This window comes from Acidovorax sp. M14 (assembly GCF_049331375.1).
GTDB lineage: Bacteria > Pseudomonadota > Gammaproteobacteria > Burkholderiales > Burkholderiaceae_C > Acidovorax.
In genome coordinates this window covers 113,634-225,921 of sequence record NZ_CP186263.1, presented here as the reverse complement: position 1 = coordinate 225,921, position 112,288 = coordinate 113,634, and the positions used below count along the sequence as shown (strand labels likewise).

104 protein-coding genes and 1 riboswitch (2 of these 105 only partly in view) are annotated in these 112,288 nt (G+C 66.8%); of the genes, 57 read left to right on the top strand and 47 right to left on the bottom strand.

Translation table 11 applies throughout. The annotated features are described in order from the left end of the window. Nucleotides 1–1,099: the 3' portion of an amidohydrolase family protein gene (locus ACOYR4_RS01050; RefSeq protein ID WP_422848358.1), read on the top strand. Its footprint begins 89 nt before the window's first position; the window shows 1,099 of its 1,188 coding nt (coding positions 90–1,188); its start codon lies beyond the left edge, outside the window; it ends in the stop codon at nt 1,097–1,099. 84 nt (nt 1,100–1,183) lie between these two features. On the opposite strand, the gene ACOYR4_RS01045 is transcribed toward ACOYR4_RS01050, so the two are convergent. Beyond that, the gene (locus ACOYR4_RS01045; RefSeq protein ID WP_422848357.1) at nt 1,184–1,981 is read right to left on the bottom strand and encodes a glycine zipper 2TM domain-containing protein; all 798 of its coding nucleotides are present in this window, start codon (nt 1,979–1,981) and stop codon (nt 1,184–1,186) included. A gap of 317 nt (nt 1,982–2,298) precedes the next feature. After that, entirely contained in the window at nt 2,299–3,303 is a 1,005-nt protein-coding gene (locus ACOYR4_RS01040) for a YihY/virulence factor BrkB family protein (protein WP_422848356.1), read from the bottom strand. A 300-nt stretch (nt 3,304–3,603) separates the two neighbouring features. Between ACOYR4_RS01040 and ACOYR4_RS01035 the strand changes: the two genes are divergently transcribed. From ACOYR4_RS01035 to ACOYR4_RS01020, 4 genes are all read left to right on the top strand, one after another. After that, nucleotides 3,604–4,377, top strand: a complete 774-nt coding sequence (locus tag ACOYR4_RS01035; RefSeq protein ID WP_056057149.1) for an SDR family oxidoreductase — start codon at nt 3,604–3,606, stop codon at nt 4,375–4,377. Between the two features lie 134 nt (nt 4,378–4,511). Beyond that, nucleotides 4,512–6,203, top strand: a complete 1,692-nt coding sequence (locus tag ACOYR4_RS01030; protein WP_422848355.1) for a long-chain fatty acid--CoA ligase — start codon at nt 4,512–4,514, stop codon at nt 6,201–6,203. A gap of 107 nt (nt 6,204–6,310) precedes the next feature. Beyond that, nucleotides 6,311–7,480, top strand: coding sequence for a serine hydrolase domain-containing protein (locus ACOYR4_RS01025; RefSeq protein WP_422848354.1), 1,170 nt, complete (start codon nt 6,311–6,313; stop codon nt 7,478–7,480). 247 nt (nt 7,481–7,727) lie between these two features. Beyond that, on the top strand, nt 7,728–8,270 hold the full coding sequence (locus tag ACOYR4_RS01020; RefSeq protein ID WP_422848353.1) for a shikimate kinase: 543 nt from the start codon (nt 7,728–7,730) through the stop codon (nt 8,268–8,270). Nucleotides 8,271–8,338: 68 nt separating this feature from the next. On the opposite strand, the gene ACOYR4_RS01015 is transcribed toward ACOYR4_RS01020, so the two are convergent. Next, the gene (locus tag ACOYR4_RS01015; protein ID WP_422848352.1) at nt 8,339–8,806 is read right to left on the bottom strand and encodes a hypothetical protein; all 468 of its coding nucleotides are present in this window, start codon (nt 8,804–8,806) and stop codon (nt 8,339–8,341) included. 74 nt (nt 8,807–8,880) lie between these two features. Then, nucleotides 8,881–9,810, bottom strand: a complete 930-nt coding sequence (locus ACOYR4_RS01010) for a LysR family transcriptional regulator (RefSeq protein WP_422848351.1) — start codon at nt 9,808–9,810, stop codon at nt 8,881–8,883. Nucleotides 9,811–9,968: 158 nt separating this feature from the next. Here ACOYR4_RS01010 and ACOYR4_RS01005 point away from each other — a divergent pair, with 158 nt between their 5' ends. Then, nucleotides 9,969–10,370: a RidA family protein gene (locus ACOYR4_RS01005; protein WP_060986158.1), complete on the top strand. Its 402-nt coding sequence runs from the start codon at nt 9,969–9,971 to the stop codon at nt 10,368–10,370. Between the two features lie 72 nt (nt 10,371–10,442). Here ACOYR4_RS01005 and metH read toward each other — a convergent pair whose 3' ends face one another. The 3 genes from metH to ACOYR4_RS00990 form a co-directional block, all read right to left on the bottom strand. Further along, a complete protein-coding gene (gene metH, locus ACOYR4_RS01000; protein WP_422849611.1) occupies nt 10,443–13,154 on the bottom strand; it encodes a methionine synthase in 2,712 nt (903 codons plus the stop codon). A gap of 59 nt (nt 13,155–13,213) precedes the next feature. Beyond that, nucleotides 13,214–13,315: riboswitch (S-adenosyl-L-homocysteine riboswitch) on the bottom strand. 18 nt (nt 13,316–13,333) lie between these two features. After that, the gene (locus tag ACOYR4_RS00995) at nt 13,334–14,095 is read right to left on the bottom strand and encodes a hypothetical protein (protein ID WP_422848350.1); all 762 of its coding nucleotides are present in this window, start codon (nt 14,093–14,095) and stop codon (nt 13,334–13,336) included. Nucleotides 14,096–14,183: 88 nt separating this feature from the next. Beyond that, nucleotides 14,184–14,639, bottom strand: coding sequence for a PACE efflux transporter (locus ACOYR4_RS00990; protein WP_060986160.1), 456 nt, complete (start codon nt 14,637–14,639; stop codon nt 14,184–14,186). 74 nt (nt 14,640–14,713) lie between these two features. On the opposite strand from ACOYR4_RS00990, the gene ACOYR4_RS00985 reads away from it, so the two are divergent. Further along, entirely contained in the window at nt 14,714–15,655 is a 942-nt protein-coding gene (locus tag ACOYR4_RS00985) for a LysR family transcriptional regulator (RefSeq protein ID WP_422848349.1), read from the top strand. Nucleotides 15,656–15,688: 33 nt separating this feature from the next. Here ACOYR4_RS00985 and ACOYR4_RS00980 read toward each other — a convergent pair whose 3' ends face one another. After that, nucleotides 15,689–16,525, bottom strand: coding sequence for an MBL fold metallo-hydrolase (locus ACOYR4_RS00980; RefSeq protein ID WP_422848348.1), 837 nt, complete (start codon nt 16,523–16,525; stop codon nt 15,689–15,691). 98 nt (nt 16,526–16,623) lie between these two features. Here ACOYR4_RS00980 and ACOYR4_RS00975 point away from each other — a divergent pair, with 98 nt between their 5' ends. After that, the gene (locus ACOYR4_RS00975; RefSeq protein ID WP_422848347.1) at nt 16,624–17,613 is read left to right on the top strand and encodes a GlxA family transcriptional regulator; all 990 of its coding nucleotides are present in this window, start codon (nt 16,624–16,626) and stop codon (nt 17,611–17,613) included. Between the two features lie 150 nt (nt 17,614–17,763). Beyond that, entirely contained in the window at nt 17,764–18,675 is a 912-nt protein-coding gene (locus tag ACOYR4_RS00970; RefSeq protein WP_422848346.1) for a PPK2 family polyphosphate kinase, read from the top strand. 57 nt (nt 18,676–18,732) lie between these two features. On the opposite strand, the gene ACOYR4_RS00965 is transcribed toward ACOYR4_RS00970, so the two are convergent. Beyond that, nucleotides 18,733–19,479 carry a hypothetical protein gene (locus ACOYR4_RS00965; protein ID WP_422848345.1) on the bottom strand — a complete coding sequence of 249 codons (747 nt, stop codon included), beginning with the start codon at nt 19,477–19,479 and terminating at the stop codon, nt 18,733–18,735. A 279-nt stretch (nt 19,480–19,758) separates the two neighbouring features. Here ACOYR4_RS00965 and ACOYR4_RS00960 point away from each other — a divergent pair, with 279 nt between their 5' ends. The 3 genes from ACOYR4_RS00960 (at nt 19,759) to ACOYR4_RS00950 (ending at nt 24,590) form a co-directional block, all read left to right on the top strand. After that, the gene (locus tag ACOYR4_RS00960; RefSeq protein WP_422848344.1) at nt 19,759–21,066 is read left to right on the top strand and encodes a Glu/Leu/Phe/Val family dehydrogenase; all 1,308 of its coding nucleotides are present in this window, start codon (nt 19,759–19,761) and stop codon (nt 21,064–21,066) included. Between the two features lie 300 nt (nt 21,067–21,366). Beyond that, the gene (locus ACOYR4_RS00955) at nt 21,367–23,055 is read left to right on the top strand and encodes a class I adenylate-forming enzyme family protein (RefSeq protein ID WP_422848343.1); all 1,689 of its coding nucleotides are present in this window, start codon (nt 21,367–21,369) and stop codon (nt 23,053–23,055) included. Between the two features lie 8 nt (nt 23,056–23,063). Continuing rightward, the gene (locus tag ACOYR4_RS00950) at nt 23,064–24,590 is read left to right on the top strand and encodes an MFS transporter (RefSeq protein ID WP_422848342.1); all 1,527 of its coding nucleotides are present in this window, start codon (nt 23,064–23,066) and stop codon (nt 24,588–24,590) included. A gap of 192 nt (nt 24,591–24,782) precedes the next feature. Here ACOYR4_RS00950 and ACOYR4_RS00945 read toward each other — a convergent pair whose 3' ends face one another. Next, a complete protein-coding gene (locus tag ACOYR4_RS00945) occupies nt 24,783–25,952 on the bottom strand; it encodes a hypothetical protein (RefSeq protein WP_422848341.1) in 1,170 nt (389 codons plus the stop codon). A 207-nt stretch (nt 25,953–26,159) separates the two neighbouring features. On the opposite strand from ACOYR4_RS00945, the gene ACOYR4_RS00940 reads away from it, so the two are divergent. The 4 genes from ACOYR4_RS00940 to ACOYR4_RS00925 all read left to right on the top strand — a co-directional run bounded on the left by ACOYR4_RS00940 (nt 26,160) and on the right by ACOYR4_RS00925 (nt 29,876). Further along, on the top strand, nt 26,160–26,807 hold the full coding sequence (locus tag ACOYR4_RS00940) for a hypothetical protein (RefSeq protein ID WP_422848340.1): 648 nt from the start codon (nt 26,160–26,162) through the stop codon (nt 26,805–26,807). 172 nt (nt 26,808–26,979) lie between these two features. Next, nucleotides 26,980–27,771: a hypothetical protein gene (locus ACOYR4_RS00935; protein ID WP_422848339.1), complete on the top strand. Its 792-nt coding sequence runs from the start codon at nt 26,980–26,982 to the stop codon at nt 27,769–27,771. 61 nt (nt 27,772–27,832) lie between these two features. Next, nucleotides 27,833–28,483: a hypothetical protein gene (locus ACOYR4_RS00930; RefSeq protein ID WP_422848338.1), complete on the top strand. Its 651-nt coding sequence runs from the start codon at nt 27,833–27,835 to the stop codon at nt 28,481–28,483. 508 nt (nt 28,484–28,991) lie between these two features. Then, nucleotides 28,992–29,876 carry an IPTL-CTERM sorting domain-containing protein gene (locus ACOYR4_RS00925; RefSeq protein ID WP_422849705.1) on the top strand — a complete coding sequence of 295 codons (885 nt, stop codon included), beginning with the start codon at nt 28,992–28,994 and terminating at the stop codon, nt 29,874–29,876. 149 nt (nt 29,877–30,025) lie between these two features. Here the strand turns inward: ACOYR4_RS00925 and ACOYR4_RS00920 are convergent, their stop codons facing one another. From ACOYR4_RS00920 to ACOYR4_RS00905, 4 genes are all read right to left on the bottom strand, one after another. Then, nucleotides 30,026–31,411 (bottom strand): SH3 domain-containing protein, encoded by a 1,386-nt coding sequence (locus ACOYR4_RS00920; protein WP_422848337.1) that lies wholly within the window; start codon nt 31,409–31,411, stop codon nt 30,026–30,028. 30 nt (nt 31,412–31,441) lie between these two features. Further along, entirely contained in the window at nt 31,442–32,878 is a 1,437-nt protein-coding gene (gene yegQ / locus ACOYR4_RS00915; RefSeq protein ID WP_422848336.1) for a tRNA 5-hydroxyuridine modification protein YegQ, read from the bottom strand. Between the two features lie 36 nt (nt 32,879–32,914). Beyond that, nucleotides 32,915–33,862, bottom strand: a complete 948-nt coding sequence (gene ttcA / locus ACOYR4_RS00910; protein ID WP_422848335.1) for a tRNA 2-thiocytidine(32) synthetase TtcA — start codon at nt 33,860–33,862, stop codon at nt 32,915–32,917. Between the two features lie 176 nt (nt 33,863–34,038). Beyond that, nucleotides 34,039–35,103 (bottom strand): homocysteine S-methyltransferase family protein, encoded by a 1,065-nt coding sequence (locus tag ACOYR4_RS00905; RefSeq protein WP_291443351.1) that lies wholly within the window; start codon nt 35,101–35,103, stop codon nt 34,039–34,041. 185 nt (nt 35,104–35,288) lie between these two features. Here ACOYR4_RS00905 and recQ point away from each other — a divergent pair, with 185 nt between their 5' ends. Together recQ and ACOYR4_RS00895 are read left to right on the top strand one after the other, a co-directional pair. After that, entirely contained in the window at nt 35,289–37,148 is a 1,860-nt protein-coding gene (recQ, locus tag ACOYR4_RS00900; RefSeq protein WP_422849704.1) for a DNA helicase RecQ, read from the top strand. A 132-nt stretch (nt 37,149–37,280) separates the two neighbouring features. Beyond that, nucleotides 37,281–38,132, top strand: a complete 852-nt coding sequence (locus ACOYR4_RS00895; RefSeq protein ID WP_422848334.1) for a hypothetical protein — start codon at nt 37,281–37,283, stop codon at nt 38,130–38,132. Nucleotides 38,133–38,403: 271 nt separating this feature from the next. Here the strand turns inward: ACOYR4_RS00895 and ACOYR4_RS00890 are convergent, their stop codons facing one another. Both ACOYR4_RS00890 and ACOYR4_RS00885 read right to left on the bottom strand, forming a co-directional pair. Beyond that, nucleotides 38,404–38,832, bottom strand: coding sequence for a hemerythrin domain-containing protein (locus tag ACOYR4_RS00890; protein WP_422848333.1), 429 nt, complete (start codon nt 38,830–38,832; stop codon nt 38,404–38,406). Nucleotides 38,833–38,903: 71 nt separating this feature from the next. After that, complete coding sequence (locus ACOYR4_RS00885; RefSeq protein ID WP_422848332.1) at nt 38,904–41,186, bottom strand: nitric-oxide reductase large subunit; 2,283 nt, start codon at nt 41,184–41,186, stop codon at nt 38,904–38,906. Nucleotides 41,187–41,465: 279 nt separating this feature from the next. Here ACOYR4_RS00885 and norR point away from each other — a divergent pair, with 279 nt between their 5' ends. From norR to ACOYR4_RS00860, 5 genes are all read left to right on the top strand, one after another. Next, nucleotides 41,466–43,043: a nitric oxide reductase transcriptional regulator NorR gene (gene norR / locus ACOYR4_RS00880; RefSeq protein WP_422848331.1), complete on the top strand. Its 1,578-nt coding sequence runs from the start codon at nt 41,466–41,468 to the stop codon at nt 43,041–43,043. A gap of 121 nt (nt 43,044–43,164) precedes the next feature. Further along, nucleotides 43,165–44,364: a threonine ammonia-lyase gene (locus ACOYR4_RS00875; RefSeq protein ID WP_422848330.1), complete on the top strand. Its 1,200-nt coding sequence runs from the start codon at nt 43,165–43,167 to the stop codon at nt 44,362–44,364. An 88-nt stretch (nt 44,365–44,452) separates the two neighbouring features. Beyond that, nucleotides 44,453–44,599, top strand: a complete 147-nt coding sequence (locus tag ACOYR4_RS00870; protein WP_199737436.1) for a hypothetical protein — start codon at nt 44,453–44,455, stop codon at nt 44,597–44,599. 92 nt (nt 44,600–44,691) lie between these two features. Continuing rightward, nucleotides 44,692–45,399 carry a 7-cyano-7-deazaguanine synthase QueC gene (gene queC / locus ACOYR4_RS00865; protein ID WP_422848329.1) on the top strand — a complete coding sequence of 236 codons (708 nt, stop codon included), beginning with the start codon at nt 44,692–44,694 and terminating at the stop codon, nt 45,397–45,399. A gap of 304 nt (nt 45,400–45,703) precedes the next feature. Then, nucleotides 45,704–47,575: a phosphoenolpyruvate carboxykinase (GTP) gene (locus ACOYR4_RS00860; RefSeq protein WP_422848328.1), complete on the top strand. Its 1,872-nt coding sequence runs from the start codon at nt 45,704–45,706 to the stop codon at nt 47,573–47,575. Nucleotides 47,576–47,776: 201 nt separating this feature from the next. Here the strand turns inward: ACOYR4_RS00860 and ACOYR4_RS00855 are convergent, their stop codons facing one another. Further along, nucleotides 47,777–48,217, bottom strand: coding sequence for a hypothetical protein (locus ACOYR4_RS00855; protein ID WP_422848327.1), 441 nt, complete (start codon nt 48,215–48,217; stop codon nt 47,777–47,779). A gap of 125 nt (nt 48,218–48,342) precedes the next feature. On the opposite strand from ACOYR4_RS00855, the gene ACOYR4_RS00850 reads away from it, so the two are divergent. The 5 genes from ACOYR4_RS00850 to ACOYR4_RS00830 all read left to right on the top strand — a co-directional run bounded on the left by ACOYR4_RS00850 (nt 48,343) and on the right by ACOYR4_RS00830 (nt 52,369). Beyond that, nucleotides 48,343–49,320: a LysR family transcriptional regulator gene (locus tag ACOYR4_RS00850; RefSeq protein ID WP_422848326.1), complete on the top strand. Its 978-nt coding sequence runs from the start codon at nt 48,343–48,345 to the stop codon at nt 49,318–49,320. A 26-nt stretch (nt 49,321–49,346) separates the two neighbouring features. Continuing rightward, nucleotides 49,347–50,192, top strand: coding sequence for a metallophosphoesterase (locus tag ACOYR4_RS00845; RefSeq protein ID WP_422848325.1), 846 nt, complete (start codon nt 49,347–49,349; stop codon nt 50,190–50,192). 113 nt (nt 50,193–50,305) lie between these two features. Continuing rightward, a complete protein-coding gene (locus tag ACOYR4_RS00840) occupies nt 50,306–50,728 on the top strand; it encodes a universal stress protein (RefSeq protein ID WP_015011999.1) in 423 nt (140 codons plus the stop codon). A 191-nt stretch (nt 50,729–50,919) separates the two neighbouring features. After that, nucleotides 50,920–51,375: a fasciclin domain-containing protein gene (locus ACOYR4_RS00835; protein ID WP_422848324.1), complete on the top strand. Its 456-nt coding sequence runs from the start codon at nt 50,920–50,922 to the stop codon at nt 51,373–51,375. A 55-nt stretch (nt 51,376–51,430) separates the two neighbouring features. Next, nucleotides 51,431–52,369, top strand: a complete 939-nt coding sequence (locus tag ACOYR4_RS00830; protein WP_422848323.1) for a fasciclin domain-containing protein — start codon at nt 51,431–51,433, stop codon at nt 52,367–52,369. 103 nt (nt 52,370–52,472) lie between these two features. On the opposite strand, the gene ACOYR4_RS00825 is transcribed toward ACOYR4_RS00830, so the two are convergent. Continuing rightward, nucleotides 52,473–53,096 (bottom strand): TetR/AcrR family transcriptional regulator, encoded by a 624-nt coding sequence (locus ACOYR4_RS00825; protein ID WP_108626237.1) that lies wholly within the window; start codon nt 53,094–53,096, stop codon nt 52,473–52,475. Between the two features lie 129 nt (nt 53,097–53,225). Next, nucleotides 53,226–54,137 carry a LysR family transcriptional regulator ArgP gene (locus tag ACOYR4_RS00820; protein WP_291443373.1) on the bottom strand — a complete coding sequence of 304 codons (912 nt, stop codon included), beginning with the start codon at nt 54,135–54,137 and terminating at the stop codon, nt 53,226–53,228. 176 nt (nt 54,138–54,313) lie between these two features. On the opposite strand from ACOYR4_RS00820, the gene ACOYR4_RS00815 reads away from it, so the two are divergent. Continuing rightward, entirely contained in the window at nt 54,314–55,651 is a 1,338-nt protein-coding gene (locus ACOYR4_RS00815) for a D-amino acid dehydrogenase (protein WP_422848322.1), read from the top strand. Between the two features lie 48 nt (nt 55,652–55,699). Next, a complete protein-coding gene (locus ACOYR4_RS00810; protein ID WP_060984910.1) occupies nt 55,700–56,275 on the top strand; it encodes a flavodoxin family protein in 576 nt (191 codons plus the stop codon). Between the two features lie 2 nt (nt 56,276–56,277). Here the strand turns inward: ACOYR4_RS00810 and ACOYR4_RS00805 are convergent, their stop codons facing one another. After that, nucleotides 56,278–57,036 (bottom strand): YdcF family protein, encoded by a 759-nt coding sequence (locus ACOYR4_RS00805; RefSeq protein WP_015011992.1) that lies wholly within the window; start codon nt 57,034–57,036, stop codon nt 56,278–56,280. Between the two features lie 61 nt (nt 57,037–57,097). Beyond that, nucleotides 57,098–57,889 carry an alpha/beta fold hydrolase gene (locus ACOYR4_RS00800; protein ID WP_422848321.1) on the bottom strand — a complete coding sequence of 264 codons (792 nt, stop codon included), beginning with the start codon at nt 57,887–57,889 and terminating at the stop codon, nt 57,098–57,100. Between the two features lie 104 nt (nt 57,890–57,993). On the opposite strand from ACOYR4_RS00800, the gene ACOYR4_RS00795 reads away from it, so the two are divergent. Together ACOYR4_RS00795 and ACOYR4_RS00790 are read left to right on the top strand one after the other, a co-directional pair. Further along, entirely contained in the window at nt 57,994–58,515 is a 522-nt protein-coding gene (locus ACOYR4_RS00795; protein ID WP_015011990.1) for a flavin reductase family protein, read from the top strand. Next, nucleotides 58,512–59,102: an MOSC domain-containing protein gene (locus ACOYR4_RS00790; protein ID WP_422848320.1), complete on the top strand. Its 591-nt coding sequence runs from the start codon at nt 58,512–58,514 to the stop codon at nt 59,100–59,102. Before ACOYR4_RS00795 ends, ACOYR4_RS00790 begins: the two co-directional genes overlap by 4 nt. Before the next feature lie 40 nt (nt 59,103–59,142). On the opposite strand, the gene yccS is transcribed toward ACOYR4_RS00790, so the two are convergent. From yccS to minC, 4 genes are all read right to left on the bottom strand, one after another. Continuing rightward, nucleotides 59,143–61,341 carry a YccS family putative transporter gene (yccS, locus tag ACOYR4_RS00785; protein WP_422848319.1) on the bottom strand — a complete coding sequence of 733 codons (2,199 nt, stop codon included), beginning with the start codon at nt 61,339–61,341 and terminating at the stop codon, nt 59,143–59,145. A 170-nt stretch (nt 61,342–61,511) separates the two neighbouring features. Next, on the bottom strand, nt 61,512–61,778 hold the full coding sequence (minE, locus tag ACOYR4_RS00780) for a cell division topological specificity factor MinE (protein WP_015011987.1): 267 nt from the start codon (nt 61,776–61,778) through the stop codon (nt 61,512–61,514). 2 nt (nt 61,779–61,780) lie between these two features. Further along, nucleotides 61,781–62,596 (bottom strand): septum site-determining protein MinD, encoded by an 816-nt coding sequence (gene minD, locus ACOYR4_RS00775; protein ID WP_209816619.1) that lies wholly within the window; start codon nt 62,594–62,596, stop codon nt 61,781–61,783. A gap of 43 nt (nt 62,597–62,639) precedes the next feature. After that, nucleotides 62,640–63,404, bottom strand: coding sequence for a septum site-determining protein MinC (minC, locus tag ACOYR4_RS00770; RefSeq protein ID WP_422848318.1), 765 nt, complete (start codon nt 63,402–63,404; stop codon nt 62,640–62,642). Between the two features lie 170 nt (nt 63,405–63,574). Between minC and ACOYR4_RS00765 the strand changes: the two genes are divergently transcribed. Next, nucleotides 63,575–64,495 (top strand): DMT family transporter, encoded by a 921-nt coding sequence (locus tag ACOYR4_RS00765; protein WP_209816621.1) that lies wholly within the window; start codon nt 63,575–63,577, stop codon nt 64,493–64,495. Between the two features lie 24 nt (nt 64,496–64,519). On the opposite strand, the gene ACOYR4_RS00760 is transcribed toward ACOYR4_RS00765, so the two are convergent. Continuing rightward, nucleotides 64,520–65,683, bottom strand: a complete 1,164-nt coding sequence (locus tag ACOYR4_RS00760) for a diguanylate cyclase (protein WP_422848317.1) — start codon at nt 65,681–65,683, stop codon at nt 64,520–64,522. Nucleotides 65,684–65,865: 182 nt separating this feature from the next. Here ACOYR4_RS00760 and ACOYR4_RS00755 point away from each other — a divergent pair, with 182 nt between their 5' ends. After that, on the top strand, nt 65,866–66,747 hold the full coding sequence (locus ACOYR4_RS00755) for a LysR substrate-binding domain-containing protein (protein WP_343734156.1): 882 nt from the start codon (nt 65,866–65,868) through the stop codon (nt 66,745–66,747). Nucleotides 66,748–66,866: 119 nt separating this feature from the next. Here ACOYR4_RS00755 and ACOYR4_RS00750 read toward each other — a convergent pair whose 3' ends face one another. Both ACOYR4_RS00750 and pssA read right to left on the bottom strand, forming a co-directional pair. Next, on the bottom strand, nt 66,867–67,709 hold the full coding sequence (locus ACOYR4_RS00750) for a PhzF family phenazine biosynthesis protein (protein ID WP_422848316.1): 843 nt from the start codon (nt 67,707–67,709) through the stop codon (nt 66,867–66,869). Nucleotides 67,710–67,751: 42 nt separating this feature from the next. Continuing rightward, on the bottom strand, nt 67,752–68,378 hold the full coding sequence (gene pssA / locus ACOYR4_RS00745) for a CDP-diacylglycerol--serine O-phosphatidyltransferase (protein WP_343734154.1): 627 nt from the start codon (nt 68,376–68,378) through the stop codon (nt 67,752–67,754). A 244-nt stretch (nt 68,379–68,622) separates the two neighbouring features. Here pssA and ACOYR4_RS00740 point away from each other — a divergent pair, with 244 nt between their 5' ends. Then, nucleotides 68,623–70,572 carry an acyl-CoA synthetase gene (locus ACOYR4_RS00740; protein ID WP_422848315.1) on the top strand — a complete coding sequence of 650 codons (1,950 nt, stop codon included), beginning with the start codon at nt 68,623–68,625 and terminating at the stop codon, nt 70,570–70,572. Between the two features lie 90 nt (nt 70,573–70,662). Then, a complete protein-coding gene (locus tag ACOYR4_RS00735) occupies nt 70,663–71,664 on the top strand; it encodes a Bug family tripartite tricarboxylate transporter substrate binding protein (RefSeq protein WP_110960556.1) in 1,002 nt (333 codons plus the stop codon). 88 nt (nt 71,665–71,752) lie between these two features. On the opposite strand, the gene ACOYR4_RS00730 is transcribed toward ACOYR4_RS00735, so the two are convergent. Further along, a complete protein-coding gene (locus ACOYR4_RS00730; RefSeq protein WP_422848314.1) occupies nt 71,753–73,825 on the bottom strand; it encodes an acetoacetate--CoA ligase in 2,073 nt (690 codons plus the stop codon). Between the two features lie 106 nt (nt 73,826–73,931). Between ACOYR4_RS00730 and ACOYR4_RS00725 the strand changes: the two genes are divergently transcribed. The 4 genes from ACOYR4_RS00725 (at nt 73,932) to ubiM (ending at nt 77,737) form a co-directional block, all read left to right on the top strand. Then, on the top strand, nt 73,932–74,543 hold the full coding sequence (locus ACOYR4_RS00725; protein ID WP_108498223.1) for a TetR/AcrR family transcriptional regulator: 612 nt from the start codon (nt 73,932–73,934) through the stop codon (nt 74,541–74,543). A gap of 247 nt (nt 74,544–74,790) precedes the next feature. Further along, nucleotides 74,791–75,687 carry an alpha/beta fold hydrolase gene (locus ACOYR4_RS00720; protein WP_422848313.1) on the top strand — a complete coding sequence of 299 codons (897 nt, stop codon included), beginning with the start codon at nt 74,791–74,793 and terminating at the stop codon, nt 75,685–75,687. A gap of 167 nt (nt 75,688–75,854) precedes the next feature. Next, on the top strand, nt 75,855–76,286 hold the full coding sequence (locus tag ACOYR4_RS00715; protein ID WP_422848312.1) for a hypothetical protein: 432 nt from the start codon (nt 75,855–75,857) through the stop codon (nt 76,284–76,286). Between the two features lie 179 nt (nt 76,287–76,465). Then, entirely contained in the window at nt 76,466–77,737 is a 1,272-nt protein-coding gene (gene ubiM / locus ACOYR4_RS00710; protein ID WP_422848311.1) for a 5-demethoxyubiquinol-8 5-hydroxylase UbiM, read from the top strand. Nucleotides 77,738–77,822: 85 nt separating this feature from the next. On the opposite strand, the gene ACOYR4_RS00705 is transcribed toward ubiM, so the two are convergent. Then, a complete protein-coding gene (locus ACOYR4_RS00705) occupies nt 77,823–78,734 on the bottom strand; it encodes a class I SAM-dependent methyltransferase (protein ID WP_422848310.1) in 912 nt (303 codons plus the stop codon). Nucleotides 78,735–78,909: 175 nt separating this feature from the next. Further along, a complete protein-coding gene (locus ACOYR4_RS00700) occupies nt 78,910–79,656 on the bottom strand; it encodes a zf-TFIIB domain-containing protein (protein ID WP_422848309.1) in 747 nt (248 codons plus the stop codon). Between the two features lie 151 nt (nt 79,657–79,807). Between ACOYR4_RS00700 and ACOYR4_RS00695 the strand changes: the two genes are divergently transcribed. The 4 genes from ACOYR4_RS00695 to ACOYR4_RS00680 all read left to right on the top strand — a co-directional run bounded on the left by ACOYR4_RS00695 (nt 79,808) and on the right by ACOYR4_RS00680 (nt 84,766). Further along, nucleotides 79,808–81,097: a solute carrier family 23 protein gene (locus ACOYR4_RS00695; protein ID WP_422848308.1), complete on the top strand. Its 1,290-nt coding sequence runs from the start codon at nt 79,808–79,810 to the stop codon at nt 81,095–81,097. 142 nt (nt 81,098–81,239) lie between these two features. Next, entirely contained in the window at nt 81,240–82,781 is a 1,542-nt protein-coding gene (locus ACOYR4_RS00690; protein WP_422848307.1) for an acetyl-CoA hydrolase/transferase family protein, read from the top strand. A gap of 159 nt (nt 82,782–82,940) precedes the next feature. Next, nucleotides 82,941–84,092 (top strand): ABC transporter substrate-binding protein, encoded by a 1,152-nt coding sequence (locus tag ACOYR4_RS00685; protein WP_422848306.1) that lies wholly within the window; start codon nt 82,941–82,943, stop codon nt 84,090–84,092. A gap of 251 nt (nt 84,093–84,343) precedes the next feature. Then, nucleotides 84,344–84,766: a hotdog fold thioesterase gene (locus tag ACOYR4_RS00680; RefSeq protein WP_015011965.1), complete on the top strand. Its 423-nt coding sequence runs from the start codon at nt 84,344–84,346 to the stop codon at nt 84,764–84,766. A 202-nt stretch (nt 84,767–84,968) separates the two neighbouring features. Here the strand turns inward: ACOYR4_RS00680 and ACOYR4_RS00675 are convergent, their stop codons facing one another. Both ACOYR4_RS00675 and ACOYR4_RS00670 read right to left on the bottom strand, forming a co-directional pair. Then, nucleotides 84,969–85,538: a cob(I)yrinic acid a,c-diamide adenosyltransferase gene (locus tag ACOYR4_RS00675; protein ID WP_015011964.1), complete on the bottom strand. Its 570-nt coding sequence runs from the start codon at nt 85,536–85,538 to the stop codon at nt 84,969–84,971. Nucleotides 85,539–85,723: 185 nt separating this feature from the next. Continuing rightward, on the bottom strand, nt 85,724–86,164 hold the full coding sequence (locus tag ACOYR4_RS00670) for a hypothetical protein (protein ID WP_110960564.1): 441 nt from the start codon (nt 86,162–86,164) through the stop codon (nt 85,724–85,726). 331 nt (nt 86,165–86,495) lie between these two features. Here ACOYR4_RS00670 and ACOYR4_RS00665 point away from each other — a divergent pair, with 331 nt between their 5' ends. Beyond that, a complete protein-coding gene (locus tag ACOYR4_RS00665) occupies nt 86,496–86,864 on the top strand; it encodes an EF-hand domain-containing protein (protein WP_015011962.1) in 369 nt (122 codons plus the stop codon). 132 nt (nt 86,865–86,996) lie between these two features. Here the strand turns inward: ACOYR4_RS00665 and ACOYR4_RS00660 are convergent, their stop codons facing one another. The 10 genes from ACOYR4_RS00660 to ACOYR4_RS00615 all read right to left on the bottom strand — a co-directional run bounded on the left by ACOYR4_RS00660 (nt 86,997) and on the right by ACOYR4_RS00615 (nt 95,466). Next, the gene (locus ACOYR4_RS00660) at nt 86,997–87,791 is read right to left on the bottom strand and encodes an amino acid ABC transporter ATP-binding protein (RefSeq protein ID WP_422848305.1); all 795 of its coding nucleotides are present in this window, start codon (nt 87,789–87,791) and stop codon (nt 86,997–86,999) included. Then, complete coding sequence (locus ACOYR4_RS00655; protein WP_015011960.1) at nt 87,775–88,428, bottom strand: amino acid ABC transporter permease; 654 nt, start codon at nt 88,426–88,428, stop codon at nt 87,775–87,777. Before ACOYR4_RS00655 ends, ACOYR4_RS00660 begins: the two co-directional genes overlap by 17 nt. Nucleotides 88,429–88,434: 6 nt before the next feature. Then, nucleotides 88,435–89,109: an amino acid ABC transporter permease gene (locus tag ACOYR4_RS00650; RefSeq protein ID WP_422848304.1), complete on the bottom strand. Its 675-nt coding sequence runs from the start codon at nt 89,107–89,109 to the stop codon at nt 88,435–88,437. Nucleotides 89,110–89,177: 68 nt separating this feature from the next. Next, the gene (locus ACOYR4_RS00645; RefSeq protein ID WP_422848303.1) at nt 89,178–89,996 is read right to left on the bottom strand and encodes a transporter substrate-binding domain-containing protein; all 819 of its coding nucleotides are present in this window, start codon (nt 89,994–89,996) and stop codon (nt 89,178–89,180) included. After that, nucleotides 89,993–90,787 carry a GntR family transcriptional regulator gene (locus ACOYR4_RS00640; protein ID WP_291504613.1) on the bottom strand — a complete coding sequence of 265 codons (795 nt, stop codon included), beginning with the start codon at nt 90,785–90,787 and terminating at the stop codon, nt 89,993–89,995. Before ACOYR4_RS00640 ends, ACOYR4_RS00645 begins: the two co-directional genes overlap by 4 nt. Nucleotides 90,788–91,057: 270 nt before the next feature. Further along, nucleotides 91,058–91,480: a DUF2752 domain-containing protein gene (locus ACOYR4_RS00635; RefSeq protein ID WP_422848302.1), complete on the bottom strand. Its 423-nt coding sequence runs from the start codon at nt 91,478–91,480 to the stop codon at nt 91,058–91,060. Nucleotides 91,481–91,493: 13 nt separating this feature from the next. Beyond that, a complete protein-coding gene (locus tag ACOYR4_RS00630) occupies nt 91,494–92,066 on the bottom strand; it encodes a hypothetical protein (RefSeq protein ID WP_015011955.1) in 573 nt (190 codons plus the stop codon). A 109-nt stretch (nt 92,067–92,175) separates the two neighbouring features. Next, nucleotides 92,176–93,684, bottom strand: a complete 1,509-nt coding sequence (locus ACOYR4_RS00625; RefSeq protein ID WP_422848301.1) for a carboxylesterase/lipase family protein — start codon at nt 93,682–93,684, stop codon at nt 92,176–92,178. Further along, on the bottom strand, nt 93,681–94,679 hold the full coding sequence (locus tag ACOYR4_RS00620; protein ID WP_422848300.1) for a Bug family tripartite tricarboxylate transporter substrate binding protein: 999 nt from the start codon (nt 94,677–94,679) through the stop codon (nt 93,681–93,683). Before ACOYR4_RS00620 ends, ACOYR4_RS00625 begins: the two co-directional genes overlap by 4 nt. A 112-nt stretch (nt 94,680–94,791) precedes the next feature. Further along, nucleotides 94,792–95,466 carry a TetR/AcrR family transcriptional regulator gene (locus tag ACOYR4_RS00615; protein ID WP_422848299.1) on the bottom strand — a complete coding sequence of 225 codons (675 nt, stop codon included), beginning with the start codon at nt 95,464–95,466 and terminating at the stop codon, nt 94,792–94,794. Nucleotides 95,467–95,636: 170 nt separating this feature from the next. Between ACOYR4_RS00615 and ACOYR4_RS00610 the strand changes: the two genes are divergently transcribed. The 3 genes from ACOYR4_RS00610 to ACOYR4_RS00600 all read left to right on the top strand — a co-directional run bounded on the left by ACOYR4_RS00610 (nt 95,637) and on the right by ACOYR4_RS00600 (nt 98,343). Next, the gene (locus tag ACOYR4_RS00610; RefSeq protein WP_060987008.1) at nt 95,637–97,061 is read left to right on the top strand and encodes an FAD-binding oxidoreductase; all 1,425 of its coding nucleotides are present in this window, start codon (nt 95,637–95,639) and stop codon (nt 97,059–97,061) included. 117 nt (nt 97,062–97,178) lie between these two features. Then, complete coding sequence (locus tag ACOYR4_RS00605) at nt 97,179–97,970, top strand: hypothetical protein (RefSeq protein ID WP_422848298.1); 792 nt, start codon at nt 97,179–97,181, stop codon at nt 97,968–97,970. A gap of 79 nt (nt 97,971–98,049) precedes the next feature. Next, the gene (locus tag ACOYR4_RS00600) at nt 98,050–98,343 is read left to right on the top strand and encodes a hypothetical protein (protein WP_101390007.1); all 294 of its coding nucleotides are present in this window, start codon (nt 98,050–98,052) and stop codon (nt 98,341–98,343) included. 142 nt (nt 98,344–98,485) lie between these two features. On the opposite strand, the gene ACOYR4_RS00595 is transcribed toward ACOYR4_RS00600, so the two are convergent. Next, a complete protein-coding gene (locus ACOYR4_RS00595; RefSeq protein WP_099731613.1) occupies nt 98,486–98,842 on the bottom strand; it encodes an antibiotic biosynthesis monooxygenase family protein in 357 nt (118 codons plus the stop codon). Beyond that, complete coding sequence (locus ACOYR4_RS00590) at nt 98,839–99,183, bottom strand: NIPSNAP family protein (protein WP_099731614.1); 345 nt, start codon at nt 99,181–99,183, stop codon at nt 98,839–98,841. Before ACOYR4_RS00590 ends, ACOYR4_RS00595 begins: the two co-directional genes overlap by 4 nt. A 79-nt stretch (nt 99,184–99,262) precedes the next feature. Here ACOYR4_RS00590 and ACOYR4_RS00585 point away from each other — a divergent pair, with 79 nt between their 5' ends. Together ACOYR4_RS00585 and ACOYR4_RS00580 are read left to right on the top strand one after the other, a co-directional pair. Further along, nucleotides 99,263–99,991, top strand: coding sequence for an ArsR/SmtB family transcription factor (locus ACOYR4_RS00585; RefSeq protein WP_015011946.1), 729 nt, complete (start codon nt 99,263–99,265; stop codon nt 99,989–99,991). Then, nucleotides 99,985–100,311 carry a YnfA family protein gene (locus tag ACOYR4_RS00580; RefSeq protein WP_422848297.1) on the top strand — a complete coding sequence of 109 codons (327 nt, stop codon included), beginning with the start codon at nt 99,985–99,987 and terminating at the stop codon, nt 100,309–100,311. The genes ACOYR4_RS00585 and ACOYR4_RS00580 overlap by 7 nt, the downstream gene beginning before the upstream one ends. Before the next feature lie 50 nt (nt 100,312–100,361). On the opposite strand, the gene ACOYR4_RS00575 is transcribed toward ACOYR4_RS00580, so the two are convergent. After that, nucleotides 100,362–101,900 carry an ABC transporter substrate-binding protein gene (locus ACOYR4_RS00575; RefSeq protein WP_422848296.1) on the bottom strand — a complete coding sequence of 513 codons (1,539 nt, stop codon included), beginning with the start codon at nt 101,898–101,900 and terminating at the stop codon, nt 100,362–100,364. 234 nt (nt 101,901–102,134) lie between these two features. Between ACOYR4_RS00575 and ACOYR4_RS00570 the strand changes: the two genes are divergently transcribed. Both ACOYR4_RS00570 and ACOYR4_RS00565 read left to right on the top strand, forming a co-directional pair. After that, nucleotides 102,135–102,698, top strand: coding sequence for a hypothetical protein (locus tag ACOYR4_RS00570; protein WP_422848295.1), 564 nt, complete (start codon nt 102,135–102,137; stop codon nt 102,696–102,698). Nucleotides 102,699–102,762: 64 nt separating this feature from the next. Further along, complete coding sequence (locus tag ACOYR4_RS00565) at nt 102,763–103,464, top strand: hypothetical protein (RefSeq protein WP_291443458.1); 702 nt, start codon at nt 102,763–102,765, stop codon at nt 103,462–103,464. A gap of 92 nt (nt 103,465–103,556) precedes the next feature. On the opposite strand, the gene ACOYR4_RS00560 is transcribed toward ACOYR4_RS00565, so the two are convergent. Continuing rightward, nucleotides 103,557–104,033, bottom strand: a complete 477-nt coding sequence (locus tag ACOYR4_RS00560) for a BON domain-containing protein (RefSeq protein WP_422849703.1) — start codon at nt 104,031–104,033, stop codon at nt 103,557–103,559. 368 nt (nt 104,034–104,401) lie between these two features. On the opposite strand from ACOYR4_RS00560, the gene ACOYR4_RS00555 reads away from it, so the two are divergent. The 5 genes from ACOYR4_RS00555 to ACOYR4_RS00535 all read left to right on the top strand — a co-directional run. After that, entirely contained in the window at nt 104,402–105,463 is a 1,062-nt protein-coding gene (locus ACOYR4_RS00555) for a ligase-associated DNA damage response exonuclease (RefSeq protein WP_422848294.1), read from the top strand. Next, the gene (locus tag ACOYR4_RS00550; protein WP_422848293.1) at nt 105,460–107,157 is read left to right on the top strand and encodes an ATP-dependent DNA ligase; all 1,698 of its coding nucleotides are present in this window, start codon (nt 105,460–105,462) and stop codon (nt 107,155–107,157) included. Before ACOYR4_RS00555 ends, ACOYR4_RS00550 begins: the two co-directional genes overlap by 4 nt. Next, the gene (locus tag ACOYR4_RS00545) at nt 107,154–109,877 is read left to right on the top strand and encodes a ligase-associated DNA damage response DEXH box helicase (protein WP_422848292.1); all 2,724 of its coding nucleotides are present in this window, start codon (nt 107,154–107,156) and stop codon (nt 109,875–109,877) included. Before ACOYR4_RS00550 ends, ACOYR4_RS00545 begins: the two co-directional genes overlap by 4 nt. Nucleotides 109,878–109,882: 5 nt before the next feature. Next, nucleotides 109,883–110,620 (top strand): ligase-associated DNA damage response endonuclease PdeM, encoded by a 738-nt coding sequence (gene pdeM, locus ACOYR4_RS00540; protein WP_422848291.1) that lies wholly within the window; start codon nt 109,883–109,885, stop codon nt 110,618–110,620. Between the two features lie 241 nt (nt 110,621–110,861). Beyond that, nucleotides 110,862–112,288, top strand: the 5' portion of a protein-coding gene (locus ACOYR4_RS00535) for an NADP-dependent isocitrate dehydrogenase (RefSeq protein ID WP_110960585.1). 808 nt of this gene lie beyond the right edge of the window; the window shows 1,427 of its 2,235 coding nt (coding positions 1–1,427); its start codon is at nt 110,862–110,864; its stop codon lies beyond the right edge, outside the window.

Genomic DNA, 112,288 nt, shown 5'->3' with positions numbered 1-112,288 from the left:
CCTCGACGCCGACACCATCGTGGTGAATGACGGCCTCATCGTGGCCGTGGGCCGCTACAAGGACTGCGATACCGACCACGCGAACACCGTGATCGACGCGCGCCAGACCTGTGTGGCGCCGGGCCTGATCGACAGCCACGTGCACCCGGTGTTTGGCGACTGGACGCCGCGCCAGAACCAGATCGGCTGGATCGAATCGACCATGAACGGCGGCGTGACCACCATGGTGTCGGCCGGCGAAGTGCACCTACCCGGCCGCCCCAAGGACATCGTGGGCCTCAAGGCCCTGGCCATCACCGCGCAGCGTGCGTTCGACAACTTCCGCCCTGGTGGGGTGAAGGTGATCGCGGGCGCACCGGTCATCGAAAAAGGCATGACCGAGCAGGACTTCAAGGACATGGCAGACGCGGGCGTGACGCTGCTGGGCGAAGTGGGCCTGGGCTCCGTCAAGGCGGGCTACGAGGCCAAGGAGATGGTGGCCTGGGCGCGCAAGCATGGCATCCAGAGCACCATCCACACGGGCGGCCCGTCCATTCCGGGCTCGGGCTTGATCGACAAGGACGTGGTGCTGGAGGCGGATGCCGACGTGATCGGCCACATCAACGGCGGCCACACCTCGCTGCCCTGGAAGCACGTGTGCGAGCTGTGCGAGAAGTCATCGCGCGCCATCGAGCTGGTGCACAACGGCAACGAGAGGATCGCCATCCAGGCGGCGCGCGCAGCCATCGAGCTCAAGTGCCCGCACCGCGTGATTCTGGGCACGGACGGCCCGGCGGGCTCGGGCGTGCAGCCGCTGGGCATGCTGCGCATGATTGCGCTGCTGTCGAGCTTTGCCGACATCCCCGCCGAGCTGGTGTTCTGCTTTGCCACGGGCAACACGGCGCGCATCCGCAACCTCAACTGCGGCCTGATCGAAGTGGGCCGCGCGGCGGACTTTGTGTTCATGGACCGTGCCCAGCACACCGCTGGCGCCACGCTGCTGGAGAGCGTGCAGCTGGGCGACATCCCGGGCATTGGCATGGTGATGATCGATGGCCTGGTGCGCTGCGGCCGCAGCCGCAACACGCCGCCTGCGACCGAAATCCCGGTGGTGCTGTAACCCGCCAACCATCCACCAGCAACCAACAGCGACAAAAACAAAAGCCCGCATTGGCGGGCTTTTGTTTGGAGGGAAGCGACGGTCTCAGTAGGTGTCCGACACCCGCACAGCCCCTGGCTGGGGCTGTGGCTGCGCATAGGGGTCTGCCGCCCGGGCCGAGCCGCCCTGGTCCACGCGGAAGCCCTTGCCCTGCAGCACCACGGGCGTGCCCACTGCCGTGGGTTCTGCGCGCTGGAAGTGGCGCAGCGAGCCGTCTTCCATGCGCACCGCCACCTGGTACACCGTGTGGGTGCGGGTGCGCTCTTCAACCTTGTGGCCCACGTAACCACCGCCCACTGCGCCCAGCACGGTGGCGGCGGTGCGGCCGCTGCCCTTGCCGATCTGGTTGCCCACCACGGCACCCAGCACGCCACCGGCCACAGCGCCTACGCCCGTGGCGGGCGCGGCTTGCTGAACGGCCTGGACTGATTCAACGCGGCCACAGCTGCGGCACACGGGCGCCGCCGCACGCACGGGCTGGGCCACACCCCCGGGGGCCATGCCGCCCGCCATGTCGCCCGATCGGCCTGCGCTGCCGCCCGTTTGCGGACGGTAGTTTGCTCCGCTATTCATAGCGCTCTGGGCAGATGAGACCGGCGTTTGGGCGCGTCTTTCTTCAATGATCTCGGACTCAGGCGTGCGGGGGGCCGCTGCCAGGGTGGCGGGGGCTGCCGCATCGGCTGCCGCCGGTGCCCGGTTTTGCATCACCAAGGTGGCGCCCAGGGCCAGCACGCTCACGCCCAGTGCGCCAATGGCTGCCCACATCCATTTGATTGCCGGGCCGGCGGGGGCCGCAGCAGGGATCGAAGCAGGCGGGGTGGGAGAAGAAACCGTCAGGTTCATAGTCATTTCCTTGTTCGTATCGGAGAAGTCCGCAGGGGCGGGTGTGTAAAGAAAGCGCTGTGCGCCCGCTACGGGATGGGGCCGTGGTGTTTCAACGGACCAGATGAGCGAAAGGTACACAGCGGCGGACGCTGTGGTGTGGCCGGTTTGTAAGCGGCAGTAAGCAGCGGTAAACCTCTTTTGGCAGCATTTGTGCCCAAGGTCCTGGCGCAGAGCCCCTGCTGCCCCAGCCTGATAGCGCACCGGGCGCCGTCGCGACATCGGCCTCGGCGAGGCCTGTGCCAACCCATGTGTGTTCTGGGCGCTGTTGCCAACATTTACAGCTCCTGCACCCGTGCCCGGGCGGATGCAGCCCAGCGCGCCAAGGCCGCTGGCCGGCGGGGGCCGGAATGCAAGGCATCCTCCAGCGCCTGCGCACAACTCGCAGAAAACAGCAGGATGGCCGACGAAAAGTAAATCCACATCAGCAGCACCACCAGCGAGCCCGCCGCCCCGTACGCCGACACCACAGCGGCGGTGGACAGGTACCAGGCAAGCAGCTGCTTGCCCACCGTGAACAGCGAGGCCCCCACCACGGCGCCCATCACCAGGTAGCGCAGCGACGGCTTGGGGCCCGCACCAATGCGCATGAGCCCCACAAACAGCGCCACGGCCAGCCCGAAGGCAATGGCTTCGTTGACAAGCTGCAGCAGCGGCGCCAGGGGCGCCAAAACAGGCAGGTGGCCTGCGGCCAGATGCTGCCCGGCCCAACCCGCCAGCAGGTGGATCAAGGTGGACAGTGCCAGCGACACCAGCAGCAAGAACCCCAGCGCCAGCACATAGGCCAGCCCCCGCAGCCGCAGCGACGCCATGCGCCACCACGCGGCGCGCTGGGGCGGCGTGTCATCGTCGCGGCGCCACAGCCGCTCCAGCGCAGACTGCAACTCCACAAACACCCCGGTGGCGCCCGAGACCAGCACCACAAAACCGATGACCGATGCCAGCCGCCCCTCTGAAGGCGCCTGCGCGCTGGCCAGGGCCTGGCGCACCACGTCGGCCACCTGCTGGCCCATCACCGACTGCACCTGGGCGACCAGGCTGCTCTCCAGGTAGCCGCGGTCCACCCACCAGCCCAGCACGCCCACCAGCAACAGCAGCAGGGGCGCCAGGCTCAACATGCCGTAGAACGACATGGCCGCGCTCATGCGCAGCCCGTCGGCGTCCAGCCACATCTGCGCCGCACGCCAGAACGGCTGCACCAGGCGCCACATCGGCTGCAGGGGTTGGGCCATGCGGGCAAGCCAAGGGGTGGCTGTCGCCAGGGGCGGGGAAGACTCGTTCATCCCTGCGAGCCTAGGGCCGGGGCGCGCATCCGTCCATCCGCCGTGGCCGCAAGCGGGGGTAGGCGCCATCCCACAGGCGGCGACAAAGGCGTCATCGCACAGAGTTTCAAAGGTGACAGCGGCGGTTTTACACCGGGCGGACGCGGGGCTAGCATGAAGCGCTGACCGACCAGCTTGCACGGCGGCCACCGCCGCCTTCCCTGCCCCCCTTCGCCCCACCCGGCGCGCCACGAGCCACCGGGACCCGGGATCGGGCATTCATTCACCTTCACCCTCTCTCTGCACGAAAGCGTTTTCTCCATGAGTGTCAAGCAACTCTTCGATCTCACCGGCCAGGTCGCCCTGGTCACCGGCGGCTCGCGCGGCCTGGGCCTGCAGATGGCCGAAGCCCTGGGCGAAATGGGCGCCAAACTCGCCATCACCGCACGCAAGGCCGATGAGCTGGCCGAGGCCAAAAAGCACCTGGAAGGCATGGGCTACGAGGTGCTGACGGTGGTGAACGACCTGCAAAAGACCGAGGACATCCCCGGCCTGGTGGACCAGGTGGTCGAGCGCTTTGGCACCATCGACATCCTCGTCAACAACGCGGGCGCCACCTGGGGCGCCAAGGCCGAGGACTACCCCGACGCCGCCTGGCACAAGGTGATGGACCTGAACGTGAGCGCGCCGTTCTTCCTTTCGCGCGAAGTGGGCAAGCGCTGCATGATTCCGCGCGGCAAGGGCTCGATCATCGTCACGGCCTCGGTGGCCGCGCTCAAGGGCACGCCTCCGGGCATGAACACCATTGCCTACAACACCTCCAAGGCCGCCGCGCTGCACTTTGCGCGCACGCTGGCGTCCGAATGGGGGCACTACGGCGTTCGCGTCAATGCGATCTGCCCCGGCTTTTTCCCCAGCAAGATGGCCAGCGGCCTCATCGAAAAGCTGGGCCCTGCGATGATCGAGCGCACGCCCCTGCGCCGCATTGGCGGCGAAGAGGACCTCAAGGGCGCGGTGGTGTTCCTGGCGTCCAATGCCTCGCGGCACATCACAGGTGAGTCCATCGTGGTGGATGGTGGCGCCAGCTTGATTTGAAGCCCCCCTGAGGCGCTGCGCGCCTTCCCCCCGCTCTCGCTGCGGGGCGGCCCTTGCTTGGCGTCCCTCGCCTGGGCCGCGCCAGTTGCATAGCGCAATGCCCGAATCGACCACTGAGAAGAGAGGCCCATCCCATGTCCGACCGCCACCTCGCCCACTGGCCGCCCGGCCTGCCCTGCCACCTCACGCTGCCGCAGACGCACCTGTTCCACAACGCCGAGGTGTCGGCCGCGCGCTACCCGGACAAGCCGTTTCTGGTGTTCTACGACACGCTGGTGACCTTCCGCCAGTTCCAGCAGCAGGCCGAACACATCGCGGGCTTCTTGCAGCAGGTGTGTGGCGTGAAGGCGGGCGACCGCGTTCTGCTGTACATGCAGAACAGCCCGCAGTGGATTCTGGCGTTCTACGGCATCCTGCGCGCCAACGCGGTGGTGGTGCCGGTGAACCCCATGAACCGCACCGACGAGCTGCGCCACTACGTGCACGACAGCGGCGCGACCGTGGCCTTTGTGCCGCAGGACCTGCACGCGCAGGCGCAGCCGCTGGTGGATGTGGCCGGCGGTGAAGGCAAACTCCAGCACCTGATCGTGGCCGCGTATAGCGACTACCTGCAGGTGCCCACCGACCTGCCGGTGCCCGCGTTCGTCTCCGCTCCGCGCCAAGCCATTGATGCGCCCGGCGTCGCGCTGTGGAGCGACATGCTGGCGCAGCAGCGCACCCCCGGCCCCATCACCACCGGGCCCGACGACCTTTGCGTGATGCCCTACACCTCGGGCACCACCGGCCACCCCAAGGGCTGCATGCACACGCACCGCAGCGCCATGAGCACGCTGGTGGGCGGCGTGCAGTGGTTTGCGCGCACGCAGGATTCGACCTACCTCGCGGTGCTGCCGCTGTTCCATGTCACCGGCCTGTCGGGCAGCATGAACGGGCCGCTGTTTGTGGGCGCCACCGTGGTCGTGCTGCCGCGTTGGGACCGCGATGCGGCCGCACAGCTCATCCAGCGCTACCGGGTCACCATCTGGCAGGCCATCTCGACCATGGTGGTGGACTTTCTGGCCAACCCGCGCATCGCCGACTACGACATCAGCAGCATCCAGGCCATACGCGGCGGCGGCGCAGCCATGCCCAAGGCCGTGGCCCAGCGGCTGAAGGACCTGACCGGGCTCGACTACGTGGAGGGCTACGGCATGTCCGAGACCATGGCCGCCACCCACATCAACCCGCCCCACCGTCCCAAGCCGCAGTGCCTGGGCATCCCGGTGTTCGACGTAGATGCGCGTGTGGTGGACCCGGCCACGTTCGCCGAACTGCCCCCGGGCGAGATTGGCGAGATCGTGGTGCACGGCCCGCAGGTCATGCAGGGCTACTGGAACAACCCACAGGCCACCGCCGACAGCTTTGTGACGCTGGACGGCAAGCGCTTTTTGCGCACGGGCGACCTGGCGCAGGTGGACGAGGACGGCTACTTCTTCATGGTGGACCGGCTCAAGCGCATGATCAATGCGTCGGGCTTCAAGGTCTGGCCCGCCGAGGTCGAGGCCATGATGTACGCCCACCCTGCCATCCAGGAGGTGTGTGTGATCGCCGCGCACGACGAGCGCCGGGGCGAGACGGTCAAGGCCCTGGTCGTGCTGCGCGACGCCTTCAAGGGCCAGGTGAGCGAGCAGTCCATCATCGACTGGAGCCACGAACACATGGCCGCCTACAAAAGCCCGCGCATCGTGCAGCTGGTGGACAGCCTGCCCAAGTCCGGCACGGGCAAGGTGCAGTGGCGCGAGCTGCAGGAGCAGGAGCGCAGCCGCGCGGCCGGTGCGCCCCCCTGAAGCCACCATGGAAGGCCTGCGTCATACGCTCTGTTTTTGATAGCTACTAGCGCAATGTGCACTAGCGCAACCAGCCAAAATCACCTCAAAACCCACTTCCCACTGCCATGAACCCCACTGCCCTCGCCCGCCTGCGCTCCGTGCTGCAAACCCATGTGGACCAGGGCCTGCTGCCCGGTGCCGTGGCCCTCATCCACCACCAGGGCCACACGGTGCTGCACACGGCGGTGGGCCACCAGCGCCCGACCAGCGCCGAATCGGCGGTGCCCGCCATGGCGCCGGACACGTTGTTCCGCATTTATTCCATGACCAAGCCCATCGCCTCGCTGGTGGCGATGATGCTCATGGAAGAAGGCCGCCTGCTGCTGTCGCACCCCGTGGCGCACTACCTGCCCGCGTTTGCCGGCCAGCGCGTGTACGACGAAGCCACCGGCACCACCGCCCCCGTGCAGCGCGAGGCCACGGTGCATGACCTGCTGCGCCACACCGCCGGCCTGAGCTATGCCTGGGAGGCCGGCACCGTGCCCGACGCCTACCGCGCAGCACGCGTCGGCTCGCGCCGCCACAGCAATGCGGACCTGGTCGCGGCACTGGGCCCCTTGCCCCTGGTGCACCAGCCCGGCACCCGCTGGGAATACAGCCGCGCCACCGACGTGCTGGGCGCGGTGCTGGAGGTGATCGAGGGCGAGAGCCTGGGCGCCATCCTGCAGCGCCGCGTGTTCGGCCCGCTGGGCATGCACGACACGGGCTTCTCGGTGCCCGCCGCGCAGCAGCACCGCCTGGCCGAATCCTTTGAGCGCGACCCGCAGACCGGCATCGGCATGCCACTGATCGACGTGACCGCTCCGCCCGTGTTCGAGTCGGCCGGTGGCGGGCTGGTGTCTACCGCCAGCGACTACGCGCGCTTCTTGCAGCTCATGCTGGGCCGGGGCACCGCCCCCGGGTCCGACGGCCCCAATGGCCTTGGTGCCCCCGTTCGCCTGCTGGGCCGCGCCACCGTGGACTTCATGACCGCCGACCACCTGGGCAACCTGCCCGTAGCGGGCGACATCCTGCCCACCGGCTACGGCTTTGGCCTGGGCGTGGCCGTGCGCACTGCCACCGGCCAGGCCACCCGCCCCGGATCGGCCGGGCACTACAGCTGGAGCGGCCTGGGCGGCACCTTCTTTTTTGTGGACCCTGCAGAAGACCTGTTCGCCATCCTGCTCACGCAAGCGCCCGGCCAGCTGCGGTATCTGTGCGAGCTGTATCCGGCGCTGGTGTACGCCGCACTGTGACTAGGACACCCCCCTGAGGAGCTTCGCTCCTTCACCGCCGCTCTCGCGCTGCGCGCGGGCAGGGGGACGACGCCCTCGCTGCGGGGCGGCCCTTGCTCGGCGTCCACTGGTCTGGGTCGCGCCAGTTGCTAAGGGCGTGCCGGACATGCGGTACGCAGGGGCAGGCTTACACTCGGCGTCCAGTCACGGCATGCGACACAGCCCCCCGCAGTGCGCAGCCCGTCCCCCAGACCTCTTTTTTGAACCTATGCAGATTCGCTGCGCACTGGTCGGCATGCCCGGCTCGGGCAAATCCACCGTCGGCCGGCAACTGGCCCACCGGGCGGGTGTGCCCTTCATCGACCTGGACCACCGGCTGGAACAGACCCTGGGAACCACCATCCGCAGCTTCTTCGAGGCCGAGGGCGAAGCCCGCTTCCGCGACATCGAATCCCAGGTGCTGGCCGACGTGGCCCGCCAGCCCGGCGGCATGGTTCTGTCCACCGGCGGCGGCGCCGTGCTGCGCCCCGAAAACCGCGAGGTGCTGCGCCAGTTCGGCAACGTGCTGTACCTGCGCGCCTCGCCCGAAGAAATCTTCAAGCGTGTCAAACACGACAAGACCCGCCCCCTGCTGCAAGGCGGCAACCCCATGGACAAACTGCGCGACCTCTACGCCCAGCGCGACCATCTGTACCGCGAGACCGCCCACTACGTGATCGAGACCGGGCGGCCGTCGGTGCACACGCTGGTCAACATGGTGATGATGCAGCTGGAGATGGCGGAGAGTGCGGGTGGGTCGGGGTCGCACTGAGGCGATAACGCCTTGGTCCCACCCTGATCACAGGGCACCGTGCTGAACTGCAAGTCGTCTGGCTTTGCTCAGCAGATGTTGCCCCCGATGCTTTTCCCGTCTTTCAGATCAAAGCCGAAATAGCAGCTGTAGTCGGAAGGGGAATAGCGGATGCACTGAAGTCGGTCCCGGGCTCGTACCCGCGTTTTCGGGTCGGACCCGCACTCAGTCTTCACATCGGGCCCCATGCGGTCAAACAAGTCGCGGGCCGCTTTACCCTGCACATGGAATGACACTTTGGCGTCGTGGGCTGTGGGCGCCGTTGGGTCACCCAAACCTCCAGAATAGATTGCCTTTTGCGCATTGACTGGCTTGAATTCAAATGCCCAGTTTGCTGCCATGGCGCATGCCCCCATCCACATCAGCGCTCCCATGAGCACGATTGATTTTCCCGTCCCTTTTTCCATCCCAGCCTTCCCACTCTCTTGTGAATAACGGAGCATAGCCCTCGGCAGAACGCGACATTGATGGACACGCGCTATCAATGCGGTGCGCATGGCGTGTGCAAGCGCCTGCCGGGCAGGCAGTCTCTTCCGGCATTCCATGAACGGTTTCTGTGGTCGAAGGTTTCCTATAGCGTCGTCGAAGTACGCTGAAGCGGCGCATGCAGCGCCATCAACCCCGCCACCCATTCAATGAACACCCGCACCTTGGCGCTCACGTGCCGCTGGGGTGGGTAAGCCACGTACAGCGGCATGGGCGCAAGCGTCCAGTCTTGCAGCAGGGGCACCAGCTCGCCGGTGGCCACGTGGGGGCGGGCCATGTAGTCGGGCAGCCAGAGCACGCCCAGGCCCGCCAGGCCTGCGGCCAGGTAGGCGTTGCCGTCGTCCACAGCGCAGATGTCGTGGCCCTGGGCGCGCACGTGTTCGGTGCCGCGGCGCATCTCGAAAGGCAGAGGCTGGCCGGTGCGCGCCCACAGAAAACCCACGGTGCGATGGTGAGGTCCTTCCAGCGCCTGCGGGTGCTCGGGCGTGCCTGCGCGCTGCAGGTAGCTGGGGGCGGCGTACACACGCAATTGCAGGTCGCCCACATGGCGTGCGACGAGCGCGGGGTTGGTGATCGCGCCGCCGCGCACCACGCAGTCCACGTTGTCGCCCACCATGTCCACGGGCCGGTCGCTCACGCCCATGTGCAGGAGGATGTCGGGGTAATGCGCGTGGAACGCGGGCAGCGCGGGGATGAGGACCAGGCGCGCCAGGGGGCTGGGCACATCTACCCGCAGGCGGCCCCGGGGCGCGGCGGCGGCGGTGGAAACGCTGGCGTCGGCGTCGTCCAGGTCGGCCAGCAGGCGCACCACGCGCTCGTAGTACGCAGCGCCGTCGGGCGTGACCTGCACGCGCCGGGTGGTGCGGTGCAGGAGCTTCACGCGCAGGCGGGCTTCGAGCTGCTGCACCAGCTGCGTGACGGTGGTGCGGCTCAGGTGCAGGGTGAGGGCGGCCTTGGTGAAGCTGCCGGATTCCACAACGCGGGCGAAGGCCTGCAGGGCGTCAAAACGGTCCATGGCGTGTAGTTGGTTGAGGCGCGCCGAACGGGCGACATGCCCGCCATTGTTTGGTGATCAGGAACAGTGGTGCGCAGATTAGCCTGTTTATCAGAACAACGCACGCTTCTACAGTGCCTGCATCGCAACCCTCTGCCCTGCAGAACGAAAGGATTTCCATGCCCCAACGTGATGTTGTCTTTCCCGCAGGCCGCCAGGCGCTGTACGAGCGCAACCGCTATTCGCCCGCCGTGCGGGCCAACGGTTTCCTGTTTGTGTCCGGCCAGGTGGGCAGCCGCGAAGACGGCTCGCCCGAGCCCGACCTGGCCGCGCAGGTGCGCCTGGCGTTCAGCAACCTCAATGCCGTGCTGCAGGCAGCGGGCTGCACGTTTGATGATGTGGTGGATGTGACGATGTTCGTGGTCAACCCCGAGGCGAACTTCGAGACCGTCTGGGGCGTCGTGCCCGAATTCTGGGGCGAGGCGCCCCACCCCACGCTGACGGGCATCGGGGTGACCTGGCTGTACGGCTTTCAGTTCGAGATCAAGGTGATTGCGAAGCTGCCGGAGAGCGCGGTTTGATGGCCGATTTTTGAATCAAATAGGCCGCTAGCGCTTGTTGGTCAAGCGCTAGCAGCTATTTCATTCATAGCATCACAGATTCGGCGCCAGCAGCCGCTCCAGCACCTTCTCATCCATGCCCCGGCGCTCGGCCATGTCGTGCAGCTGGTCTTCGCCGATCTTGCCGACGTTGAAGTACACCGCCTCGGGGTGGCCGATGTAGAAGCCGCTCACGCTGGCGGCGGGCGTCATGGCCAGGCTTTCGGTCAGGCCCATGCCGATCTCTTCGGCGTTCAGCACGCGGAACAGGTCGGTCTTGGCGCTGTGGTCAGGGCAGGCGGGGTAGCCAGGCGCGGGGCGGATGCCGCGGTACTTCTCGGCAATCATCTCGTCGTTGCTCAACTGCTCGCCCGCCGCGTAGCCCCACAGGTCGGTGCGCACGCGGTGGTGCAGGCATTCGGCAAAGGCTTCGGCAAGGCGGTCGGCCAGGCTCTTGAACATGATGGCGGAGTAATCGTCCAGCGCGTCGATGAAGGCTTTTTCCTTCTTCTCCACACCCAGGCCCGCTGTGACGGCGAACAGGCCTGCGTAGTCGGCAATGCCGCTCTCCTTGGGCGCCACAAAGTCGGCCAGGCAGCGGCTGGGGCGGGTCACGCCGTCGATGGTGTGCTTTTCGGCCTGTTGGCGCAGGCCATACCAGGTCATGGCCACCTCGGTGCGGGTGTCGTCGGTGTAGAACTCGATGTCGTCGCCCACGCTGTTGGCGGGCAGCAGCGCCATCACGCCGCTAGCGGTGAGCCACCGGCCTTCGATGATCTTTTTCAGCATGGCCTGGCCGTCGGCGAACACGCGCGTGGCTTCCACGCCCACAATCTCGTCCGTGAGGATCGCGGGGTACGGGCCGGCCAGGTCCCAGGTCTGGAAGAACGGGCCCCAGTCGATGTACTTGGCCAGCTCAGCCAGGTCGAAGTTCTTGAACACCCGGCGGCCCAGCGCGCGGGGTACGGCAGGCTGGTAGGCCGACCAGTCGATCGGCGTCTTGTTGGCGCGGATCTTGGCCAGGGGCCACAGGGGCGTGGCCTTTTTGTTGGCGTGCTGGGTGCGCACTTTTTCGTAGTCGGCATTCAGCTCATCCACATAGCTCTGCACGCCGTCGCCCAGCAGGCTTTGCGCCACGCTCACGCTGCGCGAGGCGTCGGGCACGTAGACCACGGGGCCTTCGTAATGCGGCGCGATCTTGACGGCGGTGTGCACGCGGCTGGTGGTGGCGCCGCCGATCAGCAGCGGGATCTTCTTGACGCGGAAGTGCTCGTCTTTCTGCATCTCGCCGGCCACGTACTGCATCTCTTCGAGGCTGGGGGTGATGAGGCCCGACAGGCCCACGATGTCCGCCCCCTCGACCTTGGCCTTGGCCAGGATCTCGTGGCAGGGGACCATCACGCCCATGTTCACCACCTCGAAGTTGTTGCACTGGAGCACGACGGTGACGATGTTCTTGCCGATGTCGTGCACGTCGCCCTTGACGGTGGCAATGACGATCTTGCCCTTGCTGCGCACGTCGCGGCCGGCCAGCTCGTCCTGGCGCTTTTCTTCCTCGATGTAGGGAATCAGGTGGGCCACGGCCTGCTTCATCACGCGCGCGCTTTTCACCACCTGCGGCAAGAACATCTTGCCCGCGCCGAACAGGTCGCCCACCACGTTCATACCATCCATGAGCGGGCCTTCGATCACATGCAGCGGGCGGCCGCCCTTGGCCAGAATCTCGCGGTAAGCCTCTTCGGTGTCTTCGGTGATGAAGTCGGTGATGCCGTGCACCAGCGCGTGCGAAAGGCGCTCGCCCACGGTCTTGGGGTGCTCGGGCGTGCCGCGCCATTCGAGCTTTTTGCTCTCGTCCTTGGCGCCGCTCTTGGCCGTCTCGGCGATCTCGACCAGGCGCTCGCCCGCGTCCGGGCGGCGGTTGAGCACCACGTCCTCCACGCGCTCGCGCAGCGTGGGCTCCAGGTCGTCGTACACGCCCACCATGCCGGCGTTGACGATGCCCATGTCCATGCCGGCCTTGATGGCGTGGTACAGGAATACGGTGTGGATGGCCTCGCGCACGGGGTCGTTGCCACGGAAGCTGAACGACACGTTGGACACACCGCCCGAGACCTTGGCGCCCGGCAGGTTCTGCTTGATCCAGCGCGTGGCTTCGATGAAATCGACCGCGTAGTTGTTGTGCTCTTCAATGCCGGTGGCCACGGCAAAGATGTTGGGGTCGAAGATGATGTCTTCGGGCGGGAAGCCCACCTCATCCACCAGCACGCGGTAGGCGCGCTCGCAGATCTCGATCTTGCGGGCGTAGGTGTCAGCCTGGCCCACCTCGTCAAACGCCATCACCACGGCGGCAGCGCCGTAGCGCTTGACGAGGCGCGCCTCGTGCTTGAACTTCTCCACGCCCTCTTTCATGCTGATGGAGTTGACGATGCCCTTGCCCTGGATGCAGCGCAGCCCGGCCTCGATCACCTCCCACTTGGAGCTATCGACCATGATGGGCACGCGGGCGATGTCGGGCTCGGACGCGATGAGTTGCAGAAACCGCACCATGGCGGCCTTGCTGTCGAGCATGGCCTCGTCCATGTTGATGTCGATGACCTGCGCGCCGTTTTCCACCTGCTGGCGCGCCACGGCCAGGGCTTCTTCGTACTGGCCGTTCAGGATCATGCGCGCAAACGCCTTGGAGCCGGTGACGTTGGTGCGCTCGCCAATGTTGACGAACAGCGTGCCCTCGCCGATGGAGACGGGCTCCAGGCCGGACAGCTTCATGGGGGGCAGGGACGGGGCAGACGCGGACATAGGACTCACCTGTGCAGGGGCAGCAGAAAAACAGGTGAGCGTCGTTGCGGTGGGGCTTGAATAGCTTGTGAAGTGCCCAAGCCTGACGGCTTCACCATGGCGGTGGGGCCGCTGCAACGCTCCTTGGGCAAGGGGCAGATTTTACCGGGTCAGCGCACCGGCAGGAACTGCAGGAAGGTGCCGCCCACAATGCCCTGCACATAGCTGATGGCCGCGCGGCGGTACTTTTCGGTGGTGAAGGCGGCCAGCAGGTCCAGCCGCGCGATGATCTTGCCGAACTCGCGCTCGAAGCTCAGGTTGCGGCCCTGGGCGCCGATCTCGTCGGCGAGCAGCAGGGGCTGGCCCTGGGCGTTGCGGCGCTGCGCCAGCAGCCACACGGCGGTCTCGACGTTGCGTGCGGCGTTGTAGAGGTGCTGGGCATCCATGCCGTCGAGCAAGAAGAACTCCGTCTTGCCGCCGTGGGCGGTGATGATCATGTCGGCCGTGGCATGGATGAAGGCCGCCACACGATCGCCCCCGAACTCGGGCGCCAGCGCCAGCGCCATGGCGGCGATGTCGCGGCGGCCCTGCAGCGGCGCCCAGGGCTGGCGCTGCAACACGGCGGCGCGCAGCTGCTCCAGCGCCTGCTCGCGGCTGGTGGCGGTGCCTTTGCGCCACTCGGCGGGGTTGCGGCGGTAGAGCTTGTCGGCCAGGCGCAGCAGGCCTTCCAGGTTCTCTTGCATGGCCAGGGTGGCCATGCGGTTGGCGTCGGACTGGGCCATTTCGGCGGCATGGGTGGGCGAGCCCTTCACCTCGCCGCGCGGCGTGGGGGCGTTGCTGGCACAGCCTGCCAATACGCAGCAGGACACCGCCACGCCAGCCCACCGGCCCGGCAATCCCCGCAGCAGCAACAACAAAAACGCCCCTCTCATGGGGCCGATTATGGGTGGCGGCTGAGCGCCCCTGCCCGCCGAAGAACGGCGGTTGACATTGGTTGAAGAAGCGGGTCTTGGACCCTTGCTACGACGCCGCCATGGCCGATGCGGGCAGGCCGAACAGGTGGTCAAACACCCAGTTGAAGACAAAGGTGTAGCCAAGGAAGAACACGATGAGCCCCAGGTCCATCACAAACGCGTGCCACAGGCTCACGCCGAACCACCAGGCAAACAGCGGCACCAGCGTGAAGACCAGGCCGCCCTCGAACCCGATGGCGTGTGCCACGCGCCGCGCCACGCTGCGCCCGCGCACGGGCTGGCGCGCCTCCCAGCGCTCGAACGCCCAGTTGAAGACGATGTTCCAGACGATGGCGATCGCCGAGGCCGCCACCGCCACCACGCTCGAATGCCCAGCGCCCTGGCCCGTGAGCAGCGCCAGGCCCATCGTGGCGGCGCCAATGGCAATCAGTTCGTACAGGGTCACATAGATCAGGCGGCGCTTGACGCCTTGCAGGCCAAAAAGAGTCGGTGTCTTGTCCATGGCCTGTACTTTATATTCGCCACACTGACACATAAAGTCAGCTTATTTCAGTTTTACTGATAGATCAAACCACCATGGCCTTCAACTCCGACAGCGTGCAGGTGTTTCTGACCGTGCTCGACCACGGCTCGTTCTCGGCCGCCGCGCGGGCGTTGTCGCGTGTGCCCTCGGCCGTGAGCATGACCATTGCCCACCTGGAGGCCGAACTGGATGTGCAGCTGTTTGACCGCAGCGGGCGCGAGCCCCGGCCCACCGCCGCCGCCCGCGCGCTGGAGCCCCAGGCCCGGCTGCTGGCGGGGCAGCTGCAGCAGCTCAACGCCCAGGCGCTGGCGCTGACCCAGGGGCTGGAGGAGCGGCTCACGCTGGCCATCGCGCCCGAGCTGCTGGCCGCGCGCTGGACGGAGGCGCTGGCGGCATTGGCGCAAGAGCACCCGCTGCTGCAGATCGAGGTGCTGGCCGCGCCGCAGGTGGATGCGCTGGCGCTGCTGCACAGCGGCCGCGCGCAGCTGGCGCTGGTGTTTGAGCGGCCCAGCATCGACGGGCGCGAGGGCTTTCAGGAAGTGGGCACCGAAACCCTGGTGGCGGTGATGGCGCCGCAGCACCCGGTGCTGGTGGCCGCCCGCGCCGCCGCCCAGGCACGGGGTGCCCCACCGGAGGGCGCCATGCTGCGCGAGGAGCACCTGACCACCACACGCCAGATCGTGGTGGCCAGCCGCGACCTGGCGCAGACCGACCCGCGCTTTGTGTTTGCCCGCCACCACTGGCGCACCGACAACCACCTGGCCGCGCTGGGCCTCATCGAAGCCGGGATGGGCTGGGGCTGGCAGCCGCGCGCGCTGGTGCAATCGCGCATCGAGGCGGGGCGGCTGGTGGAGATGCCGTTCGAGAACCTGAGCAACGGCGCCGCGCTGTGGGTGGACGTGGTGTGGTCCAAGGAGCGCCCACTGGGTCTGGGCGCTGCGCGCTTTGTGGCGCTGATGCGGGACCAGCGGGCGCTGGAGGCCGAGCTGGCGTGATTTGCAGCCTTTTCGGGCGGTAGCGCTAGTCGATCATGCCTCTGCAGCTACTGAATTCATAGCATCGCTTTTGACGGTGGGCACGGGGTAGTGCCGGCACTCGCCGTCCTCAGGCACCCACAGGCGGTGCGCCCATCCGCCATGCTGCGCCAGGGCGCGCACCTGGGCGCGGGTGGTGGGGCAATGGTCCAGGGCCTCCAGGTGGTTGACGACCACCGCGCCGGTCGTCAGCGCGGCGGCCTGCGCGACCTCGGCGGCGTCCATCAGGATGTCGGCGCCCAGGTCAAACCGGGCGCCACCGGCGGGCAGCACGGCCACATCGGGCTGCAGGTGCTGCATGCAGTCGCGCACCGGGGGCGTCAGCACGGTGTCTCCGGCCAGGTACACGCTGGGCTCGCCCGGCAGCTCCAGCAGGTAGCCGTGGCCGTGCTCCATCAAGCGCGCCACCCAGCCCCGGCCGTGGGTGCAGGCCACGGGCGTGACCTGCCCGCCCAGCGCAAACGGCTGGCGGCCCTCGCCCGCCAGCGGCTGCACCTGCAGGCCGCGCTGCGCGAGGTAGGCGGCGTCGTGCGGCATGCAGAAGACGGGAATCTGGCGCTCGCGCAAAAACTGCTTGCCCGCGCGGTCCAAGTGGTCAAAGTGCCCGCGCTGGCAATGGGTGATGAGCGCGTGGGTCACGCGCTGCAGCGCCACGTCGGCCTCGGCGGGCAAGTCCACCAGGGGGTTGCGCTGGCGTCGGGTGCCCAGGTAGCGCAGCGCGGGCAGGCTGCCCCGGGGCGCAAGCATGGGGTCCACCAGCAGGCCGACGGGGCGGCCCGCGTGCTGGAACTCCAGCAGCACGGTGGCATTGCGCAATTGGGTGATGAGCATGGGGTGCTTTCAGTGGGAGGAGGTGTTGCCATTGTTGAAAAGCAGGCCTTCCGCGAAAATGGCGCAGATTGACAATTTCTTGCGCTTTTGTGCCACCCATGGTTTCCACATCCTCCACACCCCAGCCGCCCTTGCGCGTGGCACTGCTGGTCTACCCGGGCTGCATGCCCGCCGGCCTGTTTGCGGCGGCGGACATGGCACGCGCCGCCAACCTGCGTGCGCAGAGAAGCGTGATGGACATCTGCTGGGCGGGGGTGGACCTGTCGCCCGTGCCCACCTGGCAGGGCCCCGCGCTGGCCCCCACCGTGGCGCTGCAGCAGGCTGAGGCCGATGTGGTGCTGGTGCCGGGCCTGTGGCTCTCGTCGCCTGACCAGCTGCAGGAGCCGCTGCAGCAGCTGGCCCCGGTGGTGCAGGCCTTGCGCGCACTGCCCCGGCGCACGCAGGTGTGGAGCTACTGCGCGGGCGTGGTGCTGGCGGCCGCCAGCGGGCGGCTGCGCGGCCAGGGCGCCACGGCCACCTGGTGGTTGCGCGCCGCGCTGGAGCAGCAGTTTGCGCAGGTGGACTGGCGCTTTGACGAGCCGCTGGTGGCCGGCCCCACCGCCACCACGGCCGCCGGGGCCAACGGCTATCTGCCGCTGATGCTGCACGCGCTGGCCGCCCGCCTGCCACCCCAGGCATTGAACGACCTGCAGGAGCTGCTGATGCTGCCCCGCCCCCGCACGGCGCACCCGGCATTTGCCGGGCACGATCTGATGACGCTGGCAGACGCCGACCTGCGCCGCGCCATGCTGTGGGTGCAGCGCAGCCCCGCCACCAACCTTCGACTGCCCGCGCTGGCCCAGGCGCTGGGCCTCTCGCCCCGCACACTGGCGCGGCGGGTGCAGGCCCACACGGGCCTGACGGCGGCCCTGTGGATGCGCCGCATCAAGCTGCGCCAGGCCAGCGAGGCGCTGTGCGACACGCCGCTGCCGCTCAAGCGCATCGCCGAAGACCTGGGCTTTGCCAGCGAGGCCGGACTGCACCGCGCGTTCCGCCAGGCCACGGGGCAGACGCCGCTGGCCTACCGCATGGCGCATGGGGCGCGCTGAGCGGATTCTGTGGCCCGTTTCAAGCCCCACAGGCCTCAAGCACCAGTGAATCATGCGCCAATAGCTATGATTTTGGTAGCGTCTGATTTTTGAAAGAAGAGGATACTGCGCCCGCGCCGCTGACGTACGATGGCCCATCCTGGAGCCCGCATGAACCACCCGTTTCACAGCAGCAACAAAGATGTGGCCCAGCGCTGGTCGCAATGGCAGCCGGACGCGCCGCAGCATGACGATGACAGGCGGCCCGACGGCCAGCCCGAGCGGCGCAAGGCCGGCAAACACCGCCGCACGGTGTCGCTGAAGGACTTTGACCCGTCGGCCAAACCGTTTTCGCTGGGCGACAAGCTCAGGGACAAGGCCGTGACGGAGTCCATCGCGCAGGAGCTGGACACGCTGCAGAACCTGTTCTACGCCGACAAGCGCTACAAGCTGCTGGTGATCCTGCAGGGCACCGATACATCGGGCAAGGACGGCACCATCCGGGGCGTGTTTGGCCGCATGAGCGCGCTGGGCGTGCACGCAGTGGGCTGGAGCGCCCCCACCGAGGCCGAGCGCGCCCACGACTACCTGTGGCGCATCCACCAGAAGGTGCCCGGTGCGGGCGAGATCACGGTGTTCAACCGCAGCCACTACGAAGACGTGCTGGTGCCCGCCGTCAACGGATGGATCACGCCCGAGCAGCACCACCAGCGCTTTGGGCACATCAACGACTTTGAGCGCATGCTCACGCACACCGGCACCATCGTGCTCAAGTTCATGCTGCACATCAGCGCTGACGAGCAGCGCGAGCGCCTGCAGGAGCGCCTGGACGACCCGGCCAAGCACTGGAAGTTCTCGATGAGCGACATCGAGGCCCGCAAGCAGTGGAGCCAGTACCAGAAGGCCTACGAAATGCTACTGGCCGCCACGCACACGCCCTGGGCGCCGTGGACCATCGTGCCTGCCAACTCCAAGACCCACCGCAACCTGATGATCGCCACGCTGGTGCGCGAGGTGCTCACCAGCCTGGACCTGCGCTACCCGCCGGGCGACCCTGCGCTGCAGAAGATCCGCATCGAATAGGCCCCGCCCCACAGCGGACACGGCGGCGCGCGGTGTGGACAAACACTGCGCGTGTCGTCACTGGCCCGGCGGGCATTCGGGGATGCGGCCCCAGGCGTCGCCGCAGAAGTTCTGCCGCGTGCGGGTGAGGCAGCTTGCGCGCGACAGCTCGTTGCTCATGGCGGCGCACTGCGCCAGCGCGCCGCGCAGGCGGGCCAGGCTGTCGCCCGGCGACGGCACGGGTGCTGTGGGGGGCGGCCAGGGTGCGTCGTCGGCTGGTGCCGCCGTGCGCGGCTTGCTGGTGGCGGGCAACGATGCCGCGTCGGCCACGCGGGGCACGGTGACGGGGGTGAACGGCGGTGCAGAGGCTGCCGCTGCGGCTGCGGGCGAGGGGGCGGCAGTGGCGCTGTCTGGTGCAGATGCAGTGGCCGCCGGGCGTGCGCGTTGGGATTCGATGATTTCTTCCACCGGCTCGGGGCGCGCGGGTGCGGACTCGGCAATGGCCGGGATGCTGGGCGCGGCCGCTGGCGCGGCGACAGCCGGGGCGTGCTGCGCGGGCGGCGCAGCATTGGGTCGCCCCAGCAGGTACCAGGCTGCGGCGCCCGCCACGGCCAGCACAGCCACGGCGGCGCCTGCGTAGGCCATGGGTCGCTGGCGCGGCGGGGTGCCGGTGGGGTGCTCATCGTCATCGAACACAAATTCCATCGGCGCCGGGGCGGCGGGGGGCGCCTCTGCCTCCAGCGGGTGGGCGCACTTCACGCACCAGCGCGCCGTCGGGTGGTTGGGCGCCTGGCATTGCGGGCAGGGGGTCTGGGTCACGCTCATGATTTCCCTCTCTTTTTTTTCGTGGCCCCCGCTTTCTGGGGGACCTGGCGCAGCGCCCGGTGCTGCGCCGGGCTGGCTGAGTCTAGGGGCAACCGGTGCCGGGCAAGGGCCGGAGCCAGCGGCCACTATCGCGCCCGCGCATTGCCGCACCGCAGCATGGAATGCGTCTTTGCCGAACTATGCGTCAAATGCATAACCCACAAACACACCGGCCTTGGACAGTGCCCCAGCCCAAGCATAAGCTTCGCAGCCTGAACTGATCCCACAAGGAAATTCACCATGTCAAACCCTGTCGGCGCCCCCGCCGCACAATCCCACCCCCTGCCCTCGTACCTGCAGGCCGACCACCTCGGCCCCTGGGGCAACTACCTGCAGCAGGTGGACCGCGTCACCCCTTACCTGGGCAACCTGGCGCGCTGGGTGGAAACGCTCAAGCGTCCCAAGCGCATCCTGATCGTGGATGTGCCGATCGAGCTGGACAACGGCACCATCGCCCACTACGAAGGCTACCGCGTGCAGCACAACCTGAGCCGGGGCCCCGGCAAGGGTGGCGTGCGCTTTCACCAGGACGTGACGCTCTCGGAAGTGATGGCCCTGTCGGCCTGGATGTCGGTGAAAAACGCGGCGGTGAACGTGCCTTACGGCGGTGCCAAGGGCGGTATCCGCGTGGACCCTAAGAAGCTGTCGATGGGTGAGCTGGAGCGCCTGACGCGCCGCTACACCAGCGAAATCGGCCTGCTGATCGGCCCGTCCAAGGACATCCCCGCACCCGACGTGAACACCAACGGCCAGGTCATGGCCTGGATGATGGACACGTACTCGATGAACGTGGGCGCCACCGCCACCGGCGTGGTCACCGGTAAGCCTGTGGACCTGGGCGGCTCGCTGGGCCGTGTGGAAGCCACCGGCCGCGGCGTGTTCACCGTGGGTGTGGAAGCCGCCAAGCTGACCGGCCTGGCGCTGGACGGCGCCCGTGTGGCCGTGCAGGGCTTCGGCAACGTGGGGGGCATTGCCGCCAAGCTGTTTGCCGAAGCCGGTGCCAAGGTGGTGGCTGTGCAGGACCACACCGGCACCATCTTCAACAGCAAGGGCGTGGACGTGCCAGCACTGCTGGCCCACGTGAAGACCCGTGGCGGCGTGGGCGGCTTTGCTGGCGCCGAAGTGATGAAGGCCGAAGAGTTCTGGGGCGTGGATTGCGAGATCCTGATCCCTGCCGCACTGGAAGGCCAGATCACCAAGGACAACGCGGGCCAGATCAAGGCCAAGCTGGTGATCGAAGGTGCCAACGGCCCCACGACCACCGAAGCCGACGACATCCTGAACGACAAGGGCGTGCTGGTGCTGCCCGACGTGATCGCCAACGCCGGTGGCGTGACGGTGAGCTACTTTGAATGGGTGCAGGACTTCTCCAGCTTCTTCTGGAGCGAGGACGAGATCAACGCCCGCCTGGTGCGCATCATGCAAGAGGCCTTTGCGGGCATCTGGCAAGTGGCGCAAGAGCACAAGGTGAGCCTGCGCACCGCCACCTTCATCGTGGCCTGCCAGCGCATCCTGCACGCCCGCGAAATGCGCGGTCTGTATCCATAAGCCCTCGCCGCCCACCCCCTCGGCCTCGCCCCTTACCCGGGGGAGGCCGTCAGACCACCGCCAGCCGCTGCGATCCAGCCCTGGCGGTTTTTCTTTGCCCTTACCCCGCCCAACCCCCTGCGGCTGTTGCGCCATGGCGACGCGACCATGCCATGCGCCAGCCGTTCAAGAGGCCAAAACGACCGCGCAGCGGCCTCAGAAACCAAAAGATACGTACACATACAAATGGTGATCTTTGCCCCGGACCTTGCGTGAAAAACTGCCTGGACTTCGCATTCACGCCGTCTTCGGGAGATTCCGGTGGCCCTTCCATCCCTGCGCAGCCTGCTGGCGCGCTTTCTGCTCAGCCGCCTGCGCACCGCGCGCTCCGTGGCCCGCCTGGCGTACCGCCTGCACCCCCACAAACCTGCGCTGATCGACCGGCGCGGCACCCTCACCTACGCGCAGCTGCAAGACCGCGTGTACCGCCTGCAGGCATGGATGCAGGCCCAGGGCGTGAAGAAGGGCGACGTGGTCTTCACCTGGCTGCCCGAAACCGGCGAGCAGTACGAAACCCGGCTGGCCACGTTCGAGAATGGCACCATCTTTGCCAGCTTTCACAAGCACCTGCCGGCCGATGCGGCGCTCACCACCATGGGCCGCGTCAAGCCCACGGTGTTCATCCACGACCCGCTGCTGAGCACGCCCATCCTGCAGGCCGTGCGCGAGCAACTGCCTGGCCTGCGCATGCTGGCGCTGGGCGACGAATACGAGCGCGCCCTGGCGCAGCAGACCCCGTCGGCCGGCACGGCCGATGTACACGAGGACGATGTGTTCGCGTTGCACATGACCTCGGGCACCACGGGCCTGCCCAAGTCCATCGGCTACAGCAACCGCAAGTACCTGGACAGCGTGCGCCTGATCTCGCGCGCCATTGACTTCAAGCCGCCCGCCGACGGGCCGGACGTGAACATGCTGGGCCTGCCGCTCACCGGCCCGGGCTCGGGCCTGGTGCTGCCCACGCTGCTGGCGGGTGCGGCGCTGGTCATGCCCGAGGACTTCCGCGCCACCACGCTGGCTGGGCTGATCCAGAAGCACCGCGTGTCGCGCGCTTTCCTGTCGCCCTCGGCCATCATCGACCTGCTGGACGAGCCCACGCTGGGCCAGTACGACCTGTCGTCGCTGACCCATGTGCCGTACGGCTCGGAGATGATGCCCGCGCCCAAGATTGCGGAGGCCATCCGCCGCTTTGGGCCCATCTTTCAGCAGGGCTACGGCTGCCTGGAGGCCCTGCCCCCCATCACCTGGCTGCTGCCCCACGAGCACGTGGACGCGCAGGGCCAACCACTGGGCAACGACATCCTCTCCACCGTGGGCCGTGTGATGCCGGGTGTGGACGTGGTCATCCGCGACGAACACTTTGTGCCGCTGCCCCTGGGCCAGATGGGCCTGATCACCGTGCAGACGCCGGTGCGGTTTGACGGATACTGGCTGGACCCGGAAAAGACCAGCGAAACTCTGCGCGACGGCTGGGTGGTGATGGGAGACCTGGGCTACTTCGACGCCGCCGGCTACCTGCATGTGCTGGGTCGCAGCGCAGACCGCGTGGTGCGCAATGGCCAGGCGCTGAACCCGCGCGAGATCGAAGAAGTGGCGCACTGCCACCCGGCCGTCAAGGAGGCCTGCCTGGTGCAGCACGGCCCCGCCGCCGTGCTGGTGGCCAGCCTGCGGCAAAACTGGCGCAACGACCGGGGCACCCAGGCCCTGGAGCACGACCTGGCGGAGTTTCTGATGCAGCACCTGCCGCCCGAAATGAGGCCCGACGATGTGCGCCTGGTCACCGAGATTCCGCGCAGCTTCCTCAACAAGATGCTGCGACGCGAGGTGCGCCTGATGCTGGAGGCGATGCCGCCGCGCAGCGGTGCGGCGCACACGGCACGCGCAGAGCCTGTGGCGGGCCCGATGGGGACGGCGCCCCAACCTGAAGTCATGGCCTCCGCACACCCATGACAGCGCCCATGAACATGCAGCCCACCCCACAGATCCGGCTGAGCCTGGGTACCAAACTCGGCTACGCCGTAGGCAATGTCGGCCTGCAGATGCTGATTGCGGCCATGAGCTTCCTGCTCATGATCTTCTACACCGACGTGGCCCTGGTGCCCCCCGCCGTGGCCGGTGCGGCGCTGCTGGTGGGCAAGGTGTGGGACACCATCAACGACCCGTTGTTTGGCTGGCTGACCGACCGCACGCGCTCTCGCCATGGCCGCCACCGCGTGTACCTGATCTACGGCGCCCTGCCCCTGGCGGTGGTGGCTGCCGCCGTGTGGATGGTGCCGCCGGGCCTGAGCCCCTGGGCAGCGTTTGTGTGGATCGCCGTCACCTACACCTTGTTCGACACCGTGATGACGCTGGTGCAGCTGCCCTACCAGGCCATGGCCGCCAACATGACGCAGGACTACGACGAGCGCACCAGCCTCACGGCTTTTGCATCCATGGGTGCCCTGCTGGGGTTTTTTGCGGGCAGCGTGTTCATGCCCCTGCTGGTACGGGCCGCGCCCGATGCACGCACGGGCTACGCACTGGCCGGCGCCTGTTTCGGGCTGGCCGCCGGGGTCGCTGTGGCCGTGGTGGCCTGGCGCGTGCGCGAGCCCGCCACCACCGGCGACTTATCGCCTACGGCCCCAAACCCTCCAGCAGCCACACCCGGCTGGACATCGGTACGCAGTACCCTGCTGGCCACGCTGCGCAACCGCCCGTTTGTGATGCTGGTGAGCGCAGCCGGGCTGGTGCGCCTGGGCCTCACGCTGGTGCAGGCCTCGCTCGCGTATTTCGTCATCTACCAGTTGCAGGGCGACAAGGGCGACCTGCCGCGCTTCATGGGCATCCTGCTTGCGGTGGTGGGCATCTCGCTGTTCGTGTGGAAGCGCGTGGTGGACCGCTGGGAGAAGAACCTGGCCTACATCCTCGGGCTGGTGTTCTGCTGCGCGGGGCTGGTAGCGCTGTACTGGGTGGGCCCAGGCCAGCAGGCCCTGGTGACGGGCATTCTGGTGGTGGTGGGCATTGGCATGGGTGCGCACTGGATCGTGCCGTTTGCCATGGTGCCCGACACCATCGACCACGGTCACATGCAGGCGGGCGAGCGCCAGACCGGCATGTACTACGGCCTGTATGGCCTGGTCGACAAGCTGGCTCGCACCCTGGCCACGGTGCTGGTGGCCGGCATGCTGGAGCTGACCGGTTATGTGCCCAACGTAGCCCAGTCTGCCCAGGCGCTGCAAGGCATCACGGCCATGACGGGCCTGCTGCCGGCGCTGTGCCTGGTGCTGGCCATTCCGCTGCTGCTGGCCTACCCCATCACCCGCGCCCGCCATGCAGACCTGGTGCGTAGCGTGGGCGCTGCCGTCATGGCGGAGGCGGCCAGCACGACCGCAGTGGCCGCAGTGGTAGCAACCCCTGCACGCCAGAGCGAACACACCAACCGCCCTGCGTGGGCGCCCTCCCGCACGCTGCCCAGTGGTGGGCACGACTTCGCACACAGCCGCTAGGGATCCTCTGCACGAATCGAGCGGCAAGTGGGCACTGCGGATCGGGAGGGGCTGCAAGGCGCAAAACGCAGCAATAGCCGTAGCTATTGCGAGGATTTGCAACGCCGCAGACCGCCCGAGGCCGCAGATGCACACGGCGCGGTGACTCGTGCAGAGGGTCCTCAGAGAGTTAGAGAGCCTCCGGATGCGCCCTCAGGCAGACGGCGCTGGCCCCACGGGCTCGGGCGGTAGCACACCGCGCATCGCGAGGCAGAAGGGCTGCACGCACTCGGCCCGCGCGGCGTAAGGGCAGCCCACGGTTTCGCACAGGCCCGAATCCCCGTTGCGCCCGCGCGCGTCCTCACGCGGCACCTGGCCGCTGGCCTGCAGCACGGCCAATTGGGTCCAAGGGTCCAGTCGGCCGGTGGCCTGCTGCAGCATGTCGCGGCCATATACGGTGGCAGCCAGTTGCGGTTGCAGGTCCAGCACCAGCAGCGCGCTGGTGCGCGGCGCGGCAGCATCCATGCCTTGCAACACCAAGGCCATCACCCCCGATTGCAACGCCTGGCCCCCGCCCGCAAAAGGCACCTGCAGCGCACCACCCGCAGCGCTGGCGCCCACGCCCAGGCTTGCGCCAGCTGGCACCGCCGCCGCGCCCGCAGCGGCGGGCGGCGCCTGGGCCGCCAGCCAGGGCACCGGGGCACGCAAGGTGAGCGCCAGCCCACGCGGCCCCTCAGGCGTCGCCACCACACCCTGGCGCACCAGCCAGGTTTGCAGCGGCGGCTGGTCGGCATCCAGCGCACCACTCTCCAGCGCCTGCGCCATGCCGATGGGCCAGGGCTGCGCGGCCACCACGCGCTGCGGCACCCCGGCCTGCGCGGTGACCTGTGCCACCAGGGCACTCACCATCCGCAGCAGCGGTGCGCTGAGGCCCGACGCAGGCCAGGCGGTACCGCCCGTGGCGGACGCTGCGGACGCCGATGCATTGGCTGGCGCAGCCGTGGGGGCACCACGCGGCAGCAGCGCCGACGCCCCCGCTGACGCAGCCCGCCCGGCGCCCTCGCCCCTTGCGCCCGGCCAATTGCCATCGGCCCCACCCGCCCGGCGCGGATCAAAGCCCGCCGCCAACTGCTCGCGTGCCTGGGGCGAGATGCTGGCCTGGTCTGCCGGTGTAGGCAGCGGCCCGCCGGGCGGGCTGGGTGAGGTGACCGAGGGCGGCGGGGCGCTGAGGTCTGCCGTGTGCAACAGCGCGGGGGCGGTAGGTGCAGCGGGTTTGGGCTTGTCCAGCCCCAGCAACGCCGTCTGCCGCTGCAACGCCGCCTCGGCCAGAAACTGGGCCACGGGCGGCAATGCCGTGCGGGACGGATCGATAGGGAGGGTCATGCCGGGCTGCCTGGGGAAGGGATGCCCGATTCTGTAGTGATTCGCGCGGCGTGAACAGGCCGTGGTGCGAGCAGGCCTGCCAAGCGCATCAGCTATCAACTACATAGCAAAGGGTGCAATAAAGTCCAGCGCTACCGGAATTTTTTGCCCACAATTCGGCTCCGCCGCCTGCCGTGCAACCCCTCGGCGCGCAACCACAGCCCCACCATGCCGCCGCACATCACTGCCCGCCCCCACGTTGTTGATCGCCACCCCACGCCCCACACAGGCGTTGCGGCCGCCCTGCTGACGGCCGTGCTGGGCTTCCTGCTGATCAGTGTGTGGATGTATGCGCCGCAATGGGAACGCGCCTTCCGCTCGGACGGCTCGCCGGTGTCGTGGCTGTCGAGTGCGCTGCTGCTGGCGCTCAGCATCACGGCCCTGCGGATGGTGGGGGACCGCGCCCTGCCCCGGCGGCTGGGCGCCTGGCTGGCACTTGCGTTTTTTGTGCTGGCACTGGACGAGCAGTTCATGCTGCATGAGCTGTGGAAGTTCCGCTGCCAGGAATGGACCGACGCCTGCCGCTGGGCCCCCGTGCGCGAAGCCCCCATGCTCGCCGTGGCGGTCGTGGGCCTGTTCACCGTGGCCTGGCTGCACCGCGCCTTGTGGCACACCGGTACCCGCGCGCTGCTGTGGGCGGGCCTGGCCGTAGGCTGGCTGGCGATTGGCGTGGACCAATGGCCCGAGGTGCAAGCCCGTGGGCCCAGCCTGCCCGAGCTGCCATCGCTGCTGGCCACGCTGGAAGAGGGACTAGAGGTGGTGGCCGAAGCGCTGGTGTTAGGGGCGTTGTTGCGGCAACCAGGTCAAAGAGGATGAGTGGATTCGCAATGATTTGTGCGAGCGGACTTTGAACACGTTCCTTGTGGCACGGCCACGAAGCGACAGAGATCAGCCCCCAGCGCACGCAAAGCTTGCGCGGCCAGCCGAGACATTCGAACATGCGAAGTGACCTGTTCAGCGCCCTCTGATCAAGCTGCATTACAACACCATGCGAACCCGCCACGCAGCCCAAGCCTTTCTGCTCTGCGCCACCCTCAGCTTGTGCATAGCCGCCCAAGCTCAGCCCGCACCCAATGACCCTACCGGGCGCTGCAGCCAGACCATCGTCCAGCAACTGGCACGGCACTTTGGCCTGAAGCACTTTGCCTATCCCGCCGACGGCATGTACCCCAGCGGGGAAAACGGCGGGCTCATTGTGGCGGGCGTGTGCAAGGAGTGGCCTGCAGACCCATCCAAAGTGCTCGCGGCATTTGCCTACGATGCGGGTTCCCAGTATGAAAAGCAGCTGCTGCTGGCCGTCATCGATCATCCGGGGCGCATCGCGGCGTCCTACAAGGGCGTGATTCCGGAAGACGCGGCGTCTGAGGTCTCAGCCTCCTCGCTGAGCCTGGACACAGCGCGCTACCAACTCTCCGGCACCGTCCGCGCTTTCGGGGTGCGCCTGCAAACCTTCCGCGACCGCTGCACCTACGAAGGCGGCTTTGACGATGAACTGACGCTCTTCGTCATCGCAGACAAAACCCTGCGCCCCGTGTTGACGGAAACCATGCGGCACTGGACCTACGGCAGCGGCAACCGCTGCGGGGGCGAAGAGGCCCCACGCACCGAAACCAACATCATGATCTCGGTAGCACCCACGGCCTCGCACGGCTTTGCCGACCTGCGCTTGACGGCCCACCGCAGCGACAAGAAAAAGTCCCTCAGCGCCACTGTCTCTTACGACGGCGAGCGCTACGAGCTCAAGCACTGGAAGCGGGCTTTCCAGGCCTGGGTGGAGTGACGCGACGGCGGCACTCCCCTCACCACAGCTCCGGTCACTTTCCCCACAGGTTCAGCCATTCATGCCACGCATCCCACACGCCCTGCCCTTCATCACCGGTCTGCTCACCTTGCTGAGCACGGCGATGCCCCCAGCCCACGCACAGCCTGCCACCTACGCCCGCCCCGAGGTAGCCGTTGCCGCGCTGTTTCCGCAGCAGACCTTTGTGGAATGGACCTCCACCACCGGCGACTGGAACAGAGACGGCGTGCCGGACATCGCCCTGCTCCTCAACGAAGTCAACGGCCCCTCGGACCGGCCCATGGAAATCCGCCTTGTGGTTCTGGCGGGAACGCCGGGCGGCCAGTACACGCCCCTGTCCACCTCCGCCAGCTACTGCCGTGCCCAGAAGTTCTTCCGCCTGGAGGCCAAGGGCGCATCGCTGTGGGTCACAGCGGTGGACAAGGCGGAGGGGGACGACCTGGGATCCACCACCCTGCAATTCCGCTTCAACCCGCGGCGCGGCGACTTTGAGCTGATCGGCAAAGAGACTGTCTGGACTTCAGGCAAGGACGGTGGCCGCAGCAGCGTCAATTACCTGAGCGGCAAGTTCATTACTTCTGAGCGAGTCAAGGGACGGCTCAAGGCCAGCCAGGAAAAGCGCTTTGCGGTGCCTGCGCTGGCGGTGTTGAAGGGGTTTGACTGCGATGTCTACGAGGATGGGACGCTTTGAGGGAGGCTGCCCTGCCGGGTTGAGCGACCCGTCACCCCACGGCAAATTTCCGAGGCGGCTTTGGGTCCGAAGTGGCCGGTCAATCCAGTCTCCCAAAGCTGTCATTGATTCAAAACATTGAACCTTGAACGCCATCTACGTTGCGCGGCAGAGAAGTTACAAATCTGCGATTCGTGAAACGAGGTGTATCTAACCGCTCAAACATTGGTGCCATGAATACCATCCTCTGGCCTTTGCCTTCGTTCTGACGGTGGGGTCTGTTGCTTGAGGAACCGATGGAATCCCGCACCTTATTACCCCTCCGCTGGGACCGTATCGCAGCGTGTGCCGCCATCCTGGGTGTCCAGGGCTACGTAGTCTCAGCCGCCTGGGCGCAGACCCTTAGTGTGGCCTTGCCCACGCCCACGATTACTGGCCTCTGGGTGGCAGCGGCACCCAGTCGCTTACCTTGAACAACGCCAGCGCCGCAACGTTGGGCTACCGTGTTGGGGCGTCGGGGACGGTACTGATGCCTTTTTACGAGGCCGACAGCCAGGGGGTCGGGGGGGGGCTTCGTTCAACGATATACACAGACCCCGCTACTGCGGGGTCACAAGCCCAGCTGGCAGCCGATAATTTTTCACTGGCGTCGAGCACATCGGTTGCGTCGATCGTTTTTCAGAGCTTTGTGGTGAGCTCGCAGCCTCTGGATGTCGCTGCGCAGACACTCACGTTCAGCGTGTACCCGGACGCAGGTGGCGTGCCTGCTGGCAATCCCCACAATCAGCCAGGTCCAGCGATCTGGAGCTTCACCACGTTGCCTACAGGGCCAGGTGTCTCGTTCGTCACCGGGGGATCTCCTTCGGTAACCCGTACAGAGCTCAATCTGGCTGCTGCTGGGCAGGCTCTGACGCTCGCTCCTGGCAACTATTGGCTAGTGGTCAACACTGTTGGAACCTTTGCGAATCGCATTGCTTGGTACGGTTCGGGGCGTGGCACTGGAGGCTTTGCCAGTTTGACCGTCAGCTCTACGGGAACCGGTAGTTGGCAACCGAACAACGGATTCCCCGGGCTGGCCATGCGTCTGAACCAGTCCGAAAACTGTGGTGCGGCCTGGCTTGCAGCCACATCAGGAGATTCCGGCACTGCTCCGGCCAACGGAAGCGCAACAGTGCAGCTGACCGCCAGTGCTGGAGCCTTGACCCCCGGCACCTACACCACCGACATCTGCGTGGCTAGCGGACCCGACGGACAGCGCAGTCTTCAGCGTGTGTCGATTACCATGGTCGTGTACGACCCTGAGAATGCCCGCAAAATCCCTACCCTCTCGAACATTGCGCTGGGCGTGTTGGGCCTGCTTATGGCCGCGTTAGGTGTCATTGCGAGACGCCGGCCCCCTCAGCGGCGCCGATAGCATTGACGCAAGAGCGCACAGCCAAGTGTGTAGCCCTTGAAAGGATTTCCCCCGTATACAAGCGGAAAATGCAGGGAAAGTGCATTTGTTCATGACGGCAGGTTCGCACTTGAAGGTCTGCTTCTGGCCGATAGCCGCCGACCACGCAGTCACGTGCACTCCTGATCCACCCAATACCCCGCCGGAAACCACTGGCCGTTGATATTGAGGTACCAGCGCCATTCAAAGATGGGCTCAAAGCTCATGCCGCCCGGCGAGGGGGTGTCGATGCGCAGGATGTCGGCCACGCCGTCGTGGTCCACGTCAATTTGGTGCACAAGCACTGCGGTGTTCTTGCGTTGCGGCTTGGGCCGCTCGGGCGGCTCTGCAGGGATCATCCAGCTGGTGGCGTAGCGCCTGGAGCGCACCTTCACCGCATCGGGCGGCAGCTTGCCGGGCACCACCAGGCGCACCAGCACTTCAGCGGAATCTGACACCTTGGCATAGCCGCGCACGGCAGTGGTCTCGTCGTTGCGCGGGTCGTCAAAGCCCTTGCCCGGGTAGTGGCCACCGCAATAGTGGTCGGCGTTGCTGATGTCCCAATACCGCCGGCCCAAGGTGCGGGCGCCCACTAGGCCCTGGTGCGTGATGGCGTACAGCGTGAGCGCTGGGGCAAAGGCCAGATCGGCACCGCCCACGTCCCAAAAACCCGTCACGAATTCGATCTCCGGGCCGCTGTGGCGGTTGAAGCTGCCGTAGGGTTCCTTGGTGGGGATGACGCTGATGCGCGTGCCCGCCACGGCTGCCAGGCCATCGGCCTCGGTCTCGTGCAGCAGCGCCACACTGGCGTGGCTGCGGAAGTACGACGGGGCAATGGCAGGCAGCGTGGGCAGTGCGGCCAGGGGCGCCACGGCCGGGATGTGGTCCACGGCACGGGTGGCCAGTTTCACACCGTCCAGCGGGTTGACAGGGCGGCCCCGGTCAATCTCTTGCTCGGGCCGCAGCAACACGCCGCCGCGCATGAGCTTTTTGGCAGCCTCCCATTCGGGGCGCAGGGGGTACTGCACGGGCATCTCCGGCGTATGGCTTTTGGCCAGCGCGGGCAGTTGCAAGGCAGCCGGGCGCGGCAGGGCGTTGCCGTAAGCCCGCATGCGGTTGGCCGACGGCGCCACCCAGAAGGCGCGAGCAGCATCCTTGCCCGCCTGCGCCAGGGTCAGGGGCTGGTCGGCCAGCAGGTTGCAGGCGATGTGGGCTTGCACCGGCTCTGGCAAGGGCGGGCCCAGCCGCGCATCGCCTGCGTAGAGCACGGCGCACCAGCCATCACGCTCGGTGAGCTGCTGCAGCACGGTGTTGGCAGGCACCTGGGCCACGATGCGGGCTGAGGACTGGGCCGACTCGCGCAGGTTGACCCAGGAGCCTTGCACGTAGCGCTGCTTAGCCGGGGCAACGGTGGGGGCGACGGTGGGAGCCTGGGCGCTGGCACCGCCGGACAAAGCCACACCAAGCACAGCAGCCGCAACCACCCGGCGGGGGCTGCATTCAAAAAGTGTTGTCATGCGGGAACCCCCGGGGCGTTCTCAAAAAAATCAGGCGGCCAAGGCAGGCTCTGGCTGGGCTGTGGATGGTTGCGACTCGATCACCCGCGCCAGCAGCGCACCGCTGTAGCGCGCAGGCAGCGGAATCCACACGCGCACCGGGCTGCCCTGGGCGACCTGCACGGGCTGGCCTTCCACGTTGCGCATTTCCTGCAGGCGCACGGTGGTGTTGCCGCTGGGGTGCACCACTTCGATCAGGTCGCCCACGGCAAAGTGGTTCTTGGTTTCCACAAGCACCCAGTCTCCCGACAGGCCCGCTTCGGCCAGGCCCTCGGTGCCCAGTACCTCACCCACGTACTGGCTGCGCTGCGTGACGGAGTGGCCGCTGATGTAGTTCTGGTAGTCGTTGCTGGGGCGGCGCTCCAGCAGGCCGCCGGTGTAGCCGCGGTTGGAAAGGCCTTCCAGCTCGATGAGCAGCTCGGGGTTGAACGGGCGGCCTGCCACGGCGTCGTCGATGGCGCGGCGGTACACCTGGGCAGTGCGGGCCACGTAGTACAGGCTCTTGGTACGGCCCTCGATCTTGAGCGAATCCACGCCGATCTGCGTCAGGCGCGCCACATGCTCCACCGCGCGCAGGTCCTTGCTGTTCATGATGTAGGTGCCGTGCTCGTCTTCCATGATGGGCATGAGCTGGCCGGGGCGGCCTGCTTCTTCGATCAGGTACACCTTGTCGGCCTTGGGGTGGCGCTGGCCGCTGCCGGTGGTGGAGAACGATTGCTCGGCCTTTTGCTGCGCGGCCTCGAAGTTGAAATCGCCTTCCATCTTCTGCGCAATGGCTTCGCCCGTGGTGGGGTCGATGTCGGCGTCGTGCGTGGCGTAATTCCAGCGGCAGGCGTTGGTGCAGGTGCCCTGGTTGGGGTCGCGGTGGTTGAAGTAGCCGCTGAGCAGGCAGCGGCCCGAGTACGCAATGCACAGCGCGCCGTGCACGAACACTTCCAGCTCCATGTCGGGGCATTCCTGGCGGATTTTTTCGATCTCATCCAGGGCAAGCTCGCGCGAGAGGATGATGCGAGACACACCCATCTTCTGCCAGAACTTCACCGTGGCCCAGTTAGTGGTGTTGGCCTGCACGGACAGGTGGATCTCCGTCTCCGGCCACTTCTCCTTGACCATCATGATGAGGCCTGGGTCGGCCATGATGAGCGCGTCAGGCTTGCAGTCGATCACGGGCTCGATGTCGCGCAGGTAGGTGCGGATCTTGTCGTTGTGCGCAATCAGGTTGCTGGTCACAAAGAACTTCTTGCCGCGTGCGTGGGCCTCGTCAATGCCCTGGCGGATCTGCTCCAGGCGGAACTCGTTGTTGCGCGCGCGCAGCGAGTAGCGCGGCTGCCCGGCGTACACCGCGTCGGCACCAAAGTCGTAGGCGGCGCGCATTTTATCGAGCGAGCCAGCGGGCAGGAGCAGTTCGGGGGCTTTGAGGGTGGTCATGGGGTGGCCCAATCTAAAAATCGTCAGAGGTCAGGTTCAGCGGGGCATCAGCGGCAGGCCGCCCAGCATGCCCACGGCCTGCGCAGGAAGGTCTTCGGCATCAAACGCCTTGTCGCCATCGGCGTCCTGCACACCGTTGGGCACCAGGCCCTTGAAGTCGAACTGGCGCGGGTCCATGAAGTGCGAGGGCACCAGGTTGCGCAGCGCCACGGCCATGTTCTCGATGCGGCCGGGGTAGAGCTGTTGCCAGTCGCGCAGCATCTGGCCGATCTGCTTGCGCTGCAGGTTCTCCTGGCTGCCGCACAGGGTGCAGGGGATGATGGGGAACTGGCGGTGCTCGGCCCAGCGTGTGAGGTCGTCCTCGGCCACATAGGCCAGCGGGCGGATGATGAGGTGGTCGCCCCGGTCGCTCTGCACCTTGGGCGGCATGCCCTTGAGCTTGCCGCCAAAGAACATGTTCAAAAAGAAGGTCTGCAGCATGTCGTCGCGGTGGTGGCCCAGCGCGATCTTGGTGGCCCCCAGCTCATCGGCCACGCGGTACAGAATGCCCCGGCGCAGGCGGCTGCACAGGCTGCACATGGTCTTGCCTTCGGGGATGTGCTCCTTGACGACGCTGTAGGTGTCCTGCGTTTCGATGTGGAAGGGCACGCCCACCTGCGTCAAATACTCGGGCAGCACATGGGCCGGAAAGCCTGGCTGCTTCTGATCGAGGTTGACGGCGATCAGCTCGAACTTGTTGCCGTTGCGCTGCTGCAGCATGCGCAGCACGTCCAGCATTCCATAACTGTCTTTGCCGCCCGACACGCACACCATCACCTTGTCGCCGTCTTCGATCAGGCCAAAGTCGCCAATGGCCTGGGCCACTTGGCGCACCAGGCGCTTTTCAAGCTTGAGCGCGGCGTGCGCGGCGGCCTTGGCAGCCGCTGCGGCTGCGTCGTCGCCCTCCACAAAGGAAGAGGCGGGCGGGGTGGCGGTATCAAGCATGGGGTGAACGGACCAAACGGCGAAACGGGGATGCGCAATGAAGGGGGATTGCAAGGTTGCCGCACCCGGCGGCGCCTTGCAATGGGCTGCCGCACTGCGCTGGTACGGCATTTACTACATTTTTTATAGCTGCTTGCGCTTATTGAATAAGCGCTAGAGGACGATTTGACTCAAATTCAGGCTTCTGCGGGGTAGAACATCTTGCGCGTGGGCACATCGGCCACCGCCTTGGCAATGGCGCCGATGTGGTCTGGCGTGGTGCCGCAGCAGCCGCCCAGGATGTTGACCAGCCCCTCCGCCGCGAACTCGTGCACCAGGCGGCTGGTGATCTCGGGCGTTTCGTCAAAGCCGGTGTCGCTCATCGGGTTGGGCAAGCCGGCGTTGGGGTAGCAGCTGATGAAGGTGTCCTCGGCCACGCGGTTCAGCTCCTGGATGTAGGGGCGCATCAGCGTGGCGCCCAGGGCGCAGTTCAGGCCAATGGCCAGCGGGCGCGAGTGGCGCACGCTGTGCCAGAAGGCGGTGACGGTCTGACCGCTCAGGATGCGGCCCGATGCGTCGGTCACGGTGCCGCTGATGATGAGGGGCAGGCGCTCGCCGCTCTTTTCAAAGAACTCGTCAATCGCGAACAGCGCGGCCTTGGCGTTCAGGGTGTCGAAGATGGTCTCGACCAGCAGCACGTCGGCGCCGCCTTCGACCAGCGCTTCGGTCTGCTCGTAGTAGGCGGCGCGCAGGGTTTCAAAGTCGATGTTGCGGGCGCCCGGGTCGTTCACGTCGGGGCTGATGCTGGCCGTCTTGGGCGTGGGGCCGAGGGCTCCGGCCACAAAGCGAGGCTTGTCGGGCGTCGAATACTTGTCGCAGGCAGCGCGCGCCAATTGGGCGGAGCGCAGGTTCATCTCGCGCGCCAGGTGGGCCATGTGGTAGTCCTCCTGCGCCACGGTGGTGGCGCCGAAGGTGTTGGTTTCGATCAGGTCGGCCCCGGCCGCCAGGTAGCGCTCGTGGATGTCGCGGATCACGTCGGGACGGGTGATGCTGAGCAGCTCGTTGTTGCCCTTCACGTCGTACGCAAAGTCCTTGAACCGGTCGCCCGCGCCATCCGGCCCGGTGTAGCCCTCGCCCCGGTACTGCGCCTCGCCCAGCTTGAAGCGCTGGATCATGGTGCCCATGGCGCCGTCGAGGATGACGATGCGTTGGGCGAGGATGTCGGGCAGTTGCGCGGCGCGCGTGTAGTGGAGGGCTTGCATAGGGCGCTATTGTAGAAAGCCAGCCCCTCGCCCTCTTGCAGCGCACAATATGCGCCTGCCGCGCACGGGGCCAAGCCCAGGCACGGCAAAGGATTTTGGCCTTATTGGCACCAAGCGCTGGATTCGTATGCGCTGGCACCTATCAATTTCAGAGTATTCGTTTGTCTCCTCGCCTGTCCCCCGCACTGTCCCCTGCCCATGCCGTTTTGCAGGACGTTTTTGGCTACGAGCAGTTTCGCGGTCCCCAGCAGGCCATCGTCGAGCATGTGATCGCCGGCGGCGATGCGCTGGTGCTCATGCCCACGGGTGGCGGCAAGTCGCTGTGCTACCAGGTGCCAGCCATCGTGCGCCAGCAGCAGGGGCGTGGGGTCACCATCGTGGTCTCGCCCCTGATTGCGTTGATGCACGACCAGGTGGGCGCGCTGCACGAGGCGGGGGTGTCTGCCGCGTTTCTCAACTCCACGCTGAGCTATGACGAGACGCAGGACGTGGAGCTGCGGCTGCAGACTGGCGACATCACACTGCTGTATGCCGCGCCCGAGCGGCTGAACACGCCCCGGTTCCTGGGTCTGCTCGATAGCCTGTACCACGGCGGTCACCTGTCGCTGTTCGCCATCGACGAGGCGCACTGCGTGAGCCAGTGGGGCCACGACTTCCGCCCCGAATACCGCGCGCTCACGTTGCTGCATGAGCGTTATGCGGGCGTTCCCCGCATTGCACTCACGGCCACGGCCGATGCGCTCACGCGCGCCGACATCGTGGAGCGACTGCAGCTGGAGGGCGCGCAGCACTTCGTGAGCAGCTTTGACCGGCCCAACATCCGCTACCGCATCGAAGAAAAGAAGGAGCCGCTGGCGCAGCTGCTGCGCTTCATCGAGCGCGAGCACCCGGAGGACGCGGGCGTGGTGTACTGCCAGTCGCGCAAGCGCGTGGAGGAGATGTCGGCCGCACTGGTGGACGCGGGCCTCAAGTCCCTGCCCTACCACGCCGGCCTGCCTGCTGAGGTGCGCCAGCAGAACCAGGACCGCTTCCTGCGCGAGGAAGGCATTGTGATGGTGGCCACCATCGCGTTCGGCATGGGCATCGACAAACCCGACGTGCGCTTTGTGGCGCATGTGGACATGCCCAAGAACATCGAGGGCTACTACCAGGAGACCGGCCGCGCAGGCCGCGACGGGCTGAATGCCGACGCCTGGATGGCCTACGGCCTGCAGGACGTGGTGAACCAGCGCCGCATGATCGACGAGAGCCCCGCGAGCGAGGAGTTCAAGCAGGTGATGCGCGGCAAGCTCGATGCGCTGCTGGCCCTGGCCGAGGCCACCGATTGCCGGCGCGTACGGCTGCTGGGCTACTTTGGCGAGCACTCCACGCCCTGCGGCAACTGCGACAACTGCCTGAACCCGCCTGTGGTGTGGGACGGCACGGATGCCGCCCGCAAGCTGCTGTCCACCATCTACCGCGTGCAGCAGGCCAGCGGCCTGAGCTTTGGCACCGGCCACATCATGGACATCGTGCGCGGCAAGGACACCGACAAGGTAAAGCAGTTTGGGCACGACAAACTCTCCACCTTCGGCGTGGGCAAGGACTATTCCGAAGCGCAATTGCGCGGCGTGCTGCGCCAGCTGCTGGCCACCGGGGCCGTGGGGCTGCAAAAAGTGATGCTGGAGAGCGGCCACAGCTTCGACACGCTGAGCCTTACCGAAGGCTCCCGCCCCGTGCTCAAGGGGGACGTGCCCGTGCTGCTGCGCGAATCCACGGCCAGCGCGCACGCCAAGCGCACGCGCCGCAGCACGGCACCGCCCGCCGCTGCCGCCAACCTGGGGCCCGATGCCCAAGCTCGCTTCATCAACCTCAAGGCCTGGCGTGCCGAGGTGGCGCGCGAGCACAACCTGCCCGCGTATGTGATCTTTCACGACGCCACGCTGGCCGCGATTGCCGAGCGCAACCCCGCGTCCCTGGACGACCTGCAGGGCATCAGTGGCATGGGGGCGAAGAAGCTGGAGGCGTATGGAGCGGAGGTGCTGAGGGTGGTGGAAGGTCGCTGATTTCTGTCACATCAGCGACGCGTGTCCCCCTGCATCTGCTGGCAATTTAGTTTGCTGTGCGGCCACTGAAAGGGGATACATTCGGTTGGATTGTCTAACCACCACTGCTGTATTCAAGAGAGGGAGAGAGGGATGCGTTCCAAGAAATTGATGGCTGTCGTATTGCTATCGGGAGCGGGCCTGGCGCAAGCATTTGCACCACAGGCAGGGACCTGGGTAGTGAGCTCTGAACTGGATGGCAAGCCAGGGCGGGGGCTGGCGATTGACGTGCAGAACGACACGTTCGTGATGCAGATGTATGCCTACGAAAGCAGCGGACAGCCTACCTTCTATTTGGCAACAGGCAAGATAGCGAATGATCAGGTCGCAGCACCCTTGATTCGTTACACAGGGGGACGTTATCTGGGTAGCGGCCCACTTTCAGGAAAAGAGGCGGGCAACGTCGGCACGGTGCGATTCCGTTTCACCAGCGGAGCCACGGGCTACATCACCCTCCCGGGTGAATCTGAGAAAGCCATCTCCCGGTTCAATTTTGGGTATGCCTTTGCAGCATCCAGCCTTGTGGGCATCTGGGCATTGACCTCTTTAGGCTCGGAAGGTCTTGTCGCGGATGCCGCGCAGCTGACCAGCAACTTGGGCCCTACCTCCACGGGAAATGGCCTTGTCGCAACCTCAGACGGACTTTTCGGGTGTGAGCACCAGACCTCCGGCGGATTGGCAGGTAACGTGCTGTGCATCAAGATCAACGCGCAAGGTCAACTGCAACGATCCTATGTCTTTGCCTACAGCGTGAATGAAGGTGAAGGCTATTCCCAGCGCTCTGGCACCGGAACGCAACAACTCCTGTCTGTTCGCCGGCTGACAACGCCGCAGGGCGTCGGCACGGGTCTCGTCTACAAATCGGACGAACAACAGTCTGTGGTTGAACATCCTGCGCTACGGTTTCATATGGAGAACATTGCGACTGGCGGCTCTCTCAACTGAGCCAGATTGCCGCCAGGGGCAACCCCGGCACTCCCCCAGCGCTGCGAACAGCGCACGGAGGAGGGGGCTGCTACAGGCAGGCTTGGGCTGGAGGCAGCGGTGAGAACTGCATTGTTGGTTTTCACGATCCAGTACAAACACCGCAGGCGGTTTGATAGAACCTAGCCGAGTGGAATGCAGGGAAAAATGCCGTCGCATTGGCCGTGTCTTTAGGCCCTTCCGATGGTTCATGCGCATGTTGCGGCATGCGATGGGTTAGAAAAGCCGCGGTTCAATGGCAATCAGCGGTTTCATCCTCTTCGATGCGCGGATAAAAGTCGTGGTCCTCGCGCTGCATGCGTTCAAACACGCGGCGCAGCACCACATTGGCTTCACTGCGAAAGCCCTCGGCATCGCGGCGCACGCTGTCGGCCGTGTTCCAGCGGCGCGCGAAGGCGTCGTAGGTGCTGGCAATGGAGGCCATCTCGCTCTGGTACTGGCGGCCCATGCGCGCCAGCTCGGCGTTGCCGCCGCGCTGCAATGCGGGGTACAGCACCTGGTCCTCCACGGCCAGGTGCAGCTTGATGGTGCCGCTCATCGCAACGATGCCCTGGGCGATGGCCGTGGCGTTGGCCTCCACTCCGGCATGGGCCAGGGCGCGCAAGGTGGCGATGCTGCGCAGGATGTCGGTGTGCTGGTGCTTGAATTTGTCGAGGTTCATGTTCGCTCCTTGTGGGATGAATAAGGGCCTGCGCTGCCGCCGGGGATTGTGGTGGCAGCGCACGGCGCGGGTCAGCGGCGGGTCTCCGCCAGGGTGGCGCCCGCAGGGACGGCCGGTGCGCGCGAGCCCAACACGCCGCTCACCACCTGCCAGGCCACGGCCAGCGCGCCGACGATGAAGACCACGTCGCCGAAGGTGCGCACCCAGCGCAGCGTCTGGATGAAGGGCTGCTGCATGAAGGCCTCGCCCCGGGCGTACCACAGGCCTTCGCTCACGCTGGCGTGGAACTGGAACAGGCCGATGGGCAGCAGGCTGGTGGCAATCATCAGCACCAGGCCCGCGTTGAGCCACCAGAAGCCCGTGGCCATGAGCCGGTCGCTGAACACCAGCTGCGGCCGGATGTAGCGCAGCACCAGCAGCGTGAAGCCCAGCGCCAGGAAGCCGTAAACACCGAACAGCGCGGCATGCGCATGCACGGGCGTGGTGTTCAGGCCCTGCACGTAGTACAGCGAGATGGGCGGGTTGATCATGAAGCCAAAGACGCCCGCGCCCAGCATGTTCCAGAAGGCGACGGCGACGAAGCACATCAGCGGCCAGCGCAGCCGCGCCATCCAGGGCGCGCGGTGCTGCAGGCGCCAGTGTTCCCAGGCCTCGTGGCCCAGTACCACCAGGGGCACGACTTCAAGCGCACTGAAGGCTGCGCCCACCGCCATCACCGGCGTGGTGGTGCCGGCAAAGTACAGGTGGTGGAAGGTGCCAGGCACGCCGCCCAGCATGAAGAGCGAGGCCGAGGCCAGGCTGGCCGTGGTGGCCATGCGCACCGACACCAGCCCCAGCGTGGAGAAAATGAAGGCGAGCGCCGTGGTGGCGAAGACTTCAAAGAAGCCCTCGACCCACAGATGCACCACCCACCAGCGCCAGTACTCCATCACCGACAGGTGCGTGCGCTCGCCATAGAAGAAGCCGGCGCCGTAAAACAGGCCGATGGCGATGACCGATGCAGAAAGCAGCGCCAGCAGGTTCTTGTCGCCGGGCTGGCGGAACGCCGGCAGGATGCCGCGCAACATCAGCACCAGCCAGAAGGCCACGCCGGTGAACTTGCCGATCTGCCACAGGCGGCCCAGGTCCACGTATTCATAGCCCTGGTGGCCCAGCCAGAAGTTCCACTCGGGCGGCATGATCTGCGCAATGGCCAGGTAGTTGCCCGCGAACGAGCCCACCACCACGACCACCAGCGCCCAGAACAGGATGTCCACGCCCAGCTTCTGGTACGCCGGGTCTTTGCCGCCGTTGATGAGCGGAGCGAGAAACAAGCCGGCCGCCAAAAAGCCCGAGGCGATCCAGAACAGCGCGCTCTGGATGTGCCAGGTGCGCACCAGCGAGTACGGGAACCACTGCGACACGTCGATGCCGTAGAACTGCTGGCCTTCCACCGTGTAGTGCGCCGTGAAACCGCCCAGCAGCACCTGGAAGCTGAACAGCGCGACGATGAGGAACAGGTACTTGCCCAGGGCACGCTGCGAGGGCGTGAGCGGCACACGTGCCAACGGGTCCTGGCGGGGCGGCTCGGGGTCGGCCTCGTCGTGCTTGCGCAAAAACGCCCAGCCCCACACGAGGAAGCCCACGCCCGCCATCATCACGACCACGCTCATCACCGACCACACCATGTTCTCTGCGGTAGGCTTGTTTCCGATGAGCGGTTCGTGCGGCCAGTTGTTGGTATACGTTGCTGTCGTACCCGGTCGCTCGGTGGCGGCGGCCCAGGCCGTCCAGAAGAAGAAGCCCATCATCTGCGCGCGACGCTCGGCGTTGGGCAAGGTGTTCTCCTTCATCGCGAAATGCTCGCGGGTCTTGTGCAGCGCGGGCGCATCGCTGAAAAGCTGGTCGTAATACAGCGCCGTTTTTGCGATCGCATCGGCCCGCGTGGACGACACCATGGCCACGCCCGTTTCGGGGTTGTAGGTGTTGGTACGGTACTCGGTCTTCATGCGGTCGCGCAGCACAGCCTGCGCGGCGGCGTCGATGTCTGCAAAAGGCCTACCGTGCGCGCGCTCGGCCGCGACGTCGAGCCAGTTGAGCAGCTCGCGGTGCAGCCAGTCGGCCGTCCAGTCCGGGGCCTGGTAGGCACCATGGCCCCAGATGGAGCCCAGCTGCATGCCGCCCACCGACTGCCAGGCGGTCTGGCCGTCCAGGATGCTGTCGTGGGTGTAGAGGACTTCGCCCCCGGCCGTTTCAATCTTGGCGGGAATGGGCGGTGCGGTGCGGTACACCTCGGCGCCGTAGTAGCCCAGCAGGCTGAAGGTGACGATGAGCACGCCGATCAGCGTGAACCAGAGCTTGCGGTAGTTACCCATGGCGGGCCTCCTGCTTCGATGAAACGGCGAACGGGCGGGGCCAGCGAGGGCGGGCCACAGCGAGACAGGCGGCGTGATGGACCGCCCGGAGGGCCAGGCAGGCCGCAGGTGGACAGGATGTGAAGATCATGGTGAGGTGACGAGTGAATCGATCCACCCCCCTATCGCAAGCGCCGGGCCAACGGCGGCGCCCAATAAAATCAATTACTTATAAAGTTCACGGTATTTATTACCCCAGTGGATTGGGGTTAAATTCACCCATACGAGGTAAAAAACACCATGGATCACCAACCCCTGCTGGCCGACCTGTCCACCGATCTGCCGCAGGCCGTGCGCCTGCAGCGGCTGGTGGACCACCTGCGCGCCCGCTTTCACTGCGGCGCTGTGGCGCTGCTGCAGCTGGAACAGGACCATCTGCGACCCGTCGCCGTGGACGGCCTGGTGCGCGAGGCGCTGGGGCGCCGCTTTGCCGTCAGCCAGCACCCGCGGCTCGCGGCCATCCTGGCGCGGCGGGAGGTGACCTGCTTTGACCACGACAGCACCCTGCCCGACCCCTACGACGGCTTGCTCGACACCCTGGTGGGCGAGCCCCTGCCCGTGCACGACTGCATGGGCATTAGCCTGCAGGTGGACGGTCAGCCCTGGGGCGTGCTCACGCTCGACGCCCTGCAGACCGGCACTTTTGGCGAGGCTGCACGCGCTGCGCTGGCCGACTGCAAGGTACTGGTGGAGGCCGCCGTGCGCATCTCACGGCTGGAGCGCGAGGTGCAGGCGCTGCGCAGCGCCCCCCACACCCGTGGCGCCGAGGATGAGCGCACCACCCGCGCGGGCGAGGGCGACATGGAGATCGTCGGCCAGAGCGAGCCCCTGCTGCGCCTGCTGCACGAGCTGGAGGTGGTGGCGGGCTCGGACCTGCCCGTGCTGCTGCTGGGCGAAACCGGCGTGGGCAAGGAGCTGTTTGCGCGCCTGCTGCACCGCCAGTCGCCACGCGCTGCGTGCCCGCTGGTGCACGTGAACTGCGCGGCGCTGCCGGAGTCGCTGGCCGAGAGCGAGCTGTTTGGCCACGTGCGCGGCGCGTTCTCGGGCGCAGTGACCGACCGGCCCGGGCGCTTTGAGGCCGCCGAGGGCGGCACGCTGTTCCTGGACGAGGTGGGCGAGCTGCCGCTGGCCGTGCAGGCCAAGCTGCTGCGCACGCTGCAGAACGGCGAAATCCAGCGCCTGGGCGCCGACCGGCCACGCCGTGTGGACGTGCGGGTGGTCGCCGCCACCAATCGCAACCTGCGCGAGCAGGTGGCTGCGGGCGACTTTCGCGCTGACCTGTACCACCGGCTCTCCGTGTACCCCGTGCCCATCCCGCCGCTGCGCGAGCGGGGCAACGATGTGCTGCTCATTGCGGGCCGGTTTCTGGAGTTGAACCGTGCGCGCCTCGGTCTGCGCAGCCTGCGGCTGTCGGCCAGAGCGCAAGAGGCGCTGCGCCGATACCCTTGGCCCGGCAATATCCGCGAGCTGGAGCATGTGATCAGCCGGGCCGCCCTCAAGGCGCTGAGCCGGGGCGTGAGCCGCACCGACATCGTGACCCTGGAGCCCGTGCTGCTGGACCTGGACGCTCACGCCGCCAGCGCGGCCCCTGCCCCGCTGGACGCGAGTGCTCCCGCTCAGGCCACAGAGCCACCCGCGACTGCCTCCACGACGGACACAGCCGGCAGCCCGCTTCGCGACGCCGTGGATGCTTGCCAGCGGCACGCCATCACCCAGGCGCTGGCGCGCCACCAGGGCAACTGGGCCCAGGCCGCGCGTGCGCTGGAGGTGGACGCGAGCAACCTGCACAAGCTGGCGCGCAGGCTGGGTCTCAAATAGATCATCAAAATTGATAGCTGCTAACGCATGATCCTCTAGCGCTTGGGGCACTTTTCACTCCATTTTTCGGCCAGCACCTGCCGCCGCGCTCCACCGGCGCGGGTTGCGCCACAATCGGCCCATGCTGACCCTTCAAGACATCCGCGACGCCGCCACCCGCTTACAAGGCCAGGTGCTGGACACCCCCTGTGTCGAATCCAAGACGCTCTCGCAGATCGTGGGTGCGCAGGTGTTCCTCAAGTTCGAGAACCTGCAGTTCACCGCGTCCTTCAAGGAGCGCGGCGCCTGCAACCGTCTCACGCTGCTGACCGACGAGGAGCGTGCGCGCGGCGTGGTGGCCATGAGCGCCGGCAACCATGCCCAGGGCGTGGCCTACCACGCACAGCGCCTGGGCCTGCGCGCAGTCATCGTGATGCCGCGCTTCACGCCCGGCGTGAAGGTGGAGCGCACGCGCGGATTTGGCGCCGAGGTGGTGCTGCATGGCGACACGCTGGAAGAAGCCCGCGCCCATGCCTATGCGCTGGCAGACGCGCAGGGCCTGACCTTTGTGCACCCGTATGACGATGAAGGCGTGGCTGCGGGACAGGGCACTCTGGGCCTGGAGATGCTGCAGGCCGTGCCCGACCTCGACACGCTGGTGATTGCCGTGGGCGGCGGCGGGCTGATCTCGGGTGTGGCCACGGCCGCCAAGGCGCTCAAGCCGGGCATCGAGATCATTGGTGTGCAGACCGCACGCTTTCCGGCCATGGTCAACGCCGTCAAGGGCACGCACCACCCGCAGGGCACGTCAACAATAGCCGAGGGCATTGCCGTGGGAACGCCGGGCAAGATCACACAGGAGATCGTCAAACGCCTGGTGGACGACCTGGTGCTGGTGGACGAGGGCGACATCGAGCAGGCGGTGCTGATGCTGCTGGAGATCGAAAAGACCCTCGTCGAAGGCGCAGGCGCCGCCGGCCTGGCGGCGTTGGTGCGCTACCCCGAACGCTTCCAGGGCAAGCGCGTGGGCCTGGTGCTGTGCGGCGGCAACATCGACCCGCTGCTGCTGGCGGCCATCATCGAGCGCGGCATGGTGCGCTCGGGGCGCTTGGCGCGCATCAAGGTCAGCGCACGCGATGTGCCCGGCGTGCTGGCGCGCATCACCGCCACCGTGGCCGACGCGGGCGCCAACATCGAGGAAGTGCACCACCAGCGCGCCTTCACCATGCTGGCCGCGCAGAACGTGGAGATCGAACTGGTGCTGCAAACCCGGGGCAAGCCCCATGTGGATGAGGTGCTGGGACAGCTGCGGGCGGCGGGCATGCAGGCCGACCTGATCTGAGAGCCTGTTCATAGAGACCACAGGGTTTTGCCCCTGCACAGGTTCTCGCGGCTAGAATTGCGCAAGTTTTAAGCATCTGGAGCCCACCATGTCTGACCACAACAACTCGCACGCCCCCGCAACACCATCGAACGACCCTGTGGAAAACGTCGTTCACGTGGTCCCCGTCGTGCTGCCGGTGGTGGGCGGCATCATGATGTTCCTGCTGGCGTTCATCGCCGTGATGATGGCCTGACCGCTCCGGCAGGCCTCCACCACAGCCCCGCAGTGCGGGGTTTTTTTTCGTCCAGCCCCCACTCCCATCCTCGTTTGACCAGGAGAACCCCCATGAGACCCGGACACGCACTCGTCCTCTTTTCCGGAGGCCAAGACTCCACCACCTGCCTGGCCTGGGCCCTGGAGCACTTTGCCCATGTCGAAACCATCGGCTTTGACTATGGCCAACGCCACCATATCGAACTGCAGGCGCGGCAGACGGTGCTGTCATCGCTGCGCGCGCAGTTTCCGCAGTGGAACGCCCGGCTGGGCGAGGACCACATGCTGGACCTGGCGGTCCTGGGCCACATCAGCGACACCGCCCTGACCAGCGACACCGAGATCCAGATGACCGCCGCCGGCCTGCCCAACACTTTTGTGCCAGGGCGCAACCTGCTGTTCTTCCAGCTGGCGGCCGCCGTGGGCTACCGGCGTGGCCTGCACACTCTGGTGGGCGGCATGTGCGAGACCGACTTTTCGGGCTACCCCGACTGCCGTGACGACACGCTCAAGGCGCTGCAGGTCGCGGTGTCGCTGGGCATGGGACAGCGTTTCACCTTCGATACCCCACTCATGTGGCTGGACAAGGCCGAGACCTGGGAGCTGGCCCGGGCCCTCGGTGGGCAGACACTGGTCGATCTGATCGTGAACGACTCGCACACCTGCTACCACGGCGTGCGCGACACGCTGCATGCGTGGGGCTACGGCTGCGGCACCTGCCCGGCCTGCGCGCTGCGCAAAAGCGGCTATGAGCGCTGGAGCGGTGCCACGACCGCCTAGCCCCAAAGTCCACGAAGATGGGGCAAGAACCATGCATAAACCTATGTTATTTTTGCATGATTTTGACCCCTGTCTGACAGACAAATGGGTGGCAGATTCATAAAATTGACATCCCAGCCGACCCGCGGAATCCGTGGAACTAGCCTCCACCCGTGGGGCTGACACACGCTCCCGCCCGCCGACTGAGCACGAAAGCCGTTTTTTCAAAGGCAGCGCTCAGCACCGCAATTGCGCCAGGCCTCGCCGTGACCCGTTCGGTCCGCTTCCTTTGGAAAAACGTTTTTTCAACTTAGGAAGCTCCCCGATGAACGCACCCACGATGCAGGGCCTGAATCTCAACGCCCCCGCTTACGTCAAAAACGCCCGGCTGCTCGCCTGGGTGGCCGACATGGCCGCCCTGTGCAAGCCCGACAGCATCTACTGGTGCGATGGCTCCCAGGAAGAGTACGACCGCCTGTGCCAGCAGCTGGTCGATGCCGGCACCTTCAAGAAGCTGAACCCCGCCAAGCGCCCTGGCAGCTTCCTGGCCTGGTCTGACCCATCGGACGTGGCCCGTGTGGAAGACCGCACCTACATCTGCTCGGCCGCCAAGGAAGATGCCGGCCCCACCAACAACTGGATGGCCCCCGCTGAAATGCGCGCCACGCTGCAGCCTCTATTTGAAGGCTGCATGAAGGGCCGCACTATGTACGTGGTGCCTTTCAGCATGGGCCCGCTGGGCAGCCACATCGCCCACATCGGCGTGGAGCTTACCGACAGCGCCTACGTGGCCGTCAACCAGCGCCTGATGACCCGCATGGGCAAGGCCGTGTACGACGTGCTGGGCGTGGAAGGCGAGTTCGTGCCCTGCATGCACACCGTGGGCGCGCCCCTGGCCGAAGGCGAGAAGGACACGACTAGCTGGCCTTGCAACCCCAAGGTCAAGTACATCGTGCACTACCCCGAAACGCGCGAGATCTGGTCGTACGGCTCGGGCTACGGCGGCAATGCGCTGCTGGGCAAGAAGTGCCTGGCCCTGCGCATCGCCTCCACCATGGGCCGTGACCAAGGCTGGCTGGCCGAACACATGCTCATCCTGGGCGTGACCAACCCCGAGGGCAAGAAGTACCACGTGGCTGCGGCCTTCCCCAGCGCCTGCGGCAAGACCAACTTCTCCATGCTGGTGCCGCCCGAGGCGGGCTTTGCCGGCTGGAAGGTCACCACCATCGGTGACGACATCGCCTGGATCAAGCCCCATGCCGACGGCAAGATGTACGCCATCAACCCCGAGGCTGGCTACTTTGGCGTGGCCCCCGGCACCAACATGCACACCAACCCCAACTGCATGCGCAGCCTGGACAAGGACGTGATCTTCACCAACGTGGCCCTGACGGATGACGGCGACGTGTGGTGGGAAGGTATGGAAAAGGACACTGGCAAGCTGCCCGACCACCTGATCGACTGGCAAGGCAAGGACTGGACGCCCCAGATCGCCAAGGAAACCGGCGCCAAGGCTGCGCACCCCAACTCGCGCTTCACCGTGGCTGCCACCAACAACCCAGCGCTCGACCCCCAGTGGGACGATGCCAATGGCGTAGCCATTGACGCCTTCATTTTCGGCGGCCGCCGCTCCACCACCGTGCCGCTGGTGACCGAAGCCCGCACCTGGACCGAAGGCGTGTACATGGCTGCGACCATGGGTTCCGAAACCACCGCCGCCGCCTTTGGCGCCCAGGGCGTGGTGCGCCGGGACCCGTTCGCCATGCTGCCGTTCTGCGGCTACAACATGAGCGACTACTTCCAGCACTGGCTGAACATGGAAGGCCAAATTGCCGCCACCGGCAAGGCGCTGCCCAAGGTGTTCTGCGTGAACTGGTTCCGCAAGGACGAAGCCGGCAAGTTCGTCTGGCCCGGTTATGGCGACAACATGCGCGTGCTCAAGTGGATGATCGACCGCATCGAAGGCCAGGCCCAAGGCCAGGAAACCATGTTTGGCGTGGCCCCGCAGTACGCCGAGATCAACTGGACCGGTCTGGATTTCAGTGCCCAGAAGTTCGACGCTGTGACCAGCATCGACAAGGCCGCATGGACGGAAGAGTTCAAGTTGCACACCGCCCACTTTGAGCAGCTGGCCTACCACCTGCCCCGAGCGCTGCTCGATACCAAGGCGCAACTGGAAAAGCGCCTGGCGGCCTGATACGACCGTCCGATCCAGGAAGCTTCCCGCTCAAAGCCGTCCCGCCCTCGCGGGGCGGCTTTTTTTCGCCACCGCGTTGCAGCAACAGCAATGACCTGGAGCATCAGGAGCAGTGCATCGCGAACGAGGCATAAAAAAAGCCGTGGCGTCTGCCACGGCTTTGAATTGGATGGGTTGCGCAGCGTGTGCCGCGCAATGCCCTCAGTAGTACTTGCGGATGCTGTCCACGGTGGGGATGCCCATCGCATGGTTCAGTTCCGCCATGATCCGGGGGTCCTTCAGGGCGACTTGCCAGGTGCGCTGGTCTTCAGCGGCGCGGCGACGGCTTTCGGCCCAGGCCAGCGCGGAACCGCGCAGCGCCACGCCGGCGCGACGGGCGGGGCTGGTCAGCAGGGCCAGCGCGGCGAAGGCCACGAGCCACAGCACCATCCAGGCGGCCAGCAGGTGGCCTTCGCTCCAGGTGTCGATCACCTGGTTGGCCACCACCAGCAGTGCGGACACCACGGCCGCGAGCAGGAGGGTGGCAGCGCCGCGGGCGCCATCAAAGCGGGCAGCAGCGCCCTTCAGGGCTGCAGCGGCGTTTTCGGCGCGGACAACGCCGGGGTGTTCGGTGGGGTACTCAACGTGTGCAAAGGCGGTCATTTCGGTTTCCCTTTTCTAACGCTTGTGGCGAGATTGCCGGGCGATGGGGTGATATTAGGGTTTACCCTTTGCATGTTCAAGTTTATATTTTGAATCATGGATATTCATAATGGTGATAACCAACTATGACACCCCTGAACTTCCGCACCCTGGACCTGAACCTGCTGCGCGTTTTCGACGAAGTGATGGCAGAGCGCAGCCTCACCCGTGCGGCGCACAAGCTCTCGATCACCCAGCCGGCCGTCAGCAACGCCATGCGGCGCCTGCGCGAGGTGCTGGGGGATGAACTGGTGGTGCGCAGTGGCCAGGGCGTGGAGCCCACACCGCGCGCCCTGGCCCTGTGGCCGCCGGTGCGCGAGGCCCTGGCCCATTTGCAGGAGTCCCTGGCGCCCGGTCACTTTGACCCGGCGACCGCCGAGTCCACCTTTGTGCTGGCCATGGCCGATGCCACGGCGGCGACGCTGGTGCCCGCCCTGGTGGAAATCATCGAGCGCGAAGCCCCTGGCATCTCCATCCGCGTGCTGCCGCTCACTACACGCGACCCCCGGCGCCTGCTGGAGGAAGAGGCGGCCGACATGGCCGTGGGCTACTTTCCCGCAGCGCTGGCCGACCTCACCGCGCGGGCGCAATCAGGCGGCGTGGTGGCCTTTGAAAGCCGCCGGCTGTACGACGGCGAATACGTGTGCGTGATGCGCCAGGGCCACCCTTTGGCCGACGCCCCGCTGACGCTGGACACCTACTGCGCCGCGCGGCACATGCTGGTGAGTTTTTCGGGCCGCCCTTTTGGCTTCATCGACGAAGCCCTGGCGTCGCTGGGCCGCGAGCGTAAGGTGGTGATCACGGTCAATCAGTTTTTCACGGCAGGGCGGGTGGTGTCGGGCTCGGACCTGTTGACCGTGCTGCCACGCCACTTTGTGCCGGTGACCGGCATTGCCGACGCCCTGGTGCAACGGGCCCTGCCGCTGGATGTGCCCGCCGTACACGTAGACGCCCTGTGGCGCCGGCGCGGCCCCCAGCAGGCCGCGATGACCTGGCTGCTGCAAGCCCTCGCGCGGTCAGCGCGGCGCACCTTCCCTGGGCAGGACCTGCACGGCACGCCGTAGACTGCACCCATCTGCCCTCCAGTCTGATGAATATCCAGCTTCTCTCTGACCTCCACCTGGAGGCTCACCCGCACTTTGTGCCCGAACCCGCTCCCGGCGCCGACGTGCTGGTGCTGGCGGGGGATGTGGGCTCCTACCAGCAAGGCTCCCAACTGGGCGACGACGACTTCGGCCTGGCCCGGTTTTCGCCGCTGCCCCAGCATGGGGGCTGGCCGACCCCGGTGCTGTTCGTGCCCGGCAACCATGAATACGACGCCCAGGACTTCGATGCCGCGCACCTGCGGCTGCGCCAGACCTGCGAGCGCCTGGGCATTGTGTGGCTGGAGCGTGAAACCCAGGTGCTGCAAGGCGTGCGTTTTGTCGGCACTACGCTGTGGAGCGATTTCGACGCACTGGCCGACCATGAGGGCACGACCGACCTCACACGCCGGCTCAAGCTGCGCGACAAAGCCTTTCGCGCGGCCAACTTCTACCTGCGCAAGACCGGGGGCACGCGCCACGCAGAGCCGTTTCTGGCCGAACCCATGCGCGAGCAGGCGCTGGTGTGCCAGCAGTGGCTGCGCGATGTGCTGCAGCAGCCTTTTGACGGCCCCACCGTGGTGGTCACCCACTTTGCACCCAGCCTGCGCAGCGCCGACCCCCGCTACGGCCTGGTGCCTGGCACAGCAGGGTTTTGCAACGCACTGGACGACCTGCTGATGCACACCCCGCTGTGGCTGCATGGCCACCTGCACGCGCCCAGCGACTACACCGCGCAGGGCCAGCGCAGCGATGGATCGCCCTGGCAGTGTCGGGTGGTGGCCAACCCGCTCGGTTACGCGCGCAAGGGCGAGCAGGCAGCGTTTCAGCCGCGCTGCGTGGTCACCGTATGATCAGCATGCGGTTCGTACGAATCCGCCACGCGCCGAACAGAACAACATGACCCAGGTCAAGACAACAGGCACCCGCGCAGAGTAGTCTGCCCCATCCCTTTTCGGAGAACACCATGAACATCCTGCTTGCTGTCGATGGCAGCGCCTACACCAAGAAAATGCTGGCCTACCTGGCCACCCACGAAGAACTGCTGGGCGGCACCCACACCTACACCGTGCTGACGGTGCAGGCCCCGCTGCCTCCCCGCGCCCGTGCCGCGCTGGGCAAGGAAGTGGTGGACAACTACCACGCCGAAGAAGCCGAAAAAATCCTCGCCCCGGTATGCAAGTTCCTGGGCCGCCACGGGGTGGATGCCAAGCGCAGCGTCAAGGTCGGCGCGGTGGGCGAGACCATTGCCAAGGTGGCAGACACCGGCAAGTTCGACCTGCTGGTCATGGGCTCGCACGGCCATGGCGCCATCGCCACGCTGGTGATGGGCTCGGTGACCACCCAGGTGCTGGCCCACAGCAAGGTGCCGCTGCTGATCGTTCGCTGAGCGCACAGGTCCACAGCGCACAACGGCGCAACGCCCACCCAAAAGCCCTGCCTTGCAGGGCTTTTTTTCATCTCGTTACGACTAAAGGGTTATTGAATAACCAATCAGTTTACTTTCGTACCAAATGGTTATACATTCGCGCCACGCCCATCTTGGCGTGTCAATTCCATCGAAACCGAGAGGAACGACCCATGAAGAAGACCCTGATTGCACTCGCTCTGACCGCTGGCGCCACCTTCAGCGCCATGGCGCAAGACATCGTCGATACCGCTGTGAAAGCGGGCAACTTCAAGACCCTGGTGGCCGCCGTGCAGGCCGCCGGTCTGGTGGACACCCTCAAGGGCCCCGGCCCATTCACGGTGTTTGCTCCCACCGACGAAGCCTTCGCCAAGATCCCCAAGGCCACGCTGGACGGCCTGCTGGCTGACAAAGTCGCACTGACCAAGGTGCTGACCTACCACGTGGTGCCCGGCAAGGTCATGGCCAGCGACGTGAAGGCCGGCAAGGTCAAGACCGTGCAAGGCCAGGAACTCACCGTGAGCACGAGCATGGGCGTGATGGTCGACCAGTCCAAGGTCGTTGCCACCGACGTGGCCGCCAGCAACGGCGTGATCCATGCGATCGACACGGTGCTGATGCCCAAGTAAGCCACCGGCACCACCGCTCTTTTCACCCACCATCCATTCACGAGGAGAAGCCGCCATGAACACCGTATTCAATCGCCGCACCGTCCTGATGGCTGCCGCCCTGGGCGCCAGCACCTCCCTGCTGCAAGCCTGTGGGGGCGGAGACGACGAGCCCCAGCGCAACATCGTCGAGCTGGCCCAAAACACCCCCGAGCTGAGCATCCTGGTCGAAGCCGTGGTCGCTGCGGGCCTCGCGCCCACGCTGAGCACGGGCACGCTCACGGTGTTCGCGCCCACCAACGCAGCGTTTGCCGCGTTGCTGACCGAACTGGGCGTGACCAAGGAAGCGCTGCTGGCCAACAAGCCCCTGCTGACTGCCGTGCTCACCTACCACGTGCTGGGCAGCAAGGTGATGCGGGCCGATGTGCCCCTGGGCAAAGCGATCACGCCGGTGTCGGGTGGCTTCTTCAAGATCGAGTCGAACAACGGCCTGAAGATCACCGACGGCCGCAATCGCGTGAGCACCATCACCAGCACCGACATCCAGGCCAGCAACGGCGTGGTGCATCTGGTGGACAAGGTGCTGCTGCCCGCCGACAAGGACATCGTGGCCACTGCCTCGGCCCTGCCGGACTTCAGCATCCTTGTCGAGGCCGTAGTGGCCGCCGGGCTGGTGAGCACATTGCAGGGCGCTGGCCCCTTCACCGTGTTTGCCCCCACCAACGCCGCTTTTGCGGCGCTGCTCACCGAGCTGGGCGTGACCAAGGACGCGCTGCTGGCCAACAAGACCCTGCTGACCCAGGTGCTGACCTACCACGTGGTGCCCGCGCGCGTGCTCAAGGCCGAAGTGCCTGTGAACACCGCCATCACCACCGTGCAGGGCCAGACCTTCACCATCAACTCCAGCTTGGTGATCACCGACCAGAACATGCGCACCAGCAACATCGTGACGGCCGACGTGTTCACCAGCAATGGCGTGATCCACGTGGTGGACAAGGTGATCCTGCCGAAGTGACAGGGCCCCAGTTGCTGCGCGGCCCCACCGGCGCAGCACCCACACAGCAAAAAGCCCGGCACGCCGGGCTTTTTTTATGAGTGCGGTTGATTGGGCCGCCCAGTCAACGCGCTGCCAGCCCGTCAAAACAGGTGCGCACCACCAGGTCCACGATTTCGGCGTCCGAATACTGCCCGCCTTCCTTGAGGAAGCTCACCACCGGGTCGCAGGCGCGCGCATACAGCGTGTAGAGCACCACCAGCGGCGGCAGCGTGGGGCTGATCACCCCCTGGGCCTGGGCCTGGGTGATCCACTCCCCGATCTGGTCGCTCACCGCCACCAGCCCGTTCAGGTAGTCCTTGTTGGCCATGAGCACGGCACGTAGCGTGGAGTTGCGGCTGGGCAGCAGGGGCATCTCGTTGGTCAGCAGACGTTCCAGCGACCAGCGCACCAGCGCATGCAGCTTTTCCAGCGGCGGCATGTCGGCGGGCAGGCCCGCCAGGTAGGTCTGCACGCGCCCCAGGATCTGCACCATGGCGGCACTGCACAGTTCTTCCTTGCTGCAGAAATGCTTGTACAGGCTGGCCTTGGCGATGCCGACGGCGTTGGCCACGTCGTCCATGGTCATGGCATCGAAGGCCTTTTCACCCAGCAGGCGGCAGGCAGACTGGAGGATGGCATCCTCGCGGGCCTGGTGCATCTGCTCCTTGAACGAAACTTTGGGTTGCGGCGTTTGCATGGCGTCCATTTTATACATTGCAGTAAAAAAATAAATGACGAAGTTGCAATGCAACTACGTCGTTCACGTTTTTGACAGCACAAAACGTGCCGCGCGCCCCGCCGCAGGGGCGCAGCCAGACGGCCTTTGAACAGGTTCTTAGGACACCAGCGCCTGGGCCGCAGCGCTCGTCAGTGCCGACGACAACGCATCCAGCAGCTCGGACTCCAGGTTCCAGCAATGCCAGTACAGCTGGATCGGCAGCGACCGGCCGGGGGCCAGATCCACCACGCTGCCATCGGCAATGGCACCCCGTGCCAGCAGTTCTGGCACCACGCCCACGGCCCAGCCAGCGGCCACCGCGCGCATCTGCGCCTCGGAGCCCGGCACAAACAGGTGGTTGAGCGCCACGCGCTTGAGCCCGAACGCACGGGCCACAAACTCGGCCGCCATGTCGTCCTTGCGGTTGAACGACAAAAACGACACATCGCGGAAGTTGTGGGGCGTCAGCCCCTGCGGCAGGTACTGCTCCGCATAACTGGCCGACGCCACCGCCACATAGGGCATGGCCCCGAGCGGCACCATCTTGCAGCCACGCAGTGCCTGCTTGAGCGTGGTCACGCAGCCCAGCACCTGGCCGGAGCGTAGCCATTCCTGGGTGAAGTCCTGGTCGTCCACGATGATTTCGAGCGGCAGGCGCTGGCGCACCAGATCGTGCAGCGCGCCCATGGCCCAGGTGGCGATGCTGTCGGCGTTGATGGCGATCGAAATGCGCTCGTCCTCGCGCGAGCCCCCTGGCGCACTGGGCGCCAGCTCCTGCAGGTCGCGCTCCAGGTCGGCGCGCAGCAGGCGCATCTGCTTGGTGTGCTTGAGCAGCAGCTGCCCGGCCGACGTGGGCCGCAGCGGGCGGCTGCGCACGATGAGCACCGAGCCCACCTGCGCCTCCAGCGCACGCAGGCGCTGCGAGACGGCCGACTGCGTGACGTTCAGGCGCTGCGCAGCGCGCTCGAAGCCGCCCTCTTCAACGATGGCGGCAAGGCATTCCAGGGCGGCGGGATCGTAGGTGCTCATGGTCTCGGACTCGAACAAAAGAGGGTTGTCTCCTCAGCGCTATTTATTAGGTGCGCTGATGTTTTTGGAGTAAGTTTAATTTTGCTTTTAGTTGAATGCAATGTCGCGCACACTGCGCCCCATCGTGTCCCGCACTGGGGCGTGTGGCACGCAAAGGCTCACAAGGCATTCCGCATATGAAAACCATTGTTCTCGGCGCCGGCATCATCGGCATCAGCACAGCGTGGCACCTGCTGGAACGCGGTCACGAAGTCATCGTGATCGACCGCCAGCCCGATGCAGCACTCGAAACCAGTTTTGCCAACGCCGCGCAGATCTCGGTGAGCTACTGCGAGCCCTGGGCCAACCGCGAGGCGCCGCTCAAGGCGCTCAAGTGGATGTTCGACAAAGAAGCGCCGCTGCTGTTTCGCCCGCAGATGGACTGGCAGCAATGGCGCTGGGGCCTGCAGTTCCTGGCGCAGTGCAACGATGCGGCGTTCGAGCGCAATGTGCAGCAGATTGTGGCGTTGGGCGCCTACAGCCACGCCGCGCTGAAGGACCTGGTGAAAACCACGGGCATCGAATACAACCGGCTCGAACGCGGCATTGCCCACTTCTACACCGACCAGAAATCGTTCGACGCCGCAGGCCATGCCGTGGAGCTGATGCGCAAGCACGGCGTGCAGCGCCGCCTGGTGAGCCGCGACGAGCTGCTCAAGATCGAACCGGCCTTCAAGGCCTACGGCGACAAGATCACCGGTGGCACCTACACCAGCACCGACGAGAGCGGCGATGCGCGGGTCTTCACCCAGGAACTGGCCCGCCGCTGCGCGGCACGGGGCGTGCAGTTCCTGTACGGCCACGATGTGCTGCGTCTGAACAAGATTGGCAATGCTATTGATTCAGTAGCAGTCATGCCAAATTCCACTAGCGCAAGCGGCAAAAAAGATTTCATATTGAAGGCGGACGCCATTGTGGTGGCCTGCGGCTCGTACAGCGCGCCGCTGCTGCGCAGGGTGGGCGTGGACCTGCCGATCTACCCCGGCAAGGGCTACAGCGCGACCTTCCCGCTGCTCAAGCCCGAGGGTGCGCCCATGGTCTCCACCATCGACGACGGCAAGAAGATCGCCATGAGCCGCCTGGGCAACTTCCTGCGCGTGGCGGGCACCATTGAACTGAATGGCTGGGACCTGACCCTCGACAGCTCCCTGGCCCGCGCCCGCTGCCACATGCTCTCGCGCCGCATCGAAGCCATCCTGCCCGGCGTGTGCGACACCCGCACGCCCGAGGAAGGCGGCAACCCGCAGTACTGGACCGGCCTGCGCCCCGCCACGCCCACCAACATCCCGTTCATCGGCCGCACCCGCGTGGGCAAGCTCTGGGTGAACGCGGGCCACGGCACGTTGGGCTGGACGCACGGTGCGGGCTCGGGCAAGGCCCTGGCCGAGCTGATCAGCGGCGAGCAGCCTGCAATGAATTTCGGCTTTCTGGGAGCCGAAGCCGTGCGCGCGCCGCGCACCGTGGTCGCGGCCTGATAGGCGGCGCCCACAGCGCGCCTGCAGACACGGGCCGGTGCCGCTACGATGCCGGCCATGTCTGCACCCCATTACCTCTTCCTCACCACCTCGACCCGCGAACCCGGCCACCTCGGCAACACCGAATGGCTGGCGCGGCAAGCCGCCGCCGCCCTGCCTGCGGGCACGGAGCAAACCTGGCACCACCTGGCGCGCATGCAGTTGCCGCCCTTTGTGGACCAGCGCCACACCACCGGCACCTACGCACCGCCTGAGGGCGACATGAAAACCCTGCTGGACGCCACGCTGGCCGCCAGCCACATCGTGTGGGTGGCGCCGGTGTACTGGTACAGCATCCCCTCGCCGCTCAAGACCTACCTTGACCACTGGAGCGCCTGGATGCGCGTGCCGGGCCTGGACTTCAAGGACGCCATGGGCCGCAAGACGCTGTCGCTCATCACCACCAGCGGCGACCGCAACAAGGCCCAGCCCATGATCGATTCGGTGGCGCTGTGTGCGCAGTTCCTGTCAATGACCTGGGGCGGTGCGCTGTGGGGCAAGGGCGGCCCCCCGGGCGCCGTGCAGGCCGATGCGCAGGCGGTGGAGGCGGCCAGCCGCTTCTTGGCTACGCCCGCTGCTGGCTGATCTCAGCGGTCCAGCGAAGCACGCTGGGCCAAGATGCCCAGCCACTCATGCAGCGCCAGGCTGCTGTCGGACAGCGCCGAGGCGCGCGGCAGCACGCGATACAGCTTGCGCGCCTGCCCTCCTTTGAAGCCCATGGGCGCCGGCAGCACCTGCAGCCCGGCCTGCTCAAAGTCCCGGGCGGCACGCACCATGTGCCAGCCGTGGGTGACGAGCGCAATGCGCTCGATGCCCGCAGCCTTGAGCAGGACGGCCGACCTGGTGGCGTTGTTGCGGGTGTCGAGGGACTCCACTTCGGTCCAGCGCACCCGGCCCTTGAACTCCCGCTCCACCACATCCTTCATCACCAGCGCCTCGGCCCGTGTGCCGCCCGTGGAGCCCCCCGTGGCCAGGATGGGCAAACCTGTCTGCTGCTGCAGGTAGGCGGCATAGCGAACCCGTTCGCGCGCACCCCGGCTGAGCACGTCCACCCCGTATTCAGGTGCCACGGTGTCGGCACCGCCGCCCAGCACCACGATGGCCTGCACCTTCGCCTCGGGCAGCTGGCGCGGCGTGACGGCGGGGTAGCGCTCCAGGCTGCGCACCAGCGCGTCCGACACCGGCGGCCAGGACAGCACCAGCACCGACAACAGCGACAACACCACCAGCGTGTTGCCCGTGCGGCGGTGGTAGCGCGCCAGCCACAGGCCAAACAGCGCCAGCACGATGCTGGACACCGGCGGCAGCAGCAGCGCAGACAGAATTTTCTTGAGGGCAAACAACATGGAGAAAAAAGGCAGCGTTCATGCCCCGGCGCGGCGGCCGGGCAAAGCGAGGTCCAAAGGGTCAGTGCAGCGTGCGCCGCTGGGCCAGAAAATCTAGCAGCGCTGCGTCAAAGCCTTCGGGGTCTTCCAGCTGGGGCCAATGCCCCACATGCGGCAGCAGCACCGTTTGCGCATCGGGCAACACCTGGGCTAGCGCCTGCAGGGCTGCCGGGGGCGTGCACCGGTCCTGATCGCCGCCCACCAGCAGCACCGGCATGGTCAGGTGCGCCAGCGCGGCAGCGCCCCGGTCAAACGTGGGCAGGGCCTCCAGGGCGCTGCGGTAAGCGCCCGGGAACACCTGGCCCAGCGCGTGGCCCGCCAGCCGCACGCCTTCGGGCAGGGCGCCGGTGCCGATGCACTGCGGCACCAGGGTCTGGGCCAGTTGCTCCATGCTGCCGCCCGCGTCCAGGGCCTTGAGGGCCTGCTCGCGCGGTGCCACCCAATCCTGCACGGCCTGGGCATCGAGCGCCGGACCGCCCGCGCACAGCACCATGCGGCGCACCTGGGACGCGTCCCGCACGGCGGCCTCCAGCGCCACCATGGCGCCCATGCCGTGGCCGACCAGCGTGACGGGGCCGCAGCGCAGCGCCTCGATCAGCGCCAGGCAGCTTTGTGCCAGCGCCTTGAAGGTGTAGGGCTCCACGGGCGCGCTGCGGCCATAGCCCGGCATGTCCCAGGCCACGGCCCGGTAGCCGGCGGTGGCCAGGGTCTCCACCTGGGGCGCAAAGGTGAGGTGGTCGCCGTCCGCGTCGTGCAGCATGAGCACAGTGGGGCCGGAGCCGAGGGTGGTGAAGGTGGGAAGCAATGCGGCCATGCGGTGAAAAGCAGATGTAAACCCCGCAACAGCGCGGCGGAGGGTGGCGCCTGATAATAGGTCCTGTCGCTTGCCCCCACGCCGCCACCGCTGGCGCCGCTTTTGTGAACCCTTCGCTCCCCCGCCCCGCCCTCGCCCTGCCGCCGAGCTTTTCGACCCGCGAATTCCGCAATGCGCTGGGCATGTTCGCCACGGGTGTGACCATCGTGACCGCCCGCAATGCGGCGGGTGAACTGGTGGGGCTCACGGCCAGCTCGTTCAATTCGGTGTCGCTGGAGCCCCCGCTGGTGCTGTGGAGCCTGTCGCACGGCGCCAGCACCATGCCGGCGTTTGCCAACGGCTCGCACTACGCCATCCATGTGCTGGCAGCGGACCAGAAGGACCTGGCCGAACGGTTCGCCACCCGCGGCATTGACCGCTGGGCCGGCCTGGAGCACCGTCCCGGTATCAGCGGCGCGCCGCTGCTGGCCGGTGCCGCCGCCACGTTCGAATGCTTCAACCGCAGCCAGTACAAGGAGGGTGACCACACCATCTTCGTGGGCGAGGTGGAGCGCTGCGAGCACCGCGAGGGCGCATCGCCCCTGCTGTACCACGGCGGCAAGTTCTACACCGAGCACCCGCTGTGACGGCGCCCGCCATCGTCGTCCGCCACGTGAACGTCGGCTCCGCCCGCCGCCTGAAGGTGGGCGAGCGGTCGGTGCTCACCGCCATCGGCAAAACATCCGTCACCGACCCCGTGTCTGTGGGCCCACTGGGGCTGGCGGGCGACGAGCAGGCCGACCTGAGCGTGCACGGCGGTCTGGCCAAGGCGGTGTATGCCTACCCCGCTGCGCACTATGCGTTCTGGCAGGCCCAACGCCGCGAGCGGGGCGTGAGCCTGTTCGACGAAGCGCTGCCGCCGGGCTTCATGGGCGAGAACCTCACCATTGACGGACCGCTGGAGCATGAGGTGTTTGTGGGCGACGAGTGGCATTTCCCGGACTGCGTGCTGCGCGTGACGGCCCCCCGCGAGCCCTGCTTCAAGTTCAATGCCGTGATGGGTTTTGCCCAGGCCGGCCGCGCCATGGCGCTGGCGGGCTGCTGCGGCTACTACCTGTCGGTGGACCGGCCCGGCACCATCGCCGCCGGGCAGACCGCGACGCTGGTCGCGGGGCAACGCGGGCTGAGCATTGCCCAGGCGTTTGCGGGCAAGTTCGCCAAGCACGCACGTTGACCTGGCTGCGGCACGACTCCCGCGCCGCAATCCGCCCAACCTATTCCGTGGTCACCAGCTGGCGCGCCTGCGCCTGCAGCTGCGGAAACACCTTGCCCACCAGCTGCAGCTGCGCTGCCATGAGGCTGTGCGCGCTGGGCGCTGCCGGTACCGTGCCCCACTCGCGCAGCACCTGGGCCACTGCAGGGGCGCTGTGGGTCTTGCGCACCCGGCCGGACTGCTGCGCGCGCTCCAGTTCCAGCGCCAGCTGCTGCAGGGACGCCAGCAGGCTCTGCGCCAGCTCACGCGTAGCCTCGTCCATGGGCTGAGCGGCTGCGCCACCGCGCTGGGCGCCCAGCGCCGACAGGTAGTTGAGCTGGGTGTGCGACAGACACAGGAAATTCCCCACCACCTCGGCGTTGCCACGCACATGCAAGGGCTCCTTGAGCATGGCGCTGTACGAGTTGGACAGCGCGGCATCCGCGTTGTGGGCATTGCGCCGGGCCAGGCGGTAGGCCAGGTGGTCGCACTTGCCGCCCTGGTACTGCGCCAGGATCTCACGCAGGTACAGCGCCTGGGTCTGCAGCACCTGGGCGGCCAGCCGGGGCCAGTGGCGCGACTGCCACGACGGCAGCACCAGCCATGAGGCCACGGCCGCGATCACGCAGCCCACCACGGTATCGAGCAGGCGCGCAGAGATCACGCCGCTGGCCGCGCCCATCTGGTGAAAGCTGAGCAGCAGCAAGGTGGTGACCGCCGCCGTGGCCAGGGTGTAGCGGGTGTGCCGCGCCCCAAAAAACACCGCACCCCCCAGCACCAGCAATGCGGCCTGCACCAGCTCGCCCGGAAACAGCTGGATCACCGCCCACCCGAGCGCGAGCCCCATCGCCGTGCCCTTGGCGCGCTCCATCAGCCGCGTCTGCGTGGCCGCGTACTGCGGCTGGCTCACGAACACAATGGTCAGCAAGATCCAGTAGCCGTGCGGGTCGGCCGTGGCTTGCATGAGGGCAAAGCCCACCATGAGGGACAGGCTCAGCCGCAGGCTGTGGCGCAGCCAGGGGGACTGCAGCTGCCAGTGCGAGCGCAGGCGCGCCCAGGCATCGCGCAGGCTGCGCGGCTCGCGGTCAAACAGGGCGTAGTCCACCGCCGCTTCCGCGGTGTGGGCAGGCAACGCCAGCGCACCGGCAAACACCCCGGCCAGTGCGGTCAGGTTGTCGGCCAGCGCCTGCAACGACCGCAATGCACGGGACTGGGCAGGCAGGGACGCGGCACCAACGGACTGCGGCTGGGACGCCAGGTGCGCCACGGCAGCCTGCATGTCCTCGATGGCACGGGCCGTCACGCCCCAGTGCTGGGGCACCGTCTGTGCCTCGATCGCCACCGACAGCTTGAGCGCCTGCTCGCCCAGCAGCGTGAGCACCCGCTGGCAGCGGTACAGCACGTCGCTGTGAAAGAACGACTGGGCAAGCAGGTCGTAATGCTCGTGGGACGAACTCACGCGCTCGTGCACGTCCTGCGCCGCCAGGTACTGGTGCATGGCCGTTTGTAACCACAGCGGGGGCGTACCCCGGCCCATGCGGCTGATCAGGCTTTCCTTGGTGGCGTTGAGGGCGTCCACCACGCGGCCGTTGTGCAGCGCCAGCGCCATGCGGCGGCGTTCCAGGTCCACATCCCGCACCGGCTCCAACAACAGCGCCTTCAGGCGCAGGTATTCGCCCAGCATGGCGTAGAGCTTGGCCAGGCGGTAACGCACCGGCGCGCGCGGCAGCACGGCATGCCACAGCACCGACACCACGCCGTACCAGGCCGCGCCTGCCAGCATGCGGGGGATCGCGTCACCCGCGCCCGCACGGCTGCTGTGGGCGGCCAGCCCCGCATAGATGAACAGGATGAGCGACCCAAAGGCAATGGCGCGGTAGCGCTCGCTCAGCGCCCCCAGCATGGTGATGCCAAAGGCCAGCAGCGCCATCACCCCCATCAGCACCCAGGGCCAAGACACCGCCGCCCAGACGGCCCCGGCCATGAGGCCAAAACACGCCAGCGCCAGGCACTGCGCCCGCAGGCGGCCGCGCCAGCTGTCGTCGGTTTCGGTGAGTGCACTGGCGATCACGCCCAGCAGCACCGGCATCAGTTCGGCCTGCCAGTCGGCCCACCAGCCATAGGCCAGCACGGCGGCCAGGGCGACCAAGGCACGCGCGCCACGCGTGACGCCTTCGTGGTTGCGTGCGCGCTGCCAGCTGAGTTTCCAGGTTGTGTCCACAGGAGCCTTGTTGCCGAGAGATTAGGGATTACCCTAGTACATCTAGCAATTGTCAGGCCAAATCAGGCCCCGCCAGCCCAAAAAGAAACCCTGCCGCGCAAGGTTGCGGGGCAGGGTCTGGGGCGATGCCGGGGCGCGATGGGAGTACGCGGCCCGGTGGCCGTGGCGGCCTATCGCACGGTATCGGGCAGCTCGATCTTGACTTCCAGCACTTCCAGGTTGTCCTGGCGTTCCAGGTGCACCTTGAGGTCGTCGGGGTTGATCTTGACGTACTTGGAGATCACCGCCACCAGCTCGCGTTGCAGCGCGGGCAGGTAGTCGGGCTCGGACGCATTGCGGCCGTTGCGCTCGTGCGCCAGGATGATCTGCAGCCGCTCCTTGGCAACGCTGGCGGTTTTTTTCTTCTCGCCGAGCAGGAAGGACAGGAAAGAAGCCATGGCTATTTGCTCCCGAACAGGCGTTTGAAGAAGCCGGGCTTTTCGGCGTCAATGAAACGCAGTGGCTTGTCCTGCCCCAGGAAGCGGTCGATCACATCCTTGTACGCCTCGCTCACGTCGCTGCCCTGAGCGTGGATGGCGGGCGTGCCCTGGTTGGAGGACTGCAGCACCACTTCGGATTCGGGAATCACGCCGATCAGCTTGATGCGCAGGATGTCCTGGATGTCTTCCAGGCTCAGCATCTGGCCGTCCTGCACGCGGCTGGGGTTGTAGCGCGTGATGAGCAGGTGTTCCTTGATCGGCTCGCCGCCTTCAATGGCGCGCTTGGTCTTGCTGCCCAGCATGCCCAGGATGCGGTCGGAGTCGCGCACCGAAGACACCTCGGGGTTGGTCACCAGCAGCGCCTCATCGGCAAAGTGCATGGCCATCAGCGCGCCGCTTTCGATGCCCGCGGGCGAATCGCAGACGATGTATTCAAAGTCCATCGCGGCCAGGTCCTTGAGGACCTTTTCCACGCCGTCTTGCGTCAGCGCGTCCTTGTCGCGCGTCTGGCTGGCGGCCAGCACAAACAGGTTGTCGCACTGCTTGTCCTTGATGAGCGCCTGGTTCAGGTTGGCCTCGCCATGGATGACGTTGATGAGGTCGTACACCACGCGGCGTTCGCAGCCCATGATGAGGTCCAGGTTGCGCAGGCCGACGTCAAAGTCGATCACGGCGGTCTTGTGGCCGCGCAGGGCGAGGCCGGTGGCAAAGCTGGCGCTGGTGGTGGTCTTGCCCACGCCACCTTTGCCGGAGGTCACGACGACGATTTTGGCCATGTGTTGCTGATTCTCTGTGGGTTGGTACGAATGAAATGGGGGCTCAGGCGAGCGGCTCGATCAGGAGCTTCTCGCCTTCGAGCCGCACCTGGGCCGGCTTGCCGCGCACCTCGGCGGGCAGCTCGGTCTCGGTGGTGCGGTAGATGCCTGCGATGGAGACCAGTTGCGGCTCCAGGCAGGTCGAAAAAATGCGGGCTTCGGTGTTGCCCCGCGCACCGGCAATCGCGCGGCCGCGCAGCGGGGCGTAGACGTGAATGTTGCCATCGGCAATCACCTCGGCGCCAAAGCTCACCACGGCCATCACCACCAGATCGGCGCCACGCGCATACACCTGCTGGCCGGAGCGCAAGGGCTTGTCCACCACCACGGTGCCGGGGCCGGGTATGGGCACTTCGCGTACCACTTCCACCTCGACCTCGCGGATCACCTCGCGCACCACTTCCTGCACCGGCGCGGGCGCCTCGGCACGCGCCGGAGGCGCATCGGGCGCTGCGGCCAGGCCTGCACCACGCGCAGCCTCCATCTGGGCGGGGCTGCCGCCGCGCACGGCCACGGGCAGGGTGTTGTGCTCGCGCAGCGCGGCTGCGATGGCGGCAAAGTCGATGGGCGCTTCGGCCTCACGCACGGGCGCCAGGTCGATCAATACAGGGTCGTTGTCGAAAAAGCCCGGGGCATCGGCCACGCGCTCGGCCAGGTCGGCTGCGAACTGGGCGGCGTCGGTGGTCTTGAGCAGCACCGCCACCACCGGCAGCGAGGCGCTCTTGAGGTCAAAGCTGGAGCGGGACTGCGCCGCCGTCGTAAGGGCCATGAGGGGATAGGAAAAGGAGCGCGGGAACCTGTTTCAGAAGGCGCAAAGTGTACCGTGGGCCTGTGTAAGCGTCCGTATGCACCTTTCCGATGTGCGCAGGGGCCCGCAAGGCGGCCAGCGAATGCACCGAGGCGACCGGCAGAGCAGGCGCGCCCTTTGATAATGCACCGATGCCTTCCACCCGCAAAACACACATCGACGCCCTCGCCATCTCCCTGCTGCTCGCCTGCTGCATGTTCTGGGGCTTCCAGCAGGTGCTGGTCAAGGCCACGGTGGCCGAGGTGGCGCCGGTGTTCCAGGCCTTTGTGCGTTTTGCGCTGGCCACGGTGGCCGTGGCAGCCTGGTGCCTGTGGCGTGGTGTCAGCCTTTCCGGCGTGGGCGAGCCCGCCGGGGCCACACGCGCCGGACTGCTGGCGGGGGCGCTGTTTGCCGGCGAGTTTGCGTGTATCTATCTGGGCCTGCAGTACACCACCGCGTCGCGGCTCACGGTGTTCTTGTATGCGTCGCCCTTCTGGGTGGCATTGCTGCTGCCGCGTTTCATCCCCGGTGAGCGCCTGCAGGGCTGGCAGTGGCTGGGCCTGGCCGCGGCCTTTGTGGGCGTGGGGCTGGCGCTGGGCGACGGGCTGCTGGGCCACGCCAGCACGGCGCTGCCACAAGGCTGGCTGGGGGATCTGCTGGGGCTGGCTGCAGGCCTGATGTGGGCGCTGACCACGGTGGTCATCCGCACCACGCCCCTGGCGAGGGTGGCGCCTGCCAAGCAGCTTTTCTACCAAGTGGCGGTGAGCACCGCGGTGCTGCCGGTGCTGTCGCTGGGCCTGGGCGAGGCTTGGGTCTGGCAGTTCAGCGGCTTTGCCTGGGGTTCGCTGCTTGTGCAGGCGCTGGTGGGTGCGTTTGTGAGCTATCTGGCCTGGATGTGGATGCTGGCGCACTACCCAGCCACCAAGATCTCGGTGTTCGTGTTTCTCACGCCCGTGTTTGCGCTGCTGTTTGGCGCGCTGTGGCTGGGTGAACCTGTGACACCCGGGCTGGTGGCTGCGCTGGTGCTGGTGGCGGCGGGCATCGTGCTGGTAAACCGGAGGCCTGCGGGCTGAGGCAGTGCAACCTGCGCAGCGGCCCTAGCGCCATTCGACGCGGTTTCTGCCCGCGTTCTTGGCGGCGTACAGCGCCTCGTCGCTGAGTCCGATCTGCGCGTCCAGGGCCCGGGGGGAATCGTCTGGAATGCCGGCGTGCACGCCGACGCTGAGGGTGATCGGCACCATGGCGTTGGCCAGCCGCACGGGCGGCGACTCGATGGCCTTGCGCACGTGCTCCGCCAGGCGCAGCGCACCGGCTTGGTCGGTGGCAGGCAAGACTGCCAGAAACTCTTCTCCGCCATAGCGGGCGACCACGTCGGCCTGGCGCAGCCGCTGGCGAATGCGCAGCGCCACTTCGCGCAGCACGGCGTCTCCGGCCAGGTGGCCATAGGTGTCGTTGACGCGCTTGAAGTGGTCGATGTCGAGCATCAGGAAAGCCAAAGGTTCCCCCTGGCGCCGAGCGCGCGCGCCCAGCGCTGGCAGCAGGTCTTGCAGGGCACTGCGGTTGTACAGACCGGTGAGGCTGTCGTGCGTGGCCAGGGCGTGCTGCTGCTCCAGGGCAAATTCCATCTGCATCAGCACAAAGCCCATGCTGTTGACCAACAGAACGGCCATCACCGCAAAATAGGTCAGCCCCTGCACCTGGCCCGGCACGTTGTAGACGGCATCCCAATCGGACGCCCACACCATGTAAGCGGTGCGCACGACCAGCGTGAGCGCCAAGCCCGCGCAGCCGGCAATCAGGACCCAGCGGCCCGTCAGGCGCCGCTCGACCAGCGCGGGGCCCCAGGCCTGGTACAGCAACATGCCGGCCATCACGCTCTGGATGCCGGCGACCAGGATGTTGCGCCAATGGTCGTCCCGCATGAACCACAGCACCACCACCATGTTGACGGCAAGCGGCAACCACACCAGCGCCGAGCGCACAGGCTGCGCGCGGTGCCGCTGAAACGACGCGATCGCCAGCGTGTGCAGCACCAGCGTCAGGCCGCTAAGCAGGTTGGTTGCCAGGATCGACACTTCGGTCCAGCCGAATGCCCGCAGGCCGAACGCCGGGTAGGACAGCGCATTGACCACCAGCCCCAGCCCCCACAACGCCAGCCCCCGATGCAAGCGGGCACGCAGGGCCACAAACACAATCGGCAGCGCCTGGGCGGTCGCAGCGGCCATGGTGGCGGCCAGCAAAGTGGCAAGGTCGAGCGTCATGGGCAAGGTGCAGGGGTGGGGCCAACCGCCGGCAGAGGCGGCGTGGGCCATTCGATCCAGGCAGTCTAATGCGCGCCGGGCTGGGATACCTTGATCCGACGAGGCCACAGGGTGCTTTGGCAGCCTGCACCGCTGCGGCAATAACCGCAGAGTGCCCACCCCCGCATGTGAAAATCCCCCGCATGCCACCCCGCCTGCCCCCGCTGAACGCGGTCCGTGCCTTTGTGGCGGCGGCGCGGCACCAGAGCTTTACCCACGCAGCGCTGGAGCTGCACGTCACCCACAGCGCCATCAGCCGCCAGATCAAGGCGCTGGAGACCCACCTGGGCGTGGACCTGTTCGAGCGCAAGACGCGGCAGGTGCTGCTCACCGCAGCGGGCCACCAGTTTCACGCGCAGGTCGGCCCTGCGCTCGCGCAGATCGGCGCCGCCGCCCAGGCGCTGCGGGGCGACGCCGGGCTGCGCAGCGTCAAGATCAATGTGCGGCCCAGCTTTGCGGTGCGCTGGTTGATCCCCCGGCTGCCCGGCTTTGTGGCCCAGCACCCGGACATCGAACCCCAGGTCATCACCAGCACCCTGGCGCCAGACCATGCCACCGAGGCCTTCGACCTGGCCCTGCGGCGCGGCCCACGCGGTTGGCCGCCGGGCATGCAGGTGCAGCCGTTTCTGGAGGACGAGGCGCTGGTGGTGGGCGCGCCTGCCCTGTTCGCCCAGCGCCCGGTGGCGCAGCCCGAGGCGCTGTCAGCCCATGTGCTGCTGCTGTCCAAATCGCGCAGCAAGGACTGGGAAAGCTGGAAGAAGCTGGTAAACGCGCCAAGGCTCCAGCCCGCCAGCTGCCTGCAGTTTGACCACCTGCACTTTGTGCTGCAGGCCGCCGTGGATGGGCTGGGTTTTGCGGTGGCCCCGGTGTCGTTGATCACCCACGACTTGGCCTCGGGGCGGCTGGTGTCGCCGCTGCCCAGCTTGCGGCTGCCGCTCACGCGGCACTACCTGGGCATGGCGCCGGACCCATCGCCGGAGACGCTGCGTTTTGTGCAGTGGCTGCAGGACGAGATCAGCGCCTGAGCGGGAGGCCGGGCCGGGAGTACAAGGCCCCCACGTGCCCGTTTTGCCCGATTTCTGCACAAATCGGGAGGTAGCGCTAGTGCATCATGCGCTAACAGCTATATTTTCAATAGCAAAAATCATTCACCATCCCCCATCCACCGCGCCGTGCCCGACACGCGGATGGAGCTGCCGGGCACGGGCCCGATCTCAGCCCGCAGGCGCGAGCGCATGCCCATGTCCTCGCCCTGCACCACATCGATGGCGCCGCCGTGCGGCCAGCCCAGGTCACGCAGGTAGCCCGCCAACGCGGCAGTGGCGGCGCCGGTGGCCGGGTCTTCGAGCACGCCGCCCGAGGCAAAGGCATTGCGGGTGTGCAGCAGGCGGTCGGACTCCACCCACACCAGCACAATGGTGACCAGCTTGGCGTTCACCATCAGCCTGCGGCCCGCATCCAGCGCGTAGTGCATGGCCGCCAGCGCCGCGCGGCTGCGCAGGGCCAGCACCAGGTGGTCGGCCCCGCCGTGGATGAGCGCGGGCGGAATGCGCGGGTCCAGATCGGCCGCGCTGAGGCCAAACAGGGCCAGCGCATCGGCCAGCAGCCCCGCAGGCACAGGCCCGCTGCGCGTGAGAGGCGACTGCAGCGCTGCCTGCACCAGATCGCCCGTGCGGCGGCCTTCGACCGTGATCTCGGCCTGGCTCAGCGACAGCGCAAACACGCCGTCGCCCTCGCGCTGCGCGAGCGCGGCGCCCAGGGCAGTCGTCGCGTGGCCACAAAACGGCACCTCGCTCTCGGGTGCAAAGTAGCGCACCCGCCAGTGGCCATCGCCCAACGGGGCGGCAAACGCGGTTTCAGAAAAGCCGACTTCGGCAGCAATGCGCTGCATGTCGGCGGGGGTGGGGAGCTGGTCACCGATCCACACGCCGGCGGGGTTGCCGCCCTGGGTGCCGTCGGAGAACGCTGCGATTTTTTGAAGTGCCATGGGGTTCAACGTGCAGAAACAGGGGACGACCCAGCGACTGGCTCAGAGCTTCGGAATGCGAATCCGGCTGATCATCAGCGACCCCGACAGCGCAAACAGCAGCACCAGCGGGTGCAGCGTGAAGCCGCCGATCAGCAGCTTGCCAAACCACAGGTTCTCGCGCACCGCCCCCAGCCAGGCGGCCATGGCCAGCAGGCCCACCAGCACGATGGAGGTGGGGATGGGCGTGCCCTCGAAGTATTTGACCTTGCCGTCGTCGCCCGACAGCGTTTCGGCGGTGACGTTGTAGCGCGCCAGGCGCGACACGCCGCAGGCCACGAAGTAGGCCAGCACGATGCGGTCGTACAGGCCCTGCATGCCGCAGCCGTAGGCAATGATGGCCGGGGCCACGCCAAACGAGATCACGTCGGCCAGCGAGTCCAGCTCGCGGCCCATGGCCGAGCTTTTCTGGCGCCAGCGGGCGATGCGGCCGTCCAGCACGTCAAAGATCAACGCGGCCAGCACCAGGGCACATGCAAAGTACACATGCACCACATTGCTGGTCTCCAGGTACGACATGACCGAGAACAGCGCGCCCACGCCGCAGACCGCATTGCCCAGCGTGAACCAGTCGGCAAGGTGGAACTCACGGATCATCGAAAAACGTTTGGGCGGCTGCGGAGTGTTCATGGAGGAAGGGCGCGCGGCGGCGCGCGCAGTGGCAATCGACAAGGTCCATTATGGGTGTGCCGCACCGCAGGGGATCGTTAACCCTCTCTGACATCTGCGTGACTGCTTTTGCGCCGGCACACAGACAGACTGTGGCCACGCGGCGGGCGCGACAGGGTAGGACGATGCCGCATCCGCCCTGTGACTGACCCGACCTCCCCCACAAGACCCGAGATAAGACCCGAGATAAGACCCGAGACACGCCATGCGCCTCCCTCAGATGCCCCCGCTCCACCTGCCTTTTGCCCCCGGTGCCCCGGTGCGCAGTCTGCAGGATGTGCAGCGGATCGAAGCCCGCCCCCTGGCCGAGGCGCTGCCGGTGCAGAGCACCTACGAGATTTTTGTGAACTCGGCGGCGGCGTTTGGCGACAAGACGGCGCTGACCTTTTTGCCTACCGCAGACCCTGCCGCCGAACCCATCCGCTGGTCGTACGCCCAGCTGCTCACCGGCATCCACCAGACGGCCAACCTGCTGCACCACCTGGGCGTGGGACCCGAGGACGCCGTGGCCGTGCTGCTGCCCGGCTGCCTCGAATACCACCTGGCACTGTGGGGCGGCGAGGCGGCGGGCATCGTGCAGCCGCTCAACCCCATGCTCACCGACGAGAAGATCGCGGCCATGATGACTTTGGCCCGCGCCAAGGTGCTGATTGCCTACGGCGCAGAGGGTGACCTGGGCTACTGGAGCAAAGCACTGCGCCTGCGCACCCTGGTGCCCACGCTGACCACGGTGCTGCGCGTGGCACCGCACGATGAGGCGCCGGGTGCCGCGCCCGCCCTGCCCGCTGGCGTGCTGGACCTGGCCGCGCGACACCAGCACCCGAGCGACCACCTGGTGAGCGGCCGCCGCATCGCAGCCACGGACATCGCCGCGTACTTCCACACCGGCGGCACCACCGGCGCGCCCAAGCTGGCCCGCCACAGCCATGGCGCGCAGGTGTTCACCGCCTGGGGCAGCGTGCAGATGCAGGGCATCCGGCCCGAGGATGTGGGCATCAACGGTTACCCGCTGTTCCATGTGGCGGGCGTGCTGCCGGGCTCGCTGGCAGCGCTGTCGGCGGGGGTGGAAACCATCATCCCCACCACCGGCCTGTTCCGCAACCGCGAGGTGATTGCCAACTACTGGCGGCTGGTGGAGCGCTACCGTTGCACCTACCTCTCGGCCGTGCCCACGGTGCTGGCGGCGCTGGCCAATGTGCCGCTGGACGGGGTCAACATCTCCACCCTGCGCTACTGCCGCACCGGCGCGGCCATCCTGGCGCCCGAGCTGGCGGCGCGGTTTGAGCGCCTGTTTAACCTGCACATCCACGAAAGCCTGGGCATGACGGAGATGGCGGGCATCTCCACCATCACGCCCCCCGGCGTGAACGCGCCCGCAGGCTGCGTGGGCTGGCGGCTGCCGCACACCCAGCTGCGCGTGGTGGCGCTGGATGCGCAGGGCAATGCGTCGGACCAGGACCTGCCGCCCGGCCAGCCGGGCATGGTGCTGTTCCAGTCGCCCAACCTGTTCTCCGGTTTCCTCGACGCGGCCGACACCGCCAAGGCCTTCACCCATGACGGCTGGCTGGCCACGGGCGACCTGGGCTTTGTGGACGAGCAGGGCCGCCTGCACCTGAGCGGCCGCTCCAAGGACCTCATCATCCGCAGCGGCCACAACATCGACCCCAAGGTGATCGAGGACGCACTGGGCGCCCACCCCGCCGTGCAGCTGTGCGCCGCCGTGGGCGCACCCGATGCCTATGCGGGCGAACTGCCCGTGGTGTACGCCACCTTGCGGCCCGGCGAGCAGGTGACCGAAGCAGAGTTGATGGCCTTTACCGCCGAACGCGTGGACGAGGCCGTGGCACGACCGCGCTGGGTGCAAGTGCTGGAGACCATGCCCGTGACCAACGTGGGCAAGATCTACAAGCCCGAGCTGCGCCAGCGCGCCGCCTGCCACACGGTGCAGGCGCTGGTGGATAGCGTGTGCGCAGAAGCCCCAGGCTGCCCCCGCCCCCAGGTACAGCCCGAGGGCGACAACGCCGTGCGCGTGGCCGTGGCCCCAGGCCCCGGCGCAGACGCGCTGCAGGCCCGCCTGCGCGAACTGCTCGCGCCCCTGCCCCTCACCGTGCGCATCACCACCGCCCCCGCCGCAGGGAGCCCCCAGACCGCATAAGCCCATGGCGTGACAGCCAGGCCCCGGCCCGCCACCATGCATCGCGGAGCCCGCAGAGTGATTTTTATAACCATGACAGGAGACAAACCCATGCCCTTCCACGCCCTCACCCGCCGTTCCTGGCTCGGCGCCGCCGCGCTGGCCGCTGCCACCACGTGCACCGGCACCGCCGCCTGGGCGCAGGCTGCCTACCCCAACAAGCCCATCAAGGTGGTGGTGCCCTTCGCCCCCGGCGGCGCCACCGACGTGCTGGCGCGCGTGCTGGCCGAGAAGATGGCCGTGGGCCTGGGCCAGCCCATGGTCATCGACAACAAGCCCGGCGCGGCCGGCATCATTGGCACCGACGCGGTGGCCAAGGCCGCACCGGACGGCTACACCCTGCTGCTGGCGCTGAGCAACTCCATGCTCACCAACCAGTTCCTGTACACCAAGCTGCCCTACAGCCCCGAGAAGGACATCGCGCCCATCTACCAGATCGCCATCGCGCCCCTGGTGCTGGTGGCCCACCCCAGCGTGCCGGTGGCCACGGGGCCTGAGCTGCTGAAATACATCGCCGCCAACAAAGGCAAGGTGGCCTACGGTTCGTACGGCACGGGTGCCTACCCGCACCTGGCCGGTGCGTACATGAGCCAGTCGCAGAACGCCGACATGAGCCACGTGGCCTACCGGGGCGAAGCGCCCATGGTGCAGGATCTGCTCGGCGGGCAGATCCAGATTGCTTTTGCGAGTGCACTGCAAGTCAAGGCGCACATCGACGCCGGCAAGCTCAAGGCCATTGGCGTGAGCGGCGAGCGCCGCATGGGCACGCTGCCCAACGTGCCCACACTGGGCGAGCAGGGCCTGAACGACGAGGCCTACCGCGTGGCGGGCTGGCTGGCGTTTGGAGCCCCTGCAGGCACACCGCCCGCCATCCTGGAGCGCGTTGCGGCCGAGGTGCGCAAAGCCACCGAGCATCCCGATGTGGCCCAGCGCATCACGGCCATGGGCTTTGACGTGCAAAAGAGCTCACCGGCTTTGTTCACCGCAGCCATGAACAAGGAGCGCCCGGTGTGGGAGCGACTGATCAAGGCATCGGGCGCAAAGCTGGACTGACCCCGTGAGGCGCAGCGCGCCTAGGTGCCGCACTCACTCTTGCATCCAAACAAGGTGCTAGCGCTTATTCAATAAGCGCTAGCAGCTATTATTTTTGCAGCACACTCGCCCGCTGTGCCGCAAACCCCACGTACCAGTCCAGGCACCCGGGGTTGGCCATGGCGTCCTTGTTCACCACCTTCTCGATGGGCTGGCCCAGCAGCAGTTTCTTGATCGGCAACTCCTGCTTCTTGCCGCTCAGCGTGCGTGGCACCTCGGCCACCGCAAAGATGTCGTCGGGCACAAAGCGTGGGCTCAGCGCTGTGCGCACGGCGCCGTTGATGCGAGCGCGCAGGGCGTCGTCCAGCCCGTAGCCCGGGCGCAGCACGACAAACAACGGCATGTAGCTCTCGCGGCCCAGGTACTCCAGATCCACCACCAGGCTGTCGAGCACTTCGGGCAAGGCCTCCACCGCGCTGTAAATCTCGCTCGTGCCCATGCGCAGGCCGTGGCGGTTGATGGTGGCGTCGCTGCGGCCATAGATCACGCAGCCGCCATTGGCGCCGATCTTGAGCCAGTCGCCATGCCGCCACACCGCACCCATGCTCGCGGGGCCATCGCCACCACCGGGCTGGCGGCCGTGGCCTGCGGGGTACATGTCGAAGTAGCTCGACAGGTAGCGGCTGCCGTCCTTGTCGCCCCACAGGTAGAGCGGCATCGACGGAATCGGCTGCGCGCAGACCAGCTCGCCCACCGCATCCTGCACAGGGCGGCCTTCGGCATCCCACGCCTGAACGGCCGCGCCCAGCATGCGGCATTGCATCTCGCCGGGCACCTGCGGCATCTCGCGGTTGCCGCCGATGAAGGCGCCGCAAAAGTCGGTGCCCCCTGAAATGTTGTTCCACCAGATGTCGTGCGTACCAATGGCTTCAAACTGCGCCGTGCCCCACTGTTGCACCTCGGGCGACAACGGCGAGCCGGTAGTGCCCAGCGCGCGGACACGCGTGAGGTCGCCATAGTCGCTGAGCGTGATCCCCGCCTTCATGCAGTTGGCAAAAAACGCGGCGCCCGCTCCGAAGAAGGTCACGCCCGTCTCGGCCGCGAAGCGCCACAGCACGCCCCAGTTGGGGTGGTCCTTGCTGCCGCCAGGGTTGCCGTCGTAGATCACGCAGGTGGTGCCCGACAGCAGGCCGCTGAGCTGCGCGTTCCACATCACCCAGCCGGTGGAGCTGTACCAGTGGTAGCGCTCGCCAAAGCTGTTGGCCTCGTAGCTGCAGCCGATGTCGTTGTGCAGCACCTTGAGCTGCAGCGCCACCAGCACCGTGCCGCCGTGGCCGTGCACGATGGGTTTGGGCAGGCCGGTGGTGCCGCTGGAATAGACGATCCACAGAGGGTGGTCAAACGGGAGCCACATCGGCTCGAAGGCAGCCGTTTCTGCATCGTTTCGGGCGGTAGCGCTAGTCCAGCTTGCCCAGCCAGCTATCGAAACAGAAGCATCCAGATTGCCCAGCAGCACCGCGTGCTGCACGCTGGGCAGGGCCTCGCGCAGCTCGGCCAGCACGGGGCGGCGGTCGTGGTCGCGGCCGCCATAGCTCACGCCGTCCACGCCGATCAGCACCTTGGGCTCGATCTGGCGGAAGCGGTCGAGCACCGCATGCGTGCCCATGTCCGGCGCGCAGATGCTCCACACGCCGCCGATGCTCACCGTGGCCAGGAAGGCAACCATGGCCTCGGGCACGTTGGGCAGGTAGGCAGCCACGCGGTCGCCGGGCTGGATGCCCTGGGCCTTGAGGTGCAGCGCCAGCGACGCGACCTGGCGGCGCAACTCGGGCCAGCTCAGCTCGCGGTGCTGGCCCTTTTCGTTGCGGCTGATGATGGCGGGCACGCCCGCCGCGTGGGCGGCATCCACATGCCGCAGCGCCTGGCGTGCGTAGTTGACCTGCGCACCGGGGAACCACAACGCGCCGGGCATGGTGTTCTTTGCCAGCACGGCCGTGTGGGGCGTGGGCGACTGCAACTGGAAGTAGTCCCAGATGCTTTGCCAGAAGGCGTCGAGGTCGGTGGTGGACCAGCGCCACAGCGCGTCGTAGCTGTCGAACTGCAGACCGCGCTGGTCGCGCAGCCAGTTCTGGTACAGGCGGATCTGGGGAATGTAGGGCGGGGTGTTGTGTGTTGTCTCCATGGCGACGCAGCGTACCAGCGGCGCCCGGCAGAGGCCAGCCACACCCGTCGCCCGGTTGACAGCGCGGGGATTGCGTTATTTCGCACAATCGTGCTAAATTGCGCCCATGGACGCCAAAACCCAGAAAGCCGAACTCACCCGCGCCGCCATCGTCGGCGCGGCGCTGGACCTGGCTGCGGCCGAGGGGCTGGAGTCGATCACGCTGCAGGCCGTGGCGGACCGCGTGGGCCTGTCCAAGAGCGGCGTGTTCTCGCGGGCCGGCTCGCGCGAGGCGCTGCAAAAAGCGGTGATCGAGGAGTTTGGACGCCGCTTTCTGGCCGACGTGTTCGTACCCGCCATGCAGCAGCCCAAGGGCCTGCCGCGCCTGCAGGAGATCCTGCGCCGCTGGATTGCCCGCACGCGCGACGTGGAGGCCTTCACGGGCTGCATCTACACCGCAGGCGCCTTCGAGCTGGACGACCGCGAGGGCGAGCTGCGCGACCTCCTGCACGCTGAAATCACCCGCTGGCGCGCCGCATTGCGCCGCACCGTGATCCAGTCCATCGAGGCCGGGCACCTGGCGGCCGACACATCCCCCGACCAGCTGGTGGGCGAGATCTATGGCCTGATCATGGGCTTGTTGCACGACGTTCGCTTCCTGCGTGATCCGCAGGCAGCGGCACGCACCGAGGCGTCCTGGGCGCGCCTCGTCAAGAGTTACCTCCCCTCCCCCGCTTGATACGCGGTGGTGTGCCAGGGAGTGCTCTTGTTTTTTTATGCCCCAATTTCGCACAACCGTGCGAAGAAAGGAACCACCATGTTGATCATCCTGGGCATCGCCGCCATCGCGGCCGCAGTGGGCGCCATCCGGTCGCTGCGCAGCACCCTCACCAGCCTCCCGCGCAGCAACCGGGACTGGATCTTTTACTGACCGTCCGCCCGGTCCACCTCCCCCATCTACCCCATCTCCCTCCTGGAGTCCCACCATGAACACCTCTCCATCCGCCGCGCTGCAGGCCACGTCCAGCTTCTATGGCGAGCACCCCGGCATGCGGCTGCTGCGTGCGGCGCTGGGCACGGCCGAACGCCTGTGGCCCACCTTGGCCGTGCGCGCGGCCTACCGCCTGTTTGGCACGCCCCTGCCCTTGCGCAAACCTGGCCGCAACCCCGCGCCACCAGGCCACTGGCGCACGGAGCGCCTGGCGTTTGAAGACGCCGAGATCACGCTCTACCTGCCCCAGGCCCAGCCGCACGGCCCCACGGTTCTGCTGCTGCACGGCTGGGGCGGCCATGCGCGCCAGATGCTGCCGCTGGCCGACGCCTTGACCGCGCGCGGCCTGCGCCCGGCGCTGGTGGACCTGCCCGCGCACGGCGGCAGCCGGGGCCGCGTGAGCAACCTGCCGCAGTTCGCCCGCGCCATCGAATACACCACGGCCCGCCTGCACGCGCAGGACTCGGCGCCCCGCGCCGTGGTGGCCCATTCGCTGGCGGCCAACGCAGCGGCCCACGCGGCCAGCCGGGGTCTGGCCACCGGGCGCCTGGTGCTGCTGGCGCCGCCCGCCTCGCCGCACGAGTACACGCGCCTGTTCGCACAGGTGTTCGGCCTGTCGGAACGCACGCGCGCGGCCATGCAGCGGCGCATCGAGGCGCGCGAAGGCATCCTGATGCGCCAGTTCGAGCCCCCGGCCGTGGGCCCGCGCATTGCCCTGCCCACGCTGGTGGTGCACGACCGGGGCGACCGCATCAACCGCTTTGCCGACGGCGAGGCCTACCGCGACCACATCCCCGGCGCCACGCTGCTGGCCACCGAGGGGCTGGGGCACCGCAAGATCCTGCAGCAGGCAGAGGTGCTGCAGGCCGTGGCCGACTTTGTGGCGGCGTAAGCGTCGGCCGGTGGTGGCAGACAGGTCGCGCGACCCGCGGGAATCAGCCGGAAACAGGCAGCCTCTATCATCCGCACTCGACCGCCTTCCTGGAGGCGCCCTGCCGATGAATCGCTGGTGCCCGCACCAGCGGCCCCTGCTGCCTGTTGCTACCTGCCGTGTCTCCCATGTCCACTCTCCTGTCCGCCTGGCCCGCCCTGGTCCTGTTGTTGCCCGCGCTGTGGCTGGTGTCGGCCATCGTGTTCCTGGCCAAGGGCAACCGGCGGGCGTTTGCACAGCTGATGGCCCTGCTGGCGTGCTTTCTGATCGGTGCGCTGCTGATGGAGTTCTTCACCTTCATGGGCGCGCTCATGGCCCGCTCGGGCAGCCAGCACGCCACGCCCACGCTGGGCACCGGCACGCGCCAGTTGCTGGAGACGATCGCCAACCCGCGCTCCATCACCGCACCACCACTCTCGCTGGCGGCTTTTGCGGCGTACAGCATCCCGGCGGGCTACCTGTGGCTGCTGGTGGCGTGGGTGCTACACCTGCGCGGCAAGAAGGCGGGCCCGGCCAAAAAGAAGTCCGCCAAAAGCCCGCGCAAGGCTGCCAAAGACTGAGTTATGCAGGTTTTAGCCCCCAGGCGCTAGAAACACATGCCTGAGTAGCTATTGTTTAGATAGCAGTACCACACCATGGCTTGACGCAGGGCAAAGCGTGCCCCAACCCGCCCGCCCACAATGGCGCGCGGCCCCCCCATCCCGGGGCGGGCACCTTGTCACCCTGTATTCATCCCGCCATGACCACCCACCACAGCGACGTGCTCATCGTCGGCGCAGGCCCGGCGGGCCTGTCGCTGGCCACCTCTCTGGCGCAAGCCGGGTTCTCCGCCACCGTGGTCGAGCAGCAGAGCGACAGCGCGCTGGCCGCGCCCGCGCCGGACGGCCGCGAGATCGCGCTGACCCACCCCAGCCGCGACACATTGCAGCGCCTGGGCAGCTGGGGCCTGCTGGCCGGGCATGAAGTGGGCACCATCTGCGAAGCCCAGGTACACGACGGCCCGCTGGGCCAGCACAGCGCGCTGCAACTGAACACCCCGCAGACCCCAGAGGCTGCAGCGCCCGGCGCGCTGGGCTTCATCGTGCCCAACCATGCGCTGCGCCGCACTGCCTACGCCGTGGCGGCGCGCACGCCGGGGGTTCAAATCGTCACCCAGGCCCAGGTCACGCGCGCAGCCACGCTGGCCGGGCATGCAGAGCTGGACTATGTGCCGGCTGGTACCCCTGACGCCCCACCCCAACGCCTGACGGCCCCGCTGCTGGTCGCCGCCGACAGCCGCTTTTCGGCCACGCGCCGGCAGCTGGGCATCGGCGCGCAGATGAGTGACTTTGGCCGCACCGTCATCGTCTGCCGCATGCACCACGCCCTGCCCCACGGCAACGTGGCCCACGAATGCTTTGGCTACGACCGCACGCTGGCCGTGCTGCCCCTGCCCGATGACCCACAGGCGGGGCATGCGCTGTGCTCGGTGGTGGTCACGGCGGGTGCGGCCGACGCGGCGGCGCTGATGGCCCAGAGCCCCGAGGCCTTTGCCGCCCAGGTCCAGGCCCAATTCAACGACCGGCTGGGGCCCATGGCGCTGGTGGGCGAACGCCACGCCTACCCGCTGGTCGCCGTGTATGCCCAGCGCTTTGCGGGCCACCGCTGCGCGCTGCTGGGCGACGCCGCCGTGGGCATGCACCCGGTCACGGCCCATGGCTACAACCTGGGCCTGGCAGGGGTGGAGCGGCTCACGGCCGCGCTGGTGAGCGCGCGCCAGCGCGGGCAGGACATGGGCAGCGCCGACACGCTGGCCCCTTACGCCCAGGGCCACCACCGCCACGCCTGGCCCATCTACCAGGGCACCAACGCCATCGTGCGGCTGTACACCGACGCCCGCCCGGTGCCACGCCTGCTGCGCCAGCTGGTGCTGCAAGGCGCGCGGCGCCTGCCGCCGCTGCAGGCGGCCATCGTGGGGCAGCTGACGGGCCAGCCACCCCAATGGATGCGCGCACTGGCGCTCAGGCCGTAGCCGCGCCCTACCCTGCAACTGACGCAGTGCGGGTAACGGGTGGGGCACTCTGCGGGCACTTCGCCAAAGACGACTCAGGGGGACTTCATTCCCTGATTCCGAGCGTCGCCAGGCCATACAGCGGCGCACCCAGCCACGGGCGCCACAGCAGGTCCATGGCAATACCCGGCCAGCCATAGCCCTCCGCCACGCTTTGCTCGCGCAGCAACTGCAGGCGCGGGTGCACAGCCTCCAGCTCCGCCATGCGGCCCACGCCCCAGCGAAACTCTGCACCCGTAGCCCGCACGCTGGCGTGGCGGGCCGCGCAGCCCACGGCCCGGCGCGTCATCACGTCCAGCACCATGCGCGAGCCTGGCGGCGCATGCTGCGCAAACTCGGCCAGCACAGCGTGCACCTGTGCGGGCGGCAGGTACATCAGCACGCCTTCGCACACCAGCAGCACCGGCGTGGCGCTGCGCTGCGTGGGCAGCCCCAGCCGCTGCCACCAGCCGGGTTGTGACAGGTCCAGATCGGCGTGGCGCATGCGCGGGCACGGCGGAGGCAGCAGCGGCCGGCGCAGCGCCATCACCTCGGGCAGGTCGGCATCGAGCCACTGGTTGGCCCCCCCGTCCAGCCACTGGAAATAGTGGGTCAGCCCACACCCCAGGTTGACGCCCAGGGCCTGCGGGTGCGTGGCAAAAAAGGCGCGCCCCGCCTCCTGAATGGCCCGGGTGCGCCACAGCACATGCAGCACCGTGTGCAGATCGTCCAGGGTACCGCTCACATCGGCATCCATCTGCGCCAGCAGTGCCCGGGCCACGGCGTCGCGGCAGTCCAGCCAGGGGAAATAGCGGCCCCCATGGGCACGCGCCGCCAACGGGATGAGCAGGGTGCTGGGGACGGGCGGCAGCTGCGCGCGCTGCAACGGCAGGCTGACAGCGCAGCGGGTCACGCCTTCTGCGGGCGCAGCGCTGCGCGGCGGTCGGACAACACGGCGTCGGGCAAGGGACTGCGGCACGGGGCGCTCCTCCGGTGGCAGCGGGCGCCACGGTTGGGTGGAATGCGGAGGCCCAAGGTCAGGGCAAGGGCCTGCGACCATTCTGAAGGGTCGGCCTCAGTCTGTCGTGAATGACCGCAGCGCGTACTGCGGTATGTCAATGCGCTGACGGGCCCCTCAGCACGTGTTCACGTTCTCAGTCCTTCATCAGCGCCCACACTAGCGCCACCCCGGCCGCCAGCAGATCGCCGGTGAACGAGTTGTCGCTGGCATCGCTGCTGGCCGCGGTGAATGCGCGCTTCTGGCGCTCGCGCTCGGCCCGGGCGCGGTCGCGCTCCAGGGCCACCAGGGCGTCGCCAATGTCCACGGGCGATGCTGGCGCCACCGGTGCCTTGGCGCTGGCGGCGGCATAACCCTCCATGGCGCGCACCACGGCCTGGGGGTCGATGAGGGAGAACGCGGCGCGGCAATAGGGACAAGCGTGGTCTTTGCGGATGTCCACGGGCGCACCGCAGCTGGTGCAGTAGATGGCGCCCACGCGTTGGGCCAGGTCGTCGATCTCGGGGCGCGTCATGTGGCGCACAAAGCCCTTTTCGACCATGAAAGACGAGAAGCTGCTGAAGCGGCCATGCTGGCGCCCGCAACGGTAGATCATGTAGCGGCCGCTGCGCACCACGTCGAAGCCTTTGGCCAGGCTGGTGTTGCAGCGCGGGCAGGCCATGCTCTCGGCCAGGGGCTGGTGCTGGTCGGTGCGGTGTTCGTGCAGCAGGCGGAACAGCTCGACCACCGACACGGGCGAGAGCTTGAGGTTTTCGTGCCGGTCAAACCACAGGCCCTGGCAGGCAAAACAAATGTCCAGCTCCAGCGTGTGCCCCTGGTTGCTGGTGAACCGGTGCGCCTCCATGGGCTGGCGGCAAGAGGGACAGGACGGCTGAGGGTGCATGGCGGCGGTGGCTGTGGCAGGCAGAGCAGAGGTTGGCGCAGATGCTAACCCGGCACAACGCGGGTGAACGCCTGGCAACTGACGCGCAGGTTCACGGCAAGGCCATCCGCATCCACTAGCATTCGCGCCTCAACAACAAGGAACCAACAAGATGGGATTCATGAACTGGCGCGTGAAAAGCGCTGAGGTGTTGCAACAAGGCGGCGTGATCGCGCCGGACGAGCGGCTGCCCTGGCCGCAGACGGCGGTGATGGGCGTGCAACACGTGATTGCGATGTTTGGCGCCACGGTGCTGGCGCCCATCCTGATGGGCTTTGACCCGAACGTGGCCATCCTGATGAGCGGCATCGGCACGCTGATCTTCTTCCTCGTCACCGGCGGCAAGGTGCCCAGTTACCTGGGGTCGAGCTTTGCGTTCATCGGTGTGGTGATCGCGGCCACGGGGTATGCAGGCCAGGGAGCCAACGCCAACATCGGCGTGGCGCTGGGCGGCATCATTGCGTGTGGCCTGGTCTACACGCTCATCGGCGCGCTGGTGCAGGCCATTGGCACGGGCTGGATCGAGCGCTTCATGCCGCCCGTGGTCACCGGCTCGGTGGTGGCGGTGATCGGGCTGAACCTGGCGGGCATCCCCATCAAGAACATGGCGGCCAGCAACTTTGACAGCTGGATGCAGGTGGTGACCTTTGTGAGCGTGGGCCTGGTGGCCGTGCTCACGCGCGGCATGGTGCAGCGCCTGCTGATTCTGGTGGGGCTGATCGTGGCCAGCATCATCTACGCGGTGCTGACCAACGGCCTGGGCCTGGGCAAGCCGATGGACCTGTCCGCGCTGGCCAACGCCGCGTGGTTTGGGTTACCCAACTTTGCTGCGCCGGTGTTCGAGGCCAATGCCATGCTGCTGATCGCACCCGTGGCCATCATCCTGGTGGCCGAGAACCTGGGCCACGTGAAGGCCGTGACGGCCATGACGGGCCAGAACCTGGACCGCTACATGGGCCGCGCGTTCATCGGCGACGGCATTGCCACCATGGTCAGCGGTAGCGCGGGCGGCACGGGCGTGACCACCTATGCCGAGAACATCGGCGTGATGGCGGCCACCAAGATCTACTCCACCGCTGTGTTCCTGCTGGCGGGTGTGTTTGCGCTGGTGCTGGGCTTTTCGCCCAAGTTCGGCGCGCTGATCCAGACCATTCCGCTGCCGGTGATGGGCGGCGTGTCCATCGTGGTGTTTGGCTTGATCGCGGTGGCGGGCGCCAAGATCTGGGTGGACAACAAGGTGGACTTTTCGCAGAACAAGAACCTCATCGTGGCGGCCATCACCCTCATCCTGGGCACGGGCGACTTCACGCTGAAGTTCGGCCAGTTTGCGCTGGGCGGCATCGGCACGGCCACGTTCGGGGCGATCCTGCTGTACGCACTGCTCAACCGCAAAGCGGCGTAATCTGTGGATGTGGTCCGGCCTGATGGCATTTGTAAGGGTTAACCCTTAATTTGTAAGGAACGAAGGCTAGCATCCTGGGTTTTGTCCACAGGGCCATCCGCTCACCGGGCGGGTGGCCTTTTTCTTTTTGCGGAGCTTGTTCATGTCCCTGGCCGATCGGGTGCTGTACCCCGACTTTCTCTCCCGCACCATGACCGCCGACGAGGCGGCCGCCCTGATCCCTGCCGGTGCCCATGTGGGCATGAGCGGATTCACCGGCGCGGGCTACCCCAAGGCTGTGCCGGGCGCGCTGGCGCGCCGCATCGAAAGCCTGAACGCGCAGGGCCATGGCTTCAAGATCGGGCTGTGGACAGGCGCCAGCACCGCGCCTGAGCTGGACGGTGCGCTGGCCCAGGTGGACGGCATCGAGATGCGCCTGCCCTACCAGTCCGACCCCACAGTGCGCCGCCAGATCAATGCGGGGCAGATGCAGTATGTGGACATCCACCTGTCGCACGTGGCGCAGTTTGTGTGGTTTGGCTTTCTGGGCAAGCTGGATGTGGCGGTGGTCGAGGTGGCGGGCGTGCTGCCCGACGGGCGACTGATCCCGTCATCCTCGGTGGGCAACAACAAGACCTGGCTGGACCAGGCCGACAAGATCATTCTGGAGGTGAATGCCTGGCACAACCCGCAGCTGGAGGGCATGCACGACATCTACTACGGCACCGACCGGCCGCCACACCGCAAGCCCATCCCCATGACACGGCCCGACGAGCGCATTGGCGAGCCGTACCTGCGCTGCGACCCAAACAAGGTGATTGCGGTGGTGATGACCAACCAGCCCGACCGCAACAGCGTGTATGCCGCGCCCGATGACACCTCGAACCGCATCGCGGGCCACATCATCGAGTTCTTGCAGCACGAGGTGAAAAAGGGCCGCCTGCCCAAAGACCTGCTGCCGCTGCAGTCGGGCGTGGGCAACATCGCCAACGCGGTGCTGGCAGGGCTGAACAACGGCCCGTTCGAGAACCTCACGGCCTACACCGAGGTGCTGCAGGACGGCATGCTGGACATGCTGCGCTCGGGCAAGCTGGCCAGCGCCTCGGCCACGGCGCTGTCGCTGAGCCCCGCAGCGATGCAGGACTTCAACGACCGCATCGACTACTACAAGCAGCGCATCGTGCTGCGCCCGCAGGAGATCAGCAACCACCCCGAGCTGATCCGCCGCATGGGCCTGATCGCGATGAACGGGATGATTGAGGCCGACATCTACGGCAACGTGAACTCCACGCATGTGATGGGGTCGGCCATCATGAACGGCATCGGCGGCTCGGGTGACTTTGCGCGCAATGCGTATCTGTCGATCTTCATGACGCCCTCGCTGGCCAAGAACGGCAGCATCTCGTGCATCGTGCCCATGGCTTCGCATGTGGACCACACCGAGCACGATGTGCAGATCCTCGTCACCGAGCAAGGCTTGGCCGACCTGCGCGGGCACTCGCCCTCGCAGCGCGCTGAGATCATCATCGACCGCTGCGCGCACCCGGACTTCCGGCCCGCGCTGCACGACTATGTGGCCCGCGCCAAGCGCGGCGCCGTAGGCCAGCACACACCGCACCTGCTGAACGAGGCGCTGTCGTGGCACCAGCGGTATGTGGAGACGGGCAGCATGCGCGCACCTGCAGGCCCTGCCAGCGCTGCTTAAAGCGGTCCGTGTTGGGCCTGCAGGCCTTTGACAGCCAATTGGCAGCCTGGGCAGATAAAATCAGGGTTAACCCTAGGTCTATCGACCTCCCCCTGTCCACCCCCCACCAGCCCCCATCCGGGGCTGGTGGCTTTTTTGCCTGCGAGTTTTTTTGTGACCATGCAACGCCGTCAGTTCACCCAATCCCTCGTGGCCGCCAGCGCCGGCCTGCTGCTTGCCACCTCGTCGCGCGCCGTGGGCGTGCAAGACCCCATGGACGCCAAGAGCGTGACCATTGGCTGCTCGCTGGGAACGACCGGCGCCCTGGCCAGCCTGGGCAAGGAACTCAAGCAGGGGCTGGACGCAGGCTTGGCCCAGGCCAACGCCAAGGGCATCCACGGCCGCGAGATCAAGCTGCTGGCCGTGGACGACGGCTACGACGCCGCGCGATCGGAAGAGAACGTGCGCAAGCTGATTGCCGACGCCAACGTGGTGTCGCTGATCTCCTGCATGGGCACGGCCAACAACCAGCGCATCCTGCCGCTGGTGGACGAGGCGCAGATCCCCTACGTAGCCCCCCAGAGCGGCGCCACCTCGCTGCGCAAGGCAGAGTACCGCTCGGTGTTCCACGTGCGCGCCAGCTACACCGACGAGGCCCAGCGCCTGGCGCAAAAGCTGGTGTCCATGGGCATCACCGAGCTGGCCGTCGTGTACCAGGACACCGCCTTTGGCCGCGAGTTTCTGGCCGATGTGACCAAGGCCATGGCGGCCGCCAAGCAGCCCGCGCCCAAGGCCTTCAAGCTCGACGCCCAAGGCGCCCAGGTGGCCGACGTGGTGGGCAAGGCCGTGGCCGCTAAGCCCAACGCCGTACTGCTGGGCACGGCGGGCGACATCACCGCCACCCTGGTCAATGAGTTCAAGAAAGTCTCGCCCAGCACGCCGCTGGCCGCCACCAGCGTGGCGCTGTCGGGCGACAACCTGCGCCAGCTGGGCGGCAAGGCCTCGGGCATCGCGCTGTCGATGGTGCTGCCCGATGCGGCCCGCACCAGCTATGCCGTGGTGCGCGACTACCAGAAGGCCATGCGCGCACTGGGCTACCAGGAGTTCTCGGCCCGCAGCTTTGAAGGCTATGTGAACGCCCGCGTGCTGGCCGAGGGCCTGGAGCGCGCCGGCCGCGACCTGACCCGCGCCAAGCTGCGCAACGCCCTCGCAGGCATCCGTAGCAACGACCTGGGCGGCCTGTCCATCGACTACGCCAGCGGCGCGCCATACGTGGGCTCGCGCTTTCTGGACCTGGGGGTAATGGGCGCCAACGGGAAGTTTGTGGGCTGAGGCTAGGAGCCTGTCGGACTTGGAGCGTCGATAGCGAGAATGGGCCCCAGCGAGGACAGTTTTTGCCGGATTTGCAGACCCATAGCCCAGCTATGGGGCAAAAAGACGGTAAAAAATGGACCGCTGCGGCCGATTCGCAGCCGACGACTTCCAAGTCGGACAGGCTCCTAGGCGCCTGCGGCACAGGGCGGCGCCACGGGCCTTGGCACAATCTGTGGCTTGCACTGACTTGGCCCTGCCCCGTGAACACCATGCCCATTTGGAAGAAACCCATCGACCTGGCCCTGCTGAAGGCCGCCAACCGCAACACCGCCGTAGAGCACCTGGGTATCGAATTTGTCGAGGTGGGTGACGACTTTCTGCGCGCCCGCGTGCCGGTGGACCACCGCACCATCCAGCCTTTTGGCCTGCTGCACGGCGGCGTCAGCGTGGTGCTGGCCGAGTCCATGGGCTCCACCGGCGCTTACTACGCCCTGCCCGAGGGCTACCGCGCCGTGGGCCTGGACATCAACGCCAACCACCTGCGCTCTGCGACCAGCGGCTGGGTGACGGGTACTGCAAAGCCGGTACACATCGGCCGCACCACGCATGTGTGGCACATCGATCTGCACAATGAAGCGGGCGAGCTGACCTGCGTGTCACGCCTCACCATGGCGATCCTTGCCCCCCGGTAGGGGTCATCCCCCTCCTGAGCGGCTTCGCCGCTTCCCCCTTCTCTCGCATCTCTAGCGCGCTCCGGGAAGGGGGACACCGCCAGCGCGGCGGGGCGGCCCTTGCGCGGCGGTCCTGGTCTGGCAACGCGCCCGTGGCAAAAGCTGGAGGTGTTGTTTGATGAAATCGGCTCCAAGCGCTAGATGAATATGCGCTAGCCGCTATTTATTCAGTAGCATTCTGCTGCGCCAAGCGCTCGCTTTTCCAGTACACGTCATCCCCGCCATCCATGCGGTTGAGCACGCGGGCCAGCACGAACATCAGGTCGGAGAGGCGGTTGAGGTACTGGCGTGGCGCGTCGTTCAGCGCCTCTTCGTTGCCCAGAGCGACGACGGCGCGTTCGGCGCGGCGGGCCACGGTGCGGCAAATGTGCGCTTGCGATGCGGCGCGCGTGCCTGCGGGCAGGATGAACTCCTGCAGGCGCGGCAGCGCGGCGTTGTGGTGGGCCAAGGCTTCGTCCAGAGCCAGCACGGCTTCGGCCTTGAGCAATTCAAAGCCCGGGATAGACAGCTCACCGCCCAGGTTGAACAGCTGGTGCTGCACCTCGACCAGCAGGGTGCGGACTTCATCGGGCATGGGCTCGCACAGCAGCAGGCCGATGTGGGAGTTGAGCTCGTCCACATCGCCCATCGCGTGGATACGCAGGCTGTTTTTGGAGACGCGCTGGTTGTTGCCCAGGCCGGTGGTGCCGGCGTCGCCGGTGCGCGTGGCGATCTGTGAAAGTCGGTTGGCCATGTGAATGGATGCGGGTCAGCAAACGGAAGATGCCGGATTGTCCCCCGAGCGGCCATCCCCTTTTGCCCGCACGGTCGAGATACCAAAGAAGCGCCCCTGCGCGGCGGGACGCAGGGGCGCTTGGGGGTGTGGAGAAGTTTCCCCACAGGTTTCCCCACAGTTGGCGGGCGAAGCCGCCGGGGTCATCAGTGGGTTGCCGACGTGCGGTTCAATTTATCGATGTCTGCCGTGGACACGCCCGTGTTGGTGGGCTGCATCTGGTTCCAGGCCTGTGCGTGGTAGGCATCCCATTCAGCCCGCGACACCATGCCATCACCATTGGTGTCCATCAGCCGCGCGTTCACGCGCATATCGGCCTTGGCAGCGGCCTTGCCGCCGGCTGCGCTGGGGTTGATCTCTGCCACTGGGGCTGCACGGCCATTGCCGGCTGCGGGGTCAGCGGGAGCCGCTGTGCTGCGGCTGGCGCGCTGGTCGACCTTGTTCTGGGCCGCAGAGGCTGCCACACCACCCGATGCCGTGGGGTTCACTTCAGAGGGTGGGCGGGCGGTGTTGTTGGCAGGTGCCTGGGCCAGTGCGGCGGTACAGGCGAAGGCAGCGAGTGCGGCGAGAACGGTTTGCTTTTGCATGGAATGGCTCCTTGGTGGAAGTTGAACAACAGCGTCCCGCAGGACACATGCAGTTCATTGTTGGAAGGAGTGCGGGCAGACGCTGTAGGACACGCACGGGCCTGCCGGTCATCCCCCCATCGTCCCGGCGCGTAGGGCGCAGCGCGGAACGAGGCCCTGGTTTGCGCCTACTTTTGGCTACATCCGCCGCGCGCCCAGACACAAAACACGGCCGCCGCGTTACACAGCGCAGGCAAATGTAGAGCGAGGCAACAGCAGGCAAGAGTGCTGGCGTGGGGCCGCTGGCTGCGGTGCAATGCAAGCCTGTTCAACTTCAAAGGAGCTTCGCTTCATGAAAGCACTGCAACGACGCAACTACTCGTTCGACACCCGCAGCGTGATGCTCTTCGCCGCGCTCTCCCTGGGGGGTGTGGGTGCCTTGCAGGCACAGACCTCCTCCTCTTCCTCTCCTCCCCAATTCGGCCCTGCGAGCAAGAGCACTGCACAGTCAGGCTCAGGTTTTTCGGTGGGGCCCAGCAGTGGCGGCGTCTCCACCGCTGCCGCTGCCGCCTTTGACAAGGCCGACAGCAACAAGGACGGCCAGTTGAGCGCACAAGAGGCCGCCACGCTGCCAGCCATCAGCCAACGTTTCAAGGAACTCGATACGGACAAGAACGGATCGCTGTCCCGCGCAGAATTTGACAAGGGGGTGCAGTCCTGACCCTGCCCCCCCGCTTGCCTGCCCTGAGCCAGAGGCCTGAGTAGGCGCAACTACCAAAATGCAAAGCCTGCCCGCGCTGGAACTCCAGGGCGCGGGCAGGCCTTTGTGCGTACGAACAGCGACAGATCGATTTCAGTCGTGCAGCGACGACAAAAACTGCTGCAGTTCCGGCGTCTGCGGGCTGCCAAACAGCTGAGCAGGTGCGCCCTGCTCATGCACACGCCCCTGGTGCATGAAGATCACGCGGTCGCTCACCTTGCGGGCAAACGCCATCTCGTGCGTGACCATCATCAGCGTCATGCCTTCTTGCGCTAACGACTCCACCACGCGCAGCACTTCGCCCACGAGTTCAGGGTCCAGCGCCGAGGTGATCTCGTCGCACAGCAGCACCTGCGGCTCCATGGCCAGCGCGCGGGCTATGGCCACGCGCTGCTGCTGGCCGCCCGAGAGCTGGTCGGGCATGGCGTCAAACTTCTCGGCCAGCCCCACGCGCGCCAGCAGCTGGCGCGCCTGCGCCTCGGCCGCCTTGGCATCGCGCGATTTCACCAATGTGGGCGCCAGCATGATGTTGCGGCCCACACTGAGGTGCGGAAACAGGTTAAAGCTCTGGAAGATCATGCCCACCTGCTGGCGCAGCGCACGCATGGCCGTGGGGCTGTCGTGCAGCAGCTTCTGGCCGTTGACGCTGAGCGCGCCTTCCTGGAACTCTTCCAGCCCGTTCACACAGCGCAGCAGCGTGCTCTTGCCCGAGCCGCTCTTGCCGATGATGGCAATCACCTCGCCGCGCTGCACCTTGAGGTCAATGCCCTTGAGCACCTCGTTGCTGCCGTAGGACTTGCGCAGGGCGGTGATGTCCACGATGGGGGGCTCGCCCACCACGATGCCGTCGTGCGCGGGGACCGGGGTGGTTTCAACGGCGGTTGCCATGGAGTTTCCTTTCAAGCGATTGCGCCACCAGGCTCACGGGGAAGCACAGGGCAAAGTACAGCAGCGCCACACAGGCGTAGACGAGGAAGGGCTGGTAGGTGGCGTTGGATATCATGCTGCCCGCCTTGGTCAGCTCCACAAAGCCGATGACCGAGGCCAGTGCAGTGCCCTTGATCACCTGCACCAGAAAACCCACCGTGGGCGGCACCGCAATACGCAGCGCCTGGGGCAGCACCACATGGCGCAGCTGCTCGCCAAAGTTGAGCGCCAGGCTTTGCGCGGCCTCCCACTGCCCCTTGGGGATGGAGGCCACACAGCCGCGCCAGATCTCGGTGAGGTAGGCGCTGGTATAGAGCGTGAGCGCCACCGCAGCAGCCGTCCACGGCGAGGTCTTGATGCCAAAGAGCGCAATGCCAAAGTACGCCAGAAACAGCTGCATGAGCAGCGGCGTGCCCTGGAACACCTGCACATAGGCGCCCACCGCGCGGTCCACGCCGCGCAGCTTGGACAGGCGCAGCACCAGGAGCACCAGACCCACCAGGCCACCACCGATGAAGGCGATGAGGGACAGGGACACCGTCCAGCGCGCTGCGAGCAGCAGGTTGCGCAGGATGTCCCAGAGAGAAAACTCGACCATAGCGGCTTACCTCCCGACCAAGAAACGCGCCCCCACCCACATCAGCAGGCGGCGGGTCAACATGGACAGCACCAGGTACACCGCCGTGGCGAGGATGAAGGCCTCGAACGCGCGGAAGGTGTTGCTGGAAATGAGGTTGGCGGCGTAGCTCAGCTCAGGCGTGGAGATCTGCCCGCACACGGCCGAGCCCAGCATCACGATGATGATCTGGCTCACCATCGCGGGCCACACCTTGAGCAACGCTGGCGGCAGCACCACGCGGCGGAAGGTCTGCCCCGGCGTGAACGCCAGGCTCTGCGCGGCCTCGATCTGCCCGCGCGGCGTGGCTTCGATGCCAGCGCGGATGATCTCGGCCGAGTACGCACCCAGGTTGATCACCATGGCCAGCACCGACGCGACCTCGGGCGTGAGCTTGAGCCCGAGGGCCGGCAGCCCGAAGAAGATGAAGAACAGCTGCACGATGAACGGCGTGTTGCGCACCAGCTCCACATAGCTGGCCACGGCCCAGCGCAGCGCGGTGGGCCGATGGCCCAGGTTGCGCGCCCGCGCCCAGGCGCAGGCCGTGCCCAGCAACAGGCCCAACACAGTGCCCACAATGGTGAGGCCAATGGTCCAGACCACGCCGCGCACCAGCAGCGGCCACGACGCAAGGACGGCAGAAAAATCGAGCGCAATCAGCATGCTTGTGCCCTGCGGCGCTTGTCGCGCCACAGGCCCTTGGGTTTCAGCAGGTCATCCGGTGCGCAGCATCACAGAGGCAGGTCGCCCGCAGGGCGGCCCAGCCACTTGTTCGACAGCTTGTCGATGTCGCCCGACTTACGCGCCTCGGCAATGATTTCGTTCACGCGCAGGCGCAGCTTGTCTTCGCCCTTGGCCACGCCGATGAAGTTGGGGCTGTCCTTGAGCAGCAGCTTGTATTCGGTCTGCAGGTTGGGGTTCTTGACCATGATGGTGCCCGCCGTCGATGCGCTGGTGGCAATGGCCTGCGTCTGGCCCGACACAAAGGCCGCAATGCTGGCCGCGTGGTCTTCAAAGCGCTTCACGTCCACGCCGGGGGGCGCCACCTTGGCCAGTTCCTGGTCTTCCATCGCGCCACGCGTCACGGCCACGCTCTTGCCCGCCAGGTCCGCAAAGCTCTTGATGTTCAGGCTCTTGCTGGCGAACACGGCCTGGAAGAACGGCGCATAGGCGGCCGTGAAATCGATGACCTTCTCGCGCTCAGGGTTCTTGCCCAGGGTGGAGATCACGAGGTCCGCCTTCTGCGTCTGCAGGTAGGGGATGCGGTTGGCGCTGGTCACGGGGATCAGTTCCACCTTCACGCCCAGCTTGGTGCCGATGTACTGGGCCATTTCCACGTCCAGGCCCTGGGGCTTGAGATCGGTGCCGACAAAGCCATAGGGCGGGTAGTCGGTGGGGATGGCGATCTTGATTTCCTTGGCCTTGAGGATGTTGTCCAGCGCGTTCTGCGCGTGGGCGGCGGGCGCCAGCAAGGCGGCCGACAGGCCGGCGGCGGCGAGCACGCCCAGCGTGAGGCGGCGGGTGGAAGACTGTGCGCGGTGGGTGGTCATAGCAAGGCTCCTAGGTAGGGGGACGGGTCGGTGGGGGTGTCTTTGGCGGACGCAGAGGAAGCGGTACTTTTGCGGGGCCGGGCCTTGGGCGCTGTGGTCGCCTTGGCAGGTGGGGCCGGGCTCTTGCGCACCGGCGCCAGGGCGTCGCGCAGCCCGGCCAGCGGGTCGCTGCTGGCCTGCAGGCGCAGGGCCGATTGCACGGTGCCGATGTGCTCGGACATCAGCGCTTCGGCGCGGGCGATGTCGCCGGCCTCCAGCGCCTCGACGATGCGCACGTGGTCTTCGCAGCTTTGCGCTGCGTCGTGCGACGACTGATAAAGCATGGCGATGAGCGTGGTGCGCGCGGTGAAATCGCGCAGCGTGTCGGCCAGGAGGCTGTTGCCCAGGCATTCGGCCAGGCACACGTGGAAGTCGCCCAGCAAGAAGCTGCGCGCCCCCACGTCGCTGCCGGCCAGCGCGGCCTTTTCGCGCTGCAGGTGGGCCTTGAGCTGGCGCACGGCCGCCTTGTCCACCGACTTGAGCTGGTGCAGCAGGCCCAGCTCGATGACGCGGCGCGCCTCGAAAGCCTCGCGCGCTTCGTCCTGCGAGGGCTCAATCACATACCAGCCGCGCCGCGCGCTCACGGTGACGATGCCGCGTGTGGCCAGCCGCGTGAGCGCCTCGCGCACGATGGTTCGGCTGCAGTCAAACAGCATGGCGAGCTGCTGCTCGCCCAGGCGGGAGCCCGGGGCGAGTTTTTGCGCCATCACGGCTTCGATGATGCGATTGCTGATCTCGGTGGCGGTGGTCATTGCCTGCGGTATCGCAGGTTCCGTGCCAACTGGTATACAAGCTCAATGCACCAGCCTGGCGCACGGAGGCTGTGCACCATGGGGGCGGCCTGCCCCGCAACGATGCACAGGACTGCGCTAGGTCGATACCAGGGGATGCTGGTGCATGGATGTGGTGCGCACGCGTTGGCGTTGGCGGGCCGCTATCTACGTACGGCGCCCCAACGGCCACACAAAACTATCGCCCTTGCTCAGGGGGAAACAACAAAGCCCTCAGGGGCCAGCAAGCCGTTATGCGAGCCCAGCCAGGCGCGAGAGCCAGGACAGCACCAGCACGCCCCCCACTGCCGCCAGCACTGCCGGATGCCACCACGGCCAGCGCGCCACGCGGCGGCGGCCCTGGGCGCCTTCGACCACCGCCTGGCCCGCCACCAGCACTAGCCACAGCAGCAGCACCAGCGCGCCCGGGTTGGCGGCCCAGGCGGCCGCCCAGTCGCCCTGAACCAGGGCTGCACAGGCATGGGTGCCGCCGCACAGCGGGCAGGGCATGCCCGTCAGCGCGCGAAACCCGCAACCCATGCCCAGCCCATCCTGCCCCAGCCACCAGGGTGTGGCGGCCATGGCCAGCGGCCAGCCCAGGCCGAACACCAGCCGCAGCCGCCGCGCGCTCCTATCCAGCGGCTGCCAGGCGGGCGTGCCGCCCACCGGCACCACGGCGGGTCCGGGGTCAGAGGGGAGGCAATGCGACCGGTTCATCGCCCACCAGCTGGCGTGCCATGTAGTAGGAGCCGATGGTGGACAACGGCAACGTCAGCAGCGCACCCACCCAGCACAGCAGAAAACCCAGCGAGCCCACGATGCCCAGCACCAGCGAGCAGAAGAACGCCGAGCCCAGGTTCTTGGTCACGATGCTCCAGGCCTGGCTGAAAGCGGCCACACCGTCGCGCTCACCGCGCGCCACCAGAAACAACGCCACCGGGGGCAGCGCCATGATCAGCAGGCCGGGAATGAAACACAGCATGAAGCCCAGCGACACGACCAGCGAGCTGATGAGCCCCGCCACAAACGCGGGCACAAAGTCATCAAAGCCCCGAAAGACATCGCCGATCTGCACCGCTTCGCCGCGCGTCTCGCGCTCGATCATGCGCATGTAGCCCACCATCATGGGCCCGGCCAACAGGCCCGCGCTGATGCCGGCGACCACCATCACCAGCAAGGTGCAAACCACATGGGTGAGCACGTTTTTCTTGAAGGTGCCCCAGGCACCCGACAGGCAATCTCCCACACTGGCTGAAGCCATGGCAATCCCTCTCTCTGTAGTTGGTTGGTCGCGCACAAGCGCCGGCCCAGTGTAGCGAGCCAGCTGCTGCTGTGGTACCCCCCGGCGAGGGATCCCAGTGAGCGGATCGCTACAGCACGCCCTCCCACAGCGCGAACCGCTCAGGCTGCGTGTGGGGCGCACAGAACAGTGTCTCGCCCACATGCTCGACCGGCGGCTGTGCGCCGGCATACGGCGCCCATCCAGGGTTGCCATCCCGCGCAAACGCCACCCAGCGCTGCTGAAGCGCCTCGGACAACGCAATGGGCGGCGCGGGCCCTGCCAGCTCCTGCCCCGTGGGCGTGTAAAGATTGCCGAATACAAACGGCAACTCCACCCCATGCGCAGCGCCCAGGCGCCCGCGCCACTGCGGCGAGGGCCAGGTGAATTCATAACCATGGGCGCTGCGGGCCCATTGGCTGGCCAGCGCGGCAATGCGCTGCGCGGGCACGCGGTAGTAGTAGTCGGACTGCAACGCGCACAGCCACTCCCCGGCCGTTTGCTGCGCGGGCGGCAGCAGGTGGCGCAGGGCGTCGGCGGCACCAGGGCTCAAGCCCACGTCCTGCGCAAAGGCATGGACCTGCGCCTCCGTCACCCGGTCGATGGCGCCGCCGGGCACGTGGTACAGGCGCATCTCCTGCGCGTTGCTGCCCACCAGCACCTGCAGGTCGGGCGACTGGGCCGCCCACTGCTGCGCCAGCGCCTCCAGCGGCGGCGCGGTGAGCACCTGGCCATCGACCACGGGCCGCAGGGGAAAGAAGTTGCGCCCGCCCAGCCCGTGCTGCTGCCGCAGCGCAGGCTCGGACGCCAGCCGGTGCACAGCGTGCAGCACGGCGGTCTGCGGCGCTCCTTCCAATGCAGTCAGGGTGGGCTCCACCCCGGCCAGCGTGGCTACGGCGCGGCGCGCGGCGGCGGCTTCCTCCAAGGTCTGGCAGGCCACGCTGGGGCTTTGCAGAATGACGCGCTGGAACAACCCGCGCGACGCGGGCATGCCCATCAGGCAGGCCAGGGCCCCGGCACCGGCCGACTGGCCGAACACGGTGGTGCGCGCTGCATCGCCGCCCCAGGCGTGGATATGGTCCCGCACCCACTGCAGTGCCAACATCAAGTCCAGCAGGCCGCGATTGGCAGGCGCAGCCTGCTCCTCGCCGTCGAAGTGCAAAAAACCGTCTATGCCCAGCCGGTACTGCACCGACACCAACACCACGCCCCGCCGCGCCAGCGCCGCGCCGTCGTACAGGGGCTCGCTGGCCGCACCGCGAAAGAAGCCGCCGCCATGCACCCACACCATCACGGGCATATGCGCGCCAGGTTCAGCGGGCGGCGCCCACACGTTGACGGCCAGGCAGTCGTCGCCCCCCAGCATGGGCGCAGCGGCACGCGCGGCGCGGGGCAGCTGCGGCGCCATGGGCGCGAACGCAGTGGCATCGCGCACACCGGACCATGGCGAGGCAGGCACCGGCGCCGCAAACCGCAGCGCGCCGCGTGGCGCCTGCGCGTAGGGCATGCCACGGAAGACACGTACGCCCTCCTCCCACAGGCCGCGCAGCTGCCCGCCGTGGGTCAACGTGACCCGGGGCTCTGCGGTGCCCACCGTCATTCGGTGGCCAGTCCCAGCTTGTCGATCAGTGGGCGCCACACGGCCGCATCGCGCGCCGCCCAGGCGCGTGCATCGGCCGGTGCGGTAGCGGTGAGCGTGACGTTCATGGCTTCGAGGCGGGACTTGTACTGCGCATCGCCGCCCCGGCATTTCTCTGTGGCGGCATTGAGCCGGTTCAGCAGCTCGGGCGGCGTGCCTGCCTTGGCCACCACGGCAATCCACGCGGGCCGCGCCAGGTCGCTGGCGGCGGGCAGGGCCTCGGCGATGGTGGGCACATCGGGCAGCAAGGGCGAGCGCTGCGCACCAAACAGCGCCAGCGGCACCAGCTTGCCCGCCTTGACCTGCGCGGCCGCCGTGCCAATCACCAGCGTCATCGCATGGATCTGCTGGCCCATGAGCGCGGTGAGGCCCGCGCCCTCGCCCACAAAGGGCACATGGGTGCCAGGCACGCCCAGCTTTTCGATGAGCGCAGAGGTCAGCAGGTGCGCTGGGCTGCCCTTGCCCGGCGAACCGAAGTTGATACCGCCCGGCGTGGAGCGCGCCAGCTTCTGCAGATCCGCCAAGCTGGCAATGCCCTGCCCCGCTGGCACGGCCAGCACCAGCGGTGACGTGCCCAGCACGGCCACGCCGTCAAAGTCGCGCAGCGGGTCGTAGGGCTGCTGCTTGTAGACGTAGGGCGTGATGGTCATCTGCGACATGCCGATGCTCAGCAGGTTGTAGCCATCTGCAGGCTGGGCCTTCAGGTAGTTGACGGCCAGGATGCCGTTGGCCCCGGGCTTGTTCTGCACCACCACGGGCTGGCCCAGCTCGCGCGCGGCGCAATCAGCCCACACGCGCGTCATCGCGTCCGAACCGCTGCCCGGCGGCTGCTGGGCGATGAGCTGGATGGGCTTGGCCGGGTAGGCTGCGGGCTGCTGCGCCAGGGCCCCACCGGCCAGGCAGGCGAGTGCGGCCAGCGCGACCGTGCGTGGAACGCGCGTGAATGCTGAGGTCATGGTGTGTCTCCTGGTGATTTTTTTCGATAGATGTACGCGTTGCGTGGCGTGCAGGCGGGAGATGCCGCACACCACAACAAGCAGACAAATAGACAAATAGACAAATGGGGGATCAGCGGCGGCGTGTGCGCGCCTTTGGAGGCGCAGCAGCGGCTTCGCACCGGGTGGCGATCCATTCGGCCAGGCAGTCCAGTTGCGCCTGCTGGGCGGCATCGGGCACGGAGGGCGGTGCGGGAGCAAACAGCTGCAACAGCCCGAGCCCGCGCAGCGACGACAGCACCAGGCCCAGCAGGCCATCGCGGTCGGGCTCTGTCGCCAGTTCGGGGAAGGCGCCGAAGAAGCCTTCGTGCATGCGCGCCTGCACGCTCTGGCGCAGCTCGGCAATGTGGCCCAGCACTTCGGGCTGGTTGCGGCAGCCCAGGTAGATGTTCCAGGCCACGATAAAGCGCGGCTGCGCATAGACCAGGATCCACACCGCCTGCACAAACTTCGCCGCCCGCTCGCGCGCTGGTAGCGCCGGGCTGGGCCAAAGCTCGCCCGAACGCACGGTGGACTCGATCAGCTCACTGAGCACATTCATCATCAGCACCGCTTTCGATTCGAAGTGGTGCTGCACCGCGCCCGAGGTCATGCCCGCCGACTTGGCCAGCTCGTGGATGGACATCTCCTCCAGGCTGCGGTGCTGGATCACGTCGATGGCCGTGGCAATCAGGTGCTGGCGCGTGGCGGCGCTGCGCTCGGCATGGGTGCGGCGCGTCCCGGCCTTGGGGGAAACACGGTGGTTCATGACGCTTTCACAATATACATTTCAAACGTAATGTATTTATGCAGACGCAGACCCACAAGCCCGTAAATACCCGCATCCCCACCCGGGCTCAAGCTGGGCGAGCCAGGACCTGTCCACGGGGCCGAACCTAGAATGCTTCTCACTGACCGCACCCACCGGAGACACACACCATGAACGCCCCCACCGCTGCCGCCCACCTGCTGCCCGAAATCCAACTGCGCGACGTGCCCCAGGCCCTCATCGATGCACTGCAGGCCCGCTTCGGCGCGCAGTGCTCGCTGGCCCAGGCCGTGCGCGAGCAGCACGGGCGCGACGAGGGCTCGCTGCAGGCCCCGCCGCCCAGCGCCGTGGTGTTTGCCGAAAGCACGCAAGATGTGGCCGACGCGGTCAAGCTGGCCAGCCAGTACGACGTGCCCGTGATCCCCTACGGCGCGGGCTCGTCGCTCGAAGGCCACCTGCTGGCCGTGCAGGGCGGCATCAGCATCGATGTGAGCCGCATGAACCAGGTGCTCAGCATCAACGCCGAAGACCTCACCGTGACGGTGCAGCCCGGCATCACGCGCAAGCAGCTCAACGAAGCCATTAAGGACACGGGCCTTTTCTTTCCCATCGACCCTGGCGCTGATGCCAGCATTGGCGGCATGAGCGCCACGCGTGCCAGCGGCACCAACGCCGTGCGCTACGGCACCATGCGCGAGAACGTGCTGGCGCTGGAGGTGGTGACCGCCAGCGGCGAAGTCATCCACACCGGCACCCGCGCCAAGAAAAGCAGCGCGGGCTATGACCTCACGCGCCTGATGGTGGGCAGCGAAGGCACGCTGGGCATCATGACCGAGATCACCGTGCGCCTGTACCCGCTGCCCGAAGCGGTGAGCGCCGCCATCTGCTCCTTCCCCAGCATCGAAGCGGCCGTGCGCACCACCATCCAGATCATCCAGATCGGCGTGCCGATTGCGCGCGTGGAACTCATCGACCACCACACCGTGCGCATGGTGAACGCGCACAGCAAGCTGACCCTGCGCGAGGAACCCATGCTGCTGATGGAGTTCCACGGCTCGCCCGCCAGCGTGAAAGAACAGGCCGAGATGGTGCAAGACATTGCCAGCGAATTTGGCGGCCAGGCCTTTGAATGGGCCAGCACGCCCGAAGAACGCACGCGCCTGTGGACCGCGCGGCACAACGCCTACTTTGCCGCCGTGCAAAGCCGCCCTGGCTGTCGCGCCATCAGCACCGACACCTGCGTGCCCATCAGCCGCCTGGCCGACTGCCTGCTCGAATCGGTGGACGAGGTCGAAGCCAGCGGCATCCCCTACTTCCTCGTGGGCCACGTGGGCGACGGCAACTTCCACTTCGGCTACCTCATCGACCCGAACAGCGCCGAGGAACGCACCAAGGCCGAAGCCATGAACCACACCCTGGTGGCCCGGGCCCTGAGCATGGGCGGCACCTGCACCGGTGAGCATGGTGTGGGCATCCACAAGATGGGCTTCTTGCTGGACGAAACCGGCACCGGCGCGGTGGACATGATGCGCGCCATCAAACGCGCGCTGGACCCGAAGAACATCCTGAATCCGGGCAAGATTTTTGCGATGTGATGGCATGGGGCCGTCCCCCGGGACGGCGGAACCCATGGCCGATCGAGCCGCAAAAAGATGGCGGGGGTGCCACCGGGTGCATCTCCGCACCATCAATGAACAACAAGAGAGGTCAACGTGGGTGCTTGGGGAGGGGGTCTCTTTGCCAACGACACAAGCTGTGATGTTCGCGACGACTATGTCCGGCACCTGACGCACGGACTCTCTGCCGAGGAAGCTTGCCAGAAGATCCTGGCCCGCTACGGCGACCTGCTCGCAAACCCGGAAATCGCCTGCCTTGTATACCTTGCCCTGGCCGACACCGCATGGCGCTATGGGCGACTAGATCAGGCACTGAAAGACAAAGCCCTTTCGCTGCTGCAGTCGGGTGGGGATGTCGATGTGTGGGAGCGGGATGCACCTGGCGACGTCGCGTCGCGCCGCAAAACCCTTCAGGCACTGGAGGCCCGCCTCCACACGCCCCAACCGCCTGAAAAGCCGATCCAGGTTTCACCACCAAAACAAAAGAAGATCCGGACCTCATCCCCTGTGGGAACGGTTTTCTCCTTGGACCTGCCCCTGGGAGGCTCGGCCTTGCTGGTGCTGGTGGGGTTTGCGGAGCTGGAGAACAGCGTGGACCCCGTCTTTTCGGTCCTCGGCCAGCGCTTTGCCTCGCCATCAGAGATGCCCGCTCAGATTACCGTGAGCGATGCGACGCTGGTGCTTTCAAAGACCTCTTATCAGCCCTATCAACACGTCGCCATTCTTCCCAAGGACGAAAGAAAGAACATACTTTCAGGGCTGGTGCACACCAGTATTCCGGTGGCCGCCGCCATGCCTTACCAACGCGACCGTACGGTGTGGTTGACCCTGGGGCGCATTGCCAAAGAAATCAACGCGCACATGGCTACCGAGCCTGCGCGTGCATAGCACCAAAACCCTCACCTGACGGTTGTTGCGCCCCTCCGAGAGCGTTTTCACAGTGCACAAAAAGCCTATGCCATTTGACATGTACGCCAACGGCCAGCACGAAGCCATCCAGCACCAGGAAGAGTTCATCTTTGCACTGGCCCAGGCCAACGCTCCTCAGTTCCCGGCACTTTCAGCGCTATGGGAGGCGTACTACGACGATCCCCGTATCTCATCCGCACATGCCAGCGCACTGTTGCATGAACTGATCGCGCTGCTGGCTATCAACGGCGGTAGCGCCAACAAGTCCCTGGTGAACATCGTCGTTCGTTTGTTGCCCTTTTTCAGCATGGCGAGCCAAGGCGGTCATGAGATCAGAACGCAGAGTGACTGAGAAGATGTGCCCGCGCATCTAGAAAGCGCAGAAACGGGCATGGAGTTGCACCGACCACCCGGCCTGCCGCTGCTGGATGAGTGCGGGGCGCTAACGTGAAGATCACGAGGCGAGTCGCGTACTCTCGGCCGAATGCAACGAACTACGGCATGCCAGTTTCCAGCGTGGCGCGCGAATCCGGCGGCGCTTCTTCCCGGTCGTACATGCCGTAGTCCCGTACCACAGCGGCCACACGCAAACGGTAGTCACGGAAGATGCTGGCGCGGCCCAGCCGCTGGGTGTGACGGTGGGCTTCCATCTGCCGCCAACAGGCCACGGCCTCCTCGTCGCGCCAAAAGGACAGCGACAGCAGACGGCCAGGCTCAGTCAGGCTCTGAAAGCGCTCAATGGAAATGAAGCCATCCACTTGCTCCAGCAGCGGACGCAGCGTTGCAGCCGCTTGAAGGTAGGCGTCCTGCTGGCCGGGTGCTGGTTGAACTTCAAAGATCACAGCCATCATGCAGCACGCTCCTGCGGGTGCGCGGGCAAGCCCAATGTGCCTTCCACCCCCTGTGTGAACGTGCGCTCCTCGCGAAGAATGAAGCGCTTATCCTGCGCCATCGCAAAGTTGGCGAGGCCTTCGGGGTCTGCGCGCAGTCGGGCCCGGTAGGCCTCGTAGGCAGCCAGGGACTCAAAGCCGATCAGGCCCCAGGCCTCGTAGTTGCTGCCTTCGTGCGGCAGGAAGTAGCCCAGCAGATGGCCGCCGCAGCGGGGAATGATCTGGCCCCAGCGGCGCGCGTATTCGGCAAACGCCTCGCGCTGAAAGGGATCGATTTCGTAGCGAATGAAGCATGTGATCATGGCGTTCAGGAGAGGTTGGTGGACAAGGGCTTCACGATAGGCGGTTGACGGCCATCAATGGTTCGCCCAAGATCGAACCATGAAAGACGGCCCTCACATCGCGCGCATTGCCGCGCTCATCGGCGACAGCGCACGCGCCGAAGTCCTCACCGCCCTGATGGCAGACCGCGCGCTCACGGCCACCGAGCTGGCCGACATTGCAGGCGTGACCAAGCAGACCATCAGCGCCCACCTCGCCAAGCTGCTGGATGCGGGCCTGATCGCCGTGGAGAGCCAGGGCCGGCACCGCTACTTCCGGCTGGCGGACCGGGATGTAGCCCACTTGCTGGAGTCGCTGATGAACGTGGCGTTTCGCGCCGGTGCCGTGCGGCTGCGCGCCAGCCCCCGGGAGCCTGCGCTGCGCCGCGCGCGCATGTGCTACGACCACTTGGCGGGCGAGGTGGGCGTGCAGTTTTATGAAGCACTGGTACGCCAGGGCATGCTGCAGGCCACACCCCAGGGGTCGGCCATCACGCCCGCTGGCGCGCAGTGGTTTGCGCACGTGGGGATCGACACGTCCACGTTGGGGCAGCAACGGCGCATGGTGTGCCGCCCCTGCCTGGACTGGAGCGAGCGCCGCCACCACCTGGGCGGCGCCCTGGGCGCGGCGCTGCTGCAGTGCCTCTTCGATGGGGGATGGGCCCACCGCGCTCAGGACTCGCGCGTGGTGCACTTCACCCCCAAGGGCGAGCTGGCGCTGCGCCAGTGGCTGGCCACCCACCCGGATGCCCCGAACCCCAGCGCCGCACAAGGCCCCGCACCATGCTGAATACCCTGCTGCTTTTTATCGCCACGGCCCTCGCTGAAATCGTGGGCTGCTACCTGCCCTGGCTCTGGCTCAAGCAAGGCAAGCCCGCGTGGCTCCTGTTGCCTGCTGCCGCGAGCCTGGCGCTATTTGCCTGGCTCTTGACGCTGCACGAAACCACTGGCGCAGGCCGCGTGTATGCGGCCTACGGCGGGGTCTATATCGGGGTGGCACTGGTATGGCTGTGGGCGGTAGATGGCATCCGCCCCACGCCGTGGGATGTGGCGGGGGTGCTGGTGGCGCTGGCCGGCATGGCAATCATCATGCTGCAACCTGCGCGCTGACGCAGACTTGCGCCGTGGGCCGGGCGCAGACCAGCACCTCAGGAAGCGACTCAGTTCACCTTGATCAAACGCCAGTCGATGCGGTTGTCCGGCCGCTGCACGAGCTCCACGTTTTTCTTCATGGCCCAGGCCAGCATCTGGTTGTGCAGCGGGATGTGGGCCACGGTGTCGTTCTGCAGCTGCAGGCCTTCGGTCAGCAGGCGGTTGCGCACGGGCAGGTCGGTCTCGGTCTTCACGCGGTCCACGATGTAGTCCATGCGCTCGTTGCTGTAGCGGCCCAGGTTGTAGTTGCCGTCGCCGCCCGTGGTCTTGGTGCGAGTGAGCGACTGCAGCGTGTACAGCGCATCAAACGTAGGCACGCCCCAGCTCAGCAGCGCGATGCTGGCCTCGTGCCGCTGGGTCATGGGGTAGTAGCTCACGGCGGGCATGGTGCGCAGCTTGGCCTTGACGCCGATGCGCGACCACATGGCGGTGATCGCCTGGCACAGTTGCTCGTCCTGCACGATGGCGTTGTTGCTGCAGGCCAAGTCCACCTCAAAGCCATCGCTGTAGCCGGCCTGCGTCAGCAGCTCTTTGGCGGCACTGGGGTCGTAGGGCAGACGCTTGTCCACCGCGTCGGTCCACCCGTTGACCAGGGGCGACACCATGGCACCGGTGGGTTTGGACATGCCGCGCATGGTCACGCGCTGCAAGGTCGCGCCATCGATGGCCTGGTACAGCGCCTTGCGCACACGCAGGTCCTTCAGCGGGTTCTTGCCCTTGATGTTGCTGCCGGGCAGCTCGTCGCGGAACTGGTCCATGGCCAGGTACACAGTGCGGTTCTCCACCATCTCCATGACCTTGAGGTTCGGGTTGGCCTTGATGCGGCCCAGGTCCTGGATGCTGGTGTCGCGCACCATGTCCACCTCGCCGGACAGCAGCGCGGCAATGCGCGTCGCCTCGGACTTGATGGGCAGGTAGGTGATCTCGGTCACGTTGCCTTCCGCCTTGCCCGCGTTCCACCAGCCCGGGTTGGCAGCGAACACGATCTTCTGGTCGGGCACCCATTCCTTGAGCACGAACGGGCCGGTGCCCATGGCATTGCGGTGCGAATAGGTTTCGTCCTTCGCCTTGATGTCCTTGGGCTCCACTGCGTTGTTCTTCTCGGCCCAGGCCTTGCTCATCACGCGCAGCTCGGTCAGCTGGTTGAGCAGCACGGGGTTGGGGTTCTTCAGAAAGATGTCGATGGTCTCGCCATCCACCTTGGCAATGCGGTCCATGCTCTGGGTGTAGATGGCGTAGGTGGAGGTCTTGCTCATCGCGCGCTGCAGCGAATAGACCACATCGTCCGCCGTCATGGGCGAGCCATCGCTGAACTTCACGCCCTGGCGCAGCTTGAAGCGCATCTGCGTGGGGCTGACCGGCTGCCACGACGTGGCCATCAGCGGCTCCACCCTGAGCGTGCGGCTGTTGAACATCACCAGCGATTCATACACCGCCGCATGGATGCCGTTGCCCAGAGCGCTGTTCTGCGAATGGATGTCCATGGTCTGGATGTCGCTGGAGCCGGACCACTTGAAGGGTTTTGCTACAGCGATGCTGTGCAGCATGCACGACAGCACGGCCGATGTTACAGGGCCGGATAGCAGCGGAGAGCGATCAAAACGCAAGCTCATACAAACCTCCACATTGTTGTTAGAGCGCAATGTGCAATACCTGCTCTCTTCTGCGGAGATGGAAATCCCTGGGATGAGTCCCGGTGGGCGAGTGGACCGACGCTTGGTGCACGCACATTACATGCCACCAATCGACACTGCATACGGTCCATTACATCTCTTACACCCATGCCGTGGAGTTTCACGGCCAGAATCACCGATCCTCCGCTTCACTACCCCGATCCCACCATGCCAGGGCTTTCCCGTCGCGCTGTCTTTCGATTTGCTGGCGTTACGACCACTGCCCTTGCGCTGGCGGCAATGGCCACGCTGGGCTATCTCTTCGTCGTGGAGGACTACGTAACGAAGCCGGGCTCGCCTGTGTATTACCTAGGCATCTCATCGCTGATCCGCAATTTGCAGGTGCCCGACGGGGCACAGGGCCGCGAATACTTCGGCTCGGTCGGTGATGGGAACAAGCCAGCCCAATCGCAATTGAGCTTCAAGGTACCGCCTGCAACCGCCGGTGCAGTGTGGGGCGAAATGACTCGGCAACTACAAAACTTGGCTCTGTACTCCGTCAGTACCAAGGGCAATGAACCGATGGTGGCCAGCAACAAGCACACCGTCTCCCCTGGACTGCGGGAGGCGCAATATACCTCTGCCAAGCACGATCTGGTCTTGCTGACCACCTACGACGACAGCGAGGGGGGATCCCGGTCGATCCGCTTTGAAATCACCCACTTCGATTGATTAGCCCAAGACATCGCCCTTCGTGCCAGGCGCTTCCTTTCCCCCACTTCCCAGTTGAACCCCCATGTCATCTCGCTCGGACATTCCCAATCGCCTGATCTATACATGCAATTGCGGCTGGATCGATATTGGCCACTTGGTGTCGGTCGAGAAGCCGTCCAACCGCCATGCGAGCGCCGCGTACCTGTGGAAGGACGTCTCGCTGGAGCGCGGCCTGCAGGTCACAGGCAAGCCGGACCACCATCTTGTGATGTACCGCCAGGGGATGCGCAAATTCGGCCTCTCGCGCGACTTCACGAAGTTCTACTTCATCCGCAAGGGACTGCCGCTAGCCACCCAGCGCTCCGTGGCGCTGGCAATCTTCAAGGAAGTTTCCCTCGGCTTTGAAGACGTGCAGGCCTCGCTGTCTGCCTTCACGGACAGCGGCTTCAGCGAAGAAGATCTGGTGTCAAACCTGCTCGGCTTTTATGTGGCCGTACTCGGCAACGTGGACTGGCGCAACCACTGCAAGCCAGTATCGGCAGAAGCTTCGCGCGTTGTTTGGGACACGCTGGGCCCAGTGGGTTCACGCAAAAACCGCCAATTTGTACCCAAGCTGCATGCCTGCGAAGAATGCAAAACCAAGCACCACATTACACAGCCTCATTTTCCGCCCATCTTTTCCTCGATCCGTCCAGCCCAGCAAGGCGCGGACTTCTTCGAAGCAACCGGCTCCACGCCCGGCTTACCTGTACCGGTGCACATGCTGTCCACCTTGTTTGTCTGAAGGGCCGTAGCGCTTCACAGCGCTGCGCCCACTGGCCGTGAACTCTGCTCAACCCATGCGAGCGCGGCACCGGTTGCAACGAATCTCCGGCCTCACGGCGGCAAGGCCGGATAACGTAGGTTGTCGCGTGCTGTCCCCACCTGCAGCAGGTTGATCACCCCCATCACATCGTCTACCAGCCACACGGCCTTCTCCAGCGCGTCGGACTGCACCTGCGACTGCACGCATCCCTTGAGCGTCACCAGCCGCCGCTCGCCCAGCACCCACACGCTGGTGTCGTCAAAGCGGCCGTCCTGCTGGATGTAGCGCTGCACGCGCGGGATGATCTCGGCGTCGTACAGGTAGGAGTTGGGCAGGCGACAGCGCCCCACGCGGTGGCAGCTGCCGCCATGCTGGGAGCGCACATGCGCCAGCTCGCGCACCTCGGCCTCGGTGTACAGGGGTCCCTCGGGCACGGGGCACTGGGCGATGGCATGGGTCACCTGAACGAAAGGGTCGTTGAAGGCGTTGGTGCGCGGCGGGCCATCGGCAGGGGCCTGGGCGGCGCCCCCTGCAGCGCACAGGGCCATGGCCGATCCGCCCAGCAGGGCACAAAGCGACCGATACGACGGATACAAGCGCATGGATGAATCCCCGGCTGCGGGCCAGCGCCGCAGGCGACGCCATCCTACGGGCGTGGTGTTCTGCAGTAAAGACAGACGCAGGTACGCAGAACGCGGCGCAGTCCTGCAGACGGCGCAACCCACAACGGGATGATGGAGGGCACGCTCCGGCAGCGGGACTACCCCGCAGACCAAACGCTTCATTATTAATAGCAAATGAGGCATATAAAACCGGCGCATGCAGCAGATTGAACGCCCAGAATGCCTGCAACACCCCGCCGCGCAAACCCGGGCGGCCCCACCGACTTTGCCTTGCCGCCTACGATGCCACACGCATGCTACGCAATGACTTGATCGTCCACCGCCCCGAAGGCCTGTACTGCCCGCCTGGCGACTTTTACATCGACCCCTGGCGGCCGGTGGAGCGGGCCGTGATCACGCATGCCCATTCAGACCACGCACGCATGGGCTCGGCGCATTACCTGGCGCACCACGGCAGCGCGGGCACGCTGCGCAACCGGCTGGGCGCGGGCATTGATCTGCAGACCCTGGCCTATGGCGAGGTCATCGACCACCATGGCGTACGCGTGTCGCTGCACCCAGCGGGCCACGTGCTGGGCTCGGCCCAGGTGCGCATCGAGCACGGCGGCCAGGTGTGGGTGGCCTCGGGCGACTACAAGCTGGAAGACGATGGCACCTGCCCGCCGTTCGAGCCGGTGCGCTGCCACACCTTCATCACCGAATCGACCTTTGGCCTGCCCATCTACCGCTGGCCGTCCCAGCCCGCGCTGTTTGCCGACATCAATGCCTGGTGGGCCGCCAATGCAGCGGCGGGCAGGGCCAGCGTGCTGTACGCGTATGCCTTTGGCAAGGCGCAGCGGCTGCTGCACGGGGTGGATGCCAGCATCGGGCCCATTGTGGTGCATGGCGCGGTGGAGCCGCTCAACGCCGTGTACCGAGCGGCCGGTGTAGACCTGCCACCCACGCTGCGCGTGACGGACCCGGGCCTCACCAAGGCCGACCTGAAACGCGCGCTGGTGCTGGCGCCGCCCTCGGCCGCTGGCACCCCTTGGCTCAAGCGCTTTGGTGATTTTTCTGACGCGTTTGCCAGCGGCTGGATGCTGGTGCGCGGCGCACGCCGACGCCGGGGCGTGGACCGGGGCTTTGTGATGAGCGACCACGCCGACTGGCCCAGCTTGCAAAAAGCCATTGGCGCCACGGGCGCGGAGCGCGTCATCGTGACGCACGGCAGCACGGCCGTGATGGTGCGCTGGCTGCGCGAGCAGGGGCTGGACGCCCAGGTGTTCGCCACCGAATACGGCGCCGATGACAATGAGGACGATGCAGGTTCCGCGCCCGAAGCAGGCAGCGAGCCCGCACCCGAGGGGTCGGCATGAAGGCCTTTGCCCAGCTGTTCCAGGCGCTCGACGCCACCACCGCGCAGTCGGCCAAACTCGCAGCGCTGGTGGCGTACCTTCGTGCTGCACCGCCCGCCGATGCGGCCTGGGCCACCTACTTTCTCGCAGGCGGCAAACCCCGCCAGATGGTGCCCACCAAGCGCCTCAAGGTGCTGGCGCAAGAGGCTGCGGGCCTGCCCGAGTGGCTGTTCGAGGAAAGCTACCAGGCCGTGGGCGACCTGGCCGAAACGTTGGCCCTGCTGCTGCCCCCGCCCACCCAGCCCACCGAACTGACACTGGCGGAATGGATGGCCCAGCTGCTGCCCCTGCGCGCCCTGCCGCAGGGTGACGCCGATATCCGTCTGCGCACGCAATGGAACATGCTGGCGCCCGAGCAGCGCTTTGTGTACTTCAAGCTCATCACCGGCAACTTCCGCGTGGGGGTGTCGCGCCTGCAGGTGACGCAGGCGCTGGCCACGGTGAGCGCGCTGGACCCCAAGCGCATCGCCCACCGGCTGATGGGCTACACGCAGATCGGCCGGCAGCCGCAGGCCAGCGACTACCAGGCGCTGATCGCGCCGGTGGACGACGATGCCAGTACGCAGGATGCTGCCGATGCAGGCCAGCCCTACCCTTTCTTCCTGGCCCACCCGTTCAACCAGCCCGTGGCCGAGATGCCTGCACTGCTGGGCACGCCAGGTGACTGGCTGGTGGAATGGAAGTGGGACGGCATCCGCGCGCAGATCGTGCGCCGGGGCGGTGCGGTGTGGATCTGGTCGCGCGGCGAAGAGCTGGTGACCGACCGCTTCCCCGAACTGGCCGAGGCCGCGATGGAGCAGATGCCCGATGGCACGGTGGTCGATGGCGAGATCCTGGTGTGGTTGCCGGGCGAGCCCCAGCCCCGCCTCTTTGCCGACCTGCAAAAGCGCCTGGGCCGCAAGACCCTGGGCCCGAAGCTGCTGCGCGAACTGCCCGTGGTACTGGTGGCCTACGACCTGCTCGAACACGCAGGGCAAGACCTGCGCCAAGAGCCGCAGCAAGCCCGCCGCGCGCTGCTGGAGGCCACGCTGCAACGGCCTGACGACACCACCATCGCACCCGCACCGCACAAGACCTTACGCCTGAGCGAGTTGCAGCACGGCGCCGACTGGCCGGACCTGGCCCGCCAGCGCGAGGCCGCGCGCAGCATGGGCACCGAGGGCTTCATGCTCAAGCACCGCAGCGCGCAGTACGGCGTGGGCCGCACCAAGGATGTGGGCGTGTGGTGGAAGTGGAAAATCGACCCCATGAGCGTGGACGCGGTGCTCATCTACGCCCAGCGCGGTCACGGCCGCCGTGCCAGCCTGTACACCGACTACACCTTTGCCGTGTGGACCGGCCCGCAGGACGACCCGGAGCGCCAGCTGGTGCCTTTTGCCAAGGCCTATTCGGGCCTCACGGATGCCGAGATTGCGCAGGTGGACGCCATCATCCGCAAGACCGCGCGCGAGAGCTTTGGGCCCGTGCGCAGTGTGGACGCGACGCTGGTGTTTGAGCTGGGCTTTGAAGGCATTGCGAAGAGCCCACGCCACAAGAGCGGCATTGCCGTGCGCTTTCCGCGCATGCTGCGCTGGCGGCAGGACAAACCCGTGGCCGAGGCCGATACCTTGCAAACGCTGATGGCGCTGCTGCCAGGGCAGGATGTGGCGGCATGAGCACCACCCGCCGCCCGCGCAAGGCCCTGACCCCGGTGGCACCGAGTGCCGCAGCCGCCTGGATGGCGGCGCGGGGCTGGCAGCCCTTTGGCTTCCAGTACGACGTGTGGCGTGCGATGGGTGAAGGCCGCTCGGGCCTGCTGCACGCCACCACGGGCGCGGGCAAAACCTATGCGGTGTGGCTGGGCGCGCTGCAGCACTTGGCACAGGCGGATGCTGCACCTGCGCCCGAAGAAGCCCCCAAAGCACCCAACGCCCGCACCGCACTGCGCACGCGCCGCGCTGCGGCACCACCGCTCACGGTGCTCTGGATCACGCCCATGCGCGCACTCGCCGCCGATTCGCTGCGCGCCCTGCAGACACCGTTGCCCGACCTGGCCCCCACCTGGACCAGCGGGCTGCGCACCGGCGACACCGCCAGCGGCGAGCGCGCTGCGCAAGACCGCCGCCTGCCCACGCTGCTGGTGACCACGCCCGAAAGCGTCTCGCTGCTGCTGGCCCGCGCCGATGCGCGTGAGCGCTTGGCCAGCGTGCGCCTGGTGGTGGTGGACGAGTGGCACGAGCTGGTGGGCAACAAGCGCGGCGTGCAGGTGCAGCTGGCGCTGGCGCGCCTGTCGGCCTGGAACCTGGCGCTGCAGGTGTGGGGCATGTCGGCCACGCTGGGCAACCTGGAGGAGGCGCTGCACACCTTGCTGCCTGCATCTGTGCCCGGCGTACCGCAGCCATCGCCCGCCGTGCTGGTGCAGGGCCGCATCGACAAGCGGCTGGAGGTGCAGGTGATGCTGCCCGCGCGGGCCGATCGCTTTGCGTGGGCGGGCCACATGGGGCTGAGCCTGCTGCCGCAGGTGGTGCAGTCGATCGAAGCGGCGGCGTCCACGTTGGTATTCACCAACACCCGGTCGCAAGCCGAGCGCTGGTACCAGGCGCTGCTGGAGGCGCGACCCGACTGGTCGGGCACCATCGCGCTGCACCATGGGTCGCTGGGGCATGAGGTGCGCGACTGGGTGGAGCAAGGCCTCAAGGCCGGGCAGCTCAAGGCCGTGGTGTGTACATCTAGCCTGGACTTGGGCGTGGACTTTTTACCGGTGGAGCAGGTGCTGCAAATCGGCTCGGCCAAGGGCGTGGGGCGGCTGGTGCAGCGTGCGGGCCGCTCGGGCCATGCGCCGGGGCGCAGCTCCAGCATCACGCTGGTGCCCACGCACAGCCTGGAGCTGGTGGAGGCCGCCGCCGCGCGCCATGCGCTGGCACAGGGCCGCATCGAAGACCGGCACACGCCGCGTGCGCCGCTGGATGTGCTGGTGCAGCACCTGGTGACCGTGGCGCTGGGCGGCGGCTTTGTGCCCGATGCACTGCTGGCCGAAGTGCGCCGCGCACCGGCCTACGCTGCCTTGACTGACAACGACTGGCGGTGGGCGCTGCAGTTCGTGCGCCAGGGCGGCGCATCGCTGGCCACCTACCCGGACTTTCACCGCGTGGTGCCGGACGACGAGGGCGTGTGGCGCGTGCCCGATGCGCGCCTGGCGCGCCGCCACCGCAGCAACATCGGCACCATCGTGAGCGACGCCGCCATGCAGGTGCAGTTTGTGAGCGGCGGGCGCCTGGGGTCGGTGGAAGAGAGTTTCATTGCCCGGCTGCGCAAGGGCGATGTGTTCATGTTTGCAGGTCGCTTGCTGGAGCTGGTGCGCACCCAGCAGATGACGGCCTATGTGCGCATAGCCCCCAAGGGCAGCGCCGCCCTGCCGCGCTGGAGCGGCGGGCGCATGCCCCTGTCGAACACGCTGGCCGATGCGATGTTCGAGCAGCTCGCCCAGGCGGAGCGTGGCAAGTTCACCACGCCCGAGATGCGCTGCGCCCAGCCGCTGCTGGAGCTGCAGCAGGCCTGGTCGGCCCTGCCCACACCCGGCCGCCTGGTGGCCGAGACGCTGCACACGCGCGAGGGATGGCACCTGTACCTGTACCCGCTGGCGGGGCGCCTGGTCCACCTGGGCCTGGCCGGTCTGCTGGGCTGGCGCGCGTCGCAGCAGGTGCCCAACACCTTCTCCATCGCGGTCAACGACTACGGGCTGGAGCTGCTGTCGGCCAAGCCCGTGGACTGGGCCACGCTGCTGCCGCGCCTGATTGGCGAGGGCACGCACACCACCATCGGTAGCGGGCTGGAAGAGGAAGTGCTGGCCAGCCTGAACGCCACCGAGATGGCACGCCGGCGCTTCCGCGAGATCGCGCGCATCGCCGGGCTCATCTTTCAAAGCCACCCGGGCGAGCAGCGCAGCAGCCGCCAGCTCCAGGCCTCGTCGTCGCTGTACTACGACGTGTTTGCGCAGTACGACCCGGGCAACCTGCTGCTGGCCCAGGCCCGTGCCGAGCTGCTGACGAACGAGCTGGACATGGACCGCCTGGCGCACACACTGCGCGGCATGCAGGCGCAGACCCTGTCCATCCACGCGCTGGAACGCCCCACCCCATTCGCCCTGCCGCTGATGGTGGAGCGCTTTCGCGAGCGCCTGAGCACCGAGACCCTGGCCGACCGGCTGGCGCGCATGGTGCAGGCGCTGGAGCAAGCGGCCGACGCCACCACGGGCACGCACCTGGCGCAGCACGCCGCACCATCCACGGACATGGCGTGGGACCTGCCCGACAGCTCTGGGCCCCGCACATCTCGCGCGCGCCAGGCTGCGGCTGGGGACGCCCCCCGCCGCGCCCGCGGACGCCACGGATTCTGAGCACGATGACCACGCTTCCCTTTCACACATCCATCCCCGAGACGCAGGCCGTCCCTGCGCTCCCCATGGGTGCGCACGCCATCACCCTGCCCTGCGGCACGGCCCTGCAGCTGTTGCCCGAGCGCGCGCTGTGGTGGCCCGCCGCGCGCATGGTGATGGTGGCGGATGTGCATTTCGGCAAGGCGGCCACCTTCCGCCGCGCGGGCCAGCCGGTGCCCCATGGCACCACGGCCGACAACCTGGCGCGGCTCGATGCACTGCTGGCGGCCACCGGTGCCGACCACCTGGTGTTCTTGGGGGACTTTCTGCACGCGCGCAGCGGCGCGGCGGATGCGCTGTGGCAGCAGTTGCTGCCGTGGCGCCAGCGCCATGCGCATGTGGCGATGACCCTGGTGCGCGGCAATCACGACCAGCACGCGGGCGACCCGCCGGCGGCGCTGGCTCTGGCGCTGGTCAACGAGCCCTGGTTGCCCTGTGCCGATGCGCGGGTGCTGGCCTGCCACCACCCGCAGGCCGTGGCGGGCCACACGGTGATTGCCGGGCACCTGCACCCCACGCTGCGGCTGCGCGGCCCAGCGCGAGATGCACTGCGAGCGCCCTGTTTTGGATGGGGTGACGGGCAGTTGGTCTTGCCCGCCTTCGGGGCCTTCACCGGCACGGCGCCCGACACCCTGCCCGCGCACTGGGCGCAGTTTGCGGTGTTGCCTGGCCGGGTGGTGGCTGTTCCAGGGACTTTGTCGTAGGGCCTGCAGGGGGTGGCGCGCGGGCGCCAAGACGATCAAACTGCAGGGGAGCGCAGGGTGATTACCACCTATTTGGTGAAAAAAAGTGCCCTGGGCTTATGATAATTTTGCATTGTGAGATTCGATTGCAAAAACAGCGGGCTGTGACAGCCCCGAGCAAGGAGAATCAGAGAGCATCCGCGTTTGGCCCCGCTGCGACGCAGCCGGGGGCATCTACCTACTCTGTTTCGTGAGACAAGCCATGACGACCCAGCAACCTTCCATCATCTACACCCTGACCGACGAGGCACCCCGTCTGGCCACGGCTTCCTTCCTGCCCATCATCCGCACGTTTGCGGCGCCGGCAGGCATCAACGTGCTGGAGAGCGACATCTCGGTGGCGGCACGCATCCTGGGTGAGTTCCCCGACTACCTGACCGAAGAACAGCGCGTGCCCAACAACCTGGCCGAGCTGGGCAAGAAGACGCTGCAGCCCGATGCCAACATCATCAAGCTGCCCAACATCTCCGCGTCCGTCGCGCAACTGAAGGCCGCCATCGCCGAGCTGCAGTCCAAGGGCTACGCGCTGCCCGACTACCCGGACCAGCCCAAGGACGACAAAGAAAAAGAAATCAAGGCCCGCTACAGCAAGTGCACCGGCTCGGCCGTGAACCCGGTGCTGCGCGAAGGCAACTCCGACCGCCGCGCCCCCAAGGCCGTGAAGGAATACGCCCGCAAGAACCCGCACAGCATGGCTGAGTGGAGCCAGGCCTCGCGTTCGCACGTGTCGCACATGCACGCTGGCGACTTTTACCACGGCGAAAAGTCCATGACGCTGGACAAGGCGCGTGACGTGAAGATGGAACTGATCACCAAGAGCGGCAAGGCCATCGTCTTGAAGCCCAAGGTCAGCCTGCTCGACCGCGAAGTGATCGACAGCATGTTCATGAGCAAGAAGGCGCTGCTGGAGTTCTACGAGAAGGAAATCGAAGACGCACGCAAGACGGGCGTGATGTTCTCGCTGCACGTGAAGGCCACGATGATGAAGGTGTCCCACCCCATCGTGTTCGGCCACTGCGTGCGCATCTTCTACAAGGACGCGTTCGCCAAACACGCCAAGACCTTCGAGGAACTGGGCGTGAACGTGAACAACGGCATGGTGGACCTGTACACCAAGATCGAGACCCTGCCGCAAAGCCAGCGCGACGAGATCAAGCGCGACCTGCACGCCTGCCACGAGCACCGCCCCGAGCTGGCCATGGTCGACTCGGCCAAGGGCATCACCAACTTCCACTCGCCCAACGACATCATCGTGGACGCCTCCATGCCCGCCATGATCCGCAACGGCGGCAAGATGTGGGACGCCAACGGCCGCCTGAAGGACGTGAAGGCCGTGATGCCCGAATCGACCTTCGCCCGCATCTACCAGGAGATCATCAACTTCTGCAAATGGCACGGCGCGTTCGACCCCAAGACCATGGGCACGGTACCCAACGTGGGCCTGATGGCGCAGCAGGCCGAAGAATACGGCTCGCACGACAAGACCTTCGAGATCCCTGAAGACGGCGTGGCCAACATCACCGACCTGGCCACTGGCGAAGTGCTGCTGAGCCAGAACGTGGAGCAAGGCGACATCTGGCGCATGTGCCAGGTCAAGGACGCCGCGATCCGCGACTGGGTGAAGCTGGC

Coding starts and splice junctions, on each gene's coding strand:
- yegQ (WP_422848336.1), bottom strand. CDS start 32,878: ATGACCACCCTCAAAGCCCCCGAACTGCTCCTGCCCGCTGGCTCGCTC.
- ACOYR4_RS00685 (WP_422848306.1), top strand. CDS start 82,941: ATGCAACGCCGTCAGTTCACCCAATCCCTCGTGGCCGCCAGCGCCGGC.
- ACOYR4_RS00985 (WP_422848349.1), top strand. CDS start 14,714: ATGGCCTTCAACTCCGACAGCGTGCAGGTGTTTCTGACCGTGCTCGAC.
- ACOYR4_RS00750 (WP_422848316.1), bottom strand. CDS start 67,709: ATGGCACTTCAAAAAATCGCAGCGTTCTCCGACGGCACCCAGGGCGGC.
- ACOYR4_RS00730 (WP_422848314.1), bottom strand. CDS start 73,825: ATGGAGACAACACACAACACCCCGCCCTACATTCCCCAGATCCGCCTG.
- ACOYR4_RS00820 (WP_291443373.1), bottom strand. CDS start 54,137: ATGAGCACCTACGATCCCGCCGCCCTGGAATGCCTTGCCGCCATCGTT.
- ACOYR4_RS00980 (WP_422848348.1), bottom strand. CDS start 16,525: ATGCTCATCACCCAATTGCGCAATGCCACCGTGCTGCTGGAGTTCCAG.
- ACOYR4_RS00995 (WP_422848350.1), bottom strand. CDS start 14,095: ATGAGAGGGGCGTTTTTGTTGTTGCTGCTGCGGGGATTGCCGGGCCGG.
- ACOYR4_RS00565 (WP_291443458.1), top strand. CDS start 102,763: ATGTCATCTCGCTCGGACATTCCCAATCGCCTGATCTATACATGCAAT.
- minD (WP_209816619.1), bottom strand. CDS start 62,596: ATGGCCAAAATCGTCGTCGTGACCTCCGGCAAAGGTGGCGTGGGCAAG.
- minE (WP_015011987.1), bottom strand. CDS start 61,778: ATGGCTTCTTTCCTGTCCTTCCTGCTCGGCGAGAAGAAAAAAACCGCC.
- ACOYR4_RS00850 (WP_422848326.1), top strand. CDS start 48,343: ATGACACCCCTGAACTTCCGCACCCTGGACCTGAACCTGCTGCGCGTT.
- ACOYR4_RS00700 (WP_422848309.1), bottom strand. CDS start 79,656: ATGCACCCTCAGCCGTCCTGTCCCTCTTGCCGCCAGCCCATGGAGGCG.
- ACOYR4_RS00620 (WP_422848300.1), bottom strand. CDS start 94,679: ATGACCTCAGCATTCACGCGCGTTCCACGCACGGTCGCGCTGGCCGCA.
- ACOYR4_RS00940 (WP_422848340.1), top strand. CDS start 26,160: ATGCCGCCGCACATCACTGCCCGCCCCCACGTTGTTGATCGCCACCCC.
- ACOYR4_RS01005 (WP_060986158.1), top strand. CDS start 9,969: ATGCCCCAACGTGATGTTGTCTTTCCCGCAGGCCGCCAGGCGCTGTAC.
- ACOYR4_RS00555 (WP_422848294.1), top strand. CDS start 104,402: ATGCTACGCAATGACTTGATCGTCCACCGCCCCGAAGGCCTGTACTGC.
- ACOYR4_RS00655 (WP_015011960.1), bottom strand. CDS start 88,428: ATGGTCGAGTTTTCTCTCTGGGACATCCTGCGCAACCTGCTGCTCGCA.
- ACOYR4_RS00645 (WP_422848303.1), bottom strand. CDS start 89,996: ATGACCACCCACCGCGCACAGTCTTCCACCCGCCGCCTCACGCTGGGC.
- ttcA (WP_422848335.1), bottom strand. CDS start 33,862: ATGCTTGATACCGCCACCCCGCCCGCCTCTTCCTTTGTGGAGGGCGAC.
- ACOYR4_RS00740 (WP_422848315.1), top strand. CDS start 68,623: ATGCGCCTCCCTCAGATGCCCCCGCTCCACCTGCCTTTTGCCCCCGGT.
- ACOYR4_RS00585 (WP_015011946.1), top strand. CDS start 99,263: ATGAAAGACGGCCCTCACATCGCGCGCATTGCCGCGCTCATCGGCGAC.
- ACOYR4_RS00625 (WP_422848301.1), bottom strand. CDS start 93,684: ATGACGGTGGGCACCGCAGAGCCCCGGGTCACGTTGACCCACGGCGGG.
- ACOYR4_RS01025 (WP_422848354.1), top strand. CDS start 6,311: ATGAACCCCACTGCCCTCGCCCGCCTGCGCTCCGTGCTGCAAACCCAT.
- ACOYR4_RS00950 (WP_422848342.1), top strand. CDS start 23,064: ATGAACATGCAGCCCACCCCACAGATCCGGCTGAGCCTGGGTACCAAA.
- ACOYR4_RS00930 (WP_422848338.1), top strand. CDS start 27,833: ATGCCACGCATCCCACACGCCCTGCCCTTCATCACCGGTCTGCTCACC.
- ACOYR4_RS00570 (WP_422848295.1), top strand. CDS start 102,135: ATGCCGTGGAGTTTCACGGCCAGAATCACCGATCCTCCGCTTCACTAC.
- ACOYR4_RS00720 (WP_422848313.1), top strand. CDS start 74,791: ATGAACACCTCTCCATCCGCCGCGCTGCAGGCCACGTCCAGCTTCTAT.
- ACOYR4_RS00580 (WP_422848297.1), top strand. CDS start 99,985: ATGCTGAATACCCTGCTGCTTTTTATCGCCACGGCCCTCGCTGAAATC.
- ACOYR4_RS00840 (WP_015011999.1), top strand. CDS start 50,306: ATGAACATCCTGCTTGCTGTCGATGGCAGCGCCTACACCAAGAAAATG.
- ACOYR4_RS00815 (WP_422848322.1), top strand. CDS start 54,314: ATGAAAACCATTGTTCTCGGCGCCGGCATCATCGGCATCAGCACAGCG.
- ACOYR4_RS01030 (WP_422848355.1), top strand. CDS start 4,512: ATGTCCGACCGCCACCTCGCCCACTGGCCGCCCGGCCTGCCCTGCCAC.
- ACOYR4_RS00895 (WP_422848334.1), top strand. CDS start 37,281: ATGCGTTCCAAGAAATTGATGGCTGTCGTATTGCTATCGGGAGCGGGC.
- ACOYR4_RS00825 (WP_108626237.1), bottom strand. CDS start 53,096: ATGGACGCCATGCAAACGCCGCAACCCAAAGTTTCGTTCAAGGAGCAG.
- ACOYR4_RS00670 (WP_110960564.1), bottom strand. CDS start 86,164: ATGCAAAAGCAAACCGTTCTCGCCGCACTCGCTGCCTTCGCCTGTACC.
- ACOYR4_RS00835 (WP_422848324.1), top strand. CDS start 50,920: ATGAAGAAGACCCTGATTGCACTCGCTCTGACCGCTGGCGCCACCTTC.
- ACOYR4_RS00960 (WP_422848344.1), top strand. CDS start 19,759: ATGTCAAACCCTGTCGGCGCCCCCGCCGCACAATCCCACCCCCTGCCC.
- ACOYR4_RS00855 (WP_422848327.1), bottom strand. CDS start 48,217: ATGACCGCCTTTGCACACGTTGAGTACCCCACCGAACACCCCGGCGTT.
- ACOYR4_RS00650 (WP_422848304.1), bottom strand. CDS start 89,109: ATGCTGATTGCGCTCGATTTTTCTGCCGTCCTTGCGTCGTGGCCGCTG.
- ACOYR4_RS00935 (WP_422848339.1), top strand. CDS start 26,980: ATGCGAACCCGCCACGCAGCCCAAGCCTTTCTGCTCTGCGCCACCCTC.
- ACOYR4_RS00945 (WP_422848341.1), bottom strand. CDS start 25,952: ATGACCCTCCCTATCGATCCGTCCCGCACGGCATTGCCGCCCGTGGCC.
- ACOYR4_RS00595 (WP_099731613.1), bottom strand. CDS start 98,842: ATGATGGCTGTGATCTTTGAAGTTCAACCAGCACCCGGCCAGCAGGAC.
- ACOYR4_RS00560 (WP_422849703.1), bottom strand. CDS start 104,033: ATGGCCCTGTGCGCTGCAGGGGGCGCCGCCCAGGCCCCTGCCGATGGC.
- ACOYR4_RS01040 (WP_422848356.1), bottom strand. CDS start 3,303: ATGAACGAGTCTTCCCCGCCCCTGGCGACAGCCACCCCTTGGCTTGCC.
- ACOYR4_RS00545 (WP_422848292.1), top strand. CDS start 107,154: ATGAGCACCACCCGCCGCCCGCGCAAGGCCCTGACCCCGGTGGCACCG.
- minC (WP_422848318.1), bottom strand. CDS start 63,404: ATGGCCCTTACGACGGCGGCGCAGTCCCGCTCCAGCTTTGACCTCAAG.
- ACOYR4_RS00760 (WP_422848317.1), bottom strand. CDS start 65,683: ATGACGCTCGACCTTGCCACTTTGCTGGCCGCCACCATGGCCGCTGCG.
- ACOYR4_RS01015 (WP_422848352.1), bottom strand. CDS start 8,806: ATGCGCACCGCATTGATAGCGCGTGTCCATCAATGTCGCGTTCTGCCG.
- ACOYR4_RS01010 (WP_422848351.1), bottom strand. CDS start 9,810: ATGGACCGTTTTGACGCCCTGCAGGCCTTCGCCCGCGTTGTGGAATCC.
- ACOYR4_RS00965 (WP_422848345.1), bottom strand. CDS start 19,479: ATGAGCGTGACCCAGACCCCCTGCCCGCAATGCCAGGCGCCCAACCAC.
- ACOYR4_RS00905 (WP_291443351.1), bottom strand. CDS start 35,103: ATGCAAGCCCTCCACTACACGCGCGCCGCGCAACTGCCCGACATCCTC.
- ACOYR4_RS00715 (WP_422848312.1), top strand. CDS start 75,855: ATGTCCACTCTCCTGTCCGCCTGGCCCGCCCTGGTCCTGTTGTTGCCC.
- ACOYR4_RS00830 (WP_422848323.1), top strand. CDS start 51,431: ATGAACACCGTATTCAATCGCCGCACCGTCCTGATGGCTGCCGCCCTG.
- ACOYR4_RS00630 (WP_015011955.1), bottom strand. CDS start 92,066: ATGGCTTCAGCCAGTGTGGGAGATTGCCTGTCGGGTGCCTGGGGCACC.
- pdeM (WP_422848291.1), top strand. CDS start 109,883: ATGACCACGCTTCCCTTTCACACATCCATCCCCGAGACGCAGGCCGTC.
- ACOYR4_RS00765 (WP_209816621.1), top strand. CDS start 63,575: ATGCCTTCCACCCGCAAAACACACATCGACGCCCTCGCCATCTCCCTG.
- ACOYR4_RS00875 (WP_422848330.1), top strand. CDS start 43,165: ATGCTGACCCTTCAAGACATCCGCGACGCCGCCACCCGCTTACAAGGC.
- ACOYR4_RS00675 (WP_015011964.1), bottom strand. CDS start 85,538: ATGGCCAACCGACTTTCACAGATCGCCACGCGCACCGGCGACGCCGGC.
- ACOYR4_RS01045 (WP_422848357.1), bottom strand. CDS start 1,981: ATGAACCTGACGGTTTCTTCTCCCACCCCGCCTGCTTCGATCCCTGCT.
- ACOYR4_RS00660 (WP_422848305.1), bottom strand. CDS start 87,791: ATGGCAACCGCCGTTGAAACCACCCCGGTCCCCGCGCACGACGGCATC.
- ACOYR4_RS00870 (WP_199737436.1), top strand. CDS start 44,453: ATGTCTGACCACAACAACTCGCACGCCCCCGCAACACCATCGAACGAC.
- ACOYR4_RS00975 (WP_422848347.1), top strand. CDS start 16,624: ATGGTTTCCACATCCTCCACACCCCAGCCGCCCTTGCGCGTGGCACTG.
- ACOYR4_RS00695 (WP_422848308.1), top strand. CDS start 79,808: ATGGGATTCATGAACTGGCGCGTGAAAAGCGCTGAGGTGTTGCAACAA.
- metH (WP_422849611.1), bottom strand. CDS start 13,154: ATGAAGCTGTCCGGCCTGGAGCCCGTCTCCATCGGCGAGGGCACGCTG.
- ACOYR4_RS00990 (WP_060986160.1), bottom strand. CDS start 14,639: ATGGACAAGACACCGACTCTTTTTGGCCTGCAAGGCGTCAAGCGCCGC.
- norR (WP_422848331.1), top strand. CDS start 41,466: ATGGATCACCAACCCCTGCTGGCCGACCTGTCCACCGATCTGCCGCAG.
- ACOYR4_RS00600 (WP_101390007.1), top strand. CDS start 98,050: ATGTACGCCAACGGCCAGCACGAAGCCATCCAGCACCAGGAAGAGTTC.
- pssA (WP_343734154.1), bottom strand. CDS start 68,378: ATGAACACTCCGCAGCCGCCCAAACGTTTTTCGATGATCCGTGAGTTC.
- ubiM (WP_422848311.1), top strand. CDS start 76,466: ATGACCACCCACCACAGCGACGTGCTCATCGTCGGCGCAGGCCCGGCG.
- ACOYR4_RS00805 (WP_015011992.1), bottom strand. CDS start 57,036: ATGTTGTTTGCCCTCAAGAAAATTCTGTCTGCGCTGCTGCTGCCGCCG.
- ACOYR4_RS00860 (WP_422848328.1), top strand. CDS start 45,704: ATGAACGCACCCACGATGCAGGGCCTGAATCTCAACGCCCCCGCTTAC.
- ACOYR4_RS00925 (WP_422849705.1), top strand. CDS start 28,992: ATGCCTTTTTACGAGGCCGACAGCCAGGGGGTCGGGGGGGGGCTTCGT.
- ACOYR4_RS00550 (WP_422848293.1), top strand. CDS start 105,460: ATGAAGGCCTTTGCCCAGCTGTTCCAGGCGCTCGACGCCACCACCGCG.
- ACOYR4_RS00800 (WP_422848321.1), bottom strand. CDS start 57,889: ATGGCCGCATTGCTTCCCACCTTCACCACCCTCGGCTCCGGCCCCACT.
- ACOYR4_RS00890 (WP_422848333.1), bottom strand. CDS start 38,832: ATGAACCTCGACAAATTCAAGCACCAGCACACCGACATCCTGCGCAGC.
- ACOYR4_RS00970 (WP_422848346.1), top strand. CDS start 17,764: ATGAACCACCCGTTTCACAGCAGCAACAAAGATGTGGCCCAGCGCTGG.
- ACOYR4_RS00920 (WP_422848337.1), bottom strand. CDS start 31,411: ATGACAACACTTTTTGAATGCAGCCCCCGCCGGGTGGTTGCGGCTGCT.
- ACOYR4_RS00610 (WP_060987008.1), top strand. CDS start 95,637: ATGAACGCCCCCACCGCTGCCGCCCACCTGCTGCCCGAAATCCAACTG.
- ACOYR4_RS00885 (WP_422848332.1), bottom strand. CDS start 41,186: ATGGGTAACTACCGCAAGCTCTGGTTCACGCTGATCGGCGTGCTCATC.
- ACOYR4_RS00575 (WP_422848296.1), bottom strand. CDS start 101,900: ATGCTGCACAGCATCGCTGTAGCAAAACCCTTCAAGTGGTCCGGCTCC.
- ACOYR4_RS00735 (WP_110960556.1), top strand. CDS start 70,663: ATGCCCTTCCACGCCCTCACCCGCCGTTCCTGGCTCGGCGCCGCCGCG.
- ACOYR4_RS01035 (WP_056057149.1), top strand. CDS start 3,604: ATGAGTGTCAAGCAACTCTTCGATCTCACCGGCCAGGTCGCCCTGGTC.
- ACOYR4_RS00615 (WP_422848299.1), bottom strand. CDS start 95,466: ATGAACCACCGTGTTTCCCCCAAGGCCGGGACGCGCCGCACCCATGCC.
- ACOYR4_RS01020 (WP_422848353.1), top strand. CDS start 7,728: ATGCAGATTCGCTGCGCACTGGTCGGCATGCCCGGCTCGGGCAAATCC.
- ACOYR4_RS00755 (WP_343734156.1), top strand. CDS start 65,866: ATGCCACCCCGCCTGCCCCCGCTGAACGCGGTCCGTGCCTTTGTGGCG.
- ACOYR4_RS00680 (WP_015011965.1), top strand. CDS start 84,344: ATGCCCATTTGGAAGAAACCCATCGACCTGGCCCTGCTGAAGGCCGCC.
- ACOYR4_RS00845 (WP_422848325.1), top strand. CDS start 49,347: ATGAATATCCAGCTTCTCTCTGACCTCCACCTGGAGGCTCACCCGCAC.
- ACOYR4_RS00665 (WP_015011962.1), top strand. CDS start 86,496: ATGAAAGCACTGCAACGACGCAACTACTCGTTCGACACCCGCAGCGTG.
- ACOYR4_RS00590 (WP_099731614.1), bottom strand. CDS start 99,183: ATGATCACATGCTTCATTCGCTACGAAATCGATCCCTTTCAGCGCGAG.
- queC (WP_422848329.1), top strand. CDS start 44,692: ATGAGACCCGGACACGCACTCGTCCTCTTTTCCGGAGGCCAAGACTCC.
- ACOYR4_RS00725 (WP_108498223.1), top strand. CDS start 73,932: ATGGACGCCAAAACCCAGAAAGCCGAACTCACCCGCGCCGCCATCGTC.
- ACOYR4_RS00640 (WP_291504613.1), bottom strand. CDS start 90,787: ATGACCACCGCCACCGAGATCAGCAATCGCATCATCGAAGCCGTGATG.
- ACOYR4_RS00810 (WP_060984910.1), top strand. CDS start 55,700: ATGCCGGCCATGTCTGCACCCCATTACCTCTTCCTCACCACCTCGACC.
- ACOYR4_RS00690 (WP_422848307.1), top strand. CDS start 81,240: ATGTCCCTGGCCGATCGGGTGCTGTACCCCGACTTTCTCTCCCGCACC.